106 protein-coding genes and 1 tRNA gene (1 of these 107 only partly in view) are annotated in these 113,976 nt (G+C 62.4%); 72 read left to right on the forward strand and 35 right to left on the reverse strand.

Translation table 11 applies throughout. The annotated features are described in order from the left end of the window. Positions 1-3,045, reverse strand: a 3,045-nt coding sequence (locus ABI582_RS25230) for an Ig-like domain-containing protein (RefSeq protein ID WP_442120611.1), incomplete at its 3' end; no start/stop codon positions are given. A 189-nt stretch (positions 3,046-3,234) separates the two neighbouring features. Then, positions 3,235-4,791 carry a nitric oxide reductase transcriptional regulator NorR gene (gene norR / locus ABI582_RS25235; protein WP_442120612.1) on the reverse strand — a complete coding sequence of 519 codons (1,557 nt, stop codon included), beginning with the start codon at positions 4,789-4,791 and terminating at the stop codon, positions 3,235-3,237. Between the two features lie 154 nt (positions 4,792-4,945). Between norR and hmpA the strand changes: the two genes are divergently transcribed. The 12 genes from hmpA (at position 4,946) to ABI582_RS25295 (ending at position 16,869) form a co-directional block, all read left to right on the forward strand. Beyond that, on the forward strand, positions 4,946-6,124 hold the full coding sequence (gene hmpA, locus ABI582_RS25240) for an NO-inducible flavohemoprotein (protein WP_442120613.1): 1,179 nt from the start codon (positions 4,946-4,948) through the stop codon (positions 6,122-6,124). Between the two features lie 502 nt (positions 6,125-6,626). Further along, complete coding sequence (locus tag ABI582_RS25245; RefSeq protein ID WP_016484939.1) at positions 6,627-7,133, forward strand: disulfide bond formation protein B; 507 nt, start codon at positions 6,627-6,629, stop codon at positions 7,131-7,133. A gap of 559 nt (positions 7,134-7,692) precedes the next feature. Next, complete coding sequence (gene cyoA, locus ABI582_RS25250; protein ID WP_016501430.1) at positions 7,693-8,637, forward strand: ubiquinol oxidase subunit II; 945 nt, start codon at positions 7,693-7,695, stop codon at positions 8,635-8,637. Between the two features lie 3 nt (positions 8,638-8,640). Continuing rightward, positions 8,641-10,659, forward strand: coding sequence for a cytochrome o ubiquinol oxidase subunit I (gene cyoB / locus ABI582_RS25255; RefSeq protein ID WP_338746114.1), 2,019 nt, complete (start codon positions 8,641-8,643; stop codon positions 10,657-10,659). A 3-nt stretch (positions 10,660-10,662) separates the two neighbouring features. Beyond that, positions 10,663-11,289 carry a cytochrome o ubiquinol oxidase subunit III gene (cyoC, locus tag ABI582_RS25260; protein WP_016484942.1) on the forward strand — a complete coding sequence of 209 codons (627 nt, stop codon included), beginning with the start codon at positions 10,663-10,665 and terminating at the stop codon, positions 11,287-11,289. Beyond that, positions 11,289-11,621: a cytochrome o ubiquinol oxidase subunit IV gene (gene cyoD, locus ABI582_RS25265; protein WP_016484943.1), complete on the forward strand. Its 333-nt coding sequence runs from the start codon at positions 11,289-11,291 to the stop codon at positions 11,619-11,621. The genes cyoC and cyoD overlap by 1 nt, the downstream gene beginning before the upstream one ends. An 11-nt stretch (positions 11,622-11,632) precedes the next feature. Beyond that, complete coding sequence (gene cyoE, locus ABI582_RS25270; protein WP_016484944.1) at positions 11,633-12,520, forward strand: heme o synthase; 888 nt, start codon at positions 11,633-11,635, stop codon at positions 12,518-12,520. A gap of 335 nt (positions 12,521-12,855) precedes the next feature. After that, positions 12,856-14,064, forward strand: coding sequence for an alanine transaminase (gene alaC, locus ABI582_RS25275; RefSeq protein WP_019473730.1), 1,209 nt, complete (start codon positions 12,856-12,858; stop codon positions 14,062-14,064). A gap of 217 nt (positions 14,065-14,281) precedes the next feature. Beyond that, positions 14,282-15,409 carry a hypothetical protein gene (locus ABI582_RS25280; RefSeq protein ID WP_442120614.1) on the forward strand — a complete coding sequence of 376 codons (1,128 nt, stop codon included), beginning with the start codon at positions 14,282-14,284 and terminating at the stop codon, positions 15,407-15,409. Between the two features lie 126 nt (positions 15,410-15,535). Further along, complete coding sequence (locus ABI582_RS25285; protein WP_258655309.1) at positions 15,536-15,919, forward strand: YkgJ family cysteine cluster protein; 384 nt, start codon at positions 15,536-15,538, stop codon at positions 15,917-15,919. 480 nt (positions 15,920-16,399) lie between these two features. Continuing rightward, complete coding sequence (locus ABI582_RS25290) at positions 16,400-16,621, forward strand: hypothetical protein (RefSeq protein WP_172455932.1); 222 nt, start codon at positions 16,400-16,402, stop codon at positions 16,619-16,621. After that, complete coding sequence (locus tag ABI582_RS25295; RefSeq protein WP_442120615.1) at positions 16,618-16,869, forward strand: DUF3077 domain-containing protein; 252 nt, start codon at positions 16,618-16,620, stop codon at positions 16,867-16,869. Before ABI582_RS25290 ends, ABI582_RS25295 begins: the two co-directional genes overlap by 4 nt. A gap of 99 nt (positions 16,870-16,968) precedes the next feature. On the opposite strand, the gene ABI582_RS25300 is transcribed toward ABI582_RS25295, so the two are convergent. After that, on the reverse strand, positions 16,969-17,703 hold the full coding sequence (locus ABI582_RS25300; protein WP_442120616.1) for an RHS repeat-associated core domain-containing protein: 735 nt from the start codon (positions 17,701-17,703) through the stop codon (positions 16,969-16,971). Between the two features lie 232 nt (positions 17,704-17,935). Between ABI582_RS25300 and ABI582_RS25305 the strand changes: the two genes are divergently transcribed. The 6 genes from ABI582_RS25305 to ABI582_RS25330 all read left to right on the forward strand — a co-directional run bounded on the left by ABI582_RS25305 (position 17,936) and on the right by ABI582_RS25330 (position 23,667). Then, positions 17,936-18,499, forward strand: a complete 564-nt coding sequence (locus ABI582_RS25305) for a GNAT family N-acetyltransferase (protein ID WP_016501424.1) — start codon at positions 17,936-17,938, stop codon at positions 18,497-18,499. Positions 18,500-18,555: 56 nt separating this feature from the next. Then, positions 18,556-19,083, forward strand: coding sequence for a sigma-70 family RNA polymerase sigma factor (locus ABI582_RS25310; protein WP_442120617.1), 528 nt, complete (start codon positions 18,556-18,558; stop codon positions 19,081-19,083). Then, positions 19,080-20,051: a FecR family protein gene (locus ABI582_RS25315; protein ID WP_442120618.1), complete on the forward strand. Its 972-nt coding sequence runs from the start codon at positions 19,080-19,082 to the stop codon at positions 20,049-20,051. The genes ABI582_RS25310 and ABI582_RS25315 overlap by 4 nt, the downstream gene beginning before the upstream one ends. Before the next feature lie 76 nt (positions 20,052-20,127). Further along, positions 20,128-22,653: a TonB-dependent siderophore receptor gene (locus ABI582_RS25320; RefSeq protein WP_442120619.1), complete on the forward strand. Its 2,526-nt coding sequence runs from the start codon at positions 20,128-20,130 to the stop codon at positions 22,651-22,653. 67 nt (positions 22,654-22,720) lie between these two features. Beyond that, positions 22,721-23,260 (forward strand): hypothetical protein, encoded by a 540-nt coding sequence (locus ABI582_RS25325; protein WP_442120620.1) that lies wholly within the window; start codon positions 22,721-22,723, stop codon positions 23,258-23,260. A 20-nt stretch (positions 23,261-23,280) separates the two neighbouring features. After that, positions 23,281-23,667, forward strand: coding sequence for a lysozyme inhibitor LprI family protein (locus ABI582_RS25330; protein WP_442120621.1), 387 nt, complete (start codon positions 23,281-23,283; stop codon positions 23,665-23,667). A gap of 163 nt (positions 23,668-23,830) precedes the next feature. On the opposite strand, the gene mnmH is transcribed toward ABI582_RS25330, so the two are convergent. After that, positions 23,831-24,943 carry a tRNA 2-selenouridine(34) synthase MnmH gene (gene mnmH / locus ABI582_RS25335; protein WP_442120622.1) on the reverse strand — a complete coding sequence of 371 codons (1,113 nt, stop codon included), beginning with the start codon at positions 24,941-24,943 and terminating at the stop codon, positions 23,831-23,833. Continuing rightward, positions 24,943-25,977, reverse strand: coding sequence for a selenide, water dikinase SelD (gene selD, locus ABI582_RS25340; protein WP_442120623.1), 1,035 nt, complete (start codon positions 25,975-25,977; stop codon positions 24,943-24,945). The genes mnmH and selD overlap by 1 nt, the downstream gene beginning before the upstream one ends. 126 nt (positions 25,978-26,103) lie before the next feature. Here selD and ABI582_RS25345 point away from each other — a divergent pair, with 126 nt between their 5' ends. The 4 genes from ABI582_RS25345 to phnE are packed head-to-tail and all read left to right on the forward strand — an operon-like array spanning position 26,104 to position 29,349. Then, complete coding sequence (locus ABI582_RS25345; RefSeq protein ID WP_442120624.1) at positions 26,104-26,958, forward strand: putative selenate ABC transporter substrate-binding protein; 855 nt, start codon at positions 26,104-26,106, stop codon at positions 26,956-26,958. Further along, positions 26,955-27,764 carry a phosphonate ABC transporter ATP-binding protein gene (locus ABI582_RS25350; protein WP_442120625.1) on the forward strand — a complete coding sequence of 270 codons (810 nt, stop codon included), beginning with the start codon at positions 26,955-26,957 and terminating at the stop codon, positions 27,762-27,764. Before ABI582_RS25345 ends, ABI582_RS25350 begins: the two co-directional genes overlap by 4 nt. Next, positions 27,758-28,585, forward strand: coding sequence for a PhnE/PtxC family ABC transporter permease (locus tag ABI582_RS25355; RefSeq protein WP_258911700.1), 828 nt, complete (start codon positions 27,758-27,760; stop codon positions 28,583-28,585). Before ABI582_RS25350 ends, ABI582_RS25355 begins: the two co-directional genes overlap by 7 nt. Beyond that, complete coding sequence (gene phnE, locus ABI582_RS25360; protein ID WP_016501416.1) at positions 28,582-29,349, forward strand: phosphonate ABC transporter, permease protein PhnE; 768 nt, start codon at positions 28,582-28,584, stop codon at positions 29,347-29,349. Before ABI582_RS25355 ends, phnE begins: the two co-directional genes overlap by 4 nt. Positions 29,350-29,385: 36 nt before the next feature. Here phnE and ABI582_RS25365 read toward each other — a convergent pair whose 3' ends face one another. Beyond that, entirely contained in the window at positions 29,386-30,279 is an 894-nt protein-coding gene (locus tag ABI582_RS25365) for a bestrophin family protein (RefSeq protein WP_442120626.1), read from the reverse strand. 223 nt (positions 30,280-30,502) lie between these two features. On the opposite strand from ABI582_RS25365, the gene ABI582_RS25370 reads away from it, so the two are divergent. Together ABI582_RS25370 and ABI582_RS25375 are read left to right on the forward strand one after the other, a co-directional pair. Then, positions 30,503-30,796, forward strand: coding sequence for a type II toxin-antitoxin system RelE/ParE family toxin (locus tag ABI582_RS25370; RefSeq protein WP_019472637.1), 294 nt, complete (start codon positions 30,503-30,505; stop codon positions 30,794-30,796). Continuing rightward, entirely contained in the window at positions 30,793-31,089 is a 297-nt protein-coding gene (locus ABI582_RS25375; RefSeq protein WP_442120627.1) for an addiction module antidote protein, read from the forward strand. The genes ABI582_RS25370 and ABI582_RS25375 overlap by 4 nt, the downstream gene beginning before the upstream one ends. 10 nt (positions 31,090-31,099) lie before the next feature. Here the strand turns inward: ABI582_RS25375 and ABI582_RS25380 are convergent, their stop codons facing one another. Further along, positions 31,100-31,579 (reverse strand): GNAT family N-acetyltransferase, encoded by a 480-nt coding sequence (locus tag ABI582_RS25380; protein ID WP_442120628.1) that lies wholly within the window; start codon positions 31,577-31,579, stop codon positions 31,100-31,102. A gap of 165 nt (positions 31,580-31,744) precedes the next feature. Then, positions 31,745-32,392, reverse strand: coding sequence for a trypsin-like peptidase domain-containing protein (locus ABI582_RS25385; protein ID WP_442120660.1), 648 nt, complete (start codon positions 32,390-32,392; stop codon positions 31,745-31,747). Between the two features lie 712 nt (positions 32,393-33,104). On the opposite strand from ABI582_RS25385, the gene ABI582_RS25390 reads away from it, so the two are divergent. Together ABI582_RS25390 and ABI582_RS25395 are read left to right on the forward strand one after the other, a co-directional pair. After that, positions 33,105-34,520, forward strand: coding sequence for an NAD(P)/FAD-dependent oxidoreductase (locus ABI582_RS25390; protein WP_442120629.1), 1,416 nt, complete (start codon positions 33,105-33,107; stop codon positions 34,518-34,520). A 79-nt stretch (positions 34,521-34,599) separates the two neighbouring features. Further along, positions 34,600-35,097, forward strand: a complete 498-nt coding sequence (locus ABI582_RS25395; RefSeq protein WP_338746130.1) for a RidA family protein — start codon at positions 34,600-34,602, stop codon at positions 35,095-35,097. A 74-nt stretch (positions 35,098-35,171) separates the two neighbouring features. On the opposite strand, the gene ABI582_RS25400 is transcribed toward ABI582_RS25395, so the two are convergent. Beyond that, positions 35,172-35,256 (reverse strand) — tRNA-Leu (locus ABI582_RS25400). 107 nt (positions 35,257-35,363) lie between these two features. On the opposite strand from ABI582_RS25400, the gene queA reads away from it, so the two are divergent. From queA to ABI582_RS25430, 6 genes are all read left to right on the forward strand, one after another. Further along, positions 35,364-36,413, forward strand: coding sequence for a tRNA preQ1(34) S-adenosylmethionine ribosyltransferase-isomerase QueA (gene queA / locus ABI582_RS25405; RefSeq protein ID WP_442120630.1), 1,050 nt, complete (start codon positions 35,364-35,366; stop codon positions 36,411-36,413). A gap of 14 nt (positions 36,414-36,427) precedes the next feature. Then, the gene (tgt, locus tag ABI582_RS25410) at positions 36,428-37,543 is read left to right on the forward strand and encodes a tRNA guanosine(34) transglycosylase Tgt (protein WP_016501406.1); all 1,116 of its coding nucleotides are present in this window, start codon (positions 36,428-36,430) and stop codon (positions 37,541-37,543) included. A 42-nt stretch (positions 37,544-37,585) separates the two neighbouring features. Beyond that, complete coding sequence (yajC, locus tag ABI582_RS25415) at positions 37,586-37,921, forward strand: preprotein translocase subunit YajC (RefSeq protein WP_016484964.1); 336 nt, start codon at positions 37,586-37,588, stop codon at positions 37,919-37,921. Positions 37,922-37,984: 63 nt separating this feature from the next. Continuing rightward, positions 37,985-39,847: a protein translocase subunit SecD gene (gene secD, locus ABI582_RS25420; protein WP_338746132.1), complete on the forward strand. Its 1,863-nt coding sequence runs from the start codon at positions 37,985-37,987 to the stop codon at positions 39,845-39,847. Between the two features lie 10 nt (positions 39,848-39,857). Continuing rightward, a complete protein-coding gene (secF, locus tag ABI582_RS25425; protein WP_019472644.1) occupies positions 39,858-40,766 on the forward strand; it encodes a protein translocase subunit SecF in 909 nt (302 codons plus the stop codon). Positions 40,767-40,887: 121 nt separating this feature from the next. Next, the gene (locus tag ABI582_RS25430) at positions 40,888-41,430 is read left to right on the forward strand and encodes a glycine zipper 2TM domain-containing protein (protein WP_026034597.1); all 543 of its coding nucleotides are present in this window, start codon (positions 40,888-40,890) and stop codon (positions 41,428-41,430) included. Positions 41,431-41,634: 204 nt separating this feature from the next. On the opposite strand, the gene suhB is transcribed toward ABI582_RS25430, so the two are convergent. Continuing rightward, positions 41,635-42,453: a type III secretion system regulator SuhB gene (gene suhB / locus ABI582_RS25435; protein ID WP_012270588.1), complete on the reverse strand. Its 819-nt coding sequence runs from the start codon at positions 42,451-42,453 to the stop codon at positions 41,635-41,637. 151 nt (positions 42,454-42,604) lie between these two features. Here suhB and trmJ point away from each other — a divergent pair, with 151 nt between their 5' ends. The 21 genes from trmJ to ABI582_RS25540 all read left to right on the forward strand — a co-directional run bounded on the left by trmJ (position 42,605) and on the right by ABI582_RS25540 (position 61,311). After that, a complete protein-coding gene (gene trmJ, locus ABI582_RS25440) occupies positions 42,605-43,360 on the forward strand; it encodes a tRNA (cytosine(32)/uridine(32)-2'-O)-methyltransferase TrmJ (RefSeq protein WP_043196986.1) in 756 nt (251 codons plus the stop codon). Between the two features lie 3 nt (positions 43,361-43,363). Continuing rightward, entirely contained in the window at positions 43,364-44,149 is a 786-nt protein-coding gene (gene cysE, locus ABI582_RS25445; RefSeq protein WP_016501401.1) for a serine O-acetyltransferase, read from the forward strand. 179 nt (positions 44,150-44,328) lie between these two features. After that, on the forward strand, positions 44,329-44,820 hold the full coding sequence (iscR, locus tag ABI582_RS25450) for a Fe-S cluster assembly transcriptional regulator IscR (RefSeq protein WP_008092572.1): 492 nt from the start codon (positions 44,329-44,331) through the stop codon (positions 44,818-44,820). 46 nt (positions 44,821-44,866) lie between these two features. Then, on the forward strand, positions 44,867-46,081 hold the full coding sequence (locus tag ABI582_RS25455) for an IscS subfamily cysteine desulfurase (RefSeq protein WP_016501400.1): 1,215 nt from the start codon (positions 44,867-44,869) through the stop codon (positions 46,079-46,081). Between the two features lie 46 nt (positions 46,082-46,127). Beyond that, positions 46,128-46,514, forward strand: coding sequence for a Fe-S cluster assembly scaffold IscU (gene iscU / locus ABI582_RS25460; protein WP_003248539.1), 387 nt, complete (start codon positions 46,128-46,130; stop codon positions 46,512-46,514). A gap of 32 nt (positions 46,515-46,546) precedes the next feature. Beyond that, positions 46,547-46,870 carry an iron-sulfur cluster assembly protein IscA gene (gene iscA / locus ABI582_RS25465; protein WP_016501399.1) on the forward strand — a complete coding sequence of 108 codons (324 nt, stop codon included), beginning with the start codon at positions 46,547-46,549 and terminating at the stop codon, positions 46,868-46,870. 8 nt (positions 46,871-46,878) lie between these two features. Then, entirely contained in the window at positions 46,879-47,400 is a 522-nt protein-coding gene (gene hscB / locus ABI582_RS25470; RefSeq protein ID WP_016501398.1) for a co-chaperone HscB, read from the forward strand. Between the two features lie 42 nt (positions 47,401-47,442). Beyond that, entirely contained in the window at positions 47,443-49,305 is a 1,863-nt protein-coding gene (hscA, locus tag ABI582_RS25475) for a Fe-S protein assembly chaperone HscA (RefSeq protein WP_442120631.1), read from the forward strand. A gap of 3 nt (positions 49,306-49,308) precedes the next feature. Continuing rightward, entirely contained in the window at positions 49,309-49,650 is a 342-nt protein-coding gene (gene fdx / locus ABI582_RS25480; protein WP_016501396.1) for an ISC system 2Fe-2S type ferredoxin, read from the forward strand. Positions 49,651-49,660: 10 nt separating this feature from the next. After that, the gene (iscX, locus tag ABI582_RS25485) at positions 49,661-49,861 is read left to right on the forward strand and encodes a Fe-S cluster assembly protein IscX (protein WP_003248529.1); all 201 of its coding nucleotides are present in this window, start codon (positions 49,661-49,663) and stop codon (positions 49,859-49,861) included. A gap of 88 nt (positions 49,862-49,949) precedes the next feature. Beyond that, positions 49,950-50,375: a nucleoside-diphosphate kinase gene (ndk, locus tag ABI582_RS25490; RefSeq protein ID WP_008092560.1), complete on the forward strand. Its 426-nt coding sequence runs from the start codon at positions 49,950-49,952 to the stop codon at positions 50,373-50,375. A 28-nt stretch (positions 50,376-50,403) separates the two neighbouring features. After that, positions 50,404-51,549, forward strand: a complete 1,146-nt coding sequence (gene rlmN, locus ABI582_RS25495; protein WP_016484976.1) for a 23S rRNA (adenine(2503)-C(2))-methyltransferase RlmN — start codon at positions 50,404-50,406, stop codon at positions 51,547-51,549. Between the two features lie 14 nt (positions 51,550-51,563). Then, positions 51,564-52,325: a type IV pilus biogenesis/stability protein PilW gene (pilW, locus tag ABI582_RS25500; RefSeq protein WP_258911694.1), complete on the forward strand. Its 762-nt coding sequence runs from the start codon at positions 51,564-51,566 to the stop codon at positions 52,323-52,325. Continuing rightward, the gene (locus tag ABI582_RS25505) at positions 52,322-53,341 is read left to right on the forward strand and encodes a RodZ domain-containing protein (protein ID WP_442120632.1); all 1,020 of its coding nucleotides are present in this window, start codon (positions 52,322-52,324) and stop codon (positions 53,339-53,341) included. Before pilW ends, ABI582_RS25505 begins: the two co-directional genes overlap by 4 nt. 3 nt (positions 53,342-53,344) lie before the next feature. After that, positions 53,345-54,454, forward strand: coding sequence for a flavodoxin-dependent (E)-4-hydroxy-3-methylbut-2-enyl-diphosphate synthase (gene ispG, locus ABI582_RS25510; RefSeq protein WP_016501393.1), 1,110 nt, complete (start codon positions 53,345-53,347; stop codon positions 54,452-54,454). Positions 54,455-54,479: 25 nt separating this feature from the next. Next, the gene (gene hisS, locus ABI582_RS25515; RefSeq protein ID WP_049274109.1) at positions 54,480-55,769 is read left to right on the forward strand and encodes a histidine--tRNA ligase; all 1,290 of its coding nucleotides are present in this window, start codon (positions 54,480-54,482) and stop codon (positions 55,767-55,769) included. A gap of 39 nt (positions 55,770-55,808) precedes the next feature. Next, positions 55,809-56,450 carry a tetratricopeptide repeat protein gene (locus ABI582_RS25520; RefSeq protein WP_258655365.1) on the forward strand — a complete coding sequence of 214 codons (642 nt, stop codon included), beginning with the start codon at positions 55,809-55,811 and terminating at the stop codon, positions 56,448-56,450. Continuing rightward, positions 56,451-57,593, forward strand: a complete 1,143-nt coding sequence (gene bamB / locus ABI582_RS25525; RefSeq protein ID WP_442120633.1) for an outer membrane protein assembly factor BamB — start codon at positions 56,451-56,453, stop codon at positions 57,591-57,593. A 116-nt stretch (positions 57,594-57,709) separates the two neighbouring features. Next, positions 57,710-59,173 (forward strand): ribosome biogenesis GTPase Der, encoded by a 1,464-nt coding sequence (gene der, locus ABI582_RS25530; RefSeq protein WP_016484982.1) that lies wholly within the window; start codon positions 57,710-57,712, stop codon positions 59,171-59,173. 210 nt (positions 59,174-59,383) lie between these two features. Further along, positions 59,384-60,532, forward strand: a complete 1,149-nt coding sequence (locus tag ABI582_RS25535) for a pyridoxal phosphate-dependent aminotransferase (protein WP_442120634.1) — start codon at positions 59,384-59,386, stop codon at positions 60,530-60,532. Next, on the forward strand, positions 60,520-61,311 hold the full coding sequence (locus ABI582_RS25540) for an amidohydrolase (RefSeq protein WP_442120635.1): 792 nt from the start codon (positions 60,520-60,522) through the stop codon (positions 61,309-61,311). Before ABI582_RS25535 ends, ABI582_RS25540 begins: the two co-directional genes overlap by 13 nt. 129 nt (positions 61,312-61,440) lie before the next feature. Here ABI582_RS25540 and ABI582_RS25545 read toward each other — a convergent pair whose 3' ends face one another. Next, the gene (locus ABI582_RS25545; RefSeq protein ID WP_442120636.1) at positions 61,441-63,996 is read right to left on the reverse strand and encodes a PepSY domain-containing protein; all 2,556 of its coding nucleotides are present in this window, start codon (positions 63,994-63,996) and stop codon (positions 61,441-61,443) included. 102 nt (positions 63,997-64,098) lie between these two features. Further along, entirely contained in the window at positions 64,099-66,390 is a 2,292-nt protein-coding gene (locus ABI582_RS25550) for a TonB-dependent receptor (protein ID WP_338746142.1), read from the reverse strand. A gap of 221 nt (positions 66,391-66,611) precedes the next feature. Between ABI582_RS25550 and ABI582_RS25555 the strand changes: the two genes are divergently transcribed. Beyond that, the gene (locus ABI582_RS25555; RefSeq protein ID WP_442120637.1) at positions 66,612-67,292 is read left to right on the forward strand and encodes a Fe2+-dependent dioxygenase; all 681 of its coding nucleotides are present in this window, start codon (positions 66,612-66,614) and stop codon (positions 67,290-67,292) included. Between the two features lie 3 nt (positions 67,293-67,295). Continuing rightward, positions 67,296-68,063 (forward strand): tetratricopeptide repeat protein, encoded by a 768-nt coding sequence (locus ABI582_RS25560; protein WP_442120638.1) that lies wholly within the window; start codon positions 67,296-67,298, stop codon positions 68,061-68,063. Between the two features lie 188 nt (positions 68,064-68,251). On the opposite strand, the gene ABI582_RS25565 is transcribed toward ABI582_RS25560, so the two are convergent. Beyond that, positions 68,252-69,415 carry a type III PLP-dependent enzyme gene (locus ABI582_RS25565; protein ID WP_016501382.1) on the reverse strand — a complete coding sequence of 388 codons (1,164 nt, stop codon included), beginning with the start codon at positions 69,413-69,415 and terminating at the stop codon, positions 68,252-68,254. A gap of 494 nt (positions 69,416-69,909) precedes the next feature. On the opposite strand from ABI582_RS25565, the gene ABI582_RS25570 reads away from it, so the two are divergent. From ABI582_RS25570 to ABI582_RS25580, 3 genes are all read left to right on the forward strand, one after another. Then, positions 69,910-70,407: an RNA polymerase sigma factor gene (locus ABI582_RS25570; protein ID WP_338746145.1), complete on the forward strand. Its 498-nt coding sequence runs from the start codon at positions 69,910-69,912 to the stop codon at positions 70,405-70,407. 17 nt (positions 70,408-70,424) lie between these two features. Beyond that, positions 70,425-71,387, forward strand: coding sequence for a FecR family protein (locus tag ABI582_RS25575; protein WP_442120639.1), 963 nt, complete (start codon positions 70,425-70,427; stop codon positions 71,385-71,387). Positions 71,388-71,495: 108 nt separating this feature from the next. Next, positions 71,496-73,925 carry a TonB-dependent siderophore receptor gene (locus ABI582_RS25580; RefSeq protein ID WP_442120640.1) on the forward strand — a complete coding sequence of 810 codons (2,430 nt, stop codon included), beginning with the start codon at positions 71,496-71,498 and terminating at the stop codon, positions 73,923-73,925. Positions 73,926-74,046: 121 nt separating this feature from the next. Here the strand turns inward: ABI582_RS25580 and ABI582_RS25585 are convergent, their stop codons facing one another. Genes ABI582_RS25585 through ABI582_RS25600 form a run of 4 tightly spaced genes read right to left on the reverse strand, consistent with a single transcriptional unit; the run spans position 74,047 to position 77,492 of the window. Then, positions 74,047-75,204, reverse strand: a complete 1,158-nt coding sequence (locus tag ABI582_RS25585) for an osmoprotectant ABC transporter ATP-binding protein OsmV (RefSeq protein ID WP_442120641.1) — start codon at positions 75,202-75,204, stop codon at positions 74,047-74,049. Continuing rightward, a complete protein-coding gene (locus tag ABI582_RS25590) occupies positions 75,201-75,854 on the reverse strand; it encodes an ABC transporter permease (protein WP_016501377.1) in 654 nt (217 codons plus the stop codon). Before ABI582_RS25590 ends, ABI582_RS25585 begins: the two co-directional genes overlap by 4 nt. Then, the gene (locus ABI582_RS25595; RefSeq protein WP_442120642.1) at positions 75,851-76,765 is read right to left on the reverse strand and encodes a glycine betaine ABC transporter substrate-binding protein; all 915 of its coding nucleotides are present in this window, start codon (positions 76,763-76,765) and stop codon (positions 75,851-75,853) included. Before ABI582_RS25595 ends, ABI582_RS25590 begins: the two co-directional genes overlap by 4 nt. A gap of 13 nt (positions 76,766-76,778) precedes the next feature. After that, entirely contained in the window at positions 76,779-77,492 is a 714-nt protein-coding gene (locus ABI582_RS25600) for an ABC transporter permease (protein WP_016501375.1), read from the reverse strand. A gap of 448 nt (positions 77,493-77,940) precedes the next feature. Here ABI582_RS25600 and ABI582_RS25605 point away from each other — a divergent pair, with 448 nt between their 5' ends. The 3 genes from ABI582_RS25605 to ABI582_RS25615 all read left to right on the forward strand — a co-directional run bounded on the left by ABI582_RS25605 (position 77,941) and on the right by ABI582_RS25615 (position 80,245). Further along, positions 77,941-78,240: a type II toxin-antitoxin system RelE/ParE family toxin gene (locus ABI582_RS25605; protein WP_080956865.1), complete on the forward strand. Its 300-nt coding sequence runs from the start codon at positions 77,941-77,943 to the stop codon at positions 78,238-78,240. Beyond that, positions 78,241-78,570 (forward strand): XRE family transcriptional regulator, encoded by a 330-nt coding sequence (locus ABI582_RS25610; protein ID WP_442120643.1) that lies wholly within the window; start codon positions 78,241-78,243, stop codon positions 78,568-78,570. A gap of 91 nt (positions 78,571-78,661) precedes the next feature. Continuing rightward, positions 78,662-80,245: a peptide chain release factor 3 gene (locus ABI582_RS25615; RefSeq protein ID WP_016484997.1), complete on the forward strand. Its 1,584-nt coding sequence runs from the start codon at positions 78,662-78,664 to the stop codon at positions 80,243-80,245. A 116-nt stretch (positions 80,246-80,361) separates the two neighbouring features. On the opposite strand, the gene ABI582_RS25620 is transcribed toward ABI582_RS25615, so the two are convergent. From ABI582_RS25620 to ABI582_RS25635, 4 genes are all read right to left on the reverse strand, one after another. Further along, positions 80,362-81,441 (reverse strand): polyamine ABC transporter substrate-binding protein, encoded by a 1,080-nt coding sequence (locus tag ABI582_RS25620; RefSeq protein ID WP_442120644.1) that lies wholly within the window; start codon positions 81,439-81,441, stop codon positions 80,362-80,364. Between the two features lie 52 nt (positions 81,442-81,493). Beyond that, positions 81,494-81,835 carry a cupin domain-containing protein gene (locus tag ABI582_RS25625; RefSeq protein ID WP_016484999.1) on the reverse strand — a complete coding sequence of 114 codons (342 nt, stop codon included), beginning with the start codon at positions 81,833-81,835 and terminating at the stop codon, positions 81,494-81,496. Between the two features lie 32 nt (positions 81,836-81,867). Beyond that, positions 81,868-83,274, reverse strand: coding sequence for an NAD(P)/FAD-dependent oxidoreductase (locus ABI582_RS25630; RefSeq protein ID WP_258655378.1), 1,407 nt, complete (start codon positions 83,272-83,274; stop codon positions 81,868-81,870). 64 nt (positions 83,275-83,338) lie between these two features. Further along, positions 83,339-84,139 carry an AraC family transcriptional regulator gene (locus ABI582_RS25635; protein ID WP_258911686.1) on the reverse strand — a complete coding sequence of 267 codons (801 nt, stop codon included), beginning with the start codon at positions 84,137-84,139 and terminating at the stop codon, positions 83,339-83,341. A gap of 211 nt (positions 84,140-84,350) precedes the next feature. Here ABI582_RS25635 and ABI582_RS25640 point away from each other — a divergent pair, with 211 nt between their 5' ends. Continuing rightward, positions 84,351-85,250: a hypothetical protein gene (locus ABI582_RS25640; protein WP_132844027.1), complete on the forward strand. Its 900-nt coding sequence runs from the start codon at positions 84,351-84,353 to the stop codon at positions 85,248-85,250. A 223-nt stretch (positions 85,251-85,473) separates the two neighbouring features. Here ABI582_RS25640 and ABI582_RS25645 read toward each other — a convergent pair whose 3' ends face one another. The 9 genes from ABI582_RS25645 to ABI582_RS25685 form a co-directional block, all read right to left on the reverse strand. After that, a complete protein-coding gene (locus tag ABI582_RS25645) occupies positions 85,474-86,442 on the reverse strand; it encodes a peptide ABC transporter ATP-binding protein (protein WP_338746152.1) in 969 nt (322 codons plus the stop codon). Next, positions 86,442-87,410 carry an ABC transporter ATP-binding protein gene (locus tag ABI582_RS25650; RefSeq protein ID WP_338746153.1) on the reverse strand — a complete coding sequence of 323 codons (969 nt, stop codon included), beginning with the start codon at positions 87,408-87,410 and terminating at the stop codon, positions 86,442-86,444. The genes ABI582_RS25645 and ABI582_RS25650 overlap by 1 nt, the downstream gene beginning before the upstream one ends. Positions 87,411-87,420: 10 nt before the next feature. Continuing rightward, the gene (locus tag ABI582_RS25655; RefSeq protein WP_016501364.1) at positions 87,421-88,347 is read right to left on the reverse strand and encodes an ABC transporter permease subunit; all 927 of its coding nucleotides are present in this window, start codon (positions 88,345-88,347) and stop codon (positions 87,421-87,423) included. A gap of 10 nt (positions 88,348-88,357) precedes the next feature. Next, a complete protein-coding gene (locus ABI582_RS25660; protein WP_028614161.1) occupies positions 88,358-89,368 on the reverse strand; it encodes an ABC transporter permease subunit in 1,011 nt (336 codons plus the stop codon). A gap of 91 nt (positions 89,369-89,459) precedes the next feature. Beyond that, positions 89,460-91,055: an ABC transporter substrate-binding protein gene (locus ABI582_RS25665; protein ID WP_442120645.1), complete on the reverse strand. Its 1,596-nt coding sequence runs from the start codon at positions 91,053-91,055 to the stop codon at positions 89,460-89,462. Positions 91,056-91,150: 95 nt separating this feature from the next. After that, the gene (locus ABI582_RS25670) at positions 91,151-92,530 is read right to left on the reverse strand and encodes an OprD family porin (RefSeq protein ID WP_442120646.1); all 1,380 of its coding nucleotides are present in this window, start codon (positions 92,528-92,530) and stop codon (positions 91,151-91,153) included. A gap of 225 nt (positions 92,531-92,755) precedes the next feature. Beyond that, positions 92,756-94,348, reverse strand: a complete 1,593-nt coding sequence (locus ABI582_RS25675) for an ABC transporter substrate-binding protein (protein WP_442120647.1) — start codon at positions 94,346-94,348, stop codon at positions 92,756-92,758. 147 nt (positions 94,349-94,495) lie between these two features. Then, the gene (locus tag ABI582_RS25680; RefSeq protein ID WP_442120648.1) at positions 94,496-96,121 is read right to left on the reverse strand and encodes an ABC transporter substrate-binding protein; all 1,626 of its coding nucleotides are present in this window, start codon (positions 96,119-96,121) and stop codon (positions 94,496-94,498) included. A 395-nt stretch (positions 96,122-96,516) separates the two neighbouring features. Continuing rightward, positions 96,517-97,233 carry an SIMPL domain-containing protein gene (locus ABI582_RS25685; protein ID WP_442120649.1) on the reverse strand — a complete coding sequence of 239 codons (717 nt, stop codon included), beginning with the start codon at positions 97,231-97,233 and terminating at the stop codon, positions 96,517-96,519. A gap of 201 nt (positions 97,234-97,434) precedes the next feature. Between ABI582_RS25685 and ABI582_RS25690 the strand changes: the two genes are divergently transcribed. From ABI582_RS25690 to ABI582_RS25705, 4 genes are all read left to right on the forward strand, one after another. Next, positions 97,435-98,691 carry an ATP-binding protein gene (locus ABI582_RS25690; protein ID WP_016501358.1) on the forward strand — a complete coding sequence of 419 codons (1,257 nt, stop codon included), beginning with the start codon at positions 97,435-97,437 and terminating at the stop codon, positions 98,689-98,691. Next, positions 98,691-99,251, forward strand: coding sequence for a response regulator transcription factor (locus ABI582_RS25695; protein WP_003255244.1), 561 nt, complete (start codon positions 98,691-98,693; stop codon positions 99,249-99,251). The genes ABI582_RS25690 and ABI582_RS25695 overlap by 1 nt, the downstream gene beginning before the upstream one ends. Before the next feature lie 210 nt (positions 99,252-99,461). Beyond that, positions 99,462-100,403, forward strand: a complete 942-nt coding sequence (locus tag ABI582_RS25700; RefSeq protein WP_019473925.1) for an AEC family transporter — start codon at positions 99,462-99,464, stop codon at positions 100,401-100,403. Between the two features lie 54 nt (positions 100,404-100,457). Then, positions 100,458-101,819 carry an amino acid permease gene (locus ABI582_RS25705; protein WP_442120650.1) on the forward strand — a complete coding sequence of 454 codons (1,362 nt, stop codon included), beginning with the start codon at positions 100,458-100,460 and terminating at the stop codon, positions 101,817-101,819. Between the two features lie 289 nt (positions 101,820-102,108). On the opposite strand, the gene ABI582_RS25710 is transcribed toward ABI582_RS25705, so the two are convergent. From ABI582_RS25710 to gatC, 5 genes are all read right to left on the reverse strand, one after another. Further along, the gene (locus ABI582_RS25710; protein ID WP_442120651.1) at positions 102,109-103,152 is read right to left on the reverse strand and encodes a calcium/sodium antiporter; all 1,044 of its coding nucleotides are present in this window, start codon (positions 103,150-103,152) and stop codon (positions 102,109-102,111) included. Positions 103,153-103,212: 60 nt separating this feature from the next. After that, complete coding sequence (locus tag ABI582_RS25715) at positions 103,213-103,587, reverse strand: septal ring lytic transglycosylase RlpA family protein (protein WP_338746159.1); 375 nt, start codon at positions 103,585-103,587, stop codon at positions 103,213-103,215. A gap of 135 nt (positions 103,588-103,722) precedes the next feature. Next, complete coding sequence (gene gatB / locus ABI582_RS25720; RefSeq protein WP_016501353.1) at positions 103,723-105,168, reverse strand: Asp-tRNA(Asn)/Glu-tRNA(Gln) amidotransferase subunit GatB; 1,446 nt, start codon at positions 105,166-105,168, stop codon at positions 103,723-103,725. A gap of 11 nt (positions 105,169-105,179) precedes the next feature. Then, the gene (gene gatA / locus ABI582_RS25725; protein ID WP_442120652.1) at positions 105,180-106,631 is read right to left on the reverse strand and encodes an Asp-tRNA(Asn)/Glu-tRNA(Gln) amidotransferase subunit GatA; all 1,452 of its coding nucleotides are present in this window, start codon (positions 106,629-106,631) and stop codon (positions 105,180-105,182) included. Between the two features lie 15 nt (positions 106,632-106,646). After that, entirely contained in the window at positions 106,647-106,934 is a 288-nt protein-coding gene (gene gatC, locus ABI582_RS25730; protein WP_442120653.1) for an Asp-tRNA(Asn)/Glu-tRNA(Gln) amidotransferase subunit GatC, read from the reverse strand. Between the two features lie 205 nt (positions 106,935-107,139). Here gatC and mreB point away from each other — a divergent pair, with 205 nt between their 5' ends. From mreB to ABI582_RS25760, 6 genes are all read left to right on the forward strand, one after another. Continuing rightward, entirely contained in the window at positions 107,140-108,177 is a 1,038-nt protein-coding gene (gene mreB / locus ABI582_RS25735) for a rod shape-determining protein MreB (protein ID WP_003255163.1), read from the forward strand. A 226-nt stretch (positions 108,178-108,403) separates the two neighbouring features. Further along, complete coding sequence (mreC, locus tag ABI582_RS25740; RefSeq protein ID WP_442120654.1) at positions 108,404-109,408, forward strand: rod shape-determining protein MreC; 1,005 nt, start codon at positions 108,404-108,406, stop codon at positions 109,406-109,408. After that, complete coding sequence (mreD, locus tag ABI582_RS25745) at positions 109,408-109,896, forward strand: rod shape-determining protein MreD (RefSeq protein WP_016485021.1); 489 nt, start codon at positions 109,408-109,410, stop codon at positions 109,894-109,896. The genes mreC and mreD overlap by 1 nt, the downstream gene beginning before the upstream one ends. Positions 109,897-109,929: 33 nt before the next feature. Then, complete coding sequence (locus tag ABI582_RS25750) at positions 109,930-110,541, forward strand: Maf family protein (RefSeq protein WP_442120655.1); 612 nt, start codon at positions 109,930-109,932, stop codon at positions 110,539-110,541. Between the two features lie 54 nt (positions 110,542-110,595). Next, the gene (gene rng / locus ABI582_RS25755; protein ID WP_049275123.1) at positions 110,596-112,053 is read left to right on the forward strand and encodes a ribonuclease G; all 1,458 of its coding nucleotides are present in this window, start codon (positions 110,596-110,598) and stop codon (positions 112,051-112,053) included. Between the two features lie 82 nt (positions 112,054-112,135). After that, a protein-coding gene (locus tag ABI582_RS25760; protein WP_442120656.1) for a YhdP family protein crosses the window boundary here: on the forward strand, positions 112,136-113,976 show its 5' portion. Its footprint extends 1,981 nt past the window's final position; 1,841 of the gene's 3,822 nt are visible here — the first part of the coding sequence; its start codon is at positions 112,136-112,138; the stop codon falls past the right edge of the window.

A 113,976-nucleotide genomic window follows, 5' to 3' on the forward strand; every position in this document is an offset into this window, starting at 1 on the left:
GGTGATGTCTGGTGCGGTGATCTGTGCGGGCAACGAGGAAGCACCGCTGTCATCAATAGCGACCACATCCAGCAGTTCGCCATTGGCTTGGGCCGGGCTCAGCTCGATGCTGAAGGTGCCGTCGGCATTGGCGATGGCGCTGCCGATCAGAGTGCCGTTGGCGTCATGCACCTCCACGCGAGTACCCGCTGGGGCGGAACCGGTGAGGGTGGTGCCGTCGGCATCGATGGCCAGGTTGCTCGGGCTGACCGGTGCCGTGGTCAGCGGTACATCGTATTCGAGGGCGACGGAGGCGTTGCCGCTTGGGTCGGTCTGCACCAGACTCAGCTGCTCGCCCGGCTGCGCGGCTGGATTCAGGTCGATGAGGAAGGTGCCGTTGGCACCGACTACGCCAGAGCCGATGACGTTACCGTCGGCATCGCGCACTTCGACGGTGGCACCCGGCTCACCACGGCCACTCAGGGCCAGGCCATCAGCGCCGACCACGATATTGCTTACTGCGCCAGGTGGCGTGATATCCGGGGCATCGAACTGCAGCGGCGCCGAGGTGTTGCCGGCGGCATCCACCAGGCGTACGTCCAGTGCTTCGCCGTTGGCCTGCGCAGGGTTCAAGGTCAAGCTGAACAGGCCATCGGCGCCAACAGTGCCAGTGCCGATGAGGGTTCCGGCGGCGTTACGGACTTGCACGGTGGCGCCCGGCTCGCCGCGACCGGTGAAGGTCACGCCGTCGGCCAGGGCCAGTTCAGTCGGTTGAGCAGGCGGCAGCAGGTCAGCCGATGTGACCGAGCCGGGTGGCGAGACGTTGCCGGCGGCATCGGTCAGGGTCACTTGCAGGGTACTACCGTCAGTAACGGCAGGGGCCAGGGCGATGATGAAGGTGCCATCCGCGCCAACGGTACCCGTCGCGATGATGTTGCCTGCGGCGTCACGCACCTGCACGGTGGTGCCGGCTTCGCCACGGCCGCTCAGTTGGCTGCCAGCCAGGCCGATGATCAGGTTAGTCGGGGCTTCAGGCGGCGTGGTGTCGCCACCGTCGATATCCGGTGCAGTGACCGAGCTAGCTACGGACGTATTGCCGGCGGCATCGCTCGCAGTGGCTTGCAGGACTTCGCCGTCCACCTGCGGTGGGTTGAGGTTGATGCTGAACACGCCGGTCGGGTCCACCACGGCCGTGCCTAGTTCGGTGCCGTCGGCGGCCAGAATACGCACGGTGCTCCCCGGTTCGGCACGGCCAGTCAGGACGCTGCCGTCAGCGCTGACGGCCAGTTCGGTCGGGGCGGCGGGTGCGGTGATGTCCGGCGCGGTGACCTGCGCAGGCAGCGAAGAAACGCCACTGTCATCGATGGCGACCACATCCAGCAGTTCGCCGTTGGCCTGGGCCGGGTTCAGCTCGATGCTGAAGGTGCCGTCGGCATTGGCGATGGCGCTGCCGATCAGGGTGCCGTTGGCGTCGTGCACCTCCACGCGAGTACCCGCTGGGGCGGAACCCGTGAGGGTGGTGCCGTCGGCGTCGATGGCCAGGTTGCTCGGGCTGTCTGGTGCGGTGGTCAGTGGCACATCGTACTCGACGGCCACGGAGGTGTTGCCGCTTGGGTCGGTCTGCACCAGGCTCAGGTGTTCACCTGACTGTACAGCCGGATCAAGGTTGATCAGGAAGGTGCCGTTGGCACTCACCACACCCGTGCCGATGACATTACCGTTGGCATCGCGCACTTCGACAGTGGCACCGGGTTCGCCGCGACCGCTCAGGGCCGTGCCACCCGGGCCAACCAGGATATTGGTGACCGCATCGGGCGGCGTTATGTCCGGTGCTGTGAACGCCAGCGGGATCGAACTATTGCCGGCGGCATCCACCTGGCGAATGTCCAGGGCTTCGCCGTTGGCCTGGGCAGGCGAGAGGGAGAGGCTGAAGGTACCGTCAGCGTTGACCAGCCCGCTGCCGATGAGGTTGCCGGCAGCATCGCGCACCTGCACGGTGGCGCCGGGTTCGCCGCGACCGGTGAGGGTTACACCGTTGGTCAGGGCCAGGTCGGTTGGCTGGTCTGGGGCAGTAGTGTCAGGGTTATCGACGTCCGGTGCCGTGATGCTGGCAGCTGGCGAAGTATTGCCGGCTGCGTCCGCGGCGCTGACTTCCAGGGCCTGGCCGTCGGTTTGTGGCGGTTGCAGGGTGATGGTGAACTGGCCATCCGCACCGGCTACGGCAGTGCCCAGCAACACGCCGCCAGCGCCGCGTACGGAAACCGTCGAGCCAGGTTCGGCACGCCCGGTAAGGGTGGTGCCCTGTTCGTTGATGGCGAGGTCGGTCGGTGCCAGTGGTGCGGTTGCATCCGGGGCCGTCACCGCGCCCGGCGCCGATACGTTACCGGCGCCATCGGTCAGGGTGACTTCAAGGTTTTCGCTGTTGATCTGTGGTGGGTTCAACGTCACGTTGAAGCTGCCGTCGGCAGCCACGGTGCCGCTGCCGATCAGGTTGCCGGCGGCATCACGGATATTCACCGTGGTGCCTGCTTCACCGCGGCCGGTCAGGCGCAGGCCATCCGGCGACACCAGCAGGTCGATGGGCGTGGCCGGGGCAGTGGTATCGGGGTCCGAGCCGCCACCGCTGCTTCCGCCACCGCCGCTGTCGGCCGCAGCTGCTGCGCCACCGACACCGAGCAGGCTGAGCCCGGCAATCGCCCAGGTCGGCATGGCGCTACCGGCGGTGCCGATACCCGCGACCAGCTCATCCAGCGAGGTGACGTCTTCGAAGGTGAAGCCAGTGAATGCTGCCGCATCGTACTGGGCGTGCCACAGGGTGCCGTCCTCGCCGACGAAGACAATGTCGCTGCCGACCCCGGCCTGGTCCACCGCGAAGAAGTTGCCAACGGTGACTTTTTCACCCGACTTCAGGGTGATGATCAGGTCCTGGCCGCGTTGGGTAACGGTGGCTACCTGGTCGGGAGATACCGGCATCTGCACGACGCCTGGTGCTTTGAGATTGATATTGCCCCAGGCGCTCTGAGTGGCGACTTCGGATTGCTTGTCGGCGATGACGATGTTGTCCATGGATGCTCCCTGCTGGTATCCGGATCCCCCGGCCCGACTGTTCGGGCCACAGCCGCCATAACAGAGCCCTTGCCGGGGTGTTACGCGCAGCCTCGACCAGGCAGTCGAGATTTGGGTGGTTAGGGAGATATAGCAGTCAGGCAGGAAGCAACCAGAGGCTTTCTGGGTTAATCCTTTTGTAGGTGAACCTCAGCGAAGCCCCAGTCGGCGGGCCAATCGGCTCAAGTTTGCGCGGTCCAGGCCCAGCTCGCGCGCGGCTGCCGCCCAGTTGTCCTGGTGGCGTTGCAGGCAGGCTTCGATCACCTGGCGCTGGTAGAGGTCGACCGCTTCGCGCAGGCCGCCTTCAGGTAATGCTGCCACCTGGAGCGGGGTTGCGGGGGAGGGCAGGGGCCCCGGTGTTGCCGAGGGCACGCGCAGGTCCAGGTCGATGGCTTCGAGTGTGAGGATACGTGGCCGGTCAGCGTGCTGGCCGAGCGCCTTGAGCGCCGAGCGGCCGATCAGGTGTTCCAGTTCGCGCACGTTGCCTGGCCAGTCGTAGGCCAGCAGCGCGGCCTGGGCTTCGTGGCTCAGTCGCAGGCTGTTCAGGCCCAGGCGCGAACGGTTCTGTTCGAGGAAGTAGCCAGCCAACAGCAGTACATCTCTGCCACGTTCGCGCAAGGGCGGCACGTGCAGCGGGTACACGCTGAGGCGGTGGTAGAAGTCGGCGCGAAAGTTGCCGTTGCGCACTTCTGCCGCCAGGTCACGGTTGGTGGCGGCAATCAGGCGCACGTCTACACGGTGCTCGCGGTCCGAGCCCAGGCGCTGCAACTGGCCGCTTTGCAGCACACGCAGCAGCTTGGCCTGTACGGTGAGTGGCAGTTCACCCACTTCGTCGAGGAACAGCGTGCCGCCGTTGGCCAGTTCGAACTTGCCCCGGCGCTCGCCGTGCGCACCGGTAAAGGCACCGCGTACATGGCCGAACAGTTCGCTTTCTACCAGCGTGTCGGGCAGGGCGGCGCAGTTCAAGCTGACCAGCGGCTTGTCGGCGCGGGTGCTGGCCTGGTGCAGGGCCTGGGCCACCAGTTCCTTGCCGACCCCGGTTTCGCCGGTGATCAGCACGGTCAGGTCGCTGCCACCGACCAGGCGGATTTCCTCTACCAGGCGCTTGTGCGCCGGGCTCTGGCCAATCAGTTCTTTATCCTGGCCGCTGGCCTGGCGGTAGATCTCGGCGCGGTGGTGTTCGTCCTCGGCGCGCAGGGCCAGGTGCTCGATGCGCTCGGCCACGGTAACGGTGGCGGCGGCCAGGCTGGCAAAGGCCTGCAGGGCATCCAGTTCCAGGCTCTGGAACTGCCCGGGGGTGAGGGCGTCGAGGGTGACCAGGCCCCAAGGGCGTTCATCGACCATCAACGGGCAACCCATGCAATCGTGCACTTCAAGGTCGGCATCCGGGGCATTGACCAGGCCATCGTAGGGGTCGGGCAGGTCGGAGTCGCTGGCAAAGCGGGTGGGTTCCGGGCGGCTGAGCAGGGTCTGGAACCGTGGATGCTCGCTGACCCGGAAGCGCCGGCCCAAGGTGTCGGGGCTCAAGCCGTCCACAGCCAGCGGCACCAGCCACTCACCGTCCAGGCGCAGCAGCGCCGCGGCATCGCACGGCAACAGGCCGCGCATGGCCTGCAGCAGGCGGCGGTAGCGTTCCTGGTCGGGCAAATCGCGGGACAGATCACTGACCAGGGGCAGCAGAGCGGTGAGCAATGGCGTTGTAGTCATATGGACTCCTATTGGTCGATATGACTATACGCCGTCGTAGGTCTTTTTGACATGCCATGCGTCAAGACCCTGATTTTGCTGGCGATAAAAGTTGGCACGATTGCTGAAATGGCTAGGGCAGTCATTTGAAGCCCCAGTCTCAGGAGTTGTCGCAATGCTCAATGCCGAACAACGTGCAATTATCAAGGCCACTGTACCCCTGCTGGAAAGCGGTGGCGAAGCGCTGACCACCCACTTTTACAAGATGATGCTCAACGAGTATCCCGAGGTCCGTCCACTGTTCAACCAGGCCCACCAGGCCAGTGGTGACCAGCCGCGGGCCCTGGCCAACGGCGTGCTGATGTATGCCCGCCACATCGACCAGCTGGAGCAGTTGGGCGGCCTGGTGGGGCAGATCATCAACAAGCATGTTGCCCTGCAGATTCTGCCGGAGCACTACCCGATCGTCGGCAGCTGCCTGCTGCGCGCCATCGAGGAAGTGCTGGGCAAGGAGATCGCCACACCTGCGGTGATCGATGCCTGGGCCGCGGCCTATGGCCAGCTGGCCGACATCCTGATTGGTGCTGAAGAAAACCTTTATAAACAGAAGGAAGAGGCCGAGGGCGGCTGGCGCGGTACCCGCGAATTCCGCCTGGTACGTCGCGAGCAGGAAAGCAGCGAGATCGTCTCGTTCTACTTTGCCCCGGTAGACGGCAAGCCGGTGCTCAAGGCCGAGCCAGGCCAGTACATCGGCCTGAAGCTGGACATCGACGGTGCCGAGCAGCGCCGCAACTATTCCCTGTCGGCGCTGTGCGATGGCAAGGAGTACCGCATCAGCGTCAAGCGCGAGGCGGGCGGCAAGGTGTCCAATTACCTGCACGATGAGCTGGTGGTGGGCGATACCCTGCAACTGTTCCCGCCTGCGGGTGACTTTACCCTGGCTGCCAGCGACAAGCCGCTGGTGCTGATCAGCGGGGGCGTGGGCATCACGCCGACCCTGGCGATGTTGCAGGCGGCATTGCAAACCCGGCGGGAGGTGCATTTCATTCACTGCGCCCGTAACGGTGCGGTGCATGCCTTCCGTGACTGGGTCGATGGCCTGGCGGCGCGTCATCCGCAGCTCAAGCGCTTTTATTGCTATGCCGAGGTTGCGGGTGGCGCCGAGGCCGATGCTGTCGGCCTGCTGAGCGAGGACCTGCTGGCCGAGTGGCTGCCGCCGGAGCGTGATGTGGATGCCTACTTCCTTGGGCCCAAAGCCTTCATGGCGGCGGTGAAGCGCCAGTTGAAGGGCCTGGGTGTGCCGGAGCAGCAGAGCCGCTACGAGTTCTTCGGGCCGGCGGCTGCCCTGGAGTAATCCACAGAAGGTACTGCGCTGGCCTGTAGGAGCGGCCTTGTGCCGCGAAAGGGCCGCAAAGCGGCCCCTGCAATATCAGCTGCGAAGCTGAGACCCTGAGGCCGCTTTGCGGCCCTTTCGCGGCACAAGGCCGCTCCTACAGGGATAGTGCAAGCCATTGCCGGGCCAGTTATCCCGGCTGTTGGGTCGCACCACACCTTCCTGCTTATATATAAAGGAAAGATGAAACCGGGCGCTGCGCTTTCATCTTTAATCCTCCTTTAATCACGGTATCCTTCACTCCCGGGTGTCGAGGGGCTTGCCCCTGCGCGGCACCCGGGCAGCCGTTTTTTTGCCGCCCATCGTTGAACCGACGTTGTTGCGGCCGGTCTCAGCCACACCGGATAGCCCTGCGCAGTGCTATCACGCCGCTTCCTCGGCACGCTCAAAGGCCCTGCCCAGCGTGTAGACTTGCGCTCAGGCAGGCGGACCACGCTGCCACTATCCATCGAAGGAACCGGCAATGAACGAACAAACATCGCGCCTGAATCGGGAACGGCGCTTTCTGGTGCTGTTGGGCCTGATCTGCCTCTCGCTGATCGGCGGCGCCCTCTACATGCAAGTGGTGCTGGGCGAGGCACCGTGCCCGCTGTGCATCCTGCAGCGTTACGCGCTGCTGTTCATTGCCGTATTTGCCTTCATCGCCGCGGCGATGCCCGGGCGCCGCAGCCTGACCTTCTTCGAGGCACTGGTTGTGCTTAGCGCAATTGGTGGAATCATTGCGGCCGGCAACCATGTGTATATACTCGCCAACCCCATGGTCAGTTGCGGTATCGACACCCTGCAGCCAATCGTGGATGACCTGCCACTGGCCAAGCTGTGGCCGCTGGCGTTCCAGGTCGACGGCTTCTGCAGCACGCCGTACCCGCCACTCCTCGGTTTGTCGCTGGCGCAATGGGCGCTTGTGGCGTTCGTGCTGACCGCCATCCTGGTCCCGCTCGGGATCTACCGCAACCGGCGCCAGGCTTAGACAAAAGTCCTGAATTGCATGTGGTCTTTTACACCGCATGAGAAGAGGGAAATGTCGCTCACCGCTTGATCCAGATCAACCACAAAGCCTTGCAGAATGCGGCTTTGAGGCCTATCAAGCGGGGTGCGACAAACTGTCGCGAAGTTGAATTATTGAGCAGCATTGTTACGCATTCTGTAAAAGACTGTTGCTCAATAAGTCATAGTCAAGGGTTGGCGACCTCACTACAATCGCCCCCAATTTCCGTTCGGCACTGCTTGCGAGTCGCAGGATTGAAGGAAGCCCCAGCGCTCCTTTTTGCTGACTTCGTCAAGTTTCGCCCAACGGCGATACCGGGCGGACCCCCCTCCGCGTTTTCCCGCACCAAATGGACTTGGTCTGAAGTACAGGCCTGTTGCCTACGAAACCATAAGCACCGCTAACACGCTTGAAGCCAAGGTCCTGCAGTCGGACCCCAGGCAGGAGCGAGTACGGGCGCAAAATGCCTCACTTGGCAGGACGAAGTGTTGGCTACCAAAACACAAATTGCATTGAAGCAAGCTGATCTAGAGGTCGTGAGATGAGTAAAAAGCGTTACCCCAGACTGTTTGGCATATTGCCCTTTTTAGGCATGCTTTTACTCAGTGGGTGCAACTGGACCCTGCTCGACCCGAAGGGCCAGGTCGGCATTGAGCAAAAGAACCTGATCCTGATCGCTACCGGCCTCATGCTGCTGGTGGTCATTCCTGTGATCATCATGACTCTGGCGTTCGCCTGGAAGTACCGTGCTTCCAACAAGGCTGCCACCTACACCCCTGACTGGTCGCACTCGACCAAGATCGAGGCCGCGGTGTGGATCATCCCGATCCTGATCATCATCGCCCTGGGTTACGTCACCTACCACTCCACCCACAAACTGGACCCGTACCGTCCGCTGGACTCGGACGTGAAGCCGATTCAGATCGACGTGGTCGCACTGGACTGGAAGTGGCTGTTCATCTACCCGGAACAAGGCATTGCCACCGTCAACAAGATCAACTTCCCGGCTAATACCCCGGTGAACTTCCGTGTCACCTCCGACGCCGTGATGAACTCGTTCTTCATCCCGGGCCTGGGTGGCCAGATCTACGCCATGGCCGGCATGACCACCAAACTGCACCTGATCGCCAACGAAAACGGTGTGTTTGACGGTATCAGCGCCAACTACAGCGGTGCTGGTTTCACCGGCATGAAATTCAAGGCTACTGCCACTTCCCAGGCCGACTTCGATGCATGGGTCGCCGAGGTCAAGCAGTCGCCGTTGAAACTGGGCAAAGCCGAGTACGAAGCTCTGGCCAAGCCTAGCGAATACAACCCAGTCGCGCTGTACAGCGAGGCGCCAGCAGAGCTGTTCCAGTCCATCGTCGACAAGTACGAAGGCATGAACCGCGGCAAGCCGGTCCACGAAGAAGCAGGCAGCAAAGATCTGGCCACAACCAAGGGTGTGGAATCGAGTATGCAACCAGCTGCCGGTGCAGAGGAGTAAGAGATGTTCGGTAAACTAAGCCTGGAGGCGATACCCTATCACGAGCCGATAGTCATGGTGACGCTTGCCATGATCGCGCTCGGCGGTATCGCTGTCGTCGGTCTTATCACCTATTTCCGCAAGTGGACCTACTTGTGGAGCGAGTGGCTGACTACTGTCGACCACAAAAAGATCGGCGTGATGTACATCATCGTCGCGATGGTCATGCTGCTGCGCGGCTTTGCCGACGCCATCATGATGCGTACCCAGCTGGCTGCCGCTACCGGTGGCTCCGAAGGCTACCTGCCGCCTGAACACTATGACCAGATCTTCACCGCTCACGGTGTGATCATGATCATCTTCATGGCGATGCCGTTCTTCACCGGCCTGATGAACCTGGCGGTTCCTCTGCAGATCGGTGCACGTGACGTTGCCTTCCCGTTCCTGAACTCCCTGAGCTTCTACCTGCTGCTGGCAGGCGTGCTGCTGGTCAACATCTCGCTGGGCGTTGGTGAATTCGCCAAGACCGGCTGGGTTGCCTATCCGCCGCTCGCAGGCATCCAGTACAGCCCTGGGGTAGGTGTCGACTACTACATCTGGGCGCTACAGCTATCCGGATTGGGTACGACGCTTACCGGCGTGAACTTCCTCGTCACCGTGATGAAGATGCGCGCACCTGGCATGAAGCTGATGGACATGCCGATCTTCACCTGGACCTGCACCTGGGCCAACGTACTGATCGTTGCTTCGTTCCCGATTCTGACTGCTGCACTCGCTCTGCTGACTGTTGACCGTTATCTGGACTTCCACATTTTCACCAACGAGCTTGGTGGGAACCCGATGATGTACGTCAACCTGTTCTGGGCGTGGGGTCACCCTGAGGTGTACATCCTGATCCTGCCGGCCTTCGGCGTGTTCTCGGAAGTTACCTCGACGTTCTCTGGCAAACGCCTGTTCGGCCACCACTCGATGATTTACGCATCGGGCGCGATCGCCATCCTCGGCTTTGCGGTATGGCTGCACCACTTCTTCACCATGGGTGCCGGCGCCAGCGTCAACACCTTCTTCGGCCTGGCGACGATGCTGATCTCCATCCCGACCGGTGTGAAGCTGTTCAACTGGCTGTTCACCATGTACCAAGGCCGCGTGCGCTTCACCGCACCGATGCTCTGGACCCTGGGCTTCATGGTCACCTTCTCCATCGGTGGCATGACCGGCGTACTGCTGGCCGTTCCAGGTGCTGACTTCGTTCTGCACAACAGCCTGTTCGTAATTGCGCACTTCCACAACGTGATCATCGGTGGCGCGGTATTCGGCTACATCGCCGGTTTCGCCTTCTGGTTCCCGAAAGCCTTCGGCTTCACCCTGAACGAGAAGTGGGGCAAAGCTGCCTTCTGGTTCTGGCTGTCGGGCTTCTACGTTGCGTTCATGCCGCTGTACGCCCTGGGCTTCATGGGCATGACCCGTCGTCTGAACCACTCCGACAACCCACTGTGGGAACCCTACCTGTACGTAGCCGTTGTCGGCGCCGTGCTGATCCTGTTCGGTATCGCTTGCCAGCTGATCCAGATCTTCGTTTCGGTCCGCGACCGCAACCAGAACCTGGACGTGACCGGCGACCCATGGGGCGGCCGTACCATCGAGTGGTCCACTTCCTCGCCACCACCGTTCTACAACTTCGCTCACATGCCTGAGAAAGTTGGTCTGGACGCCTGGCACGAAGCCAAGGAAGCCGGTGTTGCGTACAAGGTCCCGGCCAAGTACGAAGCGATCCACATGCCGAGCAACACCTCCACCGGTCTGTTCATGGGTATGTTCCTGACCGTGTTCGGCTTCGCCTTCATCTGGCACATCTGGTGGCTGGTGGGCGCGAGCCTGTTGGCAACCATCGCAGTCTTCGTTCGCCACGCTGCACGTGACGACCAGGGCTACATGGTTCCGGCCGAAGAAGTGGCGCGCATCGAAGGCGAGCGTATGAAAGCGCTGGCCAAAGCAGGTGCTCTGCCTGCCGGCGCACGTGTCGAATCGTTTGAGCGGGTGTAATCAATGTCCAGTCAAGTAATGCACGGCGGCGCTGCTCATGGTCACGACCATGGGCATGACGACCACCACCACGACTCGGGCCAGATGACCGTACTGGGTTTCTGGCTGTACCTGATGACCGACTGCATCCTGTTTGCGTCGCTCTTCGCCACCTACGCGGTGCTGTCCGGCAGTTTTGCCGGCGGCCCGTCGGGTCATGACATCTTCCAGCTCGATTTCGTAGCTGTTGAAACGCTGTTCCTGCTGCTGTCCTCGATCACCTTCGGCTTCGCCATGCTGAAGATGTTCGATGGCAAGAAAGCTGGCGTACTGGGCTGGTTGGCTGTGACCTTCCTGTTCGGTGCAGGCTTCATCGCGATGGAAATCTATGAATTCCATCACCTGATCAGCGAGGGCTTCGGCCCGCAGCGCAGTGGCTTCCTGTCGGCGTTCTTCGCCCTGGTAGGTACCCACGGTCTGCACGTGACTGCCGGCCTGATCTGGATGGCAATCATGATGTACCAGATCAACAAGCATGGCATCACGCCGACCGCCAAGACCCGCATGAGCTGCCTGAGCCTGTTCTGGCACTTCCTGGACGTGGTCTGGATCTGTGTATTCACCGTCGTCTACCTGCTGGGGGTTCTGTAATGGCTAGCGCACACGACACTCATCACGAAGGTAATCACGGCAGCGTCAAGTCGTACATGATCGGCTTTGTCCTGTCGATCATCCTGACCGCGATCCCGTTCGCGCTGGCGATGACTGCCAGCCTGCCGAAGAACCTGACCGTTCTGATCATTGTTGCCATGGCCGTGATCCAGGTAGTGGTACACCTGGTGTACTTCCTGCACATGGACCGCTCGAAAGAGCAACGCAACAACGTGTCGACGTTCCTGTTCACCGTGCTGGTAATTGCACTGCTGGTCGGCCTGTCGCTGTGGATCATGTTCAACATCCACATCGAAATGATGGCCAAGTGAGGTAAGACTGCATGTCCGTTAAGCACTTTATCCAAATCACCAAACCGGGGATCATTTTCGGTAACGTGCTTTCCGTGGCAGGCGGTTTCTTCCTTGCCTCGAAGGGCCATGTGGACTTCGCCTTGTTCCTGGCGGTGGTGATCGGTACTTCGCTGGTGGTTGCGTCCGGATGCGTGTTCAACAACTGCATCGACCGTGACATCGACCACAAGATGGAGCGCACCAAGAACCGCGTCATGGTGCAGGGCGGCATGTCGCTGCCCCTCGCGCTGATCTACGCCACCCTGCTCGGGGTGGCGGGTTTCAGCCTGCTGTATGTCCAGGCCAACCCGCTGTCGGCGTTCTGCGCAGCTGTAGGCTTCATCGTCTACGTCGGTTTCTACAGCCTGTGGCTGAAGCGTAAATCGGTGCACGGCACCTTGGTCGGCAGCCTGTCGGGTGCCATGCCTCCGGTGATCGGCTACTGCGCCGTAAGCAACAGCTTCGACCTGGCTGCGGTAACCCTGCTGGTGATGTTCAGCCTGTGGCAGATGCCGCACAGCTTTGCCATCGCCATCTTCCGCTTCAAGGATTACAGCGCTGCCAACATCCCGGTCCTGCCGGTGGCGCGCGGTATCCTCGCGGCGAAGAAGCAGATCGTGCTGTACGTGCTTGCCTTCGTGCTCGCAACCTTGATGCTCACCCTCGGCGGTTACGCCGGCCTCGGCTACCTGGCCGTGGCAGCTGCCATGGGCCTGTACTGGCTGTATATGGCCTGGGGTGGCTACAAGGCCGAGGACGACAGCAAGTGGGCCCGCAAGGTATTCGGCTTCTCCATCCTCACCGTTACCGCCCTGAGCGTGATGATGGGTGTGGACAGCCAGACCGCTGCGGACGTGCTGATGACTTACGCACGCTGATACTGCTGCCTGCTTCACAAAAACCCCGGCCATGTGCCGGGGTTTTTTTATGCCTGTCTGCCTGTGCCGGCCTCTTCGCGGGTAAACCCGCTCCCACAGGTACAGCGCCGGTTTTGCATGTGGCGCGGTCCCTGTGGGAGCGGGTTTACCCGCGAAAGGGCCGGTACTGGAAAACATAAAATCCAAATTTTCAAATAATAGATCTGAAAAGATATAACAAAACAGGCTTTTGCCCTTTACAGAAATCATGTTTCGGCATTATCTTCTGTTTCAGGCCGCCATATCGGCCAACGTCGCTCGGACGGTTCCGGGCGCTTACGTACTCAGAGGAAGCCATGGCCAACCCAGGTTCGCCGCGCCGCTTTGCGCGCATCGATCGTCTCCCCCCTTACGTCTTCAACATCACTGCCGAGCTCAAGATGGCTGCCCGCCGCCGTGGCGAGGACATCATCGACCTGAGCATGGGCAACCCCGACGGCGCCACGCCGCCGCACATCGTCGAGAAGCTGGTGCAGGTTGCCCAGCGTGAAGATACCCATGGCTATTCCACCTCTCGCGGCATCCCACGCCTGCGCCGGGCCATTTCCAACTGGTACAAGGAACGCTACGAGGTCGACATCGACCCGGAAAGCGAAGCCATCGTCACCATCGGCTCGAAAGAAGGCCTGGCGCACCTGATGCTGGCCACGCTCGACCAGGGCGACACGGTGCTGGTGCCCAACCCCAGCTACCCCATCCACATCTACGGTGCGGTCATTGCCGGTGCCCAGGTGCGTTCGGTGCCCCTGGTACCGGGTGTGGACTTCTTCAACGAACTCGAGCGGGCCATCCGCGAGTCGATCCCCAAGCCGAAGATGATGATCCTCGGCTTCCCGTCCAACCCCACCGCCCAGTGCGTGGAACTGGACTTCTTCGAGCGTGTGGTGGCCTTGGCCAAGCAGTACGACGTGCTGGTGGTGCATGACCTGGCCTACGCCGACATCGTCTACGACGGCTGGAAAGCCCCGTCGATCATGCAGGTGCCAGGGGCCAAGGACATTGCGGTGGAGTTCTTCACCCTGTCCAAGAGCTACAACATGGCAGGCTGGCGGATCGGCTTCATGGTCGGCAACCCCGAGCTGGTCAGCGCCCTGGCGCGAATCAAGAGCTACCACGACTACGGCACCTTCACCCCGCTGCAGGTCGCTGCCATTGCCGCGCTGGAAGGCGACCAGCAGTGCGTACGGGACATTGCCGAGCAGTATCGCCAGCGCCGCAACCTGCTGGTGAAAGGGCTGCACGAACTGGGCTGGATGGTCGAGAACCCCAAGGCATCGATGTACGTGTGGGCGAAGATCCCTGAGCAGTATGCGCACATGGGTTCTTTGGAGTTTGCCAAGAAACTGCTGGCCGAGGCCAAGGTGTGCGTGTCGCCGGGGATTGGTTTTGGTGAGTATGGCGATGACCATGTGCGCTTTGCCCTGATCGAGAATCAGGACCGCATTCGCCAGGCCATTCGCGGCATCCGGCAGATGTTCCGGGCTGACGGGTTGGCCCGCAAGTAAGCGCTTGGGGCCGCTTTGCGGCCCATCGCGGCACAAGGCCGCTCCTACAGGTACAGCGCCATTTTCAAGCGGTACGCGGTCCCTGTAGGAGCGGCCTTGTGCCGCGATGGGCTGCAAAGCAGCCCCTCGATTTTGCAGCAGGGCGAGCTTTCCGCCTGCGTTTCACCGATCAGCCTACCTATCTTCAGCACTCATTTCTCACCACAGAGACCCACCCATGAGTGTGTTCACCGCCTACTTCTGCGGCACCGGCTCGCATCGCTTCGACGACGCAAACCCCAACTTCTGGAACGGCGAGCTGGTCTCGACCCTGGCCGCCAACGACCAGGGCCGCGAATTCGCCCACTGGATCGCCGTTGATGGCCCTGGCAGCGGCAACCTTCAGGATGACAAGCTGTTCGTCGAACCCGGCGGCTACTTCAACTGGACCGGCCAGTTGTTCGGCCGCGGCTGGGAAGAAAACGTCAACCATGTGCTGCAGGTGATCAAAGGCGAAAGCAGCTGGCAGCGCACCAAGCTGAGCGAGGAAGAGTACGAGCGGCTGAAGGGCGCTGGCGTGCCGGTGCCAGAAGTGTCCTCCACGGCCTCGTGGTTCTGGCGCACCTACGACTACGGTGACCGCCAGCCTACCCCGCAGGCGCTGCAAGAGGGCATCATCAACATGTTCCGCAAGCCGCGCATTCCGACCCAGGTGAACCTGGTGGGCTGGAGCCGCGGTGGCATCAGCTGCCACATGCTGGCCAACGCCATGGCTAAAGACCCGGTATTGCAAAACGTACCGGTCAATATTTTTGCGATCGACCCGGTGCCCGGTGTGGGCAATGTGCAAGCCGAGCGCATCGCGCTGGCGGAAAACGTGCGTGAGTATGTCGGCTTCTACTCGCGGGATGAGCGTTCCAAAGGGTTTGCCTGCGTGATCCCGTCAGTCGCCAATGGCACGCAAATCTGTATTTATCCGATGCCCGGGCGTCATGCCACGCTGGTCGGTAATGCATCGGTCGATGGTGCAAGCGACGGCACGGTGCTCAAGGAGCCCGGGCTGATCGTGCGCCATTTCGCCGAAGTCTGCCTGACCCGCTGGGGGGTTCAACTGGGCAAGCTGCTGACGTTGGACGATAGCCAGTTGATGAAGTGTCACCAGGCCATGGCCGCAGCCGAAGCGCAGTACCAAGCCATGCGCGGCAAATCCTACACGCTGCTGACCGAGGGTCAGAAGCACGATCGGTTGGTGCATTGCGGCGAAGACCGTACGCACTTCAGCAAGGTGTGTGGTGATGACTATGACCCGACCGAAGGGCTTGCCCTGCAGCGTTGGGATGCCTCCACCTACAAGGCATTGGGCTGAATGAAGCGGGCGGCCGGATCAGTGGCAAATTTTTTTGCATTCACCCTCTATCCAGCCGCCCCGGGTTCGATTGAGAATGGCGCCGCGGGCCAACCCCGATAACAACAACCTTCCCTCCGTGGCATCATGTCTGAATATAACCCTTGCCTTGACTGCGGCGCCTGCTGCGGGTTCTTCCGTGTGTCTTTCTTCTGGGGCGAATGCCAGTCAGCCGGGGGCGTTGTGCCGGACGACCTGGTGGTACAGATCAACCCCACCCGCGTTGCCATGATCGGCACTGACGCCAAACCATGCCGCTGCATCAGCCTTGAAGGCGAAATCGGCAAGGAAGTCGCTTGTACCATTTACGCCAACCGCTCCAGCCCTTGCCGCGAGTTCGATGCATCGTGGGAGGGTGGGGTGCATAACCCCAGCTGCGACGATGCACGGGCGGCGTATGGGCTGCCACCACTGACGCCGCCAGGGGCCAACGAGCCGCATTGGCCGGATGATGGGGCTGAGGTGGCCTGAAGTATTGATCAGCCTGACGCGGTCAATGTGGGAGCGGCCTTGTGCCGCGAAAGGGCTGCAAAGCAGCCCCGGCAATCCCCGCAGCGCCGCTGACACCTAGGGGCCGCTGTGCGGCCCTTTCGCGACACAAGGCCGCTCCCACAGGGATCGCGCTAGCCATCAGATGTAAGAAAATTCTGAACCTGAAACCAAATGCTTCAGGTTGCCAGGGATTGGGAATTATCCTACGACCTCAGTCGGATGCCGTCTGACATACGGGGAAATGCTCCAGCGGTAACTTCATTGCTCGCCCAAAAGGCGAGCGAGTGTGAGAACTCGTCGTTGGTAGTCTTCCTGTCAGTTCATGGCAGCTGTGCGCGTGCAGGCTTCGGTCTGACCGTGGTGACTCCAACACGGGCTTCTCACCTCGCGCACGGCTGCCGCCCAAATCTGTGAGAAGGATTTCAGGTGGTTGCTCCTTTGAACCTATTGGAGTCAATCATGAAAAAACTTGTCCCTGATCCACCCGTTACAGACCTGACCTACCAAGCCGCCAAGTCCCAGGCCACACAGGTCATGGACACCCTTTCCAGCATCATCATCCAGTATCTCGACGCCGAAGCTCCGGTTTTGCGTGCTTCATTGCTCGAAGCCATGTCGGCCCAGACCAGCCAGCTGCATGCCCTGCTAGCCCATATGAAAGCGCTGGAGGCAAAGGCATGACCAACCACCTCAAATCCCGCACCACCGCAGGCGTGGAAAAATTCCTTGAGCTGTACCGGGTAGAGCCAGGTGTACCGCTTGATTTGGCATTCGATGAATTGTCGGTGCTGATCGGCTGCATTAAACACCTGAACGAGGAGGCCGAGATGGAGGGCGACAAGATCGCCGGCAGCGCAGCGCGGATTCTCAGTGCCATGGCCAAGGCGCTGATCAATGACATGGAAGTCGGGCTCAACTGCAGTGTTTGACGGGTGTTGGGGCCGCGAGTTGCGGCCCTCTCTGGGTTAATAGACAAAAGATGAAATGGTTGAGTCAGTATTTATAAGCGTGTCTGGCATTTCAGATGCCTATCTCGGCTCACGAAATCGTCGAATGTTTTGGTTTTCTAATTGTAATGTATTTTCTGTAGGAACAGTTTGAAGCTGGAGGGCGTCGGTTGTTAACGGAGGGAAATTCTCTGCGTGGTTTCTCAATAGCTCACGATTTTCAGAATTTAGACGACGCATGTTACGTAATTCTCTGCGCTCCAAGTTTAGCTGCTGCCACCCTACCTCTAGGTGGTGCACAGCTTGCTGCAAGTACTGCTCCGCTGCTTGCCTATGCTGAGTCTGTGACGCAGGGGTTATTGAGAGTGAGGCCGATAAGCGTGAATTCGCGGCGTCCTGATCGAATTGACGCGATGATGTAAGTGCGTCGTTTGCCCGGCTTCTAGCACGTTGCGCAGAGTGATAGCTGCTTTCAGCTCCACGCAGCAGGGCCTCAGACTGAGCAGGCCTCGGATTACCTGAATGGCTGGGTGGTCGGTTGGAGTTGAGACGCTTCAACGGCATTCGAACCTGGCCGTTGGGGTCTTTGAAATTTATTGGGTCCCCAGAACAGTAACAGTAACAATTCACGCCCCCCTGCAAAAATGGGCTTTGTAAATCAGGTGAGCAAAATCTCATTATCGCTGGACTGAAGGCGCGATGGCCGTTTCCGAGCAAATATTGCTGGGTTGGCTTGTCCAGGTGATCTCCGTTGAAAGCGAGTGCTGTTGCATCTTCCTCAAAGTACGGTACAAAGCCGTAGGGTGTGTAGTTCATTGCGTGCTCCCATCATAGGTTTACTCATAGAGCTCACCAGAGTGAGCAGTGACTGGTAACGATTGATCCAGTGCTAAAAAAGCGCAACTGGCATTTATATCAGGTCGCTTTAAATCCACGAAAAGCGGCTGTGATTGGTGTCTGCAGACAGTGGCTGGGAAACTGGCGGATGCTTCACGGTGGCACTTGACGTTAAACTGTCATCTCCCCAGCAATGGACAGGAGATCCGGCGTGACCCCACCCCGCAGTTTCCCCAGTGACCTCTGCCTCGACAGCCCGCGCTTGCACTTGCGCCCCATGCGCCATGCCGATGCCGCGCAATGGCTGGCGATCATGGCCGATCCCGAGGTCATGCGTTATTGGCACCATGCACCCTGGCAAGATCTGGCCGAAGCCGAAAGCGCCCTGGCCGCCGACCGCGAAGCCTATGCCAATGGCGACCAGCTCAAGCTCGGCATGTATCGCCGTGACAATGGTGAGCTCATCGGCATGGTGCAGCTGTTCAACATCGACGATGTGTCCCGCCGCGGCGAAATCGGCTACTGCCTGGCCAGTGCCGTGCAGGGCAGGGGCTACATGGACGAAGCATTGACCTGCTTCATCGACTACCTCGCCCACACCCTGCACATGCGGCGCCTGGAAGGGGAGATCGACCCGCGTAACCAAGGCTCGGCGCGTACCCTCGAACGCCAGGGCTTCGTGCTTGAAGGCACGCTGCGGGCGCGTTGGTGCGTAGCCGGCGAGCTGTCCGACTCGGGTATCTACGGGTTGTTGCTTGAACCACCTGTTGCATAGTCTTACGGCGAATAGCTACTATTCGGGAACAATTCTCACTTGTGTCCCGGTACCCCATGCCCGTAGCCGACTCAACCAGCCCGTACCCGCTTGAACAGCTGTACAGCGAGCACCACGGCTGGCTGTTCAGCTGGCTACGCCGCAAGCTGCGCTGTTCGCACAGCGCAGCCGACCTGGCCCAGGACACTTTCGTGCGTATCCTGGCTTCGCGTGATGCCCTGCTGGGCATGCGCGAGCCACGCGCCTACCTCAGCACCACGGCGCGCCGGCTGCTGATCGACCGGGTACGCCGGCAGCAGATCGAAGCGGCCTACCTCGGTGAACTGGCCCAGGCTGCCGAGGCGCTGGAAGGGCACCAGTCCCCCGAGAGCATCCTCATCACCCTTGAGGCATTGGAGCAGATCGCCTTCCTGCTCGAAGGCCTGCATGCAAATGCACGTGAAGCGTTCGTGGGTTACTACCTGGACGACCTGACCCAGACACAGATTGCCGAGCGCCTGCAGATTTCCCCGCGCATGGTGCGCAAGTACCTGGCCCAAGCGCTTATCCACTGCCACCGCACGCTGGACATTGCCGCACCGTGAACCCGTCCCGCATCGAACAGGAGGCTGCCGAGTGGGCCCTGTGCCTGGGCGAAGGCGAACTGGATGCCGCTGATGCGTGCGAACTTGAGGCCTGGCTGCAGGCCGACCCGCGCCACGGCGCCACCTTGCGCCGCATGCAGGGGGTGATCAGCCAAGTCCAGGCGCTGCGTCAGCAACGCGGGCCGGTGGGCGCCGGGTTGCGCGCCGGGTTACAGCCTTCGACGCCACGCTCGGGGGCGCGGCGGACCTTGCTCGGCCTAGTGCTGGCGGCCTCGTTGCTGGGCGCCTTGCCGCTTGCCGGGGTATCGCCAACGGACTGGCTGGCCGACCTGCACACCGCGCCGGCCGAGTGGCACAGCGAAACCCTGGCAGATGGCTCGCAGCTGACGTTGGCGGGCAATTCTGCCGTGGATGTGCAATTCAGCGCTGGCGAGCGGCGCATCCGCCTGCTGCATGGCCAGGTGCTGGTGGATGTCAGCCATGACCCGACGCGGCCGTTCGTAGTGCAAACCGATGAGGGCAGCTTCAAGGCGCTGGGTACCCGCTTCGTGGTCAGCCAAGGTAACGCACGCAGCGAGCTGACCATGCTCGAATCCAGGGTCGAGGCGCGCAGTGCGGTGTCCGGTGATCAGCTGGTCGCCGGGCGGGGTGAACGCGCCTGGGTGGCACGCGACGGGCTTGGACCGCTGCCGGCCATCGACCCGGCGCGGGTAGACCGGGCCTGGCAGCACCACCAACTGGTGGCCGAAGGCGTGCCGCTCGATCAGGTGCTGGACGCGTTGTCGCAACAGCGACGCGGCGTGCTGCGCTTCGACCGCCAGGCCATGCAGGCCATCAAGGTTTCGGCGGTGCTGCCGCTGGATGACAGCGAGCGCGCCCTGCGCCTGCTGGCCGAGGCGCTGCCGATTCGTATCGGCGGTTTTGGCCGCTGGTGGACCACGGTCGAGCCAGCCCCGCGAGAAAATTGATAAAGGTGGTTCCGCTTCTGCGCAGTGGCCCGTCAAACAAGAGGCCAACCGATCAAGAACAAGGAGCCGATCCACCATGCGCCGATTCCCTGGCCACCCCGTCCTCAGCCCACTAGCCCTGGCCTTGCGCCTGTCCTGCGCTGGGCTGGCCCTATCTGTTGCAGCCCTGCCGGCCGTGGCCGAGGAGGCCGCCCGCCGTAGCTTCGACGTGCCCGCCGGCAACCTGGCCGAGGCCCTTGGCAGGTATGCCCAGCAAGCCGCCGTATCGCTGGCCTTCACCCCCGAAGCGCTGACCGGGCTGCAAAGTAGTGGCCTGCACGGCCTGTATTCGGTGGACAGCGGTTTTGCCGTGTTGCTGGCTGGCAGTGATTACCGGGTGGAGCGCAGCGACAACGGCTACCGGCTGGTGGCCGAGCCGCAGGCGGCCGTGAGCGGTGACGCGATGGAACTGGGCGTTACCACCGTGGCCGGGCAAGGCATGGGTGAGAGTACCGAGAACACCGGCTCGTATGCCCCGGGCCTGATCAGCGTCGGCTCCAAAACCCCGACCAGCCTGCGCCAGACCCCGCAATCGGTGTCGACGGTGACCCGACAGCTGATCGAAGACCAGCAACTGACCGACATCAACCAGGCGATGAAAGTGACGCCGGGCATCGTCACCCAGAGCACCACCTTCCGCACCCAGGACTTCCTTTCACGCGGCTTCAGCATCCAGAACCTGCAGATCGACGGCGCTGCGCCACAGGCATTGGGTACCGCGATGGGCTCGTTCTATTCGTCCAACATCTTCGAGCTGGCCGAGTTCGACCACATCGAGGTGCTGCGCGGTACCGCTGCGCTGTATGGCGGCTCGGGCGACCCGGGCGGCATCATCAACATGGTGCGCAAGCGGCCGACTGCCTACAACCAGCTCAAGCTGACCCTGTCGGCCGGCAGCTGGGACAACTACCGCCAGGAGTTCGACCTCTCCGGCCCGCTAGGCTGGGATGGCCGCCTGCGTGGACGCCTGGTGATGTCCAACACCGATCGCCAGTATTTCACGGACAACCGCTCCACCGAGCGCCCGCTGGTGTACGGTGTGCTTGAAGCGGACGTTACCGACGACACCATGCTCACCTTCGGTGCCCGCTACAACAAGTCCCACGAAAACGGCACCAACAGCGCGGTGCCCCGCTACAGCAATGGTGCCGACCTGAACTTGCCACGGCATACCGGCCTGACCCGGAACTGGGCTTACCTCGATGCCACCGCACGCGAGTACTTCGCCAAGGTCGACCACCGCTTCAACGACGACTGGAAGCTCAACCTCAGCTACACCAACACCTGGGACCTCGGGCTGTTCAAGAGCGCCACAACACTCAATGCGGTGGACCCGGTGACCAATACCGGGGCAACCTGGTACGGCACGTCGACCCGCCAGGAGAACGAGCAGCACTTGTACGACAGTAATGTCTCCGGCCACTTCCAGGCCTTTGGTCTGGACCATGAAGTGGTGTTCGGCGCCGACTATCAGAAGATCGACAGCCGCTGGCTGGGCACCGCGCCTTTTGCCGCATCGGGCTCGCCGGCCAATGTGTTTGACCCCGACAGTTCGGCCTTTGACGACCCTGGGAATGGACGTGACTACAAGCGCGACTACAGCCCCAACTCGCAGCGCCAGTATGGTTTGTATGGCAGCCTGCGCCTGCAGCTTGCCGAGCCGCTGCACCTGATAGTCGGTGCGCGTGCCCAGCGCTTCCACTTCTGGCAGACCTACACCAACAACCTTGTGACGCCGGCCAGCATTTCCAGCCCCGAGCAGCGCATCGGCACCAAGGTCACGCCGTTTGGTGGCCTGGTCTACGACCTGGACGATCAGTGGTCGGCCTATGCCAGCTACTCGGAAATCTACAAACCACAGTCCAGCAGGATCAGCGGCCCGGCAGGAACAGGCTCGCCGCTTGAACCCATGACCGGCAAAACCTACGAAACCGGCCTCAAGGGCGAACTGTTCAACGGCGCGCTCAACGCCAGCCTGGCGCTGTACTACACCACCCGCGAAAACGAGGCGGTGCAGGACCCGAACTTCGCGGCGACAAATGCCGGCTTCTCTGGCAGTTGCTGCTACGTGTCCAATGGCAAGGTGGTGAGCAAGGGCATCGACATGGAGCTGTCCGGCGAGCTGTTGCCAGACTGGATGCTGGTGGGTGGCTACACCTTCAACCTCAATCGCAACCGCAGCGCCGACGCCCCGCTGAGCACGGTTATGCCCAAGCACCTGTTCAAGCTGTACACCACCTACCGCCTGCCGGGCATCTTCAGCGACTTCAAAGTCGGTGGCGGCGTGCAGGTGCAAAGTGCCACCTACACCTCCGGGACGGTGAACCGCTATGACAGCAATGGCGCAGTGGCGGAGCGCAATGTGCCCTTCGACTTCGATCAGAGCGGCTATGCGATCTGGAACGCCCTGGTCGAGTACCGCGTCGATGACCACTGGAACGTCACGCTCAATGGCAACAACCTGTTCGACAAGAAGTACTACGAAACTGTGGGTACTTCGACCTATGGCAACTTCTACGGTGAACCACGCAACTTCATGGTAACCCTGCGCGGCACCTATTGAGGGTCTGGAAGCGGGGCAGGGCCTGGGTTATGGTCGTAGGCTGTCCCGTTTCCTCCAGGTGTGCCCCTTGCCCGTTTTCTACTTGAGCATCAGCCTGCTGCTGTATCTGCTCGCCCTGTTTTTCGATGGCGCGCTGATGAGCGGCGCACGCCACATGCCGGCCCTGCAGATGTTGCTGTACGGGCCGTGGGGCATGCCGTTCGGCTTGTACCAATGGTTTGCCAACCCGCTGCTGGCCCTGGCCATTCTTGCCCATCGGCGGTTCCGCCGCCTGGCATTGCTGGCCGGGTTGGCGGCTGCGTACCTGGCGGCCAGCAGTTTCGGCATCACCCGCCTGCCCGACAACCAAAGCTATGAGTTTCACGACCTGACCGGTTTTGGTACTGGTTTCTATCTGTGGCTGGCGGCCATTGTGGTGTTCTGCCTGGGGCAGGCCTGGCATTGCTGGAAAGCAAGTAGCGCCGACGACATGCCGGGCTGGAACTGGCTGGATGTGGCGTTGATTGCGGCGCTGGGCGTGGCGCTTTATTCGGCCACGCAGATGCCATCGTTGCGCTTCCACCCAGGCAATGTGCTGATGCCGCCAGAACAGCCGCAGTCGTTTTGATACCCGCAAGGAGGGGTTGCATGATCAAGCATTGCCTGACAGGCCTGGCGCTGGCCTGCGTTTTGCCGCTGGCCGTGGCGGACGATTACACGCCGGCCTACGCACAGTGCATGGACAAGGCCTCCAGCACCGTCGCAATGAGCGAGTGCATCCAGGCCGAGACGCACGTGCAGGACCAGCGTCTGAACCGGGTGTACAAGCAGTTGATGGGCAAGCTGGATGCCGGGCAGCAGAAAAGCTTGCGGGATGTGCAGCGTAAATGGCTTGCCTACCGCGATGGCAATTGCCAGTTCCATGTGCAGGCCAGTGGCGGGACCATGGCGCAGCTGGAGGGTGGGTCATGCCTGATGGACATGACCCGCGACCGGGCGGCGGAGCTGGAACGGGTGCTCAGCCCAGGGCAGTGAGGCCATGTCAGGGAAGACTGGCCGCGTGTAGGAGCGGCCTTGTGCCGCGAAAGGGCTGCACAGCAGCCCCGGCAATTTTCGCCATGATGCTGAAGTCGGGGGCCGCTTTGCGGCCCTTTCGCGACGCAAGGCCGCTACTACAAAAATCGCACGCGTCATGGCTTTATTTACGGGGCTCGCGCAGCGCCCGGGCCTTGAGGTATTCGCGCACTTCAACGGCATCCCCGGCAAACTCGATACGCTCTGCCTTGGCCGCACGCTGGTAGGCATACATCGGGTCGTAGTACTCGTTCAGCAAGCCTTCGATCCAGCCCCGGTGCAGGTCCACCGCGCCGCTGCGCTGTTGCTCCTCAAGGGCGAGGCGCAGGATCTGCGAAAGCCGCTGATAGCGCTCCCCACCCAAGCGCTTGCAGATGTTGGCCATGCTTTGCAGCATGCGCTCGGCAAACAACCGGCGGCCATCCTCTTCGCCATGCACGCCGATAAACTCGGCACTCAGGTTGACCACGTAGTCGCGCAAGATGCGCTCCACGCGGTTGGCGAAGCTGTCTTCCAGCCACACCAGCGGGTACTGCTGCATACCCTGATACAACTCCAGTGGCACCGTGCAGCTGCCGACAATGCGGCCTTCATCTTCCAGCACGAACTGCTCGCAGCCGCGGGCGCGCTTTTTCAGCACATCGATGGCCAGCTGGTTTTCGAAATCGATCTGCGCCGGTTGTGCGGTGGCACGTTTGCCGAAGCTGGAACCGCGATGGTTGGCGTGGCCTTCCAGGTCGAGCACGTTGTCCAGCTGGTGCAGCACATCGGTCTTGCCGGTACCGGTCAGGCCGCCCAGCAGCACAAAATCGCATTGCGCCACCGCCTGCTGGGTAGTCTCCAGCAGGAAGGTGCGCATGGCCTTGTAGCCACCATTGACACGCGGGTACTGAATGCCTGCCTCATCGCGCAGCCAACCCTGCACGATCTGCGAACGCAGGCCGCCCCGGAAGCAGTACAGGTAACCTTGCGGGTGGGCCTGGGCAAACGCCACCCAAGCGTCCATCCGCGCCTGCTTGGTGGCGCCGCTGACCAGTTGGTGACCTAGGGCGATGGCGGCCGCCTGGCCCTGCTGTTTGAAGCAGGTGCCGACCTTCTGCCGCTCCTGGTCGTTCATCAGCGGCAGGTTGACCACGCCAGGGAAGGCGCCTTTGGCGAATTCGACAGGCGCGCGCATGTCCATCATCGGCACGTCGTCGAGGAACAGCTGACGGAAGTCGGTGCAGTCGGGGCGCATCAGATCACCTCGACCGCGTGGCTCTGTCGCTCGACCAGCTTGCCGATAGGCGACAGTTGCAGGCCAAGTTCGGCAGCTACGGCGAGGAACTCGGTTTCACCTTCCGGCGCAACCGCCACCAGCAGGCCGCCGCTGGTCTGCGGGTCGCACAGCAGGTGTTTCTGGTCGTCGTTGAGGGCGCCGATCTTGTGCCCGTAGCTTTCGTAGTTGCGCAGGGTCCCACCGGGGATGCAGCCCTCGGCCAGGTAGTGGTCGACACTGGGCAGACGCGGTACCGCGGCGTAGTCCAGGTGCGCGGTGAGGCCGCTGCCTTCGGCCAGCTCGACCAGGTGGCCGAGCAGGCCGAAGCCGGTGACATCGGTCATGGCCTGGACCCCGTCGAGCTTGCCGAAGCGGCTGCCGGGGGTGTTGAGGGTGCACATCCAGTCGCGCGCCAGGCCCTGGTCCTGCTCGCGCAGCTTGGTCTTTTTCTCGGCGGTGGTGAGGATGCCGATGCCCAGGGGCTTGGTCAGGTACAGCTGGCAGCCTGCAGTGGCGGTGTCGTTGCGCTTGAGGTGGCGCTTGCTGACCACACCGGTGACGGCTAGGCCGAAGATTGGCTCGGGGGCGTCGATGGAGTGGCCACCCGCCAGCGGGATACCGGCTTCGGCGCACACGGCGCGGCCGCCACGGATCACTTCACGGGCCACTTCCGGTGGCAGCACGTTGACTGGCCAGCCAAGAATGGCGATGGCCATCAGCGGGTCGCCGCCCATGGCGTAGATGTCGCTGATGGCGTTGGTGGCGGCGATGCGGCCGAAGTCGTACGGGTCATCGACGATCGGCATGAAGAAGTCGGTGGTCGAGACCACACCGCGCTCATCGTCCAGCGCGTACACTGCTGCATCGTCGCGTGACGCGTTGCCGACCCACAGTTTAGGGTCCAGGGCCTGGGTGCCGCTTTCGGCGAGGATCACGTCCAGCACCTTGGGGGAAATCTTGCAGCCACAGCCGGCACCATGGCTGTACTGGGTCAGGCGAATCGGCTCGCTCATGTGTACCTCAGCTGGTCAAATTGTTGCGCGATTGTAGCAAAGCTGGCCTTTGGGCCCTTGCCTCTTATAATTCCCGATGTCGGCGGATTTGTCGGCACTTCCCCGCTATTGAACCGGAGAACACCCATGCTCAAACGCCCCCTGGCGCTCGCCGCCGGCCTCGTGCTGTCTTGCTGTGCCGTTGTCGTACAGGCCGCTGAAACCCTGCGGGTCAGCGCCATCCCCGACGAAGCGCCGACCGAGCTGCAGCGCAAGTTCAAGCCACTGGGTGAGTACCTGGCCAAGCAACTGGGCATGGAAGTGAAGTTCGTACCGGTGGCTGATTACCCGGCGGTGGTCGAGTCGCTGGCCGCCGACCGCCTCGACCTCGCCTGGCTGGGTGGTTTCACTTTTGTCCAGGTACACCTGAAGGACCCGACTGCCACGCCGCTGGTGCAGCGCGAGCAGGACGCGCAATTCACCTCCAAGTTCATTACTGCCAACCCCGACGTGAAGAGCCTGGCCGACCTCAAGGGCAAGTCGTTTGCCTTCGGTTCCATTTCGTCCACCTCCGGCAGCCTGATGCCGCGTTACTTCATGCTCAAGCAGGACAACATCAAGCCTGAAGCGTACTTCAGCCGCGTGGCTTATTCCGGCGCCCATGACGCCACCGTGGCCTGGGTACAGGCCGGCAAGGTAGAGGGTGGCGTGCTCAACGCCAGCGTGTGGCAAAAGCTGGTGGATGCCGGCAAGGTGGATACCAACAAGGTGAAGGTGTTTGCCACCACGCCTACCTACTTCGACTACAACTGGACCGTGCGCGGCAACATGGACCCGGCGTTGAAGGAGAAGATCAAGAAAGCCTTCCTTGACCTCGACCCGGCCAACCCGGAGCACAAAGCGATTCTGGACCTGCAGGCTGCCAGCCGCTTCATCGAAACCAAGCCCGAGAACTACGAGGGCACCGAGCAAGCCGCACGCGAGGCCGGCCTGCTCAAGTGACTGCTTCGAATGTAGCCATCCATCTGCACGGTGCCAGCCTGCGCCATGGCCAGGTCCGCGCGCTTGACGCGGTAAGCCTGCGCATCGAGCAGGGCGAGCGAGTCGCCATCATCGGGCCGTCGGGGGCGGGCAAGTCGAGCTTGCTGCACCTGATGGCCACGGCCATCCAGCCCAGCGGCGGGCGCCTGGAGTTGCTCGGCGAGCAGCCTTGGACGTTGTCAGCCCGAGCACGCCAGCGCCTGCGCGCGCGGGTCGGCCTGGTGCATCAGGCGCCGCCCTTGCCGCCACGCCAACGTGTGGTGACCGCAGTACTGGCCGGCCGCCTGGGGCAGTGGGGGGTGATGCGCAGCTTACTCAATCTGCTGTACCCCGGCGATGTACCGGGGGCACGGCAGGTTTTAGCGGAGCTGGGGCTGGCCGACAAACTGTTCGTGCAGTGTGGGCAATTGTCCGGTGGCCAGTTGCAGCGCGTGGGCATTGCCCGGGCGCTGTACCAGCGGCCGCAGGTGCTGCTGACCGATGAGCCGGTGTCTGCCATGGACCCGGTACTGGCCGACCACAGCCTGGCGTTGCTCAACCGCCATGCCCAGGCCAACGGCGTGACGCTGGTGGCGAGCCTGCATGCCGTGGAGCTGGCGCTGGCGCATTTCCCGCGGGTGATCGGTATCCGCGAGGGGCAGGTGGTGTTTGACTGCCCGGCCGATGCGGTCACCCAACCCATGCTGGATGCGCTGTACGCCAACGAACAACTGGCTTCGCCGCCAACCCAGGGTCCGACCCTGACCGTGCAGATACCGCGATGCTGAAGGCTGATACCCGCGACCCGGCCCTGCTGCCGCGGTTGCTGCTGGCCTTGCTGGCCGTGGTCGTGCTGTGGCCTGGCATTCAGTTGAGCGAGCTGAACCCGTGGGTGCTGTTGCAGGCTGAGAACCGACAGCAGATCGCCAGTTTCACCAGTGCCTTTTGGCCACCGGCACACGATGCCGACTTTCTCGCATTGCTGTACGAAGCCACGCTGCAAACCCTGGCCGTGGCCACCGCCGGCATGGCGTTGGCATTGCTGCTGGCAGTGCCGGCCGGGCTGATGGCCAGCCGCGCCCTGTCGTTGCGTGCCGCGTCCCGCGGCGGACGTGCCGGGTTGTGGTCGCGCTTGCTGCGCCTACCGGTGCGCGGGTTGCTGATCTTTTTGCGCAGCGTGCCGGAAATTGTCTGGGCGCTGCTGTTTGTGCGGGCCGTGGGGCTGGGGCCAACGGCGGGCGTGCTGGCGATCGCCATCACCTACAGCGGCATGCTCGGCAAGGTCTACGCCGAAATCTTCGAGTCGGTCGACCAGCGCCCGGCCCATGCCTTGCTGCAGGCGGGCAGTGGCCGGCTGGCGGCGTTTCTCTACGGCATCCTGCCCAATGCTGCATCGGAAGTGGTGTCATACACCGTGTACCGCTGGGAGTGCGCGGTGCGGGCTTCTGTGGTGATGGGCTTTGTCGGTGCTGGCGGGCTGGGCCAGCAGATCGACCTGTCGATGCGCATGTTCGCCGGGGCGCAAGTGGCGAGCATGCTGCTGACATTCCTGCTGCTGGTGATGCTGGCCGACTTGCTCAGCCGCCTGCTGCGCTGGAGGCTGGCATGAACCGCGCCATCAATTTGTTGCTGCTTGGCGCCATCGCGGTGGCGGTGGTGGCCTCGTTTGCTTACCTGGAACTGGACCTGCGCGCACTGGTAGGCAACGGCGGGCTGGGGCAGATGGGTGAGTATGCCGGGCGCTTCCTGCACCCGGACCTGTCTGCCGATCACCTGAAGGCAGTGTGGCGAGGGGCGCTGGAGACCCTGGCCATGTCTGGCCTGGGCACCTTGTTGGCGATGGTGCTGGGGATGTTGCTGGCGCTGCCGGCGGCGGGGCGCTTCGGCTGGCCGTTGCAGGGCGCGGCGCGGTTGTTGCTGAATGCCCTGCGGGCCATCCCTGAACTGGTGTGGGCGGCGCTGACGGTGTTGGCGGCAGGCCTTGGCCCCAATGCGGGTACCCTGGCCCTGGCGCTGCATACCGCTGGCGTGCTGGGGCGGTTGTTTGCCGAGGCGCTGGAGAACGCACCGCCAGAGCCGGCAGCGGCTATCCGCCTGCAGGGCGGCAGCCAGGTGGCGGCGTTCTGCTTTGGTACCTTGCCCAATCTGTGGCCGCAATTGCTGGCCTACAGCTTGTACCGCTGGGAGAACAACATCCGCATGGCCAGCGTGCTGGGGTTTGTCGGGGCGGGTGGTTTGGGGCAGATGTTGTACACCACCTTGAGCCTGTTCCAGGAGGCCCAGGCCAGCACGGTGATCATCGGGATGCTGGTGCTGGTGTTGCTGGTGGATGTGTTGAGTGACGTATTGCGCCAGCGTTATGTGCGGGCCTGACACATAGAAGGGGCTGCAAGGCAGCCCCAAAATTCCTCAGGCATCCACCGCCTCGGCACACTGCGCCTCCCGCTGCATCGACTCCAGGTTCCGCTCGATCGTCTCGCAAATGGTATCCATCTGGATCTGGTGTTCACTGAAACGGAACGGGCTCTGCAAATCCGTGCCGATCCGCTCGATAGCCAGCAGCATGAACCCCACCACGGTCGATGCCAGCGGTGTAAACCAGCCCAGCGACTCCACCAGCCCCACCGGCACGATCAGGCAGAACAAGGTAATGAACAGCCGCGGAAAATACACGTAAGGGTAGGGCAGCGGTGTGTTGGCAATCCGCTCCATGCCACCCTGGGCATTGGACAGGTCCACCAGCGTCGACTCCAGCCGGGCCAGGCGAATGCTGTCCAGCCGCCCGGCCTTGTATTCCCGCGCCAGCAAGGCCGCCGAACCGCCGAGAATGTCATTGGCGAAGTTGTTCGAACGGTTGCGGCGTTCGAACTCCGCGGGCGGGATGAAGGCCATCAGCTCGTCCGGGCAGCGTTCCCCCTTCAAGTGCGCCGCCAGGCAGTTCACATAGGCGATATGCCTGCGCAGCAGTGTGGCCTTGACCGGGTTCAGGCCATCATCCGGGTCATCGATCAGGGTCAGCGTCTGCCGGGCGAAGCTGCGCGACCCGTTCACCAGCGCCCCCCACAACGTGCGCGCCTCCCACCAGCGGTTGTAGGCACTGCTGTTGCGAAAACTCACCAGCACCACCAGCGCCGAGCCCAGCAAGGTCAATGGGATCAGCGGCAGGGTGAACTTGCTGTTGAAGAACAGCATGAAGTCGATGGTGACCAGCACATCCCAGATCAGCAGCCAGAACAGCGACCAGCCGATGTAGCCGATGGTCTTCACGGCCAGGCGGTACTTGCGGGTGATGATGTCTTTCACGCGGGGGCACCTCGAAACGCGGGGGATGCAGGATCGGACGTCGAGGCTCGTCGAAGGTTCGAGGGTTGAATGTTGCAAGGGATTTTGTAGCTGAAACAAAGGGAAAAATCCGACCAGCTTATGAGATGTGCCTGAATTCCTGATTTAGCTGGAAAACGACAGAGTGGGTCGCTTCAATCCTTGAATGGGTGTATCCATAAGGATACGATTGGGTGACCACTTGATGTTTCTCGTTGAACAGACGGAGAGCTTTGCCGCTTGGCTATCGAGCTTGAGAGATTTGAGGGCCAGGCTGGCGATAGGTCGTAGGCTGGAGCGAGCAGCGGCGGGCAATCTTGGTGACTTCAAGTGGCTTGGAGGCGGTATTGGTGAGCTTCGCATCGACGTAGCTGCCGGTTATCGCGTCTATTTCACGCAAAAGGGGCAGAGGTTGGTTTTACTGCTGGTCGGCGGCGACAAGTCGACCCAGGCCGCCGACATCCTCAAAGCCAGAAAGCTCCTGAAGGAGATGAAATGAGCGAAAAATCGATCCCGTTTGATATGGCAGCCTTGTTGAGCAGCGATGAGTCAATCAGTGAATACCTTAGCCAGGTGCTATCAGATGGCGATACCGAGGAAATCATTCGAGCACTTGGCCATATCGCTCGTGCACGAGGCATGACACATATTGCTACAGAGAGTGGGCTGGGTAGAGAAAGCCTGTACAAGGCGCTGAGCCCTGGCGCGAAGCCTCGTTTTGACACCGTATTGAGGGTCATTCGTGCCCTGGGTGTGGACCTTCTCGTTCAGCCACATGCAATGCCCCCCTGATCCAGCTCGGTTAAGTCAGTATTTGCTTCATCTGCACCAACGCTACCCGCGTGCCGTCCCACGCCTGCCGCTGCTCGATGCCGAACGGTGTGAAGCCCAGCTGTGGATAAAGCAGCAGGCCGGCGGTGTTGTGATTGAAGCATGACACCCAGACCTCCCGGGCGCTGTACTGCTGGCGGGCGAGGTCGATCATTGCCGTTACCAGGTAACGCGCTACGCCATGGCCGCGGGCGGCAGGGGCCACGACCACATTGCCAAGGGCACACGCGCCGCCGTGTTCGGCTTTGTAGAAGTTGGCAAAGGCCAGGACAGTACCGTTGCCTTCCACCACTGTGGAGCCGCTGCGCTGGGCTATGGCGTCGCTCAACTGGTCGGGGGTGAGGGGGTAGGTGGCTTTGGGGAACATGTAGAACAGTTCGTCCGGGTTCTGCGGGAAGCTGCAGATGACGGGGATGTCTTCAGGCCCGATGGGGCGGTGGGTCAGGTGCATGGCAGGTCCCTCTTGCGCTGGCGGATCGGGCCCCTTCGCGGGTAAACCCACAGGTACTGCATAAGACTCAAATCGTGTGCAGGCCCGGTGGGAGCGGGTTTACCCGCGAAGCGGCCATTAGCCTCACATCATAGGCCGCTTTCTATCCAACACCGCCCCCCCGATTCACGGCTTGGCGGCCACCGCCACGTAGCCTTTGACCGAAGCCGGTGCCTGGGGCTTGGTCTTGTGCGCCAGCAGGTACTGATAGCGTCGCCATTCCTTGTCGATTTCGCTGAACGACATGAACACGCTGATGCGGTCCTTGCCAGCCAGGTCCGGCCGCTTGCCGGCGTCGATCTCGCTGGTGGGAATGATGGCCACGTTGATGCCCACCACCTTGCCGTCATCGGCAAACACCGGCCCACCCGACATACCCTTGGTGATCGGGCCGTCATGCACTGAGTAGAAGACGCTGCCAGGCGTACCTTCAAGCCGTACCAGTGAGGGCTGGGCATGGCCCTTGCCCTGCATCGGCATCATGAAACTGTTGAAACCCACCGCCGTCACGGCTTCCCCAGGCACGTACTGGCGCCAGTGCGGCACGCTGCTGGCCTTGTGCTTGAAGAACACTACGTCACCGAGGCCCTCGTGGACCACGTTGCGCAGGAAGGGGGTGTGTTTGGCGGTTACAGCGTAATCCTCGTTCCACTGGATGGCGCTGGCCATCAGCAACATCGGCAGCGGTGCACCAGAAGTGACCACGAAAGCCTGGCTGTAGACGGGGTCTGAAACGTACGACGTTGGCACTCCATTGCACCCACTGAGCAGCATCATTGCCGCCATGCAGGGCGCGATTGTTTTCATGTGTCACACAGGGTGTGGAGAAATGGGAGCGCAACTATGGCTAAGTGCCATTACGCTAGCAATACTTTCGGCATATATCCGACGAATGACAGCTTAAGTGTTAGTCATGACGGCGGCCAATAGAATGCAGGTATGGCTGCAGGCCTCAGAGCCATTGGGGCGGCGTCAAAGTGGCGGGATTTTTCCATCTGGAGGTGCTCACTGAACCTGAACAGGCACTGTTAATCCGTGCAGATCTGCTCCATGCCACCCTGGGCATTGGACAGATCTACCACCGTCGGATGCTGATGCCTTTGTCCACACTGAACATGTGGCAATGAAGTGTCGCAAAATAACGCTATACACCCACACAGTTACTGAATTCACGGCGCTTATTGCCTCTGTGCACTTTCGAAACTAAGCCAGCATCTTTTCTCGAACTAACTTCCCTCTTTCGAGTGTTGAATGTCGCCATATCAACTATTTATGTCACCTGCGTGATAGTTTCAAAATAGCTGAACTAAGTATTTGCCCGCAGCGCTTTTTCCCGAAGCGGGTCATCAACAAAATAGCCGCCCTTCAATTTTAACCATCAGCCTGACGCGGTGGCCGAAAGTTGACCGCGGCGGCTGGCGGCCAGGTAAGTGGCTCGCCGCCTGAGCTGATGAACCCACACCGATTACCAGGAAAGGAAAGTGTCATGGGAATGACCAGGCGTAAATTTTTGATCGGCGGCGGCGTCGTGGCTATTGCAGGTGGCGCAGGCATTCTGACCCCCTTGCTGACCCGCGAAGGCCGGTTGATCCCCGGCAAGCCGCGGTTTGGTTTTGTCGAAGGCACCGAAGGTGCACTTCCCAAGCAGGCGGACGTGGTAGTTGTTGGCGCTGGTATTCTGGGGCTCATGACCGCGATCAATCTTGTCGAACGTGGCCTCTCTGTCGTCGTCGTTGAAAAGGGTGATATTGCCGGCGAGCAGTCATGCAGGTTCTATGGCCAGGTCATGACCTACAAGATGCCTGATGCGACGTTCCAGTTGCACCATCTTGCGAAACAACGCTGGCGCGAGATGAATGCCAAAGTGGGTGCAGATACCAGCTATCGCACACAGGGCCGGGTCGAAGTTCCTTTCGATGAAGAAGACCTGGAAGGCGTCAGAAAGTGGATCGATGTCAAAAGCCGGGAAGTAGCAGCGGACAACCCCTTCAAGACTCGGATCATTCAGGGGAATGAACTCGAACAGCGGCTGCGCGGTGCATCATCGAGTTGGAAAATTGCAGGTTTCGAGGAAGACTCCGGTAGCCTGGACGCCGAGCGCGCATCGTTTGTCATGGCGGAGTACGCCAAGAAAATGGGTGTGCGCATCTACACCCACTGCGCCGCAAGGGGCCTGGAAACCCAGGCAGGCGTCATCTCCGATGTGGTGACCGAGAAGGGCGCCATCAGCACTTCTCGCGTGGTCGTGGCCGGCGGCGCCTGGTCCAGGCTGTTCATGCAGAACCTGGGCGTCGATGTACCTACCTTGCCCGCCTACCAGTCCCAGCAAATCATCAGCGCGGCACCCCGTGCACCGGGGGGCAACGTTGCATTGCCAGGGAATATCTACTTCCGCGAGCAGGCCGACGGCACATACGCCACCTCGCCGCGCGTCGTCGTTGCCCCGGTGGTCAAAGAATCGTTCATGTATGGCTATAAATACCTGCCATTGCTGGCCATCCCCGACTTCCCGGTGCACATCTCACTCAACAAGCAACTGATCGATTCGTTCACTCAGCCCACCCAGTGGAGGCTGGACGAAGTATCGCCCTTCGAGAAAAACAGGCTGATGACGGCGGCCCCGGATATTCCAGAGCTGGATGCGTCGCTGGAAAAGCTCAAAGTCGAGTTCCCTGCCTTCAAAGATGCGAAGTTGATCGATCAGTGGAGCGGTGCCATGGCCATCGCCCCGGATGAGAACCCGATCATTTCGCAGGTCAACGAGTACCCAGGCCTGGTCATCAACACCGCGACCGGGTGGGGCATGACGGAAAGCCCGGTGTCGTCCGAGCTGACGGCAGACCTGCTGCTTGGAAAGGCGCCGGTGCTGGACCCGAAACCCTTCAGTTTGTATCGATTCTAAATACACATACCGCAATGGAATGACCCGTACACGCATCACCGGTGCGTGTACATTCTTGCGTAACCATCAGGAGAGAAATATGAAATTCGCTTTCAAGACCGTTGCTGCATTGGCGTTGGGATTAGCCGGTGTGGGCAGCGTTCATGCACAAGATATCGTGCGCCATGGCGCAGGTAGTTTCCCTATCTCGTCGGCTGTAGAGATTCCTGCCGGGAAGTCGGTCGTCTATCTGAGCGGTTCCGTCCCGTCGGTGATCCATCCCGATGCGCCCAAGGATTCGCTGGAAGCCTACGGTGATACCAAGGCACAAACCATCAATGTGCTTGAAAGCATCCAGCAGCAACTGAAAGCGCTGGGTCTTGGTCTGACTGACGTGGTGAAGATGCAGGTATTCCTGGTGGGCGGGCCGGAGAACGGCGGCAAAATGGATTTCGACGGTTTCATGGCCGGCTACACCCAGTTCTTCGGGCCAGCCGCCAAGCAGCCGGTGCTTCCTGCGCGCTCGGCGTTCCAGATTGCAGGCCTGGCGCACCCTGCCTGGCGGGTTGAGATCGAAGTGACAGCGGTCCGCCCCTGATAGGGCCTTTGCCCAGCCCGACATAATCGTCGGGCACAAAAAAACCGACCATAAGGTCGGTTTTTTCCGGATTTTGGTGCCCCGAGGGAGACTCGAACTCCCACTCCTTTCGAAAACGGATTTTGAATCCGCCGCGTCTACCAATTCCGCCATCAGGGCGTGTGGCGCGCAGTATAGAGAGGTGCCGCTAGTCGGTCAATCGGCTTTCATGGTCAATTTTCACACATTGGGCTAAACTTCCCGGCCCTGCCGAACCGAACATCATCATGCGCGTCGCCGATTTTTCCTTCGAACTCCCTGATTCCCTGATCGCCCGCCACCCGTTGGCCGAGCGCCATGGCAGCCGTCTGCTGGTGCTCGATGGGCCGACCGGCGCGCTGGCGCACCGGCAATTCCCCGACCTGCTCGAGTACCTGCGCCCCGGCGACCTGATGGTGTTCAACAACACCCGGGTCATCCCGGCGCGGTTGTTTGGCCAGAAAGCCTCCGGCGGCAAGCTGGAAGTGCTGGTCGAGCGCGTGCTCGACAGCCATCGGGTGCTGGCCCATGTGCGTGCCAGCAAGGCGCCGAAAGAAGGCGCGGTCATCCTCATCGATGGCGGTGGCGAGGCCGAAATGGTCGCGCGCCATGACACGCTGTTCGAGCTGCGCTTCACCGAAGAGGTGCTGCCATTGCTCGACCGTGTTGGCCATATGCCGCTGCCACCCTACATCGATCGCCCCGACGAGGGCGCCGACCGTGAGCGCTACCAGACCGTGTACGCCCAGCGCGCCGGTGCGGTTGCCGCGCCCACTGCGGGCCTGCACTTTGACGAAGCGCTGCTGGAAAAAATTGCTGCCAAGGGCGTCGAGCGCGCCTTCGTCACCCTGCACGTGGGTGCGGGCACGTTCCAGCCGGTGCGGGTCGACAAGATCGAAGACCACCACATGCACAAGGAATGGCTCGAAGTGGGCCAGGATGTGGTCGATGCCATCGAGGCCTGCCACGCACGTGGCGGCCGGGTGATCGCGGTTGGCACCACCAGCGTGCGCTCGCTGGAGAGCGCGGCGCGCGATGGCGTGCTGAAGGCCTTCAGCGGCGACACCGACATCTTCATCTACCCGGGCCGGCCGTTCCATGTGGTCGATGCCCTGGTCACCAACTTCCACCTGCCGGAGTCCACGCTGCTGATGCTGGTCTCGGCGTTCGCCGGTTACCCCGAGACCATGGCTGCCTACGCGGCGGCGGTCGAGAACGGGTACCGCTTCTTCAGTTACGGTGATGCCATGTTCATCACCCGCAATCCGGCGCCACGCGGCCCCGAGGATCAAGCATGAGTCGCACCTGTCGAATGTCCTTCGAACTGCTGGCTACCGACGGCAAGGCCCGTCGTGGTCGCATCACCTTCCCACGTGGCACGGTGGAAACCCCGGCGTTCATGCCGGTGGGCACCTATGGCACGGTCAAGGGCATGCTGCCACGCGATATCGAGGCCATTGGCGCCGAGATGATCCTGGGCAACACCTTCCACCTGTGGCTGCGCCCGGGCACCGAGGTGATCAAGAAGCACAACGGCCTGCACGACTTCATGCAGTGGAAAGGCCCGATCCTCACCGACTCCGGTGGCTTCCAGGTGTTCAGCCTGGGCGCCATGCGCAAGATCAAGGAAGAGGGCGTGACTTTCGCCTCGCCAGTCGATGGCTCGAAGGTGTTCATGGGCCCTGAAGAATCGATGCAGGTGCAACGTGACCTGGGCTCGGACGTGGTGATGATCTTCGACGAGTGCACCCCGTACCCGGCCGAGCACGACGTGGCACGTACTTCCATGGAGCTGTCGCTGCGCTGGGCCCAGCGCTCGAAGAACGCCCACGCCGACAACACCGCGGCGCTGTTCGGCATCGTCCAGGGCGGCATGTACCAGGACCTGCGCATGCGCTCGCTGGAAGGCCTGGAAAACATCGGCTTCGACGGCCTGGCCATTGGCGGCCTGTCGGTGGGCGAACCCAAGCACGAAATGATCAAGGTGCTGGATTACCTGCCGGGCATGATGCCTGCTGACAAACCTCGTTACCTTATGGGGGTAGGCAAACCGGAAGATCTCGTTGAGGGTGTGCGCCGCGGCGTCGACATGTTCGACTGCGTGATGCCTACGCGTAACGCGCGTAATGGCCATCTGTTCGTCGATACAGGGGTGATCAAGATCCGCAATGCGTTCCATCGCCACGATGAATCGCCGCTGGATCCGACCTGTGACTGCTATACCTGCACCAACTTCTCCCGCGCCTATCTCCATCACCTGGACAAGTGCGGCGAAATGTTGAGCAGCATGCTGAATACCATCCACAACTTGCGCCATTACCAGCGCTTGATGGCCGGTTTACGCGAGGCTATTCAACAGGGTAAATTGGCCGCCTTCGTCGACGCCTTCTACGCCAAGCGCGGGCTTCCTGTACCGCCTTTGGACTGACTGTCTGCATCCATTATTAGAAAATTACATTAGGAGTGCCCAATGAGCTTCTTCATCCCCGCCGCATACGCGGACGCTGCAGCACCTGCCGCTGGCCCAGCCGGTACCGGTTTCGAGTGGATTTTCCTGGTCGGTTTCCTGGTCATCTTCTACCTGATGATCTGGCGCCCACAGGCCAAACGTGCCAAAGAGCAGAAGAACCTGCTCGGCAACTTGCAGAAAGGTGACGAAGTTGTCACCAACGGCGGTATCGCCGGCAAGATCGTCAAGGTTTCCGATGATTTCGTGGTGCTGGAAGTTTCCGACACTGTCGAGCTGAAGTTCCAGAAGGGCGCCATCGCGGCAACCCTGCCAAAAGGTACGCTCAAGGCTATCTGAGTTACCGGTTTTATTTTCCAGTCGGGGCGCGCAAAGCGCCCCGCGTCTTGAACGGGCGGCGTGATGCTGAACAAATACCCTCTGTGGAAATATGCACTGATCGTGCTGGTACTGGTGGTCGGTTTCATTTATTCCGCTCCCAACCTCTACCCGGATGACCCGGCGGTACAGATCAGCGGTGCCAGTTCGGCGCTGCAGGTGAACCAGGCCGACCTCGATCGCGTCAGCAAGGCGCTGGTCGATGCCAAGATCGCCGTCAAGGGCGTAAGCCTGGGTGAGAAGGGCAGCGGGCTGATCCGCCTGACCAACCAGGAAGACCAGCTGCCAGCCAAGGATGTGGTGCGCAAGGCACTGGGCGATGATTACGTCGTGGCCCTGAACCTGGCCCAGACTACCCCGCAATGGCTGCGCAACCTGGGTGCAAGCCCCATGAAACTGGGCCTGGACCTGTCTGGTGGTGTGCACTTCCTGCTGGAAGTGGACATGGACAAGGCCATGACGGCCCGCATGAAAGTCTACGAAGGCGAGGTCAAGACCTTGCTGCGCAAAGAGCGCGTCCGCTACCGCAGCCTGCCTCAGCAGGATGGCGGCATCATGCTGGGCTTCGCTGACGATGCAACCCGCGAACAGGCACGTGCCCTGATCCGCAAGAATTTCAATGATTTCGACCTGACCACCACCGAGCGCAACGACCTCGCCGTGCTGCGTCTGGCGCTGACTCAGGCAAAAGTTGCCGAGATCCGCGAATACTCGATCAAGCAGAACCTCACCACCGTGCGCAACCGTGTCAACGAGCTGGGCGTGGCCGAGCCGCTGGTACAGCGCCAGGGCGCCAACCGTATCGTGGTCGAGCTGCCGGGCGTGCAGGACACTGCCGAAGCCAAGCGTATCCTCGGTAAAACCGCCAACCTGGAGTTCCGCTTTGGTGCTGAGCCGGGTGCGTCCAAGGCCACTACCGAAGTGTTCGAGTTCCGCGAAGGCGGCCGTTCTGCCCCGGTAGAGCGCGGCCTGATCATCACCGGTGACCAGGTTACCGACGCCCAGGCCAGCTTTGACGAGCACGGCCGCCCACAAGTGAACATCCGCCTGGATGGCCACGGTGGCGAGCTGATGAGCCGTGCTACCCGTAGCAACGTCGGCCGCAGCATGGCAGTGATCTTCATCGAGCAGAAGCCGATCACCCGCTACGTGAAGCAGACCGTCGACGGCGTCGAGAAGGACGTTGCCGTACAAAGCTTCGTGGAAGAGAAGAAGATCATCAGCCTGGCGACCATCCAGTCGCCACTGGGCAGCCAGTTCCGCATCACCGGCCTGAACGGCCAGGGCGAATCGTCCGAGCTGGCCCTGCTGCTGCGTGCCGGTGGTCTGGCCGCGCCGATGTACTTCGCTGAAGAACGTACCATTGGCCCAAGCCTGGGTGCCGACAACATCACCAAGGGTATCGATGCGTCGCTGTGGGGCATGCTGTTTGTCTCGCTGTTCATCATCGCCATCTACCGCGGCTTTGGCGTGATCGCCACTATCGCCCTGGCGGGCAACATGGTGCTGCTGCTGGCGCTGATGTCGCTGCTGGGTGCCACCCTGACCCTGCCGGGTATTGCCGGTATCGTGTTGACCATGGGTATGGCGGTGGACGCCAACGTGCTGATCTTCTCGCGTATCCGCGAAGAGCTGAAAGCCGGCATGTCGGTACAGCGCGCCATCCACGAAGGCTTCAACCGCGCCTACACCGCGATCATCGACGCCAACCTGACCAGCCTGTTGGTCGGCGGTATCCTGTTCGCCATGGGTACCGGCCCGGTCAAAGGCTTTGCGGTTACCATGTCCCTCGGGATTTTCACCTCGATGTTCACCGCCGTCATGGTGACCCGCGCAATGGTCAACCTGACCTGCGGCGGGCGTGACATCAAGAAGCTGTGGGTTTGAGGGAGCTGCGATGAAAACCATCAACTTCATGGGCGTGCGCAATGTTGCGTTCGCCATTACCGTGCTCCTCACCGTGCTGGCGCTGTTCAGCTGGTGGCAGAAGGGCCTCAACTTTGGCCTGGACTTCACCGGCGGTACGCTGATCGAGCTGACTTACGAGCGCCCGGCCGACCTCAAGGCGGTGCGTGCCGAGCTGGTCGACTCCGGCTTCCATGAGGCCGTGGTGCAGAGCTTCGGCGCTACCACCGACCTGCTGGTGCGTATGCCGGGCGATGACCCGCAGCTGGGTAACAAGGTGGCCGCTGCTCTGCAGAAGGCCGGCGGCGACAACCCGGCCACGCTCAAGCGTGTCGAGTTTGTTGGCCCGCAGGTGGGTGAAGAGCTACGTGACCAGGGCGGCATGGGCATGCTCATGGCCTTGGGCGGCATCCTTATCTATCTGGCCTTCCGTTTCCAGTGGAAGTTCGCCGTGGGTGCGATCATCTCGCTGATCCACGACGTGGTGGTCACCCTGGGTATCCTGTCGTTCTTCCAGATCACCTTCGACCTGACGGTACTGGCGGCGGTGCTGGCCATCATCGGCTACTCGCTGAACGACACCATCGTTGTGTTCGACCGGGTGCGTGAGAACTTCCGCGTCATGCGCAAGGCCTCGCTGATCGAGAACATCAACGTTTCGACCACCCAGACCCTGCTGCGCACCATCGCCACGTCGGTTTCGACCTTGCTGGCCATTGCCGCGCTGCTGTTCTTCGGTGGCGACAACCTGTTCGGCTTCTCGCTGGCCCTGTTCATCGGTGTAATGGCTGGTACCTACTCGTCGATCTACATCGCCAACGTGGTTCTGATCTGGCTGAACCTGAACAGCGAAGACCTGATCCCTCCAGTCAAGGCTGAAGGTGTGGACGAGCGCCCGTAAGGCCCCGTCCCTACGCCGTACGGCGACCAAAAGGCGCGAGTGTTGAACTCGCGCCTTTTTTTTTGCTCCAAGGCTGGGAGAAGCGCGGGTTGATACCCGCTGGTACGATCAGGAGGTTCACGTGAACAAATCAATGCTGGTGGGTGCGGTGCTGGGTGCTGTCGGTGTAACAGCCGGAGGTGCTGTGGCGACCTACAGCTTGGTGAACAAAGGCCCCGAAGTCGCCCAGGTGACCGACGTGCAGCCGATCAAGCAGCAGGTGAAGACCCCGCGTGAAGTATGCAAGGACGTGGCCGTGACGCGTCAGGCGCCGGTCAAGGACCAGCACCAGATTGCCGGTACCGTGGTCGGTGCGCTGGCAGGTGGCTTGCTGGGTAACCAGATTGGCGGTGGTACCGGCAAGAAGATCGCCACCGTAGCCGGTGCGGTCGGTGGTGGTTATGCCGGTAACAAGGTGCAGGAAGGCATGCAGCAGCGTGACACCTACACCACCACGCAAACCCGCTGCAATACGGTCAATGACATCAGCGAGAAGGTGGTGGGTTACAACGTGACCTATTCCATCGGTGATCAGGTAGGCAAGGTGAAGATGGATCGCGAGCCGGGGTCGACCATTCCGCTGGACAAGAATGGCAAGCTGATCCTGAGCGAAGCTGCCCAGTAATTTCGGACGCGGTCTGCTTTGTGTAGGAGCGGCCTTGTGTCGCGATGGGGCGCGCAGCGGCCCCAGGTTCTATGATCCATCAGAGATCCCCGGGGCTGCTTTGCAGCCCATCGCGACACAAGGCCGCTCCTACAGGGATCGCGTAAGCTCTGGGCACAAAAAAAGCACCCCGAGGGGTGCTTTTTGCTTTCTGGCAATTGGCGCTTAGCGCTTCATGCTCTCTGGCAGGTGCGGCTGGATGGCGGTCAGCACAGCCTTGAAGCACTTGATGTTGCCTGCAACGATGTGGCCTTTGTCGAGGAAGTCGTGGCCACCGTTGAAATCGCTCACCAGGCCACCGGCTTCCTGGATCAGCAGCACGCCAGCTGCCATGTCCCATTCGGACAGGCCCGACTCCCAGAAGGCGTCGAAGCGGCCAGCGGCCACGTAGGCGAGGTCCAGGCTGGCGGAGCCGGCGCGGCGGATGCCGGCGGTCTGGCCAGTCAGGGCGCGGAACATGCCCAGGTAGTTGTCCATGTCGGCCATCTGGCCATCACGGAACGGGAAGCCGGTACCCAGCAGGGCGCCTTCCAGGCTGGTGCGCGAGCTGACGCGCAGGCGACGGCCATTGAGCTGGGCGCCACGGCCACGGCTGGCGGTGAATTCTTCCTGGCGTACCGGGTCGAGCACCACGGCGTGCTCAAGGCGACCACGGTATTTGCAGGCGATGCTGACGGCGAAGTGAGGGATGCCGCGCAGGAAGTTGGTGGTACCGTCCAGTGGGTCGATGATCCACAGGTAGTCTTTACCTTCTTCGCCGGTGCCCGCATGCATGCCCGTCTCTTCACCCTGGATGGAGTGGTTCGGGTAGGCCTTGCGCAGCGCGTCGACGATCTTCTGCTCGGCGGCACGATCAACCTCGGAAACGTAGTCCTTAGCCTCTTTCTCGTCCACCTTGATGCTATCCAGGCGTTCGATGGAGCGGAAAATCAGTTCACTGGCGCTGCGAGCGGCGCGCAGGGCGATATTCAGCATAGGCTGCATGGGCGGGTCACCTGGAGATGTTAAAGAAGAAAGCCGATCATTCTAGCAGAAAACTTTGTCGGCAGAAGTGTCACATTTGCTTTCATGGCGTTACGTCTGTCGGTTCTGTAAGATCGAAGGCCCTGATTCCTGCATCTGTGAGCACAACACCTTGCTGCAAAATATTCGTGTTGTTCTGGTCAATACCAGCCACCCCGGCAACATCGGCGGCGCTGCGCGTGCCATGAAAAACATGGGCTTGTCGCGCCTGGTGCTGGTGCAGCCGAAAGAATTCCCCGCCCTGGAAGCCAGTGCCCGCGCCTCGGGCGCCGACGATGTGCTGGATAACGCCCAGGTGGTCGACAGCCTTGAACAGGCGCTGGTCGGCTGTAACCTGGTGATGGGTACCAGCGCCCGCGAGCGCAGCATCCCCTGGCCGTTGATTGGCCCGCGCGAGTGCGGCGCCAAGGCGGTGGAGCATGCCAAGGGGGGCGAAGAGATCGCCCTGGTGTTCGGGCGCGAACACGCCGGCCTGACCAACGAAGAACTGCAGCGATGTCACTTCCACGTGCACATTCCCTCCAACCCCGACTTCAGCTCGCTGAACCTTGCGGCCGCTGTGCAGGTGCTCTCTTACGAGGTGCGCATGGCATCGCTGGCTGCCGGTGAGGCGCCGGGCAAAGTCGAGAAGGTTGACGCCAGCGAGCTGGCGACAATGGACGAGATGGAGCTGTTCTACGACCACCTGGAGAAAACCCTGGTGGGCATCGGCTTCCTCGACCCCGAAAAACCCAAGCACCTGATGCCGCGCCTGCGCCGGCTGTATGGGCGGGTGGCGGTCGAGCGTACGGAAATGAGCATTTTGCGCGGCATCCTCACCGAGACCCAGAAAGTGGTCCGTGGCGAGCCGCATAAACGGAAGGACTGACAGATGTTCGAACGCCTGCGTGAAGATATTCAAAGCGTATTCCACCGTGACCCGGCTGCGCGCAATGCCTTCGAGGTGCTCACCTGCTACCCGGGCATGCATGCCATCTGGCTGCACCGCCTGGGCAATGCCCTGTGGAAACGTGATTTCAAGTGGCTGGCCCGGCTGGTGTCCAACTTCGGCCGCTGGCTGACCGGTATCGAGATCCACCCTGGTGCCACCATCGGCCGGCGCTTCTTCATTGACCACGGCATGGGCATCGTCATCGGCGAAACCGCCGAGATCGGCGACGACGTCACCCTTTACCAAGGTGTGACCCTGGGCGGCACCAGCTGGAACAAAGGCAAGCGCCACCCCACCCTGGAAAACGGCGTGGTGGTAGGGGCGGGGGCCAAGGTGCTGGGCCCGTTCACCGTCGGCGCCGGGGCCAAGATCGGCTCCAATGCGGTGGTGACCAAGGCCGTACCGGCCGGCGCCACGGCGGTGGGCATCCCGGGGCGCATCATTGTCAAGAGCGAGGACACCGAAGTCGAGGCCAAGCGCAAGGCCATGGCCGAGAAGATCGGCTTCGATGCCTACGGTGTCAGTGGCGACATGCCTGACCCGGTGGCGCGTGCCATTGGCCAGATGCTCGACCACCTGCAGGCCGTCGACGAGCGGTTGGAGGGCATGTGTGGCGCCCTGACCAAGATGGGTAGCGACTACTGCGCCAAGGAGCTGCCGGCCCTGCCGGAAGATGACTTCACCGAGGTTGCCCAGGTGGCCCAGCGCGACACTCAGTCGCATTGATTGCGCCGCGCTGAAACCCTGATGACATACGGGGCGTGTGCTCACGCCCCTCGTCTGCTACAATCGCGCCCGCCTCCCCGACGCAAACCCGACTAAAGCAGTAGGTCTAATAGTTGACTTAAATGCTCGGGAATCGCATACTCGCACACATCCCGAAACTCCCGTGGTACCCAATAGCCATGCGACTGACTACCAAAGGCCGATACGCCGTGACTGCCATGCTCGACCTGGCGTTGCACGCGCAGCATGGGCCGGTGTCTTTGGCCGACATTTCCGAGCGCCAGGGCATTTCCCTCTCTTATCTGGAACAGCTGTTCGCCAAGCTGCGCCGCAGCAGCCTGGTCTCCAGCGTGCGCGGTCCAGGTGGTGGCTACCAGCTGTCGCGGGGCATGGAAACCATCCAGGTGGCCCAGGTCATCGATGCGGTCAACGAATCGGTCGATGCTACCCGTTGCCAGGGCCTTGGGGACTGCCATGCCGGTGATACCTGCCTGACCCACCACCTGTGGTGCGACCTCAGCCAGCAGATCCATGAATTCCTCAGCGGCATCAGCCTGGCCGACCTCGTCATGCGCCGTGAGGTGCAGGAAGTTGCCCAGCGCCAGGACCTGCGTCGTGTCGCAGGCCGAACCGCCCAGCTGGACAAGATTGAGACGTCCGCCGTCGATTGATCCCCCCGGGACGACGAGCGACGCCACCGCCTGATAGGAGAGACAAATGAAGTTGCCGATCTACCTCGATTACTCCGCGACCACCCCGGTCGACCCACGTGTGGCCCAGAAGATGGCCGACTGCCTGCTGGTCGACGGGAACTTCGGTAACCCGGCCTCGCGCTCCCACGTCTTCGGCTGGAAGGCCGAGGAAGCGGTCGAGAACGGTCGTCGCCAGGTTGCCGAACTGATCAACGCCGATCCGCGCGAAATCGTCTGGACCAGCGGTGCCACCGAGTCCGACAACCTCGCACTGAAAGGCGTCGCGCACTTCTATCAGACCAAGGGCAAGCACATCATCACCTCCAAGATCGAGCACAAGGCGGTCCTGGATACCGCTCGCCAGCTCGAGCGTGAAGGTTTCGAAGTGACCTACCTCGAGCCAGGCGCAGACGGCATCGTCACCCCGGCCCAGGTCGAGGCAGCATTGCGCGACGACACCATTCTGGTCTCGCTGATGCACGTCAACAACGAAGTCGGCTCGATCAACGACATCGCCGCCATTGGTGAACTGACCCGTTCGCGCGGCGTGCTGTTCCACGTCGACGCCGCCCAGTCGGCCGGCAAGGTCGAAATCGACCTGCAAAAGCTGAAAGTCGACCTGATGTCGTTCTCGGCGCACAAGGTCTACGGCCCTAAAGGCATCGGCGCGCTGTACGTCAGCCGCAAGCCGCGTGTACGCCTTGAAGCCATCATTCACGGCGGTGGCCATGAGCGCGGCATGCGTTCGGGCACCCTGCCGACCCACCAGATTGTCGGCATGGGCGAAGCGTTCGCCATTGCCAAGCAGGAAATGGCCGCCGAAAACGTGCGCATCAAGGCCCTGAGCGACCGCTTCTTCAAGCAGGTCTCGGACCTCGAAGAGCTGTACGTCAACGGCAGCAGCACCGCTCGCGTGCCGCACAACCTGAACCTGAGCTTCAACTACGTCGAAGGCGAGTCGCTGCTGATGTCGCTGAAAGACATCGCCGTATCGTCCGGTTCGGCCTGCACCTCCGCTTCGCTCGAGCCGTCGTACGTACTGCGCGCTCTGGGCCGTAACGACGAGCTGGCGCACAGCTCGATCCGCTTCTCCTTCGGCCGCTTCACCACCGAAGAAGAAGTCGACTACGCCGCGCAGAAAGTCTGCGAGGCCGTTAACAAACTGCGTGAGCTGTCGCCGCTGTGGGACATGTACAAAGACGGCGTTGACATCTCCAAGATCGAGTGGGCCGCCCACTAAGCAGTCGCCGGCAAGAGCGGCTCCCTGATGAGGAAGGAATTGCACCATGGCATACAGTGAAAAGGTCATCGACCACTACGAAAACCCACGCAACGTCGGCAAGATGAATGCCGAGGACCCGGATGTCGGTACCGGCATGGTCGGTGCTCCAGCGTGCGGTGACGTGATGCGTCTGCAGATCAAGGTCAACGAGCAGGGCGTCATTGAAGACGCCAAGTTCAAGACCTACGGCTGCGGTTCGGCCATCGCTTCCAGCTCCCTCGCCACCGAGTGGATGAAGGGCAAGACCCTGGACGAAGCCGAAACCATCAAGAACACCCAGCTGGCGGAAGAACTGGCGTTGCCGCCAGTGAAGATCCACTGCTCGGTACTCGCCGAGGATGCCATCAAGGCAGCCGTTCGCGATTACAAGCAGAAAAAAGGCTTGATCTAAGTCGCCTGCAAGGTAAGAGGTAAGGAGTTCTGATGGCTATCAGCATGACAGAAGCCGCCGCCAACCACGTGCGGCGTTCCCTCCAGGGGCGCGGCAAGGGCGAGGGCATTCGCCTGGCCGTGCGCACCACCGGCTGCTCGGGCCTGGCCTACGTGCTGGAGTTCGTCGACGAAGTGGCGGGCGAAGACCAGGTGTTCGAGAACCACGGCGTGAAGGTCATCATCGACCCTAAAAGCCTGGTGTACCTTGACGGCACCGAACTGGACTTCGTCAAGGAAGGGTTAAACGAAGGCTTCAAGTTCAACAACCCCAACGTGCGCGGTGAGTGTGGCTGCGGCGAAAGCTTCAACGTCTGAGGCTGGCTGTGGGTACTCCTTGTCATTACGCTCTGTTTGATCTCCAGCCGTGCTTTCGGCTGGACCTCGACAAGCTGGCCACTCGCTACCGCGAGCTGGCCCGCGAGGTCCATCCTGACCGCTTTGCCGACGCTTCCGAGCGTGAGCAGCGGGTAGCGCTGGAGAAGTCCGCGGCCCTCAACGACGCCTACCAGACGCTGCGCAGTGCGCCGCGCCGTGCCCGCTATCTGCTGGCCATCGGTGGCCACGAAGTGCCCCAGGAGGTCACGGTCCACGACCCCGACTTCCTGCTGCAGCAAATGCAGTGGCGCGAAGAGCTCGAAGAGCTGCAGGACGAAGCCGACCTCGATGGTGTTGCCGTGTTCAAGAAGCGCCTCAAAGGTGCCCAGGACACGCTGAACGAGGATTTCGCCGCCTGCTGGGATGTGCCTGCCGAGCGCGACAAGGCCGAGCGCCTGATGCGCCGCATGCAGTTCCTCGACAAGCTCGCCCAAGAAGTGCGCCAACTGGAAGAGCGCCTCGACGATTAACCCGGCGTTGCCCGTGATGACGCCTAAGGTATTCAGATAAGCATGGCCCTACTGCAGATCGCCGAACCCGGTCAAAGCCCTCAGCCGCACCAGCGCCGCCTGGCGGTGGGTATCGACCTGGGTACCACCAATTCTCTGGTCGCTGCCGTGCGCAGCGGTCGCAGCGAACCCCTGCCCGATGCGCAGGGCAACGTCATTCTGCCCTCTGCGGTACGCTACCTGGCTGACCACAACGAGGTCGGCCAGGCTGCGCGCGAAGCGGCCGCCGGTGACCCGCTGAACACCGTGTTGTCGGTCAAGCGCCTGATGGGGCGCGGCCTGGCCGACGTCAAGCAATTGGGCGAGCAGCTGCCGTACCGCTTCATTGGCGGTGAATCGCACATGCCGTTCATCGACACTGTCCAGGGGCCGAAGAGCCCGGTGGAAGTGTCCGCTGACATCCTCAAGGTGCTGCGTGAGCGTGCCGAAGCGACCCTGGGCGGTGACCTGGTAGGCGCGGTGATCACCGTGCCGGCTTATTTCGACGACGCTCAGCGCCAAGCGACCAAGGATGCGGCCAAGCTGGCCGGCCTGAACGTGCTGCGCCTGCTCAACGAGCCGACTGCCGCTGCCGTTGCCTACGGCCTGGACCAGAATGCCGAAGGCCTGGTGGCCATCTATGACCTGGGTGGCGGTACTTTCGATATTTCGATCCTGCGCCTGACTGCTGGTGTGTTCGAAGTGCTGGCCACCGGCGGTGATACCGCTTTGGGTGGTGACGACTTCGACCACGCCATTGCTGGCTGGATCATCGAGCAGGCCGGCCTGTCCTCCGACCTCGACCCGGGTACCCAGCGTCAGCTGTTGCAGGCTGCCTGCGCCGCCAAGGAAGCCCTGACCGATGCTGACGTGGTCAGCGTCAGTCACGGTGCCTGGCAGGGCGAGCTCAGCCGGGCCGCCTTCGATGCCATGATCGAGCCGCTGATCGCCCGCAGCCTCAAGGCCTGCCGCCGCGCCGTGCGCGACAGCGGTGTCGAGCTTGAGGAGGTAGGTGCGGTGGTCATGGTCGGTGGTTCGACCCGCGTACCGCGTGTGCGTGAGGCTGTCGGTACACTGTTTGGCCGCACGCCGCTCACCTCGATCGACCCTGATCAGGTGGTCGCCATCGGTGCCGCCATCCAGGCCGATACCCTGGCAGGGAACCGCCGCGAAGGCGGTGAGCTGCTGCTGCTTGACGTCATCCCGCTGTCCCTGGGTCTTGAGACCATGGGTGGGCTGATGGAGAAAGTGATCCCGCGCAACACCACCATTCCGGTGGCGCGTGCCCAAGAGTTCACTACTTATAAAGATGGCCAGTCGGCCATGATGATTCACGTGCTGCAGGGCGAGCGCGAGCTGATCAGCGACTGCCGCTCGCTGGCACGCTTCGAGCTGCGCGGCATTCCGGCGATGGTTGCCGGTGCTGCAAAAATTCGCGTCACCTTCCAGGTGGATGCCGATGGCCTGCTCAGCGTTGCCGCCCGCGAACTGGGTTCGGGCGTGGAAGCCAGCATCCAGGTCAAGCCGTCCTACGGCCTGACCGACGGCGAAATCGCCCGCATGCTCAAGGATTCCTTCGAACACGCAGGTTCCGACAAGCAAGCCCGCCAGTTGCGTGAGCACCAGGTGGACGGTGAGCGCTTGCTCGAAGCGGTACAGGGCGCCCTGGACGCCGACGGTGAGCGCCTGCTTAGCAGCGACGAGCGCGACGCCATTGCATTCCAGATGCAAGAACTACGTGATTTGCTGGCCGGCACCGATGGCGCAGCCATCGAGCAACAGACCAAGCGTCTGTCGCAGGTGACCGACGCATTTGCCGCCCGTCGCCTTGATTCGACGGTCAAAGCCGCACTGGCCGGGCGCAACCTGAATGAGATCGAGGAGTAACCGATGCCGCTGGTGACATTCCTGCCGCATGAGAAGTTCTGCCCAGAAGGGCTGACCGTGGAGGTCGAGCCCGGGACCAACATCCTGGAGCTGGCCCACGACCATCACATCGAGATGGAAAGCGCCTGCGGCGGCGTCAAGGCCTGCACCACTTGCCACTGCATCGTGCGCAAGGGCTTTGATTCGCTCGAAGAAGCCGACGAGCTGGAAGAGGACATGCTGGACAAGGCATGGGGCCTGGAAGCGCAGTCGCGCCTTGGTTGCCAGGTGGTCGTGGGTGATACCGACCTGACCATCGAGATCCCCAAGTATTCGCTCAACCACGCTGCCGAAGCGCCGCACTGAGGTCCTGTACATGAGTCTGAAATGGGTTGATGTACTTGAGATCGCCATCCAGCTTGCAGAAAGCAAGCCTGAGGTCGATCCTCGTTATGTGAATTTCGTGGACCTGCACCGCTGGGTGCTGGCATTGCCAGAGTTCAGCGACGATCCGTCACGCGGCGGTGAGAAAGTGCTTGAGGCAATCCAGGCTGCCTGGATCGACGAAGCCGACTAAGCGTCATGTGCAGGTTAGGCAATCCCCTGAAACCCGCGTATAATTCGCGGGTTTAATTTTTCGTAACACTCATATTCTGGAGTTTTCCATGGCTGTTCAACGTACTTTCTCGATCATCAAGCCTGACGCAGTTGCCAAAAACGTCATCGGCAAGATCACCACTCGCTTTGAAGAAGCCGGCCTGAAAATCGTTGCCTCGAAAATCAAGCAACTGTCCAAAGCCGAAGCCGAAGGCTTCTACGCTGAGCACAGCGCTCGCGGCTTCTTCGGTGACCTGGTTGCCTTCATGACTTCCGGCCCGGTTGTTGTTCAGGTTCTGGAAGGCGAAAACGCCATCGCTCTGAACCGTGAGCTGATGGGCGCTACCAACCCTAAAGAAGCTGCTGCCGGCACCATCCGTGCTGACTTCGCCGAGTCGATCGACGCGAACGCCGTTCACGGTTCGGACTCCGAAGCTGCTGCTGCTCGCGAAATCGCTTACTTCTTCGCTGCTACCGAGGTAACCACTCGCTAAGCGAAAGCTTACGGGTGAGGGTGAATCCATGACGACATCTACTGGCAAAATCAACCTGTTGGGTCTGACCCAGCCGGAAATGGAACAATTCTTCGACTCAATCGGGGAGAAGCGCTTCCGTGCCGGCCAGGTGATGAAATGGATTCACCATTTTGGCGTGTCCGACTTTGCGGCCATGACCAACGTAGGCAAGGCCTTGCGCGAAAAGCTCGAGGCCGTTGCCGAGATTCGCCCACCGGAAGTGGTCAGTGAAGACATTTCCGCCGACGGCACCCGTAAGTGGGTGATCCGCGTTGCCTCCGGCAGCTGCGTCGAGACCGTCTACATTCCTACCGACGACCGCGGCACCCTGTGCGTATCGTCGCAAGCCGGCTGTGCCCTGGATTGCAGCTTCTGCTCCACTGGCAAGCAAGGCTTCAACAGCAACCTCACCGCCGCTGAAGTCATCGGCCAGGTGTGGCTTGCCAACAAATCCTTCGGGACCGTTCCTGCCAAAGTCGACCGCGCGATTACCAACGTGGTCATGATGGGCATGGGCGAGCCCTTGCTGAACTTCGACAACGTCATCGCCGCCATGAAAATCATGATGGATGACCTGGGCTATGGCATTTCCAAGCGTCGCGTCACCCTGTCCACCTCGGGCGTGGTGCCGATGATCGACGAACTGGCCAAGCACATCGACGTTTCGCTGGCCCTGTCGTTGCACGCACCTAACGACGAACTGCGCAACAAGCTGGTACCGATCAACAAGAAGTACCCGCTGAAAGTGCTGCTGGAGTCGTGCATGGGCTACATGTCCACCTTGGGTGGCAAGCGTGTGCTCACCGTCGAGTACACCCTGCTCAAGGACGTCAACGACCAGCCTGAGCATGCCGCGCAAATGATTGAGTTGCTGCGCGATGTGCCGTGCAAGATCAACCTGATCCCGTTCAACCCATTCCCGCATTCGGGCTACGAGCGGCCGAGCAACAACGCCATTCGTCGCTTCCAGGACCTGTTGCACCACGGTGGTTTCAACGTCACCACCCGTACCACCCGTGGTGAGGACATCGATGCCGCCTGTGGCCAGCTGGTCGGCCAGGTCAACGACCGCACCCGTCGCAGCGAGCGCTACATCGCCGTACGCCAGCTTTCCGCGGACGTCGAGCTGCAAGACAGCGCCGCCAGCCACTGACCGGGACTTAGCCCATGAGCCTGCGCGCTGCGCTGTCGATCCTTGCGCTTTTGCTGCTGGCCGGCTGCGTGTCGGGCGGCGCGGGCGACCCCCTGGCCAGCCGCCAGGGCAGGGCGGATGCGGGGCGTGCTTATGTGCAGCTTGGCCTGGGTTATTTGCAACAGGGTTTGACCGAGCAGGCCAAGGCGCCGCTGGGCAAGGCCCTGGCCCTGGACAGCCGTGATGCCGACGCACATGCCGCCCTGGCGCTGGTGTTCCAGGCCGAAGCTGAGCCGGCACTGGCCGAGGCGCACTTTCGCAAAGCCTTGCAGGCCCGCACGGGCGACACGCGAATTCGCAACAATTACGGCAGTTTCCTTTATGCTCAGGGGCGATTTGCCGAGGCCGAGCAGATGTTTCGCCTGGCCAGCAGCGATACCCTGTATCCTGAGCGCTCACGCGTGTACGAGAACCTGGGCCTGACTGCCCTGAAGCTTGAGCGCCGCGACCAGGCGCACGCGTATCTGCTGAAAGCGTTGCAACTCAACCAGCGGCAACCGAAAGCGTTGCTGGAAATGGCTGAGTTGTCCTACGAAAACAGGCATTATGTGCCGGCCCGGGACTACTACGATCGTTTCAGCCAGTTGAGCGACCACGATGCCCGTAGCCTGTTGCTGGGTAGCCGCCTTGCCAGGGTGTTCGACGAGCAGGGCACATTGGCCGAGCTGGGCCAGCAATTACAACGACTTTATCCCGGTACGCCGGAATATCAGCAATACCTGTCGGAGCAACGATGAACGCCGCGCATCCCGAAGTAGCAGTAGCGCCTGGCCAGAACCCCGGTGAGCTTTTGCGCCTGGCCCGTGAGAAACGGGACTGGTCTCAAGCCGAGGTGGCCCGCAAGCTCAACCTCACTGTCAGTTCGTTGAACCATGTGGAAACCGGCGCCTTCGACAAGCTGCCCGGGCATACTTTCGCCCGTGGCTATATCCGCGCCTATGCCAAGTTGATGGACCTTGACCAGGCCACCCTGGTAGAAGCCTTCGACCGCTACACCGGTACCCATGCCAAAGGCAGCGATGTGCACTCGCTGGGGCGCATCGAAGAGCCGGTACGCCTGTCGCACAATATCCTGCGCGGCGTCAGCCTGTTGTTGCTGGTGGCCGTGGTCGGCGGTGGCTTCGTCTGGTGGCAGGACCAGGGCAGCCTGCGTGGCAAGGACCTGGCCAAGATGGCCCTGGAGCACGTCGAAGTCGAAAGCGCCGACGGCACCACCCAGATTCACCCGCTCGACGAGCCTGAAGATCAGGCTGTTAGCGCAGGCCAGCAGCCCGAAAGCGCGCCGCTGGCACTGGAACAGGGCACAGCCGAGCAACCTGCTGCCGCCGAACAGGCTCCGGCAAGCCCGGCGCCTACCGCTGCGGCAGCACCTGCCCAGCAGGTGCCTGCGCAACCCGCAGCCAGCGTAGCGCCTGCTCCGGTAGCACCGGCTACCCCTGCACCGGCCGCCGTCGCGCCTGTAGCGCCTGCAGCCGCCGTGGCCGCTGCCGAGCCCGCCGCAGTACCGGCAGGCAGCGCCAAGGTCGCCATCCAGTTCACCGCCGATTGCTGGACCCAGGTGTCCGATGGCAACGGCAAGGTGCTGTTCAGCGCCGTCAAGCGCAAGGGGGACAACCTCGAGCTGACCGGCAAGCCGCCGTTCGCGGTACGCCTGGGCTTTGCCCGGGGCGCCCAGGTCAGCTACAACGGCCAGGCCGTCGATGTTGCCCCGTTCACCAGTGGCGAGACTGCTCGCCTGAAGTTGGGACAGTAAGTCATGCACGGCGAATCTCCGATCAAACGTCGCGAATCCCGCAAAATCTGGGTCGGCAATGTACCGGTGGGTGGTGATGCACCTATCGCGGTGCAGAGCATGACCAACACCGATACCAACGATGTCGCCGCCACCGTGGCGCAAATCCAGCGCTTGGTCGATGCCGGCGTGGATATCGTGCGGGTTTCGGTACCGGACATGGACGCGGCCGAGGCGTTTGGCAAGATCAAGCAACTGGTCAGCGTGCCGCTGGTCGCCGATATCCACTTCGATTACAAAATCGCCCTGCGCGTGGCCGAACTGGGCGTCGATTGCCTGCGTATCAACCCGGGCAACATCGGCCGCGAAGACCGTGTACGTGCCGTGGTCGATGCTGCCCGCGACCGTGGCATCCCGATCCGCATCGGCGTCAACGCCGGGTCCCTGGAAAAGGACCTGCAGAAGAAGTACGGCGAACCGACCCCGGCGGCGCTGGTGGAGTCGGCCCTGCGCCACGTCGAGCACCTCGACCGCCTGGACTTCCAGGACTTCAAGGTCAGCGTCAAGGCATCCGATGTGTTCATGGCCGTCGAAGCCTACCGGTTGCTGGCCAAGCAGATCGTGCAGCCGTTGCACCTGGGCATCACCGAAGCTGGTGGCCTGCGTTCAGGGACGGTGAAATCCGCCGTCGGCCTCGGTATGCTGCTGGCCGAGGGCATTGGCGATACCATCCGTATCTCGCTGGCGGCCGACCCGGTCGAAGAAGTGAAAGTCGGCTACGACATCCTCAAGTCGCTGCACCTGCGTTCGCGTGGCATCAACTTCATCGCCTGCCCGAGCTGCTCGCGGCAGAACTTCGATGTGGTCAAGACCATGAACGAGCTGGAAGGGCGCCTGGAAGACCTGCTGGTGCCGCTGGACGTGGCGGTGATCGGTTGTGTGGTCAACGGCCCGGGTGAAGCCAAGGAAGCCCATGTAGGCTTGACCGGCGGCACGCCGAACCTGATCTACATCGACGGCAAGCCGGCGCAGAAGCTGACCAATGACAACCTGGTCGATGAGCTGGAAAGGCTCATCCGTCAGAAAGCGGCCGAAAAGGTCGAAGCCGACGCGGCGCTGATCGCCCGTGGCTGACACACAGAATTCGTAAGGACTTTTCGTGAGCAAATCGCTGCAAGCCATCCGTGGCATGAACGACATCCTGCCAGAACAGTCGCCACTGTGGCGCTACTTCGAAGGCACCGTGGCCGGTCTGCTGGACACCTACGGGTACAGCCAGATCCGTACGCCGATCGTCGAGTTCACCGAGCTGTTCAAGCGCTCGATCGGTGAAGTGACCGACATCGTCGAAAAAGAGATGTACACCTTCGAGGACCGCAACGGCGATTCGCTGACCCTGCGCCCCGAAGGCACCGCCGCGTGCGTACGTGCCGTGCTGGAGCATGGCATCACCGGCAACGGCCAGGTGCAGAAACTGTGGTACATCGGCCAGATGTTCCGCCACGAGCGCCCTCAAAAGGGCCGCTACCGCCAGTTCCACCAGATTGGCGTGGAAGTGTTCAACCTGGACGGCCCGGACATCGATGCCGAGCTGATCATGCTGACCTGGCGCCTGTGGGGCCTGCTGGGCATCCAGGACGCGGTCAAGCTGGAGCTCAACAGCCTGGGTACCAGCGAAGCCCGTGCGCGCTACCGTGATGCGCTGGTCGAGTTCCTCTCGGCGCGCCTCGAGCAACTGGACGAAGACAGCCAGCGCCGCCTGAAGAGCAACCCGCTGCGCATCCTCGACAGCAAGGACCAGAACACCCAGGCGGTGCTGGTGGGTGCGCCGAAGCTGGAAGACTACCTGGACGAAGCCTCGCGCGTGCACTTCGAGGGCCTCAAGGCCCGCCTGGACGCGGCCGGCATTCCGTTCGTGATCAATACCAAGCTGGTGCGTGGCCTGGACTACTACAGCAAGACCGTATTCGAGTGGGTCACCGACAAGCTCGGTTCCCAGGGCACCGTGTGCGCCGGTGGCCGCTACGATGGCCTGGTCGAGCAGATGGGCGGCAAGCCGACCACTGGCGTCGGTTTCGCCATGGGTATCGAGCGCCTGATCCTGCTGCTGGAAACCCTGGGCAAAGTGCCGGAGTCCATCAACCGCCAGATCGACGTCTACCTGTGCGCCTTTGGCGAGCAGGCCGAGCTGGCTGGCCTGCGCCTGTCCGAAACCCTGCGCGACCGCTTGCCGGGCCTGCGCCTGGCGGTGAACGCGGGCGGTGGCAGCTTCAAGAGCCAGTTCAAGAAAGCCGACAAGAGCGGGGCGCTGTTCGCCCTGATCCTCGGTGACGAGGAACTGGCCAGGCAAGAAATCGGCTTCAAGCCCCTGCGTGGCCAGGGCGAACAACAGAACATTGCCTGGGATGCTCTTGCAGAGCACCTGGAAACCGCGATCGCGCAAGCGTAACGCGGTTCAACAAGCGAATAGGCGAAAAGGAGTATTGGGGTGTCGAGTACCGATGATGATGACCTGGCAGGGGTCAAGGACTGGTGGAACCGCAACGGCAAGCCGCTGCTGACTGGCGCATTGCTGGCAGGCGTGGTGGTGTTGGGCTGGAATACCTGGCACAAGTACCAGAGCAACCAGTCGCAAGGTGCCTCGCAGCTGTATCAGGCGTTGCTTGAAACCAGCCTGACGCCGACTGGCCAGCCAGACGCCACCAAGGTTGCGGAACTGGCCGGCAAGCTCAAGAGCGAGTTTGGCGGTACTGCCTATGCCCAGTACGGCAGCCTGTTCGTGGCCAAGGTCGCGGTCGAGAGCGGCAAGCTCGACGACGCCGCTGCCGAGCTCAAAGGCGTGCTGGACAAGCCGGCCGACGTGACCCTGGGCGAAATTTCGCGCCAGCGTCTGGCCCGCGTGCTGGCCGCCCAGAACAAGGCCGAGGATGCCCTCAAGCTGCTTGACGGCGACGCCGACAAAGCCTTCCTGGCCAGCCGTGAAGAGTTGAAGGGTGACCTGCTGGTACAGCTGGGTCGCGCCGACGACGCGCACAGCGCTTACGAAAAAGCCAAGGCTGCGTTGTCCGATGAGGCGGCGGTCGGTGGCCTGCAATTGAAGCTGGATGACCTGGCTAAAGGGGACGCGTAAGTGATCGGTTGGAAACATGCAGCAGTGCTGACCCTGGCCGTACTGGCCGCCGGTTGCAGCAGCAACAGCAAGAAGGAACTGCCCCCGGCCGAGCTGACCAAGTTCACCAAGGAAGTGGTGCTGAAGAAGCAGTGGAGCCGTTCGATCGGTGACGGCCAGGGTGAGACCTACAATACCCTGGTACCGGCCATCGAGAACGACCGTATCTACGCGTCCGACGTCAATGGCGAAGTCTTCGCCCTGGACCGCATCACTGGTGACGTGGTGTGGAAGAAGGACCTGGAGCTGCAGGTTTCCGGCGCTGTCGGCGTGGGCTACGGTCTGGTCATGCTCGGCACCCTCAAGGGTGAAGTCATTGCCCTGGACTCCAGCACCGGTGAAGAGCGTTGGCGCTCGCGCGTGACCAGCGAAGTGCTGGCCCCGCCTGCCAACAACGGGGATGTGGTCGTGGTGCAGACCCAGGACGATCGTCTGATCGGCCTGGATGCCGCCACGGGCGACCGCCGCTGGATCTACGAGAACACCCCGGCCGTACTGACCCTGCGTGGCACCGGTGCACCGATCGCCACCAACCGCCTGGCCGTCGCCGGCCTGTCCACCGGCAAGGTGGTCGCGGTAGACATCAACAACGGTGTGCCGGTGTGGGAAAGCCGCGTGGCCATTCCTAAGGGCCGTTCCGAGCTGGACCGTGTGGTTGATATCGACGGCGGCTTGCTGCTGTCTGGTGGTACCCTGTACGTCAGCACCTACCAGGGCCGTGTAGCGGGCCTGGACCTGGAAAGCGGCCGCGAGCTGTGGCAGCGCGATGCTTCCAGCTATGTGGGTGTCGCCCAGGGCTTCGGTAACGTCTACGTCAGCGAAGCCTCGGGTACCGTGGAAGGCGTGGATGAGCGCTCTTCCAGTGCCCTGTGGAGCAACGACAGCATGGCTCGCCGCCAGTTGACCGCCCCTGAAGTGTTCAGCAGCTACGTGGCTGTGGGTGACTTTGAAGGTTACCTGCACCTGCTGAGCCAGGTGGATGGCCGCTTCGTCGGCCGTGAGCGTATCGACAGCGATGGCCTGCGCGCCCGCCCACTTGTGGTCGGCGACACCATCTATGTCTTTGGCAACAGCGGCAAGCTCGAGGCACTGACCATCCGCTGAAGCTATGCTTGAAGCCTTGGCGGGTTTCAAGCCGCGGCGTAGGACACGCCGCCCAAACTCCGGCCGCTGCCTTGCAGCGGCCTTTGCATTTTCAAGAATTCGAGAGTGGAGAGCCGATGGTTCCCGTAATTGCCCTGGTGGGCCGCCCGAACGTCGGCAAATCCACCATGTTCAACCGCCTGACCAAAACCCGCGATGCCATCGTGGGTGACCTGTCGGGCCTGACCCGTGACCGCCAGTATGGTGATGCCAGCTGGCAGGGTCGTTCGTTCATCCTGATCGACACCGGCGGTATTACCGGTGACGAAGTGGGCATGGACGAAAAAATGGCCGAGCAGTCGCTCATGGCCATCGAAGAAGCCGACTACGTGCTGTTCCTGGTCGATGCCCGCGCCGGCATGACCGCCGCTGACCAGATGATTGCCGAGCACCTGCGCAAGCGCAACAAGTCGGCGATTCTGGTCGCCAACAAGATCGACAACATCGACCCCGATGTTGCCCGCGCCGAGTTCTCGCCGATGGGCATGGGTAACGCCATTCCGGTGGCGGGTTCCCAGGGCCGTGGTATCAGCGCCCTGATGGAAGCCGTGCTTGGCCACCTGCCGCGTGATGCCGAGGAAGAAGCCCTCGACCAGGACGTCGCCGAAGGCGAGGAGGCCGTGCGCATTCCTGGCCCGAGCGAGAAGGATGGCATCAAGATCGCCATCATCGGCCGCCCGAACGTCGGCAAGTCGACCCTGGTCAACCGCATGCTCGGCGAAGAGCGTGTGGTGGTCTACGACGAGCCGGGTACTACCCGTGACAGTATCTACATCCCGTTCGAGCGTGATGGTGACAAGTACACCTTCATCGACACCGCCGGGGTGCGCAAACGCGGCAAGATCCACGAGGAAGTCGAGAAGTTCTCGGTGGTCAAGACGCTGCAGGCGATCAAGGACGCCAACGTCGTCATCTTCGTCATGGACGCCCGTGAAGGGGTGGTCGACCACGACCTGAACCTGCTGGGCTTCGCCCTCGAAGCCGGCCGCGCCATCGTCATCGCGCTGAACAAGTGGGATGGCATGGAGCCGGGTGAGCGCGCCTACGTGAAGACCGAACTGGAGCGCCGGCTGTTCTTCGTCGACTTCGCCGACATCCACTTCATCTCCGCCTTGCACGGCACCGGCGTGGGCAACCTGTACAAGTCGGTGCAGGCCGCATTCACCTCGGCTGTGACCCGCTGGCCAACCAGCCGCCTGACGCAGATCCTCGAAGATGCTGTCAGCGAGCACCAGCCGCCGCTGGTCAACGGCCGCCGCATCAAGCTGCGCTATGCCCACCTTGGTGGTGCCAACCCGCCGCTGATCGTGATCCACGGCAACCAGACCGAGAGCATTCCAAAGTCGTACTCGCGTTACCTGGAAAACACCTACCGCCGCGTGCTGAAGCTGGTCGGTACGCCGATCCGCATTGAGTACAAGGGCGGTGAGAACCCGTTCGAGGGCAAGAAGAACACCCTCACCGACCGCCAGGTCAACAAGAAGCGCCGCTTGATGTCGCACCACAAGAAGGCCGAGAAGAAGCGCCGCGACAAGCGCTGATTCCGCGTCAGCTTCTTCGCGGGCTTGCCCGCTCCCACAGGTCCTCCACAGATTTTGAATATTGTGCAGCACCTGTGGGCGCGGGTTCACCCCGAAGAGGCCCTTTGATCCAAAGCAATCCCCCTATTGTTTCAACCTTTTTCCTGACTGCTCGATCCGCTATGCTCGGACTCCACCCCGTGCCGGATACACCCCAGGAAAGAGGGCTCCATGATCCGCAGCAAACTGCCGAATGTCGGCACGACCATCTTCACCACCATGTCCCAGCTCGCCGTGCAGACCGGCGCGCTCAACCTGTCCCAGGGTTTCCCTGATTTCAACGGCCCGCAGGCCCTGCTCGATGCAGTGGGCCGGCATGTGGCTGCCGGGCACAACCAGTATTCGCCAATGACCGGCCTGCCGGCCTTGCGCCAGCAAGTGGCGGCGAAGGTGGCGCGGCTGTATGGCGCACAGGTGGATGCCGACCAGGAAGTGACCATCACCCCCGGTGCCACCGAGGCGATCTTCTGTGCCATCCAGGCGGTGGTCCACGCCGGTGACGAAGTGATTGTCTTCGACCCGTGCTACGACAGCTACGAGCCGTCGGTGGAACTGGCCGGTGGCCGCTGTGTACATGTGCAACTGAGCGACGGCGACTTCCGTATCGACTGGCAGAAGTTCAGTGATGCCCTGAGCCCACGCACCCGCATGGTCATCCTCAATTCGCCGCACAACCCCAGCGGTGCATTGATTACTCGCGAAGACCTTGAGCAGTTGGCTACGCTGATTGCCGACCGCGATATCTACCTGGTCAGCGATGAGGTTTACGAGCATCTGGTTTACGACGGTGTTCGCCACGCCAGCGTGTTGGCCCACGAGCAGTTGTATCAACGTGCTTTTGTGGTCAGTTCGTTCGGCAAGACCTACCACGTTACCGGCTGGAAGACCGGCTACGTGATCGCGCCCCCGGCGCTGAGCGCAGAGCTGCGCAAGGTGCACCAGTACGTCAACTTCTGTGGCGTGACGCCGCTGCAGTGCGCCCTGGCCGACTTCATGGCCGAGCACCCTGAGCATATCGATGAACTGCCGGCTTTCTACCAGGCCAAGCGCGACCTGTTCTGCGGCTTGCTGGATGGCTCGCGTTTCAACTTTACCCGCACGGCGGGCACTTATTTCCAGCTGGTGGACTACTCGCAGATCCGACCGGACCTGAACGATGTCGACATGTCGCTATGGCTCACCCGTGAGCACGGTGTGGCGACCATCCCGGTATCGGTGTTCTACCAGCAACCCATCCCCGAGCAACGCCTGGTACGCCTGTGCTTTGCCAAACGTGAGGAGACGCTGCGTCAGGCAGCGGAACGACTATGCGCGATCTGAGCACACTGCCCAACCTGAAAGTCGCCCTGGTGCAAACGACCCTGGCCTGGCACGACCGTGAGGCCAACTATGCACACTTCGAGGTGCTGCTGGAGCAGGTAGGAGAGGTGGACCTGGTGATCCTGCCAGAGATGTTCACCACCGGTTTTTCGATGGACTCCGAAAGTTTGGCCGAGCCGGAAAACGGCCCGACCTACAAGTGGCTCAAGGCCCAGGCGAAGAAGTGCAACGCGGTGATTACCGGTAGCGTGATCATCCAGGCCGCCGATGGCAGCCACCGCAACCGCCTGCTATGGGCGCGGCCGGACGGCGAGATCTTGCACTACGACAAGCGCCACCTGTTCCGCATGGCCGGTGAGCACAAGCACTACACCCCCGGTGAACGCCAGGTGCAGTTCGAGCTCAAGGGCTGGCGGATTCGCCCGCTGATCTGCTACGACCTGCGCTTCCCGGTGTGGAGCCGTGATGCCCAGGACACCGACCTGCTGCTGTATACCGCCAACTGGCCGGCTGCGCGCCGCCAGCACTGGAACCGTCTGCTACCGGCGCGGGGCATCGAGAACCTGTGCTATGTGGCGGCAGTGAACCGGGTGGGCACGGACGGCAAGGGCTTTGCCTATTCGGGCGATAGCCAGGTGCTCGACTTCCAGGGCGAGAGCCTGCTCAGTGCCGGCGAGGCAGACGGGGTGTTTACCGCCGTGCTGAGTGCGTCGGAACTGGCGGCGTACCGGGCCAAGTTCCCGGCCAACCTGGATGCCGATACCTTCGATTTACACTGACAGCTTGTACCGGCCTCTTCGCGGGTAAACCCGCTCCCACAGGTACTGCACAGTCTTCGTAATCTGTGATGATCCTGTGGGAGCGGGTTTACCCGCGAAGAGGGCGGCGCTGGTTAAATCAATAGATGATCAGTACACATCCCGCCGATACCGCCCATCCTCAATCAACTGCTGCACAGCGGCTTCCCCAAGCATGCCGTTGAGCGCCGCATCCACCCCCGCAGCCATCCCTTGCAGGCTGCCGCAGACATACACGCAGGCGCCATCCGCCACCCAGCGCTTGAATTCCTCGGCTTGCTGCAGCAACACATCCTGCACATACACTTTCTCGGCCTGATCCCGCGAGAACGCCAGGTCCAGGCGTGCCAGGTCGCCGCTCTGCAGCCAGCCTTGCAGCTCATCACCACACAGCAGGTCATGCGCCCGGTTACGCTCGCCAAACAGCAGCCAGTTGCGCTGTTCGCCAGCATTTACCCGTGCGCGGATCAGGCTGCGCAGGCCGGCCAGGCCGGTGCCGTTACCGATCAGGATCATCGGTGCTGGGGTCTCCGGCAGGTGGAAGCCGCTGTTGCGCCGCAGGCGCAGGCTCAGCGTGCCGTTCATGGGCAGGTATTCGGTGAGCCAGCCGGAGCCCAGGCCCAGGTTGCCATCGCTATGGCGCTCCTGGCGCACGATCAGCTCCAGCGCGCCGTAACTGGCGATCGAGGCGATGGAGTATTCGCGGCTGCCGATCGGCACCAGGGCGTCTACCAGCGCTTGCGGCTGCAAGCCGATCAGGTGATCACGGCGCGCCGGCAGCTGGCGGCCAGCGAGGGCTTGGGCAAGTGTTTCGCCCAGGCCATTCACCTGTACCGGGGCGCTGGCGTCCAGCGCCATGCCCTTGAGGAACGCGTCGATCCGTGGCTGCCCATTGAGCGGCAGGATTTCAGCCAGGTCACCGGCTTCCCAGCTGGCAGGCTCTTCAGCCAGCAGGCCAAGCAAGTACACCGGCTGGCCCTGGCTGCCCGGGTTGAGCAGTTCGCGACGCACCAGTGACCAGTTGCCAAAGCTTGGCGGCTGCCAGGCGGCCACTGGCTGGGCGCCGGTCAGTTGCGCCAGCTCCTGCTGCCACTGCTGCAGGGCGGCCTGGTCGGCGTTGTCCACCTCCACCGGGCTGAACGCGCTGCTGGCACCGCGCTCACCCAGCCACGCCTGCAGGCGACGGGCGAAGCCGCAGAAGTGCGGGTACTGGCGGTCGCCGAGGGCGAGCAGGGCGTAGTTGAGGTTGTTCAGTGCCCACGGCTGGCCGAGCACCTTGCGCTCGAAGGCGCGGGCGCTGTCGGGTGCTTCGCCGTCGCCAAAGGTACTGACCACGAACAATGCGCGGCGAGCCTGGCGCAGGTCGTCTTCCCGCAGTTCGGCCAGCGCGCGTACCTGCACCGGCAGGCCGGCTGCCTGCAACTGGCCGGCACTTTGCCAGGCCAGTTGTTCGGCAAAGCCGCTTTGGCTGGCAAAGCCGATCAGCCAGCTGTCGCCGCTGCCGGTGCCGGTGGCGACGTTGCCACGGGCTGCGCGGACCTGGCGCTTCTTGCGGCGGCGGTCGAGGTACAGCAGCCAGCCCGTGACGAAGAACAGCGGCATGGTCAAGCTGGCGATGGTGACGATGATGCGCCCCGGCAGGCCGAAGTATTCGCCCACGTGCAGGGCGTAGACGCTCTGCAGCAGCTGGGCCTTGAAGGATTTGTCGGAGTAGCGGTCGTGCCTTTTAACCTGGCCGGTGGCCGGGTCCAGTTCCAGGGTGTTGAAGGCGCGCGGGTGATCGGCGTTGTCCAGCAGGTAGAACAGGTTGGCCGGCTGGCCGCCAACCGGTGGCAGGCGCAGGTTGTAGGCGGCAAGGCCTGGCCCTGCGGCGTTTTTGAGGTTGGCCCAGATGGCGTCGTAGTCGACCACCAGCGGCGGGGCGTTCTTGTCGACCTTCTGCGGCCCGTGGCGGCCACGGCCTTCGCCGCGTTTTTGTTGCTGGCCGGCTGCCGGCGCGTCGGCCAGCAGCTTGTTCAGGCCTTCGCGGTACCACTCATAGGACCAGAACAGGCCGGTGAGGGCGAACAGAAGATAGAACAGCAGGCACCAGGTACCGGCCACGGCGTGCAGGTCCCAGTTGAAGGCGCGGCCTTTCTTGGCCCAGTCGAAGGTCAGCCAGGTGCGCCAGTCCAGCGCCTTGCGCGGCCAGCGCAGGTACAGGCCGGACAGGCAGAAGAACACCAGCATCAGGGTGCAGGCGCCGGTGATCTGCCGGCCAGTGTCGCCAATGGCCAGAAAACGGTGCAGGTTGAGCATGAGGTTGAAGAAGCCTTGCCCGGCCACTTCACCTTTGAGTTCGCCCGTATACGGGTCGGCATAGCGCAGCTCGCCACGGCGCTCGCCCGGTGCCGGCATGAAGAAGATGCGTGCGGCATTGCCTTCACGCACGTCAACCCACAGCATCGACACCTTGTCGTGTTGCTGGGCCTCGACCCGTTGCACCAGCTCGGCCGGCGGCAGTACGCCCTCGGCGCGCACTTCGACCTTGAGCACGTCGGCATTGAACGCGCGCAGCAGTTCTTCCTGGAACGAGTACAGCGCCCCGGTGATGCCCATCAAGGCCAGCACCAGGCCAGCGGTGATGCCAAAGAACCAGTGCAATTGGAACAGCGTCTTCTTCACCACATCGATCACCTTGTGTTGCTGCCGCAGACTGCGCGGCGTGCATTATGCCTTGATACGCAAAAGCCCCGCTCACTGGAATGAACGGGGCCCTTGGTTGTTGCTTTAGAAGTGGACGCTGGTGGTCAACAGTGCAGTCCGCCCGGCCGCCTGGTTGGCGAAGTGGGTGGAGAAGGCCTTGTCGTAGTACACCTCGTTGGTCAGGTTCTGCACGTTCAGCTGCAGGTCGACGTTCTTGGTCAGCTTGTAGGCGGCCATGGCGTCGTAGCGTACGTAGCTGTCGACCATGGTGGTGTTGGCCACGCTGCCGTACACGTCATCCACGTAGAACGCACCACCGCCCACGGTCAGCTTTGGCGTGATCGAGTAGGTCGTCCACAGGCTGGCGCTGTTGTTCGGGGTGTTCGGCAACTGGTTGCCATCGTTGGCCTTGCCCAGCGGGCCGCCGTCGATCTGGCGAGCCTGCATGTAGGTGTAGCCGGCGAATACCTGCCACTTGTCGGTGATCTTGCCGCTGGCCGACAGTTCGATGCCTTGTACGCGAGTTTCGCCGACGTTTTCGTAGGTGGTGGTGTCCACCTGAACGCGGGCGTTTTCCTTCTCGGTGCGGAACAGCGCAGCGGTCAGCGACAGGCGCTGGTCGAGCAGGTCCCACTTGGTGCCGATCTCGTAGTTGGTGGTTTCCTCTGGCTCCATGTCGCTGGCCAGCAGGTTGCCGTTACGGTCCGGGGTGCCACCCAGCGGGTTGCCTTCTGTACCTTCGCCGAGCATCGAGCCTGGTGGTGTTGCAGAGGTGGCGTAGGACACGTAGATGCTGCCGTTTTCGGCCGGTTTCCATACCAGGCCCAGCTGGCCAGTCACGAATTCGCTGACATCCTTGCCTTTGGCGGTGGTGGTGCCAGCAGCGTTGTAGGTCTTGTAGTCGGTGTCGAAGTGATCGTAGCGCAGGCCCATGTTGACCAGCCACTCGGGGGTCAGCTCCAGCGTGTCGAACACGTACAGCGCACGGGTCTTGCTGTTGGTGGTAGTGCCGGCGTAGTTGCGCGAGATGGCACCGTTCCACGGGTCATCCGGGTTCGGGTTGCTCAGCGAGGTGCAGTTGTAGCCGCTGGTGGCGCCGATCATGCCGGGGGTGCAGTTGGTATTGGCAGCGCCGCCAGGGACCGTGTCGGTGTCGACGGTGTAGGACGAACGGTCGCTTTCTTCGCGGCTCAGTTCGATACCGGTCGAGAAGCTGTTTTTCATGCCACCGACGTAGAACTCGCCGAACAGGTCGGTCTGGTTGGTGGTGGTGGCGGTGTTGCCGACACGGCTGTTGGCACGGCGCCAGACGCTGCCGTTGTTGACGTTGCCCTTGCTGTCGTCAGGCTGGGTCAGGATGTAGTCCTGCATGCTGTTGCCGTGACGCAGGGTGTTCTTGATGGTCAGCGAGTCGGTCAGGTCGTGCTCGATCGCGAAGGTGGCGATGTCTACACGGCTCTTGCGGAAGTCACGGCCGGTCAGGCCATAGAAGTTGTCGCTGTCGCCGCCGTCATTCGGCTTGCTCGGGTGTGCCGAGGTGCGCCCGCCGCTGCCGTTGGTCGGGATGGTGTACGGGATGCCCGAATCCGGAAGGTCGTCGCTTTCCAGGTGGTAGTAGTCGAGGTTGACTCGGGTCGGTGTGCCCAGGCCGAAGGCCAGCGACGGGGCGATACCCCAACGGTCGTAGTTGACCTTGTCGCGGCCAGCAACGTTGCTTTCGTGGGTCATCAGGTTCAGGCGGCCGGCAACGGTGTCGCTGAACTGGTAGTTGCCATCGAAGGTGTAGCGCTGGGTCTGGTCACTGCCCCAGGTCCAGGCGCCGTCCAGCGAGTTGCCCAGGTGCGCACGCTTGCTCACCAGGTTGATGGTACCGCCAGCGGCACCACGGCCACCGATGGCGGAGTTCGGGCCCTTGGCCACTTCTACCGACTCGATGGCGAAGATTTCGCGGGTTTGCGCGCCAGTGTCACGCACGCCGTCAAGGTAAGTATCGCCTTGGGCGTCAAAGCCGCGGATGAACGGGCGGTCGCCTTGCGGGTTGCCGCCTTCGCCGGCGCCGAAGGTGATGCCTGGCACGGTGCGCAGGGCGTCCTGCAGGGTCAGGGCGTTGGTGTCCTTGATCACTTGCTGCGGGATGACGGTGACCGAGCGCGGGGTGTCTACCAGCGGCGCGGTGTACTTCTGCGAGGCGGCCTTCTCGACTTTGTAATCGGTGCTGGCCTGTTCAGCCTTGCCGTTGACGCTGGTGGCGTCGAGGGTGATCGCGCTGCTGGCGGCCGGGTCGGCGGCATACACCGATGTGGCGCTAAGCGCGACGCCGATGGCGGAAACGATCAGGCGTGGCGAACTCACTGCAGATGGTACGTACTGGCGCATTGCTAAGGACCTTCCCCAAGGTGTTGAGGCGGCGGATCTTAATGTAAGCAATTGTGACTAACAATTGAGAGTCGTTACCATTCGTGAAGAATTTACAATCTTTACATTTGGCCTTTACGGTTTCATCAAGCTGAAACGTCTTAAGCGGCGAAAAGGCTTGTGTAGCGCAAAAGGGAATCAATATCATTGGCGCCTTTACACTTCCTAACGGTGCTGCCGCCATGCTGCTTCACATCCCAGGCCTGTTCGACGCTGACGAGCTGGCCCGTATCCGCGAGGCGCTGGAGCAGGCCGACTGGGCCGATGGCAAGGTGACTGCCGGCTACCAGTCGGCCAAGGCCAAACACAACCTGCAGTTGCCCGAAGGGCACCCGTTGGCCAAGGAAATCGGCACTGCGCTGATCGAGCGCCTGTGGAAAACCCCGCGTTTCATGTCGGCGGCCCTGCCGCACAAGGTGTTTCCGCCGTTGATCAACTGCTACCGTGAGGGTGGCAATTTCGGCTTTCACATCGATAACGCTCTGCGTCAGCCCAAGGGCAGCCCGGAGCGGGTGCGTACCGACCTGTCTTCGACACTGTTCCTCAGCGACCCGGATAGCTACGACGGCGGTGAGCTGGTGATTCAGGACACCTATGGTGAGCGGCAGGTGAAGCTGGCTGCCGGTGACCTGGTGCTGTACCCCGGTACCAGCCTGCACAAGGTCAACCCGGTCACCCGAGGCCAGCGTTATGCCGCGTTCTTCTGGACCCAGAGCCTGGTGCGCGAGGACAGCCAGCGGGCGCTGCTGTTCGAGATGGACAACGCCATCCAGCAACTGACTGCCGATGTACCCGAGCACCCCTCGTTGCTGCAGCTGACCGGCACCTACCACAACCTACTACGCCGCTGGGCTGAGGTCTGAACCGTGTCCTATCAGTTGCGACGTGAGGAAGTGGTGGATGTAGCCGGCTTGCAGGCCATGCTGGAGGAGAGCCCCGGCAAAGCTGCCCAGGCAATCCTGGCAGCGGCGGGGCAGGGCACGGTCGAGGCGCAGTTGCTGCTGGGGCAGATCCTGCTGGATGGGCGCGGCATCGAAGAAGATGCCACCGTGGCCCGGCGTTGGTTCGGCATCGCCGCACAGGGCGGCAGTGCCATGGCGCACAACATGCTCGGTCGTTGCCTGGAGCATGGTTGGGGTGGTGAGCCGAGCTTGGAGCAGGCGGCCATTCATTATGCGCGTGCGGCCGACGCCGGGCTGGACTGGGGCCTTTACAACCTGGGCAACCTGCTGGCCACCGGGCGGGGGGTGCCGGCCAACCAGGCACAGGCACTGATGTGCTACGAGAAGGCCGCGCAGCTGGGGCATGCCAAGTCGATGAACCTGTATGGGCGTTACCTGGAGCAGGGCATTGCCACGGCGCCCAGCCCGGCGCGGGCGGTGCGCTGGTATCGGCGCTCGGCCGAGGCGGGGGATTTCCGTGGGATGTTCAGCCTGGGGCTGGTGCTGGTCGAGCGCGGGCAGCTGGCCGAAGCAGGGCAATGGCTGGAGCAGGCGCGGGTTGAGGGGAACATGAATTTCCTGCGTGCTGCGTTGGTAACCTTGCAGGGTGCAGGGCCGGTGTTGATGGCCTTTGCGGCGCGGTATGCCGAAGAGATCGAACGGCGGGAAGACCGCTCCAATCTGACCGGTTGACGCGGTCAAGTGTAGGAGCGGCCTTGTGTCGCGAACGGGCTGCGAAGCAGCCCCGGCAATTTGTGCCTTTAAGCTGAGATCCTGGGGCTGCTTCGCAGCCCTTTCGCGACACAAGGCCGCTCCTGCAGGGATTGCGCAGGCTTTGGTGGCACACACATGAAAACGGGGCCTTGCGGCCCCGTTTTGCGTTACAGGTAGTAAGCCTTCAGCGGCGGGAAGCCGTTGAATTCGACTGCGCTGTAGCTGGTGGTGTAGGCACCGGTCGACAGCCAGTACAGGCGGTCACCGATGGCCAGGTTCAGCGGCAGGCCGTATTTGTAGTTTTCGTACATGATGTCGGCGCTGTCGCAGGTCGGGCCGGCGATGACGACTTCTTCGGTTTCGCCTTTCTTCTCGGTCCAGATCGGGAACTTGATGGCTTCGTCCATGGTTTCGATCAGGCCGGAGAATTTGCCCACGTCAGTGTAGATCCAGCGCTCGACGGCAGTGCGCGACTTGCGCGCCACCAGCACCACTTCGCTGACCAGGATGCCGGCGTTGGCAATCAGCGAACGGCCTGGCTCCAGGATGATTTCCGGCAGCTCGTCACCGAAGTCTTCCTTGAGGAAGCGGATGATTTCTTCGGCGTAGGTTTCCAGGCTGTTGGTCCGGGTGATGTAGTTGGCCGGGAAGCCGCCACCCATGTTGATCAGCTTCAGCTCGATGCCGTCTTCTTCCTTCAGGCGCTCGAAGATCACTTTGACCTTGGCAATGGCGGCGTCCCACACGCTGATGTCGCGCTGCTGCGAGCCCACGTGGAAGGAGATGCCGTAAGGCACCAGGCCCAGGTCACGGGCGAGGATCAGCAGGTCCATGGCCATGTCGGTCTGGCAGCCGAATTTACGCGACAGCGGCCAGTCGGCAGTGGTGGAGCCTTCAGTCAGGATACGCACATACACTTTCGAACCCGGTGCGGCCTTGGCGATGTTGCGCAGGTCGGCTTCCGAGTCGGTGGCGAACAGGCGCACGCCCTTCTCGTAGAAGTAGCGGATGTCCTTGGACTTCTTGATGGTGTTGCCGTAGCTGATGCGGTCAGCGCTGACGCCGCGGTCCATCACCTTGTCCAGTTCGTAGATCGAGGCGATGTCGAAGCTCGAACCTTTCTCTTTGAGCAGGTCGATGATTTCGACGGCAGGGTTGGCCTTGACCGCGTAGTAGACCTTGGCGAATTCGAAACCGGCGCGCAGGTCGTCATAGGCCTGGCTGATCATCTGGGTATCGATGAGTACGAACGGGGTTTCCTGCTTGTCGGCGAACGCCTTCATTTTCTGGAAGGTGTCACGCGCGAAATAGTCTTCGACCTGGATCGACATGCTCAGGGACTCCATGGGCAAACAAAAAGAATAAGTGGCTGCAAACTGAACGTCCTCCGTATCCCCACTTTGGTTCGCCTACTCAGTACTTGAGCCGGATGGATCGTTTCCAGCATGGACGTTCGGCGCGCACTTTAGGGCGTGAAGAATGCAGAATCAACAGGCAATCCGGGCGTGATCGGCGTGGATCGACGACCAGCCATTTGAATAACCGACTCGTGTGACCGGCTGATGTTCCCCACGATGTTTCAAGCGTTAAATATTGTGGAATAGACCGTATTGGCCCTTTCGCGGGTGAACCCGCTCCCACAGGGATTGCGCAATTCCTTCAGGGGCGGGTTCACTTGCCAAAGGGCCCCAGGTGTTCATATTTATGGCCACATTTTCCTGGTACCCACGTACAGGAAATGGCCCATAAATTTTTTGTTACCGACTGGCGGATTTGCTGGTTTTGATGAGAAACATTACTATTCGCACCCTTATCCGCCTCCCTGATGACCCAGACCGTGTCCGGACACAAAGGCTTCCTCGACCATTACCATGAGCTGATCGGCACCTGGACGCGCAAACTGCGCAATCGCCAGCAGGCCGAAGACCTCACCCACGATGCCTTTGTCCGGGTACTGGAAAACCCGCGCGACCAGGTCGAGCAGCCCCGCGCCTACCTGCACCAGACCGCACGTAACATTGCCGTGGATGGCTTGCGCCGCGAAGACCGCCGCCAGGCCCTGGCGCTGGAAGCCTTCGACGAGGGCACTACCGCCAGCGATGACCCGGAGGCCTACGTGCATGCCCTGGAATTGGCCGACAGCGTCGAGCGGGCGCTGGCCGAGTTGCCGCTCAACTGCCGGCAGGTGTTCATCTGGCAGAAGCTCGAAGGCCTGACCCAGGCCGAGATCGCCGAGCGCATGGGGTTGAGCAAGAACATGGTCGAAAAGTATATGATCCGCACGCTCCGGCATTTGCGTGAGCACCTGGATGTGTCGGCATGAGTCAGGAGACCTTTTCGATGAAACAGCACGGTACCGATACCGTCCGCGAGCAGGCGGCCGCATGGTTTGCCCGTGTGCAGGATGCGCCTCGGGATGCCGGGCTGCAGAAACAGTTGCGCGCCTGGTTGGCCAGCGACGAGCGCCACCGCGAGGAGTACCAGCACCTGTGCCGCGTGTGGCAGGCCGCCGACTTCATTCCGCGCCAGCGCCTTGAAGCGTTGTGCCAGCCGGACCCGGTGCAGCAACTGCCGCGTCGGCGTTTCGTGCGTCAGGCCTTGGCCGCCAGTGTTGCGGTGCTGGCGTTGGGCCTGGGCTGGGGCGGCTGGAACTACCAAAAGCTGAATCATCAGGGTAGCTTGCAGACCGCCTTCAATGAACGCCGCCAGGTCGAACTGCCGGATGGCTCCTTGCTGGATCTCAATGGCAGCACACAGCTGCAGGTCGACTTCAGCGCTGGCCAGCGGCATATCCGCCTGAGTGCCGGCGAGGTGATGTTCAACGTCGCCCACGACAGTGCCCGGCCGTTTGTGGTCGACACCGCCCAGGGCAGCGTGACGGTAACCGGTACCCGCTTTGACGTGCGCCGGGACCCTGCCAGCACCCGGGTGGCTGTGGAGCAGGGTTCGGTGCGAGTGCAGGGCAAGGGCGACGCGCTGGCGCAGCTTACGGCCGGCCAGGGTTCGCATATAAATGCACAGGGCGGGGTGGCCGCCCCCTACGCCGTCAATACCGCTGCCGTTACTGCCTGGCGCCAGGGCAAGCTGGTGTTCGACAACGCCACCCTCGCCGAGGTGGTGGCCGAAGCCTCGCGCTATCGTAGCCAACCGCTGCGGGTTGCCCCCGGTAAAGTCGCCCAGATGCGCCTTTCGAGCACCTTCAGCACCGACGACACCGACGCACTGTTGCGGGCCTTGCCGAGCATCCTGCCGGTGGCCATCAAGGCCCATGAAGACGGCTCTCGCGAAATAATTGCGAAATAGATTCAGGTTTTTTTTCGCTCGTTCGTCTTCCTCGCCAGCTGCAACTGCCAAGCATTTCCATTTGCACGCGGTTGGCGTTTATTCCGCATTCCAGGATGTTTCGACGACGTGAACAACAACAAACCCTTCCCACACTTGCGCGCCCTGGCGCTGGCCCTGGCGGTCAGCGCCGTGACCGTCAACAGCCAGGCTGCTGAGGCGGGCAACACCATCCAGATCCAGGCCCAACCGCTGGCTTCGGCGCTGAATCAGCTTGGTCAGCAAACCAACCTGCAGCTGTTCTTCAGCCCCGAACTGGTGGCGGGCAAACAGGCCCCGGCGGTGTCCGGCAACCTGGCGCCGGTGCAGGCGCTGCAACAGTTGCTGCAAGGCAGCGGGCTGACCTTCGAGATGTCCCAGGACACCGTGGTGGTAAAGCCACTGCCGACTACCCTCGACCTGGGCAGCGGCAGCCTGGAGCTGGCGCCCACCGACATCAAGGTGGTCGGTGACTGGTTGGGCGATGCCCAGCAGAGCGTGGTGCAGAACCACCCCGGCGCGCGCACCGTGGTGCGCCGCGAGGCGATGGTGGAGAAGGGCGCGATGAACGTGCGCGACGTACTGCGCGGCATCCCGGGTGTGCAGGTGCAGGACTCCAACGGCACCGGCGGCAGCGACCTGTCGCTGAACGTGGGCGTGCGCGGCCTGACCTCGCGCCTGTCGCCGCGCTCCACCGTATTGATCGACGGCATCCCGGCCGCCTTCGCGCCGTATGGCCAGCCACAGCTGTCGATGGCGCCGATCTCCTCGGGCAACCTCGACAGCATCGACGTGGTGCGTGGGGCCGGCTCGGTACGCTATGGCCCGCAGAACGTGGGAGGGGTGATCAACTTCGTCACCCGGGCGATTCCGGAAAAGGCTTCGGCGGAACTGTCCACCACCCTGGAAACCTCCCAGCGCGGCGGCTGGAAGCACACCGAGTCGGCTTTCGTCGGCGGCACGGCTGACAACGGCATGGGCGTGGCGCTGCTGTACACCGGGGTGAACGGCAACGGTTACCGCGAAAGCAACAATGGCAACGACATCGACGACGTCATCCTCAAGACCCACTGGGCACCTACCGACGTCGATGAGTTCTGGCTCAACTTCCATTACTACGATGGCCGTGCCGACATGCCCGGTGGCCTGACCCAGGCCCAGTACGACAGCAACCCCTACCAGTCGCTGCGCGACTACGACTACTTCGCCGGTCGGCGCAAGGATGTGTCGTTCAAGTGGCAACGCCAGCTCGACAATGCCACCCAGTTCGAAGTGCTGACCTACTACACCGACAGCTTCCGCGGCAGCGCCATCGCCTCGCGTGACATGAAGACCCTGTCGTCGTACCCGCGCAACTACCACACCTTCGCCATCGAGCCACGGGTGTCGCGCATCTTCTTTGCCGGCCCTACTACCCAGGAAGTCAGCGTGGGCTATCGCTACCTGAAGGAAGCGATGCGCGAACAGTCGACCCGCCTGGCGCTGATCGACAACGTGCCGACCGTGACCCCCACCTCTGACGGCCACGTGTTCCAGGACCGCAGCGGCGGTACCGAGGCCAGCGCCTACTACATCGACGACAAGATCGATGTGGGCAACTGGACCATCACCCCGGGCGTGCGCTTCGAGCACATCAATACCGACTGGCGCGACCGCCCGGTGCTGGATGCCAACAACCGCCCGGTGGCGGAGAAGAAGCGCAGCATCACCAGCAACGAGCCGCTGCCGGCGCTGAGCGTGATGTACCACATCTCCGACGCATGGAAAGTGTTCGCCAACTACGAAACCTCGTTCGGCAGCCTGCAGTACTTCCAGCTGGGCCAGGGCGGTACCGGCAACAGCACGGCCAATGGCCTGGAGCCGGAAAAGGCCAAGACCTACGAAATCGGCACGCGTTATGACGATGGCGGCTTCGCCGGTGAGCTGACCGCGTTCTACATCGACTTTGATGACGAACTGCAGTACATCAGCAACGACGTAGGCTGGACCAACCTTGGCGCGACCAAGCACCAGGGCATCGAGGCCTCGGTGCGCTACGACCTGGCCGGGCTGGACCCGCGCCTGGAAGGGTTGTCGGTGAGTGGTGGGTACACCTTTACCCGCGCCACCTATGAAGGTGAGATCCCGGGCTTCAAGGGCCGTGACCTGCCGTTCTATTCACGTCAGGTGGCCACCGCCGGCGTGCGTTACGCGGTCAACCGCTGGACCTGGAACCTGGACGCCTACGCCCAATCCAAGCAGCGCGCGCCGGGGACCGGGATCAATGCTGATGGCAGCTTCAACGGCGACTACATCACCGAGCCGAGTGCGGATGGGCAGTATGGTGATATTCCGGGTTACGTGACCTGGCATGCCCGTGGTGGGTACGAGTTCGGGCCCGAGATGTCCAACCTGAAGCTGGCGGCGGGGGTGAAGAACCTGTTCGACAAGCAGTACTTCACCCGCTCCAGCGACAACAACGCCGGCATTTATGTGGGTGAGCCGCGGACCTTCTATGTGCAGGCCAGCGTAGGGTTCTGACTGGAGATTGCCGGGGCCGCTTTGCGGCCCTTTCGCGACACAAGGCCGCTCCTACAAGCGTACGCGAACCCCTGTAGGAGCGGCCTTGTGTCGCGATGGGGCGCAGAGCGCCCCCGGCTTTCTACGAAACCACCGCCTCAGCCGGCGAAACAATGCTGGTCTTGCCCCCGCGCGATCTGCCCGAACTCAGGTACGCCGCAATAGACTCCTGTGTCACCTCGCCCAGGAATACCTGCTCGGCATCCAGCACCGGCAACCACGCCCGGTTGAACTCGTACATGCGCGACAGCAGGATGCGCAAATGCTCATCGTGCGATGCCGTGGCGTTGAACTGCCGCAGGAAGTCGCCACACGTCCCTTGCTGGCGGTGCATGTCACGTCGGCGCACATAGCCCAGTGCCTTGTTCTGTGCATCGGTCACCACCACGTAGCGGCGGTCGTGCTCATCCAGCAGCTCCAGTGCATCGCTCACGGGCGTCTCCGGGCTCACCGACGGCGCGTTGTCCGCTGCATCCTCGGCACGCACCAGCAGCAGGCGCTTGAGCGTGCTGTCCTGGCCAACGAAGTTGCTGACAAAGTCATCCGCCGGGTGCGCCAGCAGCGTGTCCGGGTGGTCCAGCTGCAACAGTTTGCCGGCACGGAAGATGGCAATCTTGTCGCCCAGCTTGATGGCTTCGTCGATGTCGTGGCTGACCATGATCACGGTCTTGTTCAGCGCCCGCTGCATCTCGAAGAACTCGTTCTGGATCATCTCGCGGTTGATCGGGTCGACTGCGCCGAATGGCTCGTCCATCAGCAATACCGGTGCTTCGGCGGCAAGCGCGCGGATCACGCCGATTCGCTGCTGCTGGCCACCGGACAGCTCGCGCGGGTAGCGCTGCAGGTATTGCTTGGGTTCGAGCTTGATCATGTGCATCAGCTCGCGAGCACGCTCGTGGCACTTTTGCTTGTCCCAGCCGAGCAGGCGCGGGACCACGGTGATGTTCTCCTCGATGGTCATGTTGGGGAACAGACCGATCTGCTGGATCACGTAGCCGATTCGGCGGCGCAGGGTGACTTCGTCCAGGCCGGTGGTGTCTTCGCCATTGATGAACACCTGGCCCGAGGTAGGCGTGATCAGGCGGTTGATCATTTTCAGCGTGGTGCTCTTGCCGCAGCCCGAGGGGCCGAGGAACACGCAGATTTCCCCTTCGTTGACAGTGAGGCTTACCGCGTCGACGGCTTTGACGTCCTTGCCGTTGACGTTGAAGGTTTTGCTGAGGTTCTTCAGTTCGATCATGGGCGCAGTCCTTCTGGAGTCAGGGCACGTTGCAGGGTTTGCAGCAGCAGGTCGGCAATGATGGCCAGCAGGCTGACCAGTACGGCACCGACCAGCAGCATCGACATGTCGCTGCGGCTGATGGAGGTAAGAATGAGCACGCCCAGGCCGCCGGCGCCGATGGTGGCGGCAATGGTCATGACGCCGATGTTCATCACCACGGCAGTGCGCACACCGGCGAGGATCACCGGCACGGCGATGGGCAGCTCGACCATGCGCAGGCGCTGGCCGAAGGTCATGCCGATGCCGCGCGCAGCTTCGCGGATACCGGGCTCTACGTTGGTCAGGGCCAGGTAGGTGTTGCGCAGGATCGGCAGCAGCGAATAGAGGAACACCGCGGTGATAGCTGGCAATGGCCCCAGCCCTTGGCCAAACTTGGAATAGAACGGCAGCAGCAGGCCGAACAGGGCAATCGACGGAATGGTCAGCAGCACCGTGGCGCTGGCTTGCAGCGGCCCGGCAACAGCCGGGAAGCGGGTCATCAGGATGCCCAGCGGCACGCCGACGAGAATGGCCAGGCTCACCGCAACGCCCACCAGCATGATGTGCTGCCAGGTCAGTTGCAGCACCTGGGCCCAGTCCAGGTGGCTGAAGGTATCGATCAGGTTCATGGCTGGCCCTCGCTGTTCAGTGGGTGCTCGCGCAGGAAGGTGGCGGCCACGGCAGTCGGGTTCTGGTGCTCGACGTCGACCTTGGCGTTGAGCTGGCGCATGGTTTCGTCATCTAACTGCTCGGCCAGTGGCTTGAGCAGTGCGGCCAGTTGCGGGTTGGCGTCGAGCACGGCTTTGCGCACCACGGGCGCTGCGGTGTAGTCGGGGAAGTAGTGCTTGTCGTCTTCCAGCAGCTTGAGGTTGAACGCACTCAGGCGGCCGTCGGTGGTGTACACCAAACCGGCGAATACCTGGTTGTTGCGCATGGCGGTGTACACCAGGCCACCGTCCATCTGGCGGATGTTGCGCCGGTCCAGCGGCAGGCCGTACATCTCGCGCAGGCCAACCAGGCCGTCGGGGCGGTTGGCGAACTCGGTGTCCAGCGCCACCAGGTGGTTGCGCTGGCTTTCGTCACGCAGTACCTGGTTGAGGTCGCTGATGGTGTTGACCTGCGGGTAGGCATCGGCCACTTGCTTGGGCAGGCCCAGCGCGTAGGTGTTGCTGAACTTCGACGGGGCCAGCCAGATCAGGTCCTTCTTTGCATCCAGCTCTTTGACCCTGGCGAAGGTGGCTTCGGCACTGGGCATGCGCTCGTCGATGTGGTTGTACGACACCAGCGAAACCCCGGTGTATTCCCACATCAGGTCAAGCTGGCCGGTCTCCTGGGCCTGGCGTGCGATGTTGCTGCCAAGGCCGGTGGTGACGCGCACGTCAAAGCCATTGGCGCGCAGGTATTGCGCAGTGATTTCGGCGAGCACGGTCTGCTCGGTGAACACCCGCGCGCCGATGCGCACCAGTGGTTTTTCCACTGCCTGGGCAAATCCTGCGAACAGCAGGGCCGCGCCCAGCAGCAAGGCGATTCTCTTGTTCATACGTTCCCTATCCTTATTGGGCCAGGCCACGTTCCAGCCAGCGCTTGCTGGAGAAACTCACCGCCGCGTCCAGCACCAGTGCCAGCAGTGCGGTGCAGGCGGCACCCAGCAGCAGCTGTGGCTGGTTGTTCAGGGCGATGCCGGGGAAGATCAGGCTACCCAGGCTGTTGGCGCCGATCAGGAATGCCAGTGGCGCGGTGCCCACGTTCAATGCCAGGGCCACGCGTACACCACCGACGATGATCGGCACGGCATTCGGTAGCTCCACCTGCCAGAGTTGCTGGCGCGGGGTCATGCCGATGCCGGTGGCGGCTTCCTTGAGCGAGGCGGGGACGTTTTTCAGGCCCTCGTAGGTGTTGCGCACGATGGGCAGGAGGGAGGCGAGGAACAGCGCGAAGATCGCAGGCCCGGCGCCGATGCCCAGGATACTGAGCGCGATGGCCAGAACGGCCAGGGGAGGGATGGTGTTGCCAACGTTGAAAAACTGCATGAAGCGCTCGGCTTTGTCGACCCGGTGCGGTCGACTGAGGGCAATGCCAGCCGGGATGCCCACGGCCAACGCCGCCGCCATCGAAGCCAGCACCAGAACCAGGTGCGCTTGCAGGTAGAACCCAAGATCGTCGCGGTAACGCGCGATCGTGTCGATGCCGATCCAGTGGACCAGCAGGGCCAGGATGACGAGCACGGTGGCGCATCCCAACAGCCCTTTTCCGTAGCGTTTAGCCACAGGCGGACTCCTTGTGTTGTCGGCGAGCACACTTCTTTTTTGCCGGCCAGTCCTGGCGGCGGTTGGTGTGTTCGCGAGTAGCAGCGTGACGCACGCCGAAGGCTGCGATCAGGCCATGAGCCGAACCCCGTCGGGCCCGAAAATGCTGATGAAACCAGTCCCCAACCGAAGCGGGTTGCAGGGGAATGGACGTCTCCGTGGGCGCAAAGGTTCCCATCTGAGGCGGCATTTGGCCAGCGTTAATCACTGGCAACAAAGAAAATTTGCACGAAAAAACAGCGCTTTTTCTGCGTGGAGGCGTTGAATCGCCTGCTATCGAGCCATTTGTCCCGCCAAGCGATATCTCCTTTGAAATTCTCTCTGTATCTCCTTGAGGGAATATTCTTTCGGAGGTATGTTTGTTGTGTGGTCCATAGGGATGTGCCCGGAATTTACAGTGGAGTTCAGGATGCTGGAAATGGAGGTCCAGGATGAACTGTTAGCTCAGCTACACCTGCTGGCATGCTGCGGCCCGGCTCTGGGTAGACCGCGTGTGGATACCTTGAAGGGCTCAAGGTATTCGAACATGAAAGAGTTGCGATTCAGCGTCGGGAATGGCGTGTGGCGCATAGCGTTCGCTTTTGACCCCTCTCGCTGTGCGGTGCTGTTGGTCGCCGGAGACAAGGCAGGCATCAGTGAACGTAGATTTTACCGGAGCCTGATCGAGCGTGCCGACGCACGTTTCGAACGGCACCTTTCCAGAGGTTGAATGATGAAAACACTCGATGAGGTCATGAACGAGCTGTCGTCTGAGCGCAGGGCGAGAGTAGAAGCACGCGGCCTTGAACTGATTCGTGAAGAAATGACCTTGCAAGCCTTGCGCAGGCAGTTGCAAATCACCCAGGACGAGTTGGCGGAGCGCCTCGATATCCGTCAGGGCAATGTTTCGAAAGTGGAGAAGAGAAGTGACATGTTGATATCCACCCTTCGCAGCTATGTTGAGGCCTTGGGTGGAACATTGGAGCTCGTTGCACATGTGCCCGGCCGGGCCCCTGTCAAGCTTCAAGGTTTTTGTGATGATCAGGCTCAACGTGCGTGATTGACCAACGGACGGGGATCAGATTTTGGTCCCAGCCCAACTTCAGGTATGATATCGCCCCTTTTTGAATCCCCCAGTCAGGCGATTTCCCATGACCAACCAGGCCGCCGAAGTCGCGAAGCGCCGCACTTTCGCAATCATTTCCCACCCCGACGCCGGTAAGACCACCATCACCGAGAAGCTGCTGCTGATGGGCAAGGCCATTGCCGTCGCCGGTACGGTGAAGTCGCGCAAGTCCGACCGCCACGCCACCTCCGACTGGATGGAAATGGAGAAGCAGCGCGGCATCTCCATCACCACCTCGGTGATGCAGTTCCCGTACCGCGAGCACATGATCAACCTGCTCGACACCCCTGGCCACGAAGACTTCTCGGAAGACACCTACCGCACCCTGACCGCGGTGGACTCGGCGCTGATGGTGCTCGACGGCGGTAAAGGTGTAGAGCCGCGTACCATCGCCCTGATGGACGTGTGCCGCCTGCGTGATACGCCGATTGTCAGCTTCATCAACAAACTCGACCGTGACATCCGCGACCCGATCGAACTGCTCGACGAGATCGAAGCCGTCCTGAAGATCAAGGCTGCGCCGATCACCTGGCCGATTGGTTGCTACCGCGACTTCAAGGGCGTGTACCACCTGCGCGGTGACTACATCATTGTCTACACCCCGGGCCACGGCCATGAGCGTACCGAGGTGAAGATCATCGAGAAGCTGGACTCCGATGAAGCCCGCGCGCACCTGGGTGACGAATATGATCGCTTCCTCGAACAGCTTGAGCTGGTACAGGGTGCATGCCACGAGTTCGATCAGGACGAGTTCATCAATGGCCAACTGACGCCGGTGTTCTTTGGTACCGCACTGGGCAACTTTGGTGTCGACCATGTGCTCGATGCCGTTGTCGACTGGGCCCCGCGCCCGCTGGCCCGTGTCGCCCACGAGCGTACCGTGGAGCCGGTGGAAGAAAAGTTCACAGGCTTCGTGTTCAAGATCCAGGCGAACATGGACCCGAAACACCGCGACCGTATCGCCTTCATGCGCATTTGCTCGGGCAAGTACGAGAAGGGCATGAAGATGCGCCACGTGCGTACCGGCAAGGACCTGCGCATCGGTGACGCGCTGACCTTCTTCTCGTCCGAGCGCGAGCAACTGGACGAGGCCTTTGCCGGCGACATCATCGGCCTGCACAACCACGGCACCATCCAGATTGGCGACACCTTCACCGAAGGTGAGGCGCTGGGCTTCACGGGTATTCCGCACTTCGCCCCGGAGCTGTTCCGCCGCGTGCGCCTGAAGGACCCGCTCAAGTCCAAGCAGCTGCGCCAGGGCCTGCAGCAGCTGGCCGAAGAGGGTGCAACCCAGGTGTTCTTCCCGGAGCGCAGCAACGACATCATCCTCGGGGCGGTCGGTGTACTGCAGTTCGATGTGGTCGCCAGCCGGCTGAAGGAAGAGTACAAGGTCGAATGCGCCTACGAGCCGATCACCGTGTGGTCGGCGCGCTGGATCAGCTGCGATGACAAGAAGAAGCTCGAGGAATTCCAGACCAAGGCCATGGAGAACCTGGCCATCGACGGTGGCGGGCACCTGACCTACCTGGCGCCGACCCGGGTCAACCTGGCGCTGATGGAAGAGCGCTGGCCGGACGTCAAGTTCCGCGCGACCCGCGAGCACCACTGATTTCCAGAACCGGCTGCTGACCCTGTGGGAGCGGGTTCACCCGCGAATGCGATGTTGAATTTACCGACGCATTCGCGGGTGAACCCGCTCCCACAGGGACCGCACTACGGCCGCGCTCAGTTTCCGGCTTTGATACTGGTCCAGATCCGGGTGCGAATGCGGTCGATCTTCGCCGGCATCGCTTCCAGCGCATACAACTTGCCCATCATGTCTTCGCTCGGGTAAATCATCGTATTGCCCTTCATGGCCGGCTCCACCAGCCCGTCCGCCTTGAGGTTACCGTTCGCGTACTGCACATGGTTGCTGATGTTGGCCATCACCTCTGGCTGCAGCAGGTAGTTCATGTAGGCATACCCGGCTTTTTCGTCCGGTGCATCGGCCGGCATGGCCACCATGTCAAACCACATGGGCGCGCCTTCCTTGGGTATCGAGTAGCCCACCTTCACCCCGTTCTTCGCCTCTTCGGCACGGTTTTTCGCTTGCAGCACATCCCCCGAGAAACCCACCACCACACAGATATCGCCATTGGCCAGGTCGCCGGTGTACTTCGATGAATGGAAGTAGCTGATGTACGGCCGCACCTGCATCAGCAGCGCCTTGGCCTTTTCGTAGTCCGCCGGGTTCTGGCTGTGGTGCGGCAGGCCCAGGTAGTGCAGGGCAATCGGCAGCAGTTCGGGGCCGTTGTCCAGCACGGCGACGCCACAGCTCTTCAGCTTGCTCATGTACTCGGGCTTGAAGATCAGGTCCCACGAGTCCACCGGCGCGTTGTCGCCGAGCACCGCCTTGACCTTGTCGATGTTGTAGCCGATGCCGGTACTGCCCCACAGGTACGGGAAGCCATACTGGTTGCCCGGGTCGTTCACCTCCAGTGCCTTGAGCAGCACCGGGTTGAGGTTTTGCCAGTTGGGCAGCTGCGACTTGTCCAGCTTCTTCAGGGCCTTGCCCTGGATCTGCCGGGCCATGAAGTGGTTGGAGGGGAACACCACATCGTAGCCGGAGTTGCCGGTCATCAGCTTGCCGTCGAGGGTTTCGTTGCTGTCGTACACGTCGTAGGTGGGCACGATGCCACTGGCTTGCTGGAAGTTCTTCAGCGTGTCGGGGGCGACGTAGCTGGACCAGTTGTAGATTTTCACCGTTTCGGCGGCGCCGGCCACACTGGCGGCCAGCATCAGGGGGGCGAGAAGGAGCGTGCGCATGTCGGGTTTACCTTGCTTTGTCTGTTGTTATCGAAGGCAGGCGATCAGCGGATCAGAAGATGAGGACGTAGGTCTTGCGCACGGTCTCCTGGATGTCCCAGGTGCCGGTGCTGTTGGCCGGTAGCATCAATGCGTCTCCGGCTTCTATGACCAGGGGCTCGCCACCGTCGGGGGTGAAGGTGCAGCGGCCCTTGATGAAGTGGCAGAACTCCTGTTGCACGATCTGCCGCCGCCAGCGCCCGGGGGTGCACTCCCAGATGCCGGTTTCGACGCCATCGCTGCGCTCTACGCAGGTAACAGACGTCACTGCCACGGGGTCGCCAAGCGGCACCGCGACCGGGTTGGAGCTGTCGAGCACAGCGCTGTCGGTGTTCTTGAACTGGGTAATGCTCATGACCGGTGGATCCTGTGTCGGGGTAAGGGAAGTCAGTGCATGAAGCCTTCCATGAAGTCCGCAAGCGAACTGGCCAGGCGCCGCCTCCAGGGCGCGCTGGCGGGGTTGGCGAGGGTCCGGTCCTCGTGGACGAAGCTTTGGATGATCGCGTTGTAGCCCAGCCAGCGGCAGGGCTCGGGCGGCCAGCTGGCCAGGCTGGAAACCGGGCGGTTGTCCAGCACCCAAGGTTGCGCAGTCAGTTCGTTGTGCTGGTTGAGGATGAGCGCCGCCAGGGTGCGGCCGCCCAGGTTGGTGGCGCCAACGCCTTCACCACCGTAGCCACCGGCCAGGGCAATGCCGCGCTGGCGGTCGCAGAGCATGTGCGGGCGGAAGCGCCGGGCCATGCCCAGGTTGCCGCCCCAGGAGTGGGTGATGCGCACATGCTTGAGCTGGGGGAACAGCTCGCTGAACAGGTAACGGCGCAGTTCGATTTCGTGCTCTTGGAGGTTGAAGTTTTCGCGCAGGCGGCCACCGAAGCGGTAACCACCGCGTGCGCCGAATACCAGACGGTTATCAGCGGTGCGCTGGCCATAGGTGACCTGACGGCTGCTCTCGCTGAAGGCCTGGCCCTGGCTCAGGCCGATCTGCTCCCAAGTCGATTCCGGCAGCGGTTCGGTGGCTATCAGCAAACTCTGTACCGGTAACTGGTGCTTGCCCAGCGGCGGCAGGCTGGCGGCGTAGCCTTCGACTGCCGGCACCATCCACTGGCAGCGAATCCGCGCCAGCGGGGTGCGCACCTCGCCGGGTTGCCAGTCGATGGCCGGGGTGTTTTCGTAGATTGGCACGCCCAGCGCTTCCACCGCCCGCGCCAGGCCACGCACCAGCTTGGCCGGCTGGATGGTCGCGGTGTGCGGGCTGTAGATGGCACCAAATGCATTACTGACCCGCAGCTGGTTTTCCAGTTGCTCGGGGCGCAGCCAGCGGTAGTCGTCCTCGGTCATGCCTTGGCGATACAAGTCATCGAGGTAGGCGCGCAGGCTGCGCTCTTGCTCCGGGTAGCGCGCGGCGCAGTACAGCACGCCGCCTTTGCGGTAGTCGCAGTCGATGCCTTCGCGTTGCAACACCCCCTGCACTTCATCGGGAATGCCGTGCAGCAGGTCGATGCTGGCGCGGCGCTGTTGTGGCGACAGGGTGGCGAGCAGGCGGTCTTCGCCCAGCAGGTTGCCCATCAGCCAGCCGCCATTGCGCCCGGAGGCGCCGAAGCCTGCGATGTTGGCGTCGATCACGGCGATGTTCAGTTGTGGCGCCTGGCGCTTGAGGTAGTAGGCGGTCCACAGGCCGGTGTAGCCGGCACCGATGATGCACACATCCACTGCCAGGTCTTCGCGCAGGGCCGGGCGGGCGCACAATGGCTCTTCGAGCTGGTCCATCCACAGGCTGAGCGTGCGCAGGGGTTGCATCGGGTTCGGCTCCACATCGGTCAAGGTCTGTGGGCGATCCTAGTGCTGTCAGCCAGTGGCTGTCTTACGTGCGTGCACGCAGAGAAATTTGCTTGAGGTAGGCCTTGGGCGTGAGCCCGGTGTGCTCGCGGAAGCACTTGTAGAACGCCGACAGCGAGTTGAAACCGGCGCTGAACGCCAGCTCGTCGATCGTCGCCTCGACCCTGTCGTCGTCGAGGCTGGCCATGAGGTGTTGCAGGCGGGCCTGGTTGACGTAGCGGTAGAAGCTTTGCCCGAGCACCTGGTTCAGCAGGTAGGAAATCTGGTTGCGGCTGTAGCCGCTGGCGTCAGCCACCTGCTGCAGGTCCAGCTCCGGGTCCAGGTAGGGGCGCTGGCGCTGGAAGTAGTGCTCCAGGTCCTGGGCCATGGTCGACAGCTGCCGCGGCGACAGGCCCAGGCGGCTGGTGGCCGGGCGCGGGCCGCTGCTGCCGTGCCCGCTGCCGTTCTGGCGAACCAGCGTGGCGTATTCGTTTACCCGCCAGATCAGCCCGTCCTTGACGGTGATCGCCTCGCTGGACTGGAACGCCACCAGGCCGTCACCGCCCTGGACCGTGACCTGGTACTGGATGAACGCGGTGCAGCCATCAACGCGGATGCGGTCGCTGTGAACGATATCTTCGCCGGCTTCATGGGGCAGGCAGGCGCGCACGTAGTCGCGCAACTCAACGTAGCCAAGCACGCGGTTCTGGAAGAAGTCGTGGTACTGGATGTCGGGGTGGTACAGCGCAATGACGCCGTCGAGGTCGCGATGCTTCCAGCATAGGTGGTAGCGCAGCACCGTGTCGGCGGTAATCGGGGTCTGGGCGGGGCCATCAGGGAGCGTCATGGGTGAATGATGCCCCGCCGCAAAGCTTGCTACAAGAATGCAGAACACCTGATGCACAGGGCCAAGTCGCGCAATTTGCACGATTCTGAACGAGCCTCTATTTCTAACTCATTGTTTTATAAAGGTGTAATTTTTTGTCGCAAATGGCACAGCCGCTGCAATGGTTACTGCGCGAATGGACTTGTCGCTAACCACTTAAGGCGAAAACATCATGATCACCCCTGCCGACTATCCCGCTGTCGATTCACAAAGCCGCTCAGGTGTTTCCTGGGCTGCGATCTTCGCTGGCGCCGCTACCGCAGCTGCCTTGTCACTGATCCTGGTGGTCCTTGGTGCAGGGCTTGGCTTCGCAGCCACTTCCCCTTGGGCCGATGAGGGGGCCAGTGCCAAGGCCCTGGGCATTTCCACCATCGTATGGCTGCTGCTGACGCAGATCATCGCTTCGGGCCTGGGCGGTTATATTGCCGGTCGGTTGCGGGTGAAATGGGCCAACCTGCATGGCGATGAAGTGTATTTCCGCGATACCGCGCATGGGTTCCTGTCCTGGGCTGTAGCTACCCTGGTTACGGCCATGCTGGTGCTGGGCGCTGCGGGCAACCTGGTGGGCGCTGGCGCCAGCGCGGCTTCGCAGGCGGCCACGGTATCGGCGGCTGCCGGTGGTGCGGCGGCGTCCGGTGACAACAACGATTCGATGGGCTATTTCGTCGATAGCTTGTTCCGTGGCGATGGCCCTGCACCCGTGAGCGACGATGCAGCCAATGGCGTGGCCGCACGCATCCTGGCCAAAGGCATTGCCAGCGATGGTGCGCTGCCTGCCGAAGACCGCACCTACCTGGCGCAGCTGGTAGCCCAGCGCACGCGTCTTACCCAGGCCGAGGCCGAAGCCCGCGTCGATCAGGTGATGGCCCAGGTGCAACAGCTGAAAGTGCAGGCCAAGCAAGCCGCTGATACCGCCGCCAAGGTAGCTGCCTGGACAGCCTTGTGGACCTTCGTCGCGCTGCTGTGTGGCGCCTTCTTCGCCAGCCTTGCAGCGCTCTACGGTGGTCGCCGTCGTGACCAGGTGCAGTGGCTGGAAGGTGAATACGTAGCCCATCGCACCATTCAACGTTAAGCAAGGAGAACCGACATGCGCTCGATACTGCTCTGGATGCTTGGTGTACCGATCCCGGTCATCATCCTCATCGCCATTTTCATGCATTGACCGAGAGGGCCGCTTTGCGGCCCTTTCGCAGCACAAGGCTGCTCCTACAGACGACCGCGATATCCCCTGTTATCGCGATCCCTTGTAGGAGCAGCCTTGTGCTGCGAATGGGGCGCAAAGCGCCCGCGGTCATCTACAGGAACTGCTCCGCATAGTGGCAAGCCACCTGCCGGCTACTCACCTGCCGCAACGCCGGCACCTCCTTGGCACAGCGTTCCGTCGCATACGGGCAACGCTTGTGAAATGCGCACCCATCCGGTGGATTCAGCGGGTTGGGCAGCTCCCCGACAATGCGGATCTTCGGCTTCAGCGGGTCCGGGTGAATGGCTGGCGTTGCCGACAGCAGCGCTTGGGTATACGGGTGCAGCGGTTTCTCGTAGATATCCCCTTTAGGCCCCATTTCCACCGGGCGCCCCAGGTACATCACCAGCACGTGATCGGCCACATGCCGCACCACCGCCAGGTTGTGCGAGATGAACACGTAGGCGGTGTCGAACTCCTTCTGCAAGTCCATGAAAAGGTTCAGCACCTGCGCCTGGATCGACACGTCCAGCGCCGAGGTCGGCTCGTCTGCCACCAGCACTTTGGGTTGCAGCATCATCGCCCGGGCCAGGGCAATTCGCTGGCGCTGGCCCCCGGAGAACATGTGCGGGTAGCGCTGGTAGTGTTCCGGGCGCAGGCCCACCTGCTCCATCATTTTTTGCACTTTCTCGCGCCGCTCGGCCTTGCTCAGCGAGGTGTTGATCAGCAGTGGTTCGGCCAGCTGGTCACCAATTTTCTGCCGTGGGTTGAGCGAGGCGTAGGGGCTCTGGAACACCATCTGCACATCGCGGCGCAGCTGCTTGCGCTGCGCCTTGCTGGCGCCTGTCACCTCGGTGCCGGCAATTTGCAGCGAGCCGGAAGACGGCTCTTCGATGAGGGTGAGGGCACGGGCCAGGGTCGACTTGCCGCAGCCGGACTCGCCGACCACCGCCAGGGTCTTGCCGGCTTCCAGTTCGAACGACACGCCATTCAGTGCGCGGACCAGGGCGTGGCCTTTGAACAGCCCGCGGGAGACTTCGTAATGCCGGGTCAGGTCCCGGGCAGATAGAACGACGGCCATCACGCCACCTCCTGGTTCAGCGGGTAGAAGCAACGCACCAGGCTGTGGGCCTGAGGATCGAGAGGCGGGCGCTGGCGCCGGCAGTTGTCCTGCACGTAGGGGCAGCGCGGCGACAACAGGCAGCCGACCGGGCGGTCGTAGCGGCCGGGGACGATGCCGGGCAGGGTGGCCAGGCGCTCGGCGCCGATGCTGTGCTCGGGGATCGCCGCCAGCAAGGCTTCGGTGTAAGGGTGGGCGGGCACGTCGAACAACGTCGGCACCTGGCCCACCTCGACGGCTTCGCCTGCGTACATCACGCATACTCGCCTGGCCGTTTCGGCGACCACGGCGAGGTCGTGGGTGATCAGGATGAGCGCCATGTTGCGCTCTTTCTGCAGGTTGACCAGCAGCTCCATGATCTGCGCCTGGATGGTCACGTCCAGCGCGGTGGTCGGCTCGTCAGCGATCAGCAGCTTGGGCTCGCCGGCAATGGCCATGGCAATCGCCACGCGCTGGCTCATGCCGCCAGACAGCTGGTGCGGGTAGGCATCCAGGCGGCTTTCCGCTGCCGGGATCTCGACCTTTTTCAACAGCTCAAGTGCACGCTGGCGCGCGGCCTTGCCCTTCAGGCCCAGGTGCTGGCGCAGCACTTCTTCGATCTGGTAGCCCACGGTATAGCTGGGGTTGAGCGCGGTCATGGGGTCCTGGAAGACCATGGCGATGTCCTTGCCCACCACCTTGCGCCGCTGGCGGCCGCTGAGCTTGAGCATGTCGGTGCCGTCGAAGCTGAGGGTGTCGGCGGTGATGCGCCCGGGGGCGTCGATCAGGCCCATCAAGGCCATCATGGTCACGGATTTGCCCGAGCCGGATTCGCCGACGATGGCCAGGATCTCGCCGGCGTCCACCGACAGGTCCAGGCCATCGACCACGGGTACCGCATTGGCATCGCCGAAGCGCACGTTCAGGTTTTTGATCTGCAACAGTGACATGGCGTTCTCCTCAGGCGGCGTTCTTGAGTTTCGGGTCCAGCGCATCGCGCAGGCCGTCGCCCATCAGGTTGATTGCCAGCACACTGAGCAGAATGGTCAGGCCGGGCAAGCTCACCACCCACCAGGCACGCTCGATGTAGTCACGGGCCGAAGCCAGCATGGTGCCCCACTCCGGGGTTGGCGGTTGCACGCCCAGGCCGAGGAAGCCCAGGGCGGCAGCGTCGAGGATCGCCGAGGAGAAGCTGAGGGTGGCCTGCACGATCAGTGGCGCCATGCAGTTGGGCAGCACGGTGACGAACATCAGCCGTGGCAGCCCGGCACCGGCCAGGCGTGCGGCGGTGACGTAGTCGCGATTCAGCTCCACCATCACTGCGGCGCGGGTCAGGCGTACGTAGGAGGGCAGGGAGACGATGGCGATGGCGATCACCGTGTTGATCAGGCCTGGGCCGAGGATGGCGACAATGGCCACGGCCAGCAGCAGGGAGGGCAGGGCCAGCATCACGTCCATCAGGCGCATGATCGACGGGCCGAGGATTTGCGGGAAGAAGCCGGCCAGCAGGCCCAGCAGGATGCCCGGGATCAGCGACATCACCACCGACGACAGGCCGATCAGCAGCGACAGCCGCGCGCCCTGGATCAAGCGCGAAAGCAGGTCGCGGCCCAGTTCGTCGGTGCCGAGGATGAACTGCCAGGTGCCGCCTTCGAGCCATACCGGCGGGGTCAGCAGGAAGTCGCGGTACTGCTCGCTCGGGTCATGCGGGGCGACCCATGGCGCGAACAGTGCGCAGAACACCACCAGGCACATGAAGGCCAGGCCCATCACTGCGCCTTTGTTGCGCGCAAAGGCTTGCCAGAATTCTTTGTACGGCGAGGGGTAGAGCAGGCTCTGGTCCACCGGGCTGGCCGGCGACACGGATTTTGCAATCGGGCTAGTCATGGCAAAGGCCTCAGCGCTGATGACGGATGCGTGGGTTGGCCAGGCCGTAGAGAATGTCCACGACGAAGTTGACCAGGATCACCAGGCAGGCAATCAACAGGATGCCGTTCTGGACCACGGGGTAGTCACGGGCACCGATGGCTTCGATCAGCCACTTGCCGATGCCCGGCCAGGAAAAGATGGTTTCGGTCAGCACCGCACCGGCCAGGAGGGTACCGACCTGCAGGCCGAACACCGTCAGCACCGGGATCAAGGCATTGCGCAGCCCGTGCACGAACACCACGCGGGCCGGCGACAGGCCTTTGGCACGGGCGGTGCGGATGTAGTCCTCGCGCAGCACTTCGAGCATCGACGAGCGGGTCATGCGGGCGATGACGGCCAGCGGGATGGTACCGAGCACGATGGCCGGCAGGATCAGGTGCATCACTGCGTCCTTGAACGCGCCTTCTTCGTCGCTGAGCAGGGTATCGATGAGCATGAAGCCGGTCTTCGGCTCGATGTCGTAGAGCAGGTCGATGCGCCCGGACACCGGGGTCCAGCCCAGGCTCACCGAGAAGAACATGATCAGGATCAGGCCCCACCAGAAGATCGGCATCGAGTAGCCGGCCAGGGATATGCCCATGACCCCGTGGTCGAACAGTGAACCGCGCTTGAGCGCGGCGATCACCCCGGCCAGCAGGCCGACGATGCCGGCAAATACCAGTGCAGCGAAGGCCAGTTCGAGGGTGGCCGGGAACAGCGTCAGGAATTCGGTCCACACGCTTTCGCGGGTGCGCAGCGATTCGCCCAGGTCACCCTGGGCCAGCTTGCCGACATAGTCCAGGTACTGGACCGGCAATGGCTTGTTCAGGCCCAGGCGTTCCATGGCCTGGGCGTGCATTTCGGGGTCGACCCTGCGCTCGCCCATCATCACTTCCACCGGGTCGCCGGGGATCAGGCGTATGAGCGCGAAGGTCAGCAACGTGATGCCGAAAAAGGTCGGTATCAGCAGGCCAAGGCGCCGGGCAATAAAACTCAACATTGTCGGGGTTACCTCATCAGGCCGTGGGGCGATCAGCCCGCTACGGCAATGCCGCCGGTTCCCGTGTGGGTTGCCGGCGGTCGTTGTTGTTCTACTTCACCTTGGTGGTGGCGAAGTTATTGTTGGTCAGAGGGCTGATCACGTAGCCCTCCACGTTGTCACGCATGGCGGTGAACATCTTCGGATGGGCCATGCTGATCCAGGGTTGGTCGTCATCGTACACCTTCAATGCCTCGCTATAGAGCCTTGCGCGCTCCTCGTTGTCGACCACCTCGCGGGCGCGGGTGATCAGTTCCTGGAATTTCGAGTTGCACCAGCGGGCGTAGTTCTCGCCGGTCTTGGCTGCGTCGCAACTGAGCAGCGGGGTGAGGAAGTTGTCCGGGTCGCCGTTGTCACCCGCCCAGCCGGCCGACACCAGGTCGGCTTCGCCCTTCTTGGCGCGGCGCAGCATTTCGGCCCATTCCATTACGCGGATATCCAGTTTCAGGCCGATCTGCTTCAGGTCCGACTGCAGCATTTCGGCGGACAACCGCGGGTTGGGGTTGGTCGGACCACCGCCGTTGCGGGTGAACAGGGTAATGACCGTTCCTTCTGGTACCCCGGCTTCCTTGAGCAGGGCGCGTGCATTTGCCAGGTCGCGGGGCGGGTTCTGGTTGCTGGTGTTGTAGCCAAGCATGGTCGGTGGGTAGGGGTTCACACCCACCAGCGCGTTGCCTTTGCCAAACAGCTGGTCGACGTGGGTCTGGCGGTCGAAAGCCATATTGATGGCTTTGCGCACGCGCACATCGCCGAGGTACTTGTGTTCGGTGTTCATGGCGATGTAGCCGGTGACTAGCGCTTCGATCTCGGCAACCTTGAGTTGCGGGTCGGCCTTGATCGATGGCACGTCATCCGGCTTGGGGTAGAGCGCGACCTGGCATTCGTTGGCGCGCAGCTTCTGCAGGCGCACGTTGCTGTCGGTGGCAATGGCGAATATCAGGGCATCGGCCGGTGGCTTGCCGCGGAAGTAGTCCGGGTTGGGCTTGAAGCGCACCTGCGCATCCTTGTTGTAGCGCTGGAAGATGAACGGGCCGGTGCCGATCGGCTTGTTGTTCAGCTGGGCGGTTTTACCGGCCTTGAGCAACTGGTCGCCGTACTCGGCGGAGTAGATCGAGGTGAAACCCATGGCCATGTCATGCAGGAACGGTGCTTCCGGCCGTGTGAGGGTGATCACCACGGTGTGCTCGTCGGTCTTGATCACCGATTTGAGCAGTTGCCTGAAGGCCATGCTTTCAAAATACGGGTAGCCGACACTGGTCTTGTCGTGCCACGGGTGGTTCGGGTCAAGCTGGCGGTTGAGGCTCCACAGCACATCGTCGGCGTTGAAGTCGCGGGTTGGCTTGAAGTAGTCGGTGGTGTGGAACTTCACCCCTTGGCGCAGGTGGAAAGTGTAGGTCAGCCCGTCTGGCGAAATGTCCCAGCGTTCGGCCAGGGCCGGCTGGAGGTCGGTGGTGCCGGGCTTGAAGTCGACCAGGCGGTTGAACACGGTTTCGGCCGATGCATCGAAGGTGACCGCCGTCGTGTATTGAACAACGTCGAATCCTTCCGGGCTGGCTTCGGTGCATACCACCAGCGGTTTGGCCGCCAGTTGCGTGGCGCTACCCAGCACCAGTGCGGCCAGGGCCAGGCGTAGCGGTAGCGATCTCATGAAAGTTCTCTGCATCGGTTGAAGGCTCCCTGCTTTTGCATTGATTCCAGCGTAGCCGCCACGGCCCGCTACGAAGTGGGCCGTGGCGCCGGCGGTCAGAGAATGTTGAATGGAATGGTGGTAACCACGCGGAATTCATCCAGGCTGCCATCGGCCTGGGCCTTGCTGGCCCGATGCGCGGTATAGGTGGCGCGGATGCTGGTGTCTTTCAGCGGCCCGCTCTGCACCGCGTAGCTGGTGCCGATGCCCCACTCGTAGTGGGTTTCGCCGTTCAGGCCATTCACGTCATAGGCAGTGCCGCGATAGTGGGTGCCGTCGATGCCCCAGCCACGGGCGTTGTACAGGTTGAACTTCAGGCCCGGCACGCCGTAGGGCGCCATGTTCAGCACATAGGAAAGCTGCAGCGACTTCTCGTTGGGGCCGTTGAAGTCCGACAACAGCGAGTTGGCCAGGTAGATGCCGTTGGTTTCGTGCAGGTAGTCGAAGTACTCGTTGCCGTTCACCTGCTGCCACGAGGCGCTGAGGGTATGGGCCTGGTGGGTCAGGCCGAGCGACAGGCTGTAGGTGTCGTTGTCGATCTTGCCCATTTTCTGGCTACCGGCATCGACGGTCTTGTAGTAGTTCAGGCCGGTGCTCAGGCTGAGCACTGCGCTGTCGCCGAGCACGTGGTTGGCGCCGAAGTAGTACTGGTTCCAGAAGTCGTCGACCTGGGTGGCGTACAGGCTGGTGCTCAGGCTTTTGAACGGCTGGTAATTGATGCCGGCAGTGCTGGCGCGGTCGGTTTCCACGCCGGTGGCGCCGTACTCGCTGCGGAACTTGCTCAAGCTCTGTTCCGAGCGTGGCGAGACGCGGTCGAAGGTACCCAGGTCGAAGCTCAGGTTGTCGAACTCGGCGCTGTGCAGAAACGCGCCCTGAAAACTCGATGGCAAGGCGCGGTTGCCGATGTAGGCGAGCATCGGTGTGTCCACCGACTGGCGGCCGAGGGTAAGGGTGGTATTGGACACCCGCGCCTTGATGTTGCCCAGGCCCAGTTTGCTCCACTGGCCGACGGGGTCGCCATCGCTGTGGGTGAGGGTGCGGTTGTTGGGGCCGGCGATGGCCTCGCGGCTCTGCTGCAGGGCGATGGCGTTGTAGCCCGCGGCCTCGACGGCGAAGCCCACGGTGCCTTCGGTGAAGCCAGAGCTGTAGTTGAGGATGCTGCCCTGCACCCAGTTTTCGCGGGTGTGGGTAGGGTGGCGGGTGCCGTCGCCCTTGTAGTAGCGCCACAGCGGTGCGCGTGTAGCGCGTTCGCGGGCGTACCAGTTGCGGGTGGTGCCGGACAGGCTCTGGCCGTCGATGAAACCGCTGGCTTGCGCCTGCTCGCTGCTGGCTTTGAGGGTGAGCGGGATGAAGGCCTGGCTTTGCGGATCGGCCTGGGCCACGGTGGAAAAGGCACTGATGGATAAGGCCAGTGCGGTCAGGGTGAATACTCTCAAGGTTGAAGCTCCCATTTTTTTAGTTATTGCCGGCCTTGTGAGCCGGGTTTTTGCTGCGGTGTTGCCAGAGTTGCCCGGGGTCGCCGGGCTGAATCGGGGAGTCGTGCTACCTGTACCGGCCCTTTCGCGGGCGTGCCCGCTCCCACAGGTTGGGCGCAAGGTCCGAACCTGTAGAGATCCTGTGGGAGCGGGCAAACCCGCGAAGAGGCCGGTACTGGCTAACGCTTAATCAACACTCACACCGGAGAAATCATTGCGCCCAAACGGGCTGACCTTGAACCCGGAAACCTTGACGCTGAGCGGCTGGTTCACCGTGGAATGCGCCACCGGGGTAATCGGCACCTGCTGCTTGAGCCGCTGCTGGGCCTGCCGGTACAGGGCGCTGCGCTGGCCTTGGTCGGTGACCTGCTTGGCCTGCTTGACCAGGCTGTCGTACTGCGGGTCGCACCACAGCGAGTAGTTGTTGCTGCCGATGGCATCGCAGCTGTAGAGGGTGCCCAGCCAGTTGTCCGGGTCGCCGTTGTCGCCGGTCCAGCCAATCAGGGCGATGTCGTGTTCGCCGCTTTTCATGCGCTTGAGGTACTCGCCCCATTCGTAACTGACGATGCGCACCTTGAAACCAAGCTTGTTCCAGTCGGCCTGGAGCATTTCGGCCATCAGCTTGGCGTTGGGGTTGTACGGGCGTTGCACCGGCATGGCCCACAGGGTGACTTCGGTGCCAGGTTTGACGCCGGCCTGCTGGAGTAACTGTTTGGCCTTTTCCGGGTCGTAAGGTGCGTCCTTGAGGCTTTCGTCATAGGACCACTGGGTGGGTGGCATGGCGTTGACCGCCAGTTGGCCGGAGTCCTGATACACCGCCTGCAGGATGGCTTTCTTGTTCACCGCCATATCCATCGCCTGGCGCACCTCCAGCCGGTCGAAGGGTGGGTGCTGGGTGTTGTAGGCGATGTAGCCGAGGTTGAAGCCCGGTTGCTGCAGTACCTGCAGCGAACGGTCGGCCTTGAGCGCCGGCAGGTCGGCGGGGCGTGGGTGCAGGGTGACCTGGCATTCGTTGCGGCGCAGCTTCTGGATGCGTACCGAGGGGTCGATGTTGATCGAGAACACCAGGTTGTCGATCTTCACTTCATCCGGTGCCCAGTAATCCTTGTTGCCCTTGTAGCGGATCTGCGAATCCTTCTGGTAACGCTGGAACACGAACGGCCCGGTGCCGATGGGCTGCTGGTTGATGTCGCTCGGCCTTGCGCTGGCCATCAGTTGTTCGGCGTATTCGGCGGACAGGATGGAAGCGAAGCTCATGGCCAGGTTCTGGATGAACGCGGCATCGACCGTGTTCAGGCTGAATGCCACGGTGAGTGGGTCGATTTTCTCGACGCGGGCGATGTTCTTGTCCAGGCCCATGCTGACGAAGTACGGAAACTCGGTGGGGTAGGCCTGCCGGAACGGGTGGCCCTTGTCGAGCATGCGGTTGAAGGTGAACAGCACGTCGTCGGCGTTGAAGTCGCGGCCAGGTTTGAAGGCCTTGTTGCTGTGGAACTTCACCCCTTCACGCAGGTGGAAGGTGTAGCGCAAGCCATCGTCGGACACCTCCCAGCGGGTGGCCAGGGCAGGGTGCACGGCGGTACCGCCGCGCTCGAATTCGACCAGGCGGTTGTAGACCGGTTCGGCGGCGTCGTTGTCGGTGGCGCTGGTGTACTGGGCGGTGTCGAAACCGGCGGGGCTGCCTTCGGAGCAGAACACCAGGTTGTTGGCCAGCAGGGCCGGGGACTGGCTGATCAGGCCAAGGGCCAGGAGGGTGGACAGGCGGGTGGTGTGGCGCATGACAAGTCCTTTTTCAGCTGTTTGCGCCGCCTCGGGGTGCGAATGGCGGCAACAGTTTGCCGACCCCGCAGCGGATAGCCGCAGGACGACAGGAAAGGGTGGCAAGGATGGCAGGGCACCCACCGCTCGGCGGGTGCCACGGTCAGGCTATTTGTCCACGCTGACGCCGTAGAAGGCGTTCAGCGAGAATGGGCTGATCTTGAAGTCCTTCACCTTGGCGCTCATGGGCTGGTACACGGTGGAGTGGGCGATCGGGGTGATCGGCACCTGCTCCTTGAGGATGTGCTGCGCCTTTTGGTAAAGCTCGGTGCGCTTGGCCTGGTCGGAGGTGGCCTTGGCCTGCTTGATCAGGTCGTCGTAGGGCTTGTAGCACCACTTGGAGAAGTTGTTGCCGTCGACGGCATCGCAACCGTAGAGGGTACCCAGCCAGTTGTCCGGGTCGCCGTTGTCGCCGCTCCAGCCAATCAGCATGGCGCCCTGTTCGCCGCCCTTGGAGCGTTTGATGTACTCGCCCCATTCATAGCTGACGATCTTTGCCTTGATGCCGATCTTGGCCCAGTCGGATTGCAGCATTTCGGCCATCAGTTTGGCATTGGGGTTGTACGGGCGTTGCACGGGCATGGCCCACAGGGTGATCTCGGTGCCTTCCTTGATGCCGGCTTCCTTCAGCAGTTGCTTGGCTTTCTCCGGGTCGAAGGCGGCGTCCTTGATGCTGTCGTCATAGGACCATTGGGTTGGCGGCATGCCATTGACTGCCAACTGGCCGGCCCCCTGGTAGACCGACTCGATGATCTTCTTCTTGTCGACGGCCATGTCCAGCGCCTGGCGCACTTTCAGCTGGGCCATGGGGTTGGGCTCGTTGCTGCCCTTGATCTTGTCCATCACGTTGTAGGCGATGTAGCCGAGGTTGAAGCCGGCTTGATGGGGCATTTGCAGGTTCTTGTCGGCCTTTAGCGGCTCGATGTCGGCCGGGCGCGGGAACAGGGTGACCTGGCACTCGTTCTTCTTCAGCTTCTGCATGCGCACCGAGGCATCGGTGGTGATGGCGAAGATCAGGTTGTCGATCTTCACGTCATCGGGTTGCCAGTAGTCCTTGTTGCCCTTGAAGCGGATTTGCGCGTCCTTCTGGTACTTGCTGAACACGAACGGGCCGGTGCCGATCGGTTTCTGGTTGATGTCGGCCGCCTTGCCATTCTTGAGCAGCTGGTCGGCGTATTCGGCGGACTGGATGGAAGCAAAGCTCATGGCCAGGTTCTGGATGAACGCGGCGTCGACTTCGTTGAGGGTGAACTTGACCGTGTGCTCGTCGAGCTTCTCCACCTCGGCGATGTTCTTGTCCATGCCCATGTCGGTGAAGTACGGGAACTCGGTGGGGTACGCCTTGCGGAACGGGTTGTCCTTGTCGAGCATGCGGTTGAAGGTGAACAGCACGTCGTCGGCGTTGAAGGGGCGGCTGGGCTTGAAGTAGTCGGTGGTATGGAATTTGACCCCTTCGCGCAGGTGGAAGGTGTAGGCCTTGCCGTCGTCGGACACTTCCCATTTGGTCGCCAGGCCCGGGATGACCGCAGTGCCGCCCCGTTCGAACTGGGTCAGGCGGTTGAACACGGTCTCTGCCGAGGCGTCGAAGTCGGTCCCGGTGGTGTACTGCCCCGGGTCGAAACCGGCCGGGCTGCCTTCGGAGCAGAACACCAGGTTGGACGCGGCAAGCGCCGACGGTGCGCCGGTGAGCAAGCCTGCGCCAAGCAGGAACGGAATGACTGCGTGTTTGAGCATGGTGGCCTCATTGTTGTCATTTTTTGGATGAGGTGGCCTCGTGAGCCGACCTGAGGATACTTATGCAGGGGGTGTTCCCAATGCAACAGGTAGAAGGATAGTTGGCGCCGGAAAAGTGGTACGACCGTACATGGATGTCGCATCGGTATAACTTTCGACGAAGTCAAACGTTTGCGCGGGCAAAATGATGGCATTTTGCGAGATGTTTCAAGGCGGGTGTAGGCGTAGGGTGCACCTTGGTGGTGCGTAGGAAACGTCCGAAAACGCTGAATTCGGCGCGGTCCCTGTGGGAGCGGTCATGTCGAACCGCCGCGAACAGGGGCGAAGCCCGTGCCATCCATTGCGGTGGCTTCTTCGCTGGGCTCGCCCGCTCCCACGGGGGATTCGTGAACTATTTAGGGCATCTGCACTTCGATCAGGCCATCAGCGTTCATGCTCACTTCACTGGTGCCCGCCTCGATGTCCGGCGCTGGCGCTGCTTCATCAGCCCCCATGGCTTTCATTGCCATCGGCGTACTGCGCAGGTACGGGCGCGGGTAACCGCTGCTGTTGAGGTTCAGGCTGACCACTTTGTAGCCCTTGCCGCCCAGCGCTTCGGTGGCCAGTTGCGCGCGCGCCTTGAAGGCATCCACCGCATCCTTGAGCAGTGCATCCTCGCTGGCCTTGCGCGTGGCCGGGGCGATGGAGAAGTCCATGCCGCCCATTTTCAGCTCTTGCAGCAGGTCGGCGGTAAGCTGGGACAAGGCCGGGAAGTTGTCGCTTTCCAGGCGCAGCTCGGCGCGCTCGCGCCAGCCGGTAATCTTCTGGCCCTTGCTGTCATACACCGGATAGCTGTTGCGGCTGCCCTGGCTGATCTTCACGTCCTTGACCTGGCGCGACTGCTGCACGGCCTTGTTCATGGTTTCGGTGATCTGCTTGGCGAGCTTGCCCGGGTCGGTGTTCTGCGCTTCGCTGTACAGGGTCACGACCATCAGGTCGCGCGCCACTTCCTTGCTCACTTCGGCCCGCAGCGAGACCTGGTTGTAACGTGGCTCATCGGCAGCCAGCGCCGGCAGGCTGGCGAGCAAGCCGCAGGACAGGATCAGGGCGGCGCCGCGACGTGGGATTTGCATGTGGTACTCCTTGGCAATAAAAGGCGTGGGGTTTGGTCATCCATTCCACGCATGGCCCATCAGACCGGCAACAGTGTAGTGGGTTCAAAAGTGCCATCATCAACCTGTGACAAAGTGTGGCGCTTTGCCGCATCGCTGCAGTGAGGCGCCCGGCTTCGGTATACTCCAGCCGATTTTCTGGAGCACTCATCAGGAGAGCTCATGCTCGCTGCCGTACAACCGCTGTCCGCTACCCGCCAGAACCTGTGGCGCCTGACCGTCATTCGGGTCCTGGTCCTGGCTGCCCAGGCCGGCTCCGTGGGCGTCGCCTACTGGACCGAATTGCTGCCGTTGCCCTGGCTGTCGCTGGCTGGCACCTTGGCGTTGTCCTCGCTGCTGTGTGCCTTTACGGCGCTGCGCCTGCGCCTGTCGCTGCCAGTCACCGAAATGGAGTACGCCCTGCAGCTGGCCTGCGACCTGCTGATCCACAGTGCCTTGCTGTACTACTCCGGCGGCTCGACAAACCCGTTCGTGTCGTATTACCTGGTACCGCTGGCGATTGCCGCGGTGACCTTGCCGTGGCTGTATTCGCTGATTCTGTCGGGTATCGCCCTGACCGCCTACAGCCTGCTGCTGGTGCAGTTCTACCCGCTTGAAGGCCTGCCCATGGCGCGGGACAAGATGCAGGTCTACGGCATGTGGCTGAGCATTGCCCTCGCCGCAGCGGTGATTACCTTCTTTGCCGCGCGCATGGCCGAAGAGCTGCGCCGCCAGGAGCAGCTGCGCTCCGAACGGCGTGAAGAAAGCCTGCGTGACGAGCAATTGCTGGCCGTGGCCACCCAGGCCGCCGGTGCCGCCCATGAGCTGGGCACGCCGCTGGCGACCATGAGCGTGCTGATCAACGAAATGCGCCAGGACCATACCGACCCGCTGCTGCAGGAAGACCTGCAGATCCTCCAGGACCAGGTAAAGCTGTGCAAAGAGACCTTGCAACAGCTGGTGCGCGCCGCCGAGGCCAACCGCCGCCTGGCGATCGTGGAGCAGGATGTGACCGCCTGGCTGGACGAGGCGCTGAACCGTTGGCACCTGATGCGCCCCGAAGCCAGCTACCGCTTCCAGCGCCTGCGCGATGGCAAGGTGCCGCGGCTGACGCCGCCGCCAGACCTGACCCAGGCGTTGCTGAACCTGTTGAACAATGCCGCCGATGCCTGCCCCGATGACCTGGAGGTGCACCTGGACTGGGATGCCCAGGACATCGTCATCAGCATCCGCGACCATGGCCCTGGCGTGCCGCCGGCCATTGCCGAAGCCATCGGCAAACCCTTCATTACCACCAAAGGCAAAGGCTTCGGCCTGGGCCTGTTCTTGAGCAAGGCCAGCGTGACCCGTGCGGGCGGTTCGGTAAAACTCTATAGTCATGAACAGGGTGGCACCCTGACCGAATTGCGCCTGCCCTATGGCAAGCGAGGAGATGAATGATGAGCGAAGAAAACCAGGTCGAAAGCGAAGAGCTGCCGCACCTGCTGTTGGTGGATGACGATGCCACCTTCACCCGGGTCATGGCCCGGGCAATGAGCCGTCGCGGTTTCCGCGTGAGCACCGCCAGTTCTGCCGAAGAAGGCTTGATCCTGGCGCAGCAGGACTTGCCGGACTACGCCACGCTGGACCTGAAGATGGACGGTGATTCCGGCCTTGTGCTGCTGCCCAAGCTGCTGGAGCTGGACCCGGAAATGCGCGTGGTGATCCTGACCGGTTACTCGAGCATTGCCACCGCTGTGGAAGCGGTCAAGCGCGGTGCCTGCAATTACCTGTGCAAGCCGGCTGACGCTGACGACGTGCTGGCAGCGTTGCTGTCGGAACACACCGACCTGGATACCCTGGTGCCGGAAAACCCCATGTCGGTCGACCGCCTGCAGTGGGAACACATCCAGCGCGTGCTGAACGAGCACGAGGGCAACATTTCGGCCACCGCACGGGCGCTGGGCATGCACCGGCGGACCTTGCAGCGCAAGCTGCAGAAGCGCCCGGTCCGGCGCTGAGTCCGCGTTGCCCTCTTCGCGGGGCAAGCCCGCTCCCACAGGTCCTGCACAGGTCTGGAGATTTGTGCGATACCTGTGGCAGCGGGCTTGTCCCGCGAAGAGGCCATAACTGACAGAACCTTCTCTTTATCGCCCCGCGATCCCCGCAAATACCAGCCGTTGGCGTATCATTAGCCACCTAACGGCAACCCCCTCCAGGATCGCTTGCGCATGCTCGCCCTTCTTATCCAGACGCTGAACATCACGGCACCGGTCTTCGCCATGCTGTTCATGGGCGTGCTGCTTAAACGCATTCACCTGATCGACGACAATTTCAACCGCGTCGCCTCGCAGTTGGTGTTCAACGTCTGCATGCCGGCGCTGCTGTTCCTCGGTATCTACCACGCCGACCTGGCTGCAGCGGTAAAGCCCGGTGTCATCCTCTACTTCATCGCCGCCACCCTGGTTGGCTTTGCCGTCGCCTGGGGCATGGCCATCTGGCGCAGCCCGCTGGCAGACCGGGGCATCTATACCCAGGGCGCGTTCCGCGGCAACAACGGCGTCATCGGCCTGGCCCTGGCTGCCAGTTTGTACGGCGACTACGGTATTTCCCTGGGGGCGGTGCTCGCCGGGTTGGTCATCCTCATGTACAACTCGCTGTCGGCCGTAGTGCTGGCGGTGTACAGCCCGGACCTGAAGTCCGACCCGTGGAGCATCTGCAAGAGCATCTTCAGCAACCCGCTGATCATCAGCGTGCTGGTCGCGACACCCATGGCTTACGGCCAGGTGCCGCTACCCAACTGGCTGCTGACTTCAGGTGATTACCTGGCGCAGATGACCCTGCCGCTGGCGTTGATGTGCATTGGCGGCACCCTGTCGCTGGCGGCCTTGCGCGACAGCGGCCGGCTGGCCATCGACGCCAGCCTGGTGAAGATGGTCTGGCTACCGTTGGTTGGCACCCTCGGCGCGTGGCTGTGCGGCTTTCGCGGCGCCGAACTGGGCATCCTGTTCCTGTACATCGGCAGCCCGACCGCAGCCGCCAGTTACGTCATGGCGCGGGCGGCCAACGGCAACCATGAGCTGGCTGCATCGATCATCGTGATCACCACGTTAATGGCGGCAATCACCACCAATATCGGCATTTTCATCTTGCAGTGGGGCGGATGGATCTAGATCCTTGACTGCAAACAACACAAAAAACAGCCTCACTGAACTAAAGGACACTTCATGCAAGACCAGAGCACGCCCGAGCAGTTACAGCGCGGGCTGAAGAATCGCCATATCCAGCTGATCGCACTGGGAGGTGCTATTGGTACCGGTTTGTTCCTGGGTATCGCCCAGACCATTCAGCTGGCTGGCCCTTCCGTATTGCTGGGGTATGCCATTGCTGGCCTGATGGCCTTCCTGATCATGCGCCAGTTGGGTGAAATGGTGGTGGAAGAGCCGGTGGCCGGTAGCTTCAGCCACTTTGCCCACCAGTACTGGAGCGAGTTTGCAGGCTTTGTGTCGGGCTGGAACTACTGGGTGGTGTATGTGCTGGTGGGCATGGCCGAGCTGACGGCTGTGGGTATCTATGTGCAGTACTGGTGGCCGGATTTCCCCACCTGGGCCACGGCGGCGATCTTCTTCGTGGTGATCAACCTGATCAACCTGACCCAGGTGAAGGTCTACGGCGAAATGGAATTCTGGTTCGCTCTGATCAAGGTGGTGGCCATCGTCAGCATGATCGGCTTCGGCGCCTGGTTGCTGAGCAGCGGCCATGGCGGCCCGGATGCCAGTGTGGCCAACCTGTGGCAGTACGGCGGCTTCTTCCCTAACGGTGTCAGCGGCCTGGTGATGGCGCTGGCGGTGATCATGTTCTCGTTCGGTGGCCTGGAGCTGGTGGGTATCACCGCTGCCGAGGCCGACAACCCGCGTCAGAGCATCCCCAAGGCCACCAACCAGGTGGTATACCGCATCCTGATCTTCTACATCGGTGCCCTGGCGGTGCTGCTGTCGCTGTACCCGTGGCAGAAGGTGGTGCAGGGCGGTAGCCCGTTCGTGATGATCTTCCACGAGCTGGACAGCGACCTTGTGGCGACCATTCTCAATATCGTGGTGCTGACGGCTGCGCTGTCGGTCTACAACAGCTGCGTATACGCCAACAGCCGCATGCTGTTTGGTCTGGCCAGCCAGGGCGACGCACCGCGGCAGTTGCTGAAAGTCAGCCGCAGCGGTGTGCCGCTGACTGCGCTGGGCGTGTCGGCCTTCGCGACCGGGCTGTGCGTGGTGATCAACTACCTGATGCCGGGCGAGGCCTTTGGCTTGCTGATGGCCCTGGCGGTGTCGGCACTGGTGATCAACTGGGCGAGCATCAGCATTACCCACCTGAAGTTCCGAAAGGCCAAGCTGGCGGCCGGGATTACCCCTTTCTACAAGAGCCTGGGGCACCCGCTGACCAACTACCTGTGCCTGGCATTCATCGTGCTGATTCTGGTGGTGATGTACCTGACTCCGCCGATTCGCATCTCGGTGATGCTGATCCCGGCATGGATTGCCTTGCTGTGGGTGGCCTTCAAGCTGAAGAAGGCTCGGCAGGTTCGCCGTTAGATTTGTATCGCCTGTGAGATCGAGCGCCGCCCGCGCGGCGCATCGCGAGCTAAGCTCGCTCCTACGTTTGTTTCGGGCCAGTAACGCCTGTAGCAAGGCGCGCGCGACCGCTTTGTTCGTACGACGCGATATCGAGCTAAATGCCGAGGCGTCCGCGCGTAAATCTCCCAGAAATGATTGGCCCGAAACAAACGTAGGAGCGAGCTTAGCTCGCGATGCGCCGCGCGGGCGGCGCTCGATCTAAAGGGCGACACAAGGGTTAAGGCATGCGCCAGATGACATGGCCAGATCAATGCTGCCGGCGCCAGGCGCGCACGGTGGTATACAACAGCACCGCGGCAAGCACTGGCAGTACATAGAACAGCATCAACCGCTCCAGGCGCCCGGCCAGCGGCATGCCCATGGTAAACGCCGCCACATGCAGCCCGTAGGCCAGGTACAGGCAGAGGAACACCAGGCCTTCGGCGCGGGTGATGCGGTACCCGGAATAGAACACCGGCAGGCTCAGCACGGCAACCCCGAGCATCACTGGCAGGTCGAACGCCAAGGCGTTGGGCGAGATCGACAGCGGCTCAGGGGTGATCAGCGCGGTCAGGCCCAGCACGGCCAGCAGGTTGAACAGGTTGCTGCCGATGACCGTGCCCACGGCAATTTCCCGTTCACCGCGCAGGGCAGCGATCAATGCGGCGGCGAGCTCTGGCAGGGATGTACAGATGGCGACGACGGTCAGGCCGATGATGCGCTCGGACAGCCCCAGGTCGGTGGCAACCTCCACGGCGGCCTCCAGCAGCAGGTGCCCCGCCAGGCTCAGCAGGGCAAGGCCGGCCAACACCAGCAGCAGCGTGCCTGACCAGAAGCGCCTGGCGCTGGATTTGGCGGTGTCCGGCGCGGGGTAGGTGCGTGCGTAGTGGCGCGACTGGTGCCAGAGCATTACCAGGTAGCCGACCAGGCCAAGCAGTAGCAGCCCCCCTTCAAACCGGCCCAGGTAACCGTTGGCGCACAGGGCATAGACCAGGCCACTGGCGACGATCATCAGCGGAATGTCCAGGCGCACCAGCTGGCGCGACACGCGCAAGGGGATGATCAGCGCGGCCAGGCCGAGAATGACCAGTACGTTGAATATGTTGCTGCCGATCACACTGCCGACCGCCACATCCGGCGCGCCCTGGTAGGCGGCCTGCAGGCTGACGGTGAGTTGTGGCGCGGTACTGCCGAAGGCCACCAGGCTCAGGCCGATGATCAAGGGGCGAACATGAAGGCGCTGAGCAAGGCGCAGCGCTGCGCGCACCAGCAATTCGGCGCCGCCGACCAGCAGCAGCAGGGCAATGCCCAATTGCAGCAGGCTGAAGGTGGGAAGGGTGGCCAGGTCGAAAATGGTCGGACTCCTGTCGCGTCAGTCGCTAAGCCCTTGTACTCGCACGCGCGCTGTTCCGCTACGGAGCATGCCGATTTTTTCTGCTGCGGCGCGAGACAGGTCGATCAGGCGGCCGCGGGTGTGCGGGCCACGGTCGTTGATGCGCACCACCACACTGCGCTGGTTGGCCGTGTTGGTGACCCGTACGCGAGTGCCGAACGGCAGGCTGCGATGGGCGGCGGTAAGGCCATGCTGGTTGAACGGTTCGCCGCTGGCGGTGCGTTTGCCGTGGTGGCGCGAGCCGTAATAGGAAGCGGTGCCCGTCTGGTCGTAACCGCGCGGGTCGATGTCGTGGCTGGCGCAGCCGGCCAGCAGGGAGAAGAGGGCGAGAGTACCCAGGGATTTTTTCAGCAAGTCAGATGCGCTCCAGTGCGGCCATTCGCGGGCTTGCCCGCTCCCACAGGCATATCACCGCCTGTGAGAGCCGTGCAGTCCTGTGGGAGCGGGCAAGCCCGCGAACGAGGGCAGAGCCCTCGCAGCATATTCAGGTCAGCCTTCGAGCTTGGCCTTGAGCAATTGGTTCACCTGCCCCGGGTTGGCCTTGCCTTTGGAAGCCTTCATCGCCTGGCCGACAAAGAAGCCGAACATCTTGCCACGCTTGGCCTCGTCGGCGGCGCGGTACTGTTCGACCTGCTCGGCGTTGGCCGCCAGCATTTCGTCGAGCATCTTGTCGATCGCACCGGTGTCGGTAACCTGCTTCAGGCCTTTGCTTTCGATGATGCTGTCGGCGTCGCCTTCACCGGCAGCCATGGCCTCGAACACGGTCTTGGCGATCTTGCCGCTGATGGTGTTGTCGCGGATGCGCAGCAGCATGCCACCCAGGTGCGCGGCGCTGACCGGTGCCTGGTCGATCTCGATGCCCAGCTTGTTAAGCAGGCTGCCCAGCTCGACCATGACCCAGTTGGCGGCCAGCTTGGCGTCGCCACCAATTTTTACCACTTCCTCGAAGTAGTCTGCCTGTTCGCGGCTGGATGCCAGCACGTTGGCGTCATAGGCCGACAGGCCGTACTGGCTCTGGAAGCGTTCGACCTTCTGTGGCGGCAGCTCCGGGAGGCCGGCGCGGATGGTTTCGAGGAAGCTGTCCTCGATCACCACCGGCAGCAGGTCCGGGTCGGGGAAGTAACGGTAGTCGTTGGCTTCTTCCTTGCTGCGCATGGAGCGGGTTTCGTCTTTGTTCGGATCGTACAGGCGGGTTTCCTGCACGACCTTGCCGCCGTCTTCGATCAGGTCGATCTGGCGCTGGATTTCGCTGTTGATCGCGCGCTCGATGAAGCGGAACGAGTTGACGTTCTTGATCTCGCAGCGGGTGCCGAACTCGACCTGGCCTTTCGGGCGAATCGACACGTTGCAGTCGCAGCGTAGCGAGCCTTCGGCCATGTTGCCGTCGCAGATGCCCAGGTAGCGCACCAGTGCGTGGATCGCCTTGACGTAGGCCACGGCTTCCTTGGCACTGCGCATGTCAGGCTCGGAGACGATTTCCAGCAGCGGGGTGCCGGCACGGTTGAGGTCGATGCCGGTGGAGCCGCTGAAGTCTTCGTGCAGGCTTTTGCCTGCGTCTTCTTCCAGGTGCGCGCGGGTTACCCCGATGCGCTTGATGGTGCCGTCTTCCAGGGCGATATCCAGGTGACCCTTGCCGACGATCGGCAGGTCCATCTGGCTGATCTGATAGCCCTTGGGCAGGTCCGGGTAGAAGTAGTTCTTGCGCGCGAACACGTTGCGCTTGCCGATCTCGGCATCGATGGCCAGGCCGAACATGCACGCCATGCGCACGGCTTCCTGGTTCAGCACCGGCAGTACGCCGGGCATCCCCAGGTCAACCAGGCTGGCCTGGGTGTTCGGCTCGGAACCGAAGGTGGTGGCGCTGCCGGAGAAGATCTTCGACTGGGTGGCGAGCTGAGTGTGGATTTCCAGCCCGATCACAACTTCCCATTGCATGTGTGAACTCCTCAGAAGCCGTTGGGGGCACGGGTGTGCCAGTCGGTCACTTGCTGGTAGCGGTGCGCGACGTTGAGCAGGCGGCCTTCCTGGAAGTACGGCGCCAGCAGCTGCACACCGACCGGCAGGCCGTCGACGAAGCCGGCCGGCATCGACAGGCCCGGCAGGCCCGCCAGGTTGGCGGTGATGGTGTAGACGTCTTCCAGGTAGGCGGCGACCGGGTCGCTGCTCTTGGCGCCAAGCTTCCAGGCCGGGTTCGGCGTGGTAGGGCCGAGGATCAGGTCGACATCGTTGAAAGCGGCCATGAAGTCGTTCTTGATCAGGCGGCGGATCTGCTGTGCCTTCACGTAGTACGCGTCGTAGTAGCCGGCCGACAGGGCGTAGGTGCCGACCATGATGCGGCGCTGCACTTCAACGCCGAAGCCTTCGCCACGGGAACGCTTGTACAGGTCGGTGAGGTCTTTCGGGTCTTCGCAGCGGTAGCCGAAGCGCACGCCGTCGAAGCGCGACAGGTTGGAAGAGGCTTCAGCCGGGGCGATCACGTAGTAGGCCGGGATGGCGTGCTGCATGTTCGGCAGGCTGATTTCCTTGACCACAGCGCCGAGCTTTTCCAGCTCTTTGACGCTGGCCTGGACCAGGTCGGCGATACGCGGGTCGAGGCCTGCACCGAAGTACTCTTTCGGCAGACCGATGCGCAGGCCCTGCAGCGAACCATTGAGGTTGGCGCTGTAGTCCGGCACCGGCTCTTCGATGCTGGTGGAGTCCTTGGCGTCGAAACCGGCCATGCCTTGCAGCAGCAGGGCGCAGTCCTCGGCAGTGCGGGCCAGCGGGCCGCCCTGGTCGAGGCTGGAGGCGTAGGCGATCATGCCCCAGCGCGAAACACGACCGTACGTCGGTTTGAGGCCGGTGAGGTTGGTCAGTGCCGCCGGCTGGCGGATCGAACCGCCGGTGTCGGTGCCAGTGGTGGCCGGCAGCAGGCGCGCGGCCACGGCAGCGGCCGAACCGCCCGACGAACCGCCTGGGACGTGTTCGAGGTTCCACGGGTTCTTCACCGCGCCGTAGTGGCTGGATTCGTTGGCCGAACCCATGGCGAACTCGTCCATGTTGGTCTTGCCCAGGGTGACCATGCCGGCTTCAGCCAGCTTGGCGACCACGGTGGCGTCGTACGGCGCCTTGAAGCTGTCGAGCATCTTCGAGCCGCAACTGGTGCGTACGCCGTTGGTGCAGAACAGGTCCTTGTGGGCGATGGGTGCACCCAGCAGCGCGCCGGTTTCGCCTGCGGCGCGACGGGCGTCGGCGGCACGCGCCTGGCCCAGGGCCAGGTCTTCGGTGACGCTGATGAAGCTGTTGATTTGCGGGTCGAGTTGCTTGATGCGCGCCAACAGGGCGCCGGTCAGCTCTTCGGAGGAAAACGACTTGTCGGCGAGTCCGCGGGCGATCTCGGCCAGGGTCAATTGATGCATGGCAGGCTCTATCCCTTACTCGATGACTTTGGGAACCAGGTACAGACCGCTTTCGGTCGACGGCGCGATAGCCTGGTAGACGTCGCGCTGGTTGCTTTCGGTGACCTGGTCGGGGCGCAGGCGCTGGCTGGCCTCCAGCGGGTGGGCCAGGGGCTCGATGCCAGTGGTGTCGACCGCTTGCATCTGGTCGACCAGCCCGAGGATGCTGTTCAGGGCATCGGTAATGCGTGGCAGTTCGCCATCATTCAGCCCAAGACGGGCCAGATGGGCGATCTTTTCCACGTCGCAGCGTTCAAGCGCCATGAAGATCTCCAAGGGAAACAAAGAACGGAATTTGGGTCCGCGATGAGGAACATGTCAGCTTTCTGGCGGTCCAACGGCCGCGATCATCGGCTGGCATGCTCGGAAAAACAGCCAATTTAACATATTGGCTCCTTGCCCAAAATCCCTGCCATTGTTAGAGTTTGCCGCACTTTTTTACCCACGCTTTCCCCAGGGTCACTTTCCCATGTTCAAGAAACTGCGTGGCATGTTTTCCAGCGATCTTTCCATCGACCTGGGTACTGCCAACACCCTTATTTACGTGCGTGAGCGCGGTATCGTCCTGAATGAGCCCTCGGTTGTTGCCATCCGTACCCATGGCAATCAGAAAAGCGTCGTCGCCGTCGGTACCGAAGCCAAACGCATGCTGGGCCGTACGCCTGGCAACATTGCTGCCATTCGTCCGATGAAGGACGGCGTCATCGCCGACTTCAGCGTTTGCGAAAAAATGTTGCAATATTTTATCAACAAGGTTCACGAAAACAGCTTCCTGCAGCCAAGCCCGCGCGTGCTGATCTGCGTACCGTGCAAGTCGACCCAGGTAGAACGCCGCGCCATTCGCGAGTCGGCCCTGGGTGCCGGTGCCCGTGAAGTGTTCCTGATCGAAGAGCCAATGGCAGCTGCCATCGGTGCTGGCTTGCCGGTTGAAGAGGCCCGCGGTTCGATGGTCGTCGACATCGGTGGTGGTACCACTGAAATCGCACTGATCTCCTTGAACGGCGTGGTTTATGCCGAGTCCGTCCGCGTTGGCGGCGACCGCTTCGACGAAGCCATCGTTACCTACGTGCGCCGCAACTACGGCAGCCTGATCGGCGAGTCCACTGCCGAGCGCATCAAGCAGGAAATCGGTACCGCCTACCCGGGCGGCGAAGTACGCGAAGTCGATGTGCGTGGCCGCAACCTGGCCGAGGGCGTTCCGCGTGCCTTCACCCTGAACTCCAACGAAGTGCTCGAAGCGCTGCAAGAATCGCTGGCGACCATCGTCCAGGCGGTGAAGAGCGCCCTGGAGCAATCGCCGCCCGAGCTGGCTTCGGACATCGCCGAGCGTGGCCTGGTGCTGACCGGTGGTGGTGCGCTGCTGCGTGACCTCGACAAGCTGCTGGCCCAGGAAACCGGCCTGCCGGTAATCGTCGCCGAGGACCCGCTGACCTGTGTCGCCCGTGGCGGCGGTCGCGCCCTGGAGATGATGGACAAGCACGCGATGGACCTGCTCTCCAGCGAGTGATTCCACTCGCTGCTAACGAGCGCCCGGTTTACAGGTAGTACGCACAGTGCTACCTGTATGTGCTGGGCTGGCGCCCGTTCAGGGCGCCGTATCCGTCAATCCGCAACCAGGCTGGTGCGTTGTTCCATGTCCAATGACCTCCTGAGTCGTCCACGAGGAACGGCCCATTAAACCGCTTTTCTCCAAGGGCCCTTCGCTGGGCGTTCGCCTGCTCGTTCTGGTGGTGATGTCGGTCGCGTTGATGGTTGTCGACGCGCGCTTTGACGTGCTCAAACCCGTGCGCAGTCAGATGGGCATGGTGCTGATGGAGTCGTACTGGATCACCGACCTGCCGCAACGTGCGTGGCAAGGCGTGGCCGGCCAGTTCGGCAGCCGCACTGAACTGATCGCCGAAAACGAAAAGCTCAAGACCGAAGCCCTGCTGTTGCAGGGGCGTCTGCAGAAGCTGGCAGCCCTGACCGAGCAGAACGTGCGCCTGCGCGAATTGCTGAATTCTTCGGCGCTGGTCAACGAAAAGGTCGAAGTGGCCGAGCTGATCGGGGTCGACCCCAACCCGTTCACCCACCGCATCCTGATCAACAAGGGCGAGCGTGATGGTGTGTTCCTTGGTCAGCCTGTGCTCGATGCGCGCGGCCTGATGGGCCAGGTGGTCGAGCTGATGCCCTACACCTCGCGGGTACTGTTGCTGACCGATACCACCCATAGCATTCCGGTGCAGGTCAACCGCAACGGCTTGCGCGCCATTGCCAGCGGCACCGGCAACCCGGAGCGCCTGGAACTGCGCCATGTGGCCGATACCGCGGACGTGAAGGAAGGCGACCTGTTGGTCAGCTCCGGCATGGGCCAGCGCTTCCCGGCTGGCTACCCGGTGGCGACGGTCAACGAGGTGATCCACGATTCCGGGCAGCCGTTCGCCATCGTGCGCGCCATCCCCACCGCCGCGCTCAATCGCAGCCGTTACATGCTGCTGGTATTCAGCGACCGGCGTACCCCGGAGCAGCGCGCCACTGATGCTGCCATCGCCCAGGAAGAGGCTGACCGCAAGGGCACTTCGGTCCCCGGCCAACCGGCGGGTACGGGCGAGCAGGGCACACCTGCCAGCCCTACGCCTGTAACCCCAGCCACACCCGCAGCGCCGACAGCACCGGCCACACAGCCTGCAGCTCCGGCGGCTAACCCTGCCACGCCTGCCGCAGCGCCTGCCGCACCCGCTAACACCCGGAGACAATGATGGCTGCTTCGCGCCGCAACAACGGCTGGGTCATCTGGCTGACTTTCGCCATCGGCCTGCTGCTCAGCGTCTCGCCCATGCCGCAGTTCATGGAAGTGTTCCGGCCCATGTGGCTGGCTTTGCTGGTGTCGTTCTGGACCCTGGCGGTGCCGGGCAAGGTCGGCATGACCACGGCATTCGTACTGGGCCTGGCCGAGGACGTGTTGTACGGCACCCTGCTGGGCCAGAACGCGTTGATCCTCACCCTCATCACCTTCCTGGTGTTATCCCTGCAGCAGCGCTTGCGCATGTTTCCCATGTGGCAGCAGAGCCTGGTGATCCTGGTCATTTTCGGCATCGCCCAGCTCATCCAGCTATGGCTCAGCGCCCTGACCGGCAACCGGCTGCCTACCTTGGCGCTGGTCTGGTCGGCGGTCATCAGTGCCTTGCTCTGGCCGTGGATCAGTTTCGCCCTGCGCGACCTGCGCCGACGCTTGCATATCAACTGACGGCGACGCCGCAACTGACAGGGAGATGTCTGCATGAACCCGTTATACCTGGCCTCTGGCTCGCCCCGCCGTCGTGAACTGCTGATCCAGATCGGTGTGCCCTTCACCGTCGTCAGTGCACCCATCGATGAATCCCCGCTGCCTGACGAAAGCGCCCCGGCCTACGTTGAGCGCCTGGCTCGGGCCAAGGCTGCCGCTGGTCTGGCCTGTGTCGAGGGCCCGGCTGTGGTGCTGGGGGCAGACACTGCCGTGGTGCTCGATGGTCGTATTCTGGGCAAACCGGAAAACCGCGAAGATGCCCTGGCCATGCTGGCTGGCCTGTCGGGCCGCGAGCACCAGGTATTGACTGCAGTTGCCCTCAGCGACGGCCTGCGTACGCAAAGCCTGTGCGTCACCAGCAACGTGCGCTTCCGGGCGATCAGCGCCGATGAAGCGCAACGCTACTGGGCCAGCGGCGAGCCTGTGGACAAGGCCGGTGGCTACGCCATCCAGGGCCTGGGCGCAGTGTTCGTCACCGGTCTGTCCGGCAGTTATTCGGCCGTGGTGGGCCTGCCGCTCAGTGAGACGGCCGAGTTGCTTGGCACGTTTGGTATCGCCTGTTGGCAATCGCCCGTGCATACGCCAGAGGTAACAAACCCGCAGTAGCCAGCACGGCATACGCCATCCATCATTACAAAAGACCTTTGACGAGAGCCGGCCATGAGTGAAGAGATCCTGATCAACATCACCCCGATGGAGTCACGCGTGGCGGTGGTGGAAAACGGGGTACTGCAGGAAGTGCACGTCGAGCGCACCCAGCGCCGTGGCATCGTCGGCAATATCTACAAGGGCAAGGTGGTGCGTGTGCTGCCAGGCATGCAGGCGGCCTTCGTCGACATCGGCCTGGAGCGCGCCGCGTTCATCCATGCGTCGGAAATTTCCCAGCGTGAAGGCTCGGCGGTCGAGACCATCACTGCGCTGGTGCACGAAGGCCAGGCCCTTGTGGTGCAGGTGACCAAGGACCCGATTGGCACCAAGGGCGCACGCCTGACCACCCAGCTGTCGATCCCTTCGCGCTACCTGGTGTACATGCCCCGCAGCAGCCATGTCGGCATTTCGCTGAAGATCGAAGACGAAGCCGAGCGAGACCGCCTCAAGCAGGTGGTCAGCAACTGCATGGAAAGCGAAAACATCAAGGATGCCGGTGGTTTCATCCTGCGCACCGCCGCCGAAGGCGCTCGTGCCGAAGAGATCCTGCAGGACATCCGCTACCTGCGCCGCCTGTGGGAGCAGATTGGCGCCCAGATCAAGACCTGCGGCGCGCCGATGGTCATCTACGAGGATCTGGGGCTGGCCCTGCGTACCCTGCGTGACCTGGTCAACCCCAAGATCGAGAAGATCCGCATCGACTCGCGTGAAACCTTCCAGAAGACCACGCAGTTCGTCGGTGAACTGATGCCGGAAATCGCCGACCGCCTCGAGCACTACCCGGGCGAACGGCCAATCTTTGACCTGTACGGTGTCGAAGACGAAATCCAGCGCGCCCTGGAGCGCAAGGTACCGCTCAAGTCCGGCGGCTACCTGGTGGTCGACCCGGCCGAAGCGATGACCACCATTGATGTGAACACCGGTGCATTCGTCGGCCATCGCAACCTTGAAGAGACCATCTTCAAGACCAACCTGGAGGCTGCCACCGCCATCGCCCGGCAACTGCGCCTGCGCAATATCGGCGGCATCATCATCATCGACTTCATCGACATGGAAGATGAAGAACACCAGCGCCAGGTGCTACGTACACTGGAAAAACAGCTGGAACGGGATCACGCAAAGACCAACATCATCGGCATCACCGAACTTGGCCTGGTGCAGATGACCCGCAAGCGCACCCGTGAAAGCCTGGAGCAGGTGCTGTGCGAGCCGTGCCTGGCCTGTCAGGGCCGCGGCAAGCTGAAAACCCCCGAGACCATCTGTTACGAAATCTTCCGCGAGATCCTGCGCGAGGCCCGTGCCTATCAGGCCGAGGGCTACCGCGTGCTGGCCAACCAGAAGGTGGTCGACCGCCTGCTGGATGAGGAGTCCGGCAACGTGGCAGAACTGGAGGCCTTTATCGGTCGAACCATTCGCTTTCAGGTCGAGTCGATGTATTCGCAGGAACAATACGACGTGGTGCTGCTCTGAGGTCTTCTCGAACGCACCGCTGGATGGCCGGGCTGGCGAAATCGCCACTACCGGCCATCATGGATAAACGACTTGGAGGGCCATGGCCATGGGACGTCTGACCCGCGTTCTTGTCGCCTTGACCCGCTGGGGGCTGGGCTTTTGCGCCCTGCTGGCGGTATTGGTGGCGCTGTATGTCAGCCTCGGCCGCGAATTGGTGCCGCTGGTGGCCGAGTACCGTGCCGATGTGGAGCGCAAGGCTGAGCAGGCGCTGGGCCTGCCGGTGCATGTCGGTGCCCTTGAAGGGCGCTGGAGCGGGCTGGCACCGGTGCTGCGGGTGCGTGACCTGCAACTGGGTGAAGGTGCCACAGCGCTGCGCCTGGATGACGTCAAGGTAGTTCCCGATGTCTGGGCCAGCCTCAGTGCCCGGGAAGTACGCCTGGCGCGAATACAGCTGGGCGGCCTGCAACTGATCCTGCGTGAGAACGAGCAAGGTGCCTGGCACCTTGAAGGCTTGCCGAAGAAGGACGATGCGCCGCTTGACCCCGCCGAACTACTGCAGCGCCTACGCCAGCTGGGCCGCATTGATGTGTTCGACAGCCAGGTCACCTTGCACCCGTGGCAGCGTGACCCGCTCACCCTGACGTATGTGAGCGCCGGCCTGCAGGCGGGTGCTTCGCGCCAGGCCCTGGACTTGAGTGCGACCCTGCCCGATGGCCAGCCCCTGGCGCTGAACCTGCGTAGCCGTGCGTCGGCAAAGGCCTGGCGTGATGCCCAGGTAGATGCCTACCTGAGCCTGCCGCAGAGTGACTGGGCGCGCTGGTTGCCCCCACGCCTGCTGGGCCAGTGGCATGCCGACGCGTTGCGAGCGGGCGGCGAGTTGTGGGTCGGCTGGCGCGAAAGGCAATTGCAGCAGGCAGTGGTGCGGCTCAATGCACCCGAGCTGCAGGGCGGTTACGCCGGGCGCAAGGCCGCAACACTGAACAACCTGGCCCTGGGCGCCTGGTTCCAGCGCCAGGCCCAAGGTTTTGATGTAGTGGTCGACTCCCTGGCCATGGACATTGGCAAGACCCGTTGGGAGTCGCACCTGCAGTTGCAGCAGCGCCCAGGCGAGAACGCTGCCGATGAAAGCTGGAAGCTGCAGGCCGACCGGCTGCACCTTACACCCCTAACCCCGCTGATCGAGGCCCTGGCACCGCTGCCTGACAATGTCATGGCCGTAGTCGATGGCCTGAAGGTAACCGGCGCGTTGCGCAATGTACGGCTGGAGGCCCGGCCCAAGGCCGAGGGTGACCAGCGCCTGCAATTCGACGCCAACCTGGAGAAGGTCGGTTTCGATGCCTATCACGGTGCCCCGGCTGCCGGTAACGTCAGCGGCAGCATCAGCGGCGACCTGGGGCATGGTGAACTGCGCCTCGATACCGATGCGTTCATGCTGCACCTGTACCCGATCTTCGCCAAACCCTGGCACTACCAGAAAGCCAATGCGCGCCTGACCTGGGCGCTGAACAAGGAAGGCTTCACCCTGATTGCGCCTTACCTCAAGGTGTTGGGCGAGGAGGGGAAGATTGCGGGTGACTTCCTTATCCGCCTGTTGTTCGAAGAAGGCCGCGAGGACTACATGGACCTGCGTGTCGGCCTGACCGAGGGCGATGGCCGCTACACCGCCAAGTACCTGCCCGAGGTGCTCAGCCCGGCCCTCGACGAATGGCTGCGCAGCGCCATCGTCAAAGGCACGGTGGATGAGGGCTACTTCCAGTACCAGGGCTCGCTGAATCATGGCGCCGCACCAGAGGCTCGCAGCATCAGCCTGTTTTTCAAGGTGCGGGACGCGGCCCTGGACTTCCAGCCCGGCTGGCCGCAGGTGCAGCACGTAGATGGCGATGTGTTCATCGAGGACAGTGGTGTGCGTATCAAGGCCCAGCGTGGCCTGTTGCTCGATAC

Source organism: Pseudomonas sp. SAS7 (assembly GCF_052112345.1).
Classification (GTDB): Bacteria; Pseudomonadota; Gammaproteobacteria; order Pseudomonadales; family Pseudomonadaceae; genus Aquipseudomonas; species Aquipseudomonas putida_Q.

Bases quoted from the DNA above. Each gene is read 5' to 3' on its own strand.
- norR (WP_442120612.1), bottom strand. From the start codon at position 4,791: ATGACTACAACGCCATTGCTCACCGCTCTGCTGCCCCTGGTCAGTGAT.
- hmpA (WP_442120613.1), top strand. From the start codon at position 4,946: ATGCTCAATGCCGAACAACGTGCAATTATCAAGGCCACTGTACCCCTG.
- ABI582_RS25245 (WP_016484939.1), top strand. From the start codon at position 6,627: ATGAACGAACAAACATCGCGCCTGAATCGGGAACGGCGCTTTCTGGTG.
- cyoA (WP_016501430.1), top strand. From the start codon at position 7,693: ATGAGTAAAAAGCGTTACCCCAGACTGTTTGGCATATTGCCCTTTTTA.
- cyoB (WP_338746114.1), top strand. From the start codon at position 8,641: ATGTTCGGTAAACTAAGCCTGGAGGCGATACCCTATCACGAGCCGATA.
- cyoC (WP_016484942.1), top strand. From the start codon at position 10,663: ATGTCCAGTCAAGTAATGCACGGCGGCGCTGCTCATGGTCACGACCAT.
- cyoD (WP_016484943.1), top strand. From the start codon at position 11,289: ATGGCTAGCGCACACGACACTCATCACGAAGGTAATCACGGCAGCGTC.
- cyoE (WP_016484944.1), top strand. From the start codon at position 11,633: ATGTCCGTTAAGCACTTTATCCAAATCACCAAACCGGGGATCATTTTC.
- alaC (WP_019473730.1), top strand. From the start codon at position 12,856: ATGGCCAACCCAGGTTCGCCGCGCCGCTTTGCGCGCATCGATCGTCTC.
- ABI582_RS25280 (WP_442120614.1), top strand. From the start codon at position 14,282: ATGAGTGTGTTCACCGCCTACTTCTGCGGCACCGGCTCGCATCGCTTC.
- ABI582_RS25285 (WP_258655309.1), top strand. From the start codon at position 15,536: ATGTCTGAATATAACCCTTGCCTTGACTGCGGCGCCTGCTGCGGGTTC.
- ABI582_RS25290 (WP_172455932.1), top strand. From the start codon at position 16,400: ATGAAAAAACTTGTCCCTGATCCACCCGTTACAGACCTGACCTACCAA.
- ABI582_RS25295 (WP_442120615.1), top strand. From the start codon at position 16,618: ATGACCAACCACCTCAAATCCCGCACCACCGCAGGCGTGGAAAAATTC.
- ABI582_RS25300 (WP_442120616.1), bottom strand. From the start codon at position 17,703: ATGAACTACACACCCTACGGCTTTGTACCGTACTTTGAGGAAGATGCA.
- ABI582_RS25310 (WP_442120617.1), top strand. From the start codon at position 18,556: ATGCCCGTAGCCGACTCAACCAGCCCGTACCCGCTTGAACAGCTGTAC.
- ABI582_RS25320 (WP_442120619.1), top strand. From the start codon at position 20,128: ATGCGCCGATTCCCTGGCCACCCCGTCCTCAGCCCACTAGCCCTGGCC.
- ABI582_RS25330 (WP_442120621.1), top strand. From the start codon at position 23,281: ATGATCAAGCATTGCCTGACAGGCCTGGCGCTGGCCTGCGTTTTGCCG.
- mnmH (WP_442120622.1), bottom strand. From the start codon at position 24,943: ATGCGCCCCGACTGCACCGACTTCCGTCAGCTGTTCCTCGACGACGTG.
- selD (WP_442120623.1), bottom strand. From the start codon at position 25,977: ATGAGCGAGCCGATTCGCCTGACCCAGTACAGCCATGGTGCCGGCTGT.
- ABI582_RS25345 (WP_442120624.1), top strand. From the start codon at position 26,104: ATGCTCAAACGCCCCCTGGCGCTCGCCGCCGGCCTCGTGCTGTCTTGC.
- ABI582_RS25355 (WP_258911700.1), top strand. From the start codon at position 27,758: ATGCTGAAGGCTGATACCCGCGACCCGGCCCTGCTGCCGCGGTTGCTG.
- phnE (WP_016501416.1), top strand. From the start codon at position 28,582: ATGAACCGCGCCATCAATTTGTTGCTGCTTGGCGCCATCGCGGTGGCG.
- ABI582_RS25370 (WP_019472637.1), top strand. From the start codon at position 30,503: ATGTTTCTCGTTGAACAGACGGAGAGCTTTGCCGCTTGGCTATCGAGC.
- ABI582_RS25375 (WP_442120627.1), top strand. From the start codon at position 30,793: ATGAGCGAAAAATCGATCCCGTTTGATATGGCAGCCTTGTTGAGCAGC.
- ABI582_RS25380 (WP_442120628.1), bottom strand. From the start codon at position 31,579: ATGCACCTGACCCACCGCCCCATCGGGCCTGAAGACATCCCCGTCATC.
- ABI582_RS25385 (WP_442120660.1), bottom strand. From the start codon at position 32,392: ATGCTGCTCAGTGGGTGCAATGGAGTGCCAACGTCGTACGTTTCAGAC.
- ABI582_RS25390 (WP_442120629.1), top strand. From the start codon at position 33,105: ATGGGAATGACCAGGCGTAAATTTTTGATCGGCGGCGGCGTCGTGGCT.
- ABI582_RS25395 (WP_338746130.1), top strand. From the start codon at position 34,600: ATGAAATTCGCTTTCAAGACCGTTGCTGCATTGGCGTTGGGATTAGCC.
- queA (WP_442120630.1), top strand. From the start codon at position 35,364: ATGCGCGTCGCCGATTTTTCCTTCGAACTCCCTGATTCCCTGATCGCC.
- tgt (WP_016501406.1), top strand. From the start codon at position 36,428: ATGTCCTTCGAACTGCTGGCTACCGACGGCAAGGCCCGTCGTGGTCGC.
- yajC (WP_016484964.1), top strand. From the start codon at position 37,586: ATGAGCTTCTTCATCCCCGCCGCATACGCGGACGCTGCAGCACCTGCC.
- secD (WP_338746132.1), top strand. From the start codon at position 37,985: ATGCTGAACAAATACCCTCTGTGGAAATATGCACTGATCGTGCTGGTA.
- secF (WP_019472644.1), top strand. From the start codon at position 39,858: ATGAAAACCATCAACTTCATGGGCGTGCGCAATGTTGCGTTCGCCATT.
- suhB (WP_012270588.1), bottom strand. From the start codon at position 42,453: ATGCAGCCTATGCTGAATATCGCCCTGCGCGCCGCTCGCAGCGCCAGT.
- cysE (WP_016501401.1), top strand. From the start codon at position 43,364: ATGTTCGAACGCCTGCGTGAAGATATTCAAAGCGTATTCCACCGTGAC.
- iscR (WP_008092572.1), top strand. From the start codon at position 44,329: ATGCGACTGACTACCAAAGGCCGATACGCCGTGACTGCCATGCTCGAC.
- ABI582_RS25455 (WP_016501400.1), top strand. From the start codon at position 44,867: ATGAAGTTGCCGATCTACCTCGATTACTCCGCGACCACCCCGGTCGAC.
- iscU (WP_003248539.1), top strand. From the start codon at position 46,128: ATGGCATACAGTGAAAAGGTCATCGACCACTACGAAAACCCACGCAAC.
- iscA (WP_016501399.1), top strand. From the start codon at position 46,547: ATGGCTATCAGCATGACAGAAGCCGCCGCCAACCACGTGCGGCGTTCC.
- hscA (WP_442120631.1), top strand. From the start codon at position 47,443: ATGGCCCTACTGCAGATCGCCGAACCCGGTCAAAGCCCTCAGCCGCAC.
- fdx (WP_016501396.1), top strand. From the start codon at position 49,309: ATGCCGCTGGTGACATTCCTGCCGCATGAGAAGTTCTGCCCAGAAGGG.
- iscX (WP_003248529.1), top strand. From the start codon at position 49,661: ATGAGTCTGAAATGGGTTGATGTACTTGAGATCGCCATCCAGCTTGCA.
- ndk (WP_008092560.1), top strand. From the start codon at position 49,950: ATGGCTGTTCAACGTACTTTCTCGATCATCAAGCCTGACGCAGTTGCC.
- rlmN (WP_016484976.1), top strand. From the start codon at position 50,404: ATGACGACATCTACTGGCAAAATCAACCTGTTGGGTCTGACCCAGCCG.
- pilW (WP_258911694.1), top strand. From the start codon at position 51,564: ATGAGCCTGCGCGCTGCGCTGTCGATCCTTGCGCTTTTGCTGCTGGCC.
- ABI582_RS25505 (WP_442120632.1), top strand. From the start codon at position 52,322: ATGAACGCCGCGCATCCCGAAGTAGCAGTAGCGCCTGGCCAGAACCCC.
- ispG (WP_016501393.1), top strand. From the start codon at position 53,345: ATGCACGGCGAATCTCCGATCAAACGTCGCGAATCCCGCAAAATCTGG.
- der (WP_016484982.1), top strand. From the start codon at position 57,710: ATGGTTCCCGTAATTGCCCTGGTGGGCCGCCCGAACGTCGGCAAATCC.
- ABI582_RS25535 (WP_442120634.1), top strand. From the start codon at position 59,384: ATGATCCGCAGCAAACTGCCGAATGTCGGCACGACCATCTTCACCACC.
- ABI582_RS25540 (WP_442120635.1), top strand. From the start codon at position 60,520: ATGCGCGATCTGAGCACACTGCCCAACCTGAAAGTCGCCCTGGTGCAA.
- ABI582_RS25550 (WP_338746142.1), bottom strand. From the start codon at position 66,390: ATGCGCCAGTACGTACCATCTGCAGTGAGTTCGCCACGCCTGATCGTT.
- ABI582_RS25555 (WP_442120637.1), top strand. From the start codon at position 66,612: ATGCTGCTTCACATCCCAGGCCTGTTCGACGCTGACGAGCTGGCCCGT.
- ABI582_RS25565 (WP_016501382.1), bottom strand. From the start codon at position 69,415: ATGTCGATCCAGGTCGAAGACTATTTCGCGCGTGACACCTTCCAGAAA.
- ABI582_RS25570 (WP_338746145.1), top strand. From the start codon at position 69,910: ATGACCCAGACCGTGTCCGGACACAAAGGCTTCCTCGACCATTACCAT.
- ABI582_RS25575 (WP_442120639.1), top strand. From the start codon at position 70,425: ATGAAACAGCACGGTACCGATACCGTCCGCGAGCAGGCGGCCGCATGG.
- ABI582_RS25585 (WP_442120641.1), bottom strand. From the start codon at position 75,204: ATGATCGAACTGAAGAACCTCAGCAAAACCTTCAACGTCAACGGCAAG.
- ABI582_RS25590 (WP_016501377.1), bottom strand. From the start codon at position 75,854: ATGAACCTGATCGATACCTTCAGCCACCTGGACTGGGCCCAGGTGCTG.
- ABI582_RS25595 (WP_442120642.1), bottom strand. From the start codon at position 76,765: ATGAACAAGAGAATCGCCTTGCTGCTGGGCGCGGCCCTGCTGTTCGCA.
- ABI582_RS25605 (WP_080956865.1), top strand. From the start codon at position 77,941: ATGCTGGAAATGGAGGTCCAGGATGAACTGTTAGCTCAGCTACACCTG.
- ABI582_RS25610 (WP_442120643.1), top strand. From the start codon at position 78,241: ATGATGAAAACACTCGATGAGGTCATGAACGAGCTGTCGTCTGAGCGC.
- ABI582_RS25615 (WP_016484997.1), top strand. From the start codon at position 78,662: ATGACCAACCAGGCCGCCGAAGTCGCGAAGCGCCGCACTTTCGCAATC.
- ABI582_RS25620 (WP_442120644.1), bottom strand. From the start codon at position 81,441: ATGCGCACGCTCCTTCTCGCCCCCCTGATGCTGGCCGCCAGTGTGGCC.
- ABI582_RS25625 (WP_016484999.1), bottom strand. From the start codon at position 81,835: ATGAGCATTACCCAGTTCAAGAACACCGACAGCGCTGTGCTCGACAGC.
- ABI582_RS25630 (WP_258655378.1), bottom strand. From the start codon at position 83,274: ATGCAACCCCTGCGCACGCTCAGCCTGTGGATGGACCAGCTCGAAGAG.
- ABI582_RS25635 (WP_258911686.1), bottom strand. From the start codon at position 84,139: ATGACGCTCCCTGATGGCCCCGCCCAGACCCCGATTACCGCCGACACG.
- ABI582_RS25640 (WP_132844027.1), top strand. From the start codon at position 84,351: ATGATCACCCCTGCCGACTATCCCGCTGTCGATTCACAAAGCCGCTCA.
- ABI582_RS25645 (WP_338746152.1), bottom strand. From the start codon at position 86,442: ATGGCCGTCGTTCTATCTGCCCGGGACCTGACCCGGCATTACGAAGTC.
- ABI582_RS25650 (WP_338746153.1), bottom strand. From the start codon at position 87,410: ATGTCACTGTTGCAGATCAAAAACCTGAACGTGCGCTTCGGCGATGCC.
- ABI582_RS25655 (WP_016501364.1), bottom strand. From the start codon at position 88,347: ATGACTAGCCCGATTGCAAAATCCGTGTCGCCGGCCAGCCCGGTGGAC.
- ABI582_RS25660 (WP_028614161.1), bottom strand. From the start codon at position 89,368: ATGTTGAGTTTTATTGCCCGGCGCCTTGGCCTGCTGATACCGACCTTT.
- ABI582_RS25665 (WP_442120645.1), bottom strand. From the start codon at position 91,055: ATGAGATCGCTACCGCTACGCCTGGCCCTGGCCGCACTGGTGCTGGGT.
- ABI582_RS25675 (WP_442120647.1), bottom strand. From the start codon at position 94,348: ATGCGCCACACCACCCGCCTGTCCACCCTCCTGGCCCTTGGCCTGATC.
- ABI582_RS25680 (WP_442120648.1), bottom strand. From the start codon at position 96,121: ATGCTCAAACACGCAGTCATTCCGTTCCTGCTTGGCGCAGGCTTGCTC.
- ABI582_RS25685 (WP_442120649.1), bottom strand. From the start codon at position 97,233: ATGCAAATCCCACGTCGCGGCGCCGCCCTGATCCTGTCCTGCGGCTTG.
- ABI582_RS25690 (WP_016501358.1), top strand. From the start codon at position 97,435: ATGCTCGCTGCCGTACAACCGCTGTCCGCTACCCGCCAGAACCTGTGG.
- ABI582_RS25695 (WP_003255244.1), top strand. From the start codon at position 98,691: ATGAGCGAAGAAAACCAGGTCGAAAGCGAAGAGCTGCCGCACCTGCTG.
- ABI582_RS25700 (WP_019473925.1), top strand. From the start codon at position 99,462: ATGCTCGCCCTTCTTATCCAGACGCTGAACATCACGGCACCGGTCTTC.
- ABI582_RS25705 (WP_442120650.1), top strand. From the start codon at position 100,458: ATGCAAGACCAGAGCACGCCCGAGCAGTTACAGCGCGGGCTGAAGAAT.
- gatB (WP_016501353.1), bottom strand. From the start codon at position 105,168: ATGCAATGGGAAGTTGTGATCGGGCTGGAAATCCACACTCAGCTCGCC.
- gatA (WP_442120652.1), bottom strand. From the start codon at position 106,631: ATGCATCAATTGACCCTGGCCGAGATCGCCCGCGGACTCGCCGACAAG.
- gatC (WP_442120653.1), bottom strand. From the start codon at position 106,934: ATGGCGCTTGAACGCTGCGACGTGGAAAAGATCGCCCATCTGGCCCGT.
- mreB (WP_003255163.1), top strand. From the start codon at position 107,140: ATGTTCAAGAAACTGCGTGGCATGTTTTCCAGCGATCTTTCCATCGAC.
- mreC (WP_442120654.1), top strand. From the start codon at position 108,404: ATGTCGGTCGCGTTGATGGTTGTCGACGCGCGCTTTGACGTGCTCAAA.
- mreD (WP_016485021.1), top strand. From the start codon at position 109,408: ATGGCTGCTTCGCGCCGCAACAACGGCTGGGTCATCTGGCTGACTTTC.
- ABI582_RS25750 (WP_442120655.1), top strand. From the start codon at position 109,930: ATGAACCCGTTATACCTGGCCTCTGGCTCGCCCCGCCGTCGTGAACTG.
- rng (WP_049275123.1), top strand. From the start codon at position 110,596: ATGAGTGAAGAGATCCTGATCAACATCACCCCGATGGAGTCACGCGTG.